We start from the raw sequence: 115,343 nt of genomic DNA on the forward strand, positions 1-115,343 counted from the left end.
TATCATAAGACCTGCCTAAAAATTCCTAATTTCTTGATTTATTGATTTACACATCTTCATACACCTTTAAAAGGGCCATACTATACTTGAACCAGATTCAAATAATAGGAGGGAAAGATCAATGAATAATGAAAGAGCAATGGATGATTTAATTAAGAATTGGAGCGAATTAGGTAAGAATATGGACCGCCGAAACTTTATCCAGGGAGCAAGTAAGCTTGCCGGACTTTCATTAGGTCTTGCCCTTGCCCAATCAATGGGCGGGATTGAAGTGAATGCTGCCCCGAAATTCAGTGATTATCCATTTACTCTCGGTGTAGCTTCAGGTGATCCGCTCTCGGACAGTGTAGTTTTATGGACAAGGTTGGCACCTGATCCGTTGAATGGCGGAGGAATGCCAAAAGAAGCCATTTCGGTTAAATGGGAAGTGGCAAAGGATGAGAATTTCAGAAAGATTGTCCAGCAAGGCAAGGAAATAGCAAGGCCGGAACTTGGCCACTCCGTACATGTGGAAGTAAGCGGATTAAAACCTGATAAAGTCTATTTTTACCGTTTTAAAAGCGGCGGGGAAGTAAGTCAGACAGGGAAAACGAAAACACTTCCGCCAATAGGTTCAAGTGTATCGAGCTTGTCATTCGCGTTTGTTTCATGCCAGCAATTTGAGCATGGTTATTATACGGCTTATAAACATTTGGCAAAGGAAGATCTGGATATTGTCTTCCACCTTGGCGATTATATATATGAATATGGCCCAAATGAATATGTTTCTTCTACAGGTAATGTCCGTGTACATAGTGGACCAGAGATCATTACACTTGAAGATTATCGGAATAGATACGCACAATATCGCTCTGATACCCATTTAAAAGCGGCACATGCAGCTTTCCCATGGGTCGTGACTTGGGATGATCATGAAGTTGAAAACAATTATGCAAATGTCATCCCGGAAAAAGGGCAATCGGTAGAAGCTTTCATCAAGAGAAGGGCCGCCGCTTATCAGGCTTACTATGAGCATATGCCCCTTCGAAAATCATCTTTGCCTAAGGGAGCGGATATGAGGTTATACCGAAATTTCACATATGGCGACCTGGCCTCTTTCTTTGTATTGGATTCACGTCAATACCGGGATGATCAGGCAAACGGTGATGGAAGTTCACCGCAAACGCCTGAGTCACTTGATCCGAAACGGACATTACTAGGTCCAGAGCAGGAACAGTGGCTAACTGACAATTTATCAAAATCAAAAACGAAGTGGAATGTTCTGCCTCAGCAGATTTTCTTTGCACAACGGAATTATGGAACACCAACCGCTCCCAAATTCAGCATGGATTCCTGGGATGGCTACCCGGCTGCACGCGATCGCTTAATTGATGTAATCAAAAGCAACAACCTGGAAAATCTGGTCGTGTTGACCGGTGATGTACATGCAAGCTGGGCCGCCAATTTAAAGGCGGATTTCGATGATCCAAATTCAAGGATTTTCGGTGTGGAGTTTGTCGGCACTTCGATCACATCTGGCGGAAATGGTGCGGATAAGCGTGCGGACACGGATAAAATACTAAGTCAGAATCCGCATATAAAGTTCTTTAATGATTACAGGGGATATGTCCGGTGCAAAGTAACACCAGAACAATGGAAGGCGGATTACCGTGTAGTCCCATTCGTGACAGAACCAGGTGCGGATATATCGACAAGAGCATCCTTTGTTTTTGATAAAGATCAAACAGGGCTGCGAAAGGTTGCATCAGCAGCGGTTATGGAAGGTGCACAAAAAACGAACGAAGTCGAGGAGGATCGGACACGTGCCCATAATCGCGCACATGAAAAACAAAGAATGAAAAGTCAGGGGAAAGTGACTAATTGATAGGGAATCCTTATGATGCTTGACAGGAATGTAGCGAAGAAAAATGAGAAGAACAGAGGAGTGAGTAAGAATGCTTTCAAATATAGGAATACCCGGTTTGGTGATTGTCCTTGTGATTGCACTGATTATTTTTGGACCGTCCAAACTGCCGGAAATAGGCCGTGCATTTGGCCGGACATTATCGGAATTCAAAAGTGCAACCAAAGGATTGGTGAATGATACAGAAAAAGAAGATGAAAATGAGAATAAAGCTGCATTAAGAGCTGTTAAAAAAGAGGGATGAAGTGAATGAGATAGAGCGGGCGGAAAGACTCGCCTGCTTCTTTTCATGAGAAGGGTTAGAGGGGAAGCGCTATTTGCAAAATGGCAAATAATATGTCTAAAAAGGGGGAGTGAAAGTGGAGAGTAAGGATTTACACGTTATTGAGCATATGGAGGAACTCCGAAGCAGAATCATTAAAACACTGATAGGCTTTGTGGCTTTTTTCATAATGAGCTTCATATTCGTACAGGATATTTATAATTTACTTATTAAAGATTTGGAAGGAAAGCTTGCCGTGCTCGGGCCGAGTGAGATCCTGTGGGTATATATGATTATTGCTGGGGTTTGCGCAATAGCTGCAACGATTCCGCTTGCGGCCTATCAGTTATGGCGCTTTGTGGCTCCAGCTTTGAAACCGGAAGAGAGAAGGGTTACATTTCGCTTCATACCCGGACTGTTCATTCTATTCATCACAGGTATCTCATTTGGATATTTTGTGTTGTTTCCAATAGTGCTGGGTTTCCTAACTTCCCTATCGGCCGGGCAGTTCGAGATGATGTTCACTGCGGAAAAGTATTTTCGTTTCATGATTAATTTGATCTTACCTTTCGGGATTTTATTCGAGATGCCGCTTGTGGTCATGTTCCTGACCAGATTAGGCATCATCAATCCAGCAGTGTTAAAAAAGTCTCGCAAGATTTCTTATTTCGTCCTGGTCATCATCTCGATCCTGATTACGCCTCCAGATATAATTTCGGACATTTTGGTTATCGTCCCTTTACTTGTGCTTTATGAAGTGAGTGTACAGCTATCCAATATGGTTTATCGTAAAAGGCTAATGAAGGATGAGTCAGCATTATCCTTGACATGAAATGGATAATCATAACCTTGAAAGTAACATTTCTTGGGAAATAATTAATGGATAATAAAAAGTTGAGGGGGACCCCCTCAGCTTTTTATTGTGGAATAATACTTTTTGGGAATGATTAGCGGGTATGCTTTTGCATTTGCCTTCTGACCAATGTGATTATGTAAGGGGACGAAGTTTTATAAGCCTTCTACTTGTCCAACCCTGTGGAATCCAAATTATTTAAAACAAAGGCATTGGGGCTTCAAGGTAATCACAAGTTACATAAGTTGTATAGAAAATCTGCAATGTCTAAATGATTATGTAGTAGCCATGAACATCTTCAAGTTTTAAGGGGGATATTTTATTTTTTTTATTTAGAAGGAGAGAGGATTCTGGTTAGCGAATAATTGTAATCACTTGAACAGAAAAATGCATTCTTCGAAATATCATTCCAAAATATTGAAAAGTGAAAGGTTCGAATCTTATTAACGTTCAAGTATAAATATATATTTAGAGGGGAGAGAATTATCAAAATATCGAACAGGAAGGTGAGAATTTATGAAGGATTTATTGAAAATTATCGCAGGAAACATCTCCATGACCTTTGCCTATGCTTATTTAATCGTTCCCAATGAAATCATCAATGGCGGGGTAACTAGCTCGGCATTATTATTGAATGCATTATTGGGCTATAACATTGCCATGCTCGCCAATTTGGTTACAGGAATACTGTTAATCATTTGTTTAGTGTTTCTAGGGAAAGAGTACTTTTTTAAGTCGATCGTAAGTTCCCTTAGCTATATGGTTTTTTTTAACTTTTTTTATTCATTGAACATTCAGTTTGATATGAATATCATTTTAGTGATTTTCATTTCGTCGATTTTGATAGCGATAGGATATTATTTATGTATAACAGCAAATGCCTCCACGGTTGGTTTTGACGTTATCGCCTTAATTTTACATCACAAAAATAAAAAAATAGATATTGCTGCGACAATAAGGATTATTAATCTTATCGTACTGATCTTGGGCTTTCTGGTTTATGGTTATGCATCGATTGTTAAGGGAATTGCTTTTACATTGATTTTTTCATATCTATTAAAGAAAATGCTGGATAGGAAGCAGAAGGCAGTAACGTCAGCTACGGAAAGTGTGTTGGATGAAACACCAAAGGTAAATGAAGTAAAATAACTAAAATTGCCGACTTAATGGACATCGTTTTTTATTTGAAAATGATCATTTTGTTATCTAAATATTCTGATTTTTAAATTGACTTTAAAAAAATCAGAGTGTATTATACACATAGAAAGTGGTACTAACATCATGACGTAGTGATGTTAGATTCGCTTCGTTTTTCAAAATAGCCTTAAGGAAGGAGGACTAGTGATATAGAATCTTAAGTTCATAGCGTCATGCCCTGTGTTGTTTTTAAAATGCCATGTTTCCAAGTTCCCACTATCTTTGTGAAAGTGTAAAGGACAGGCTGCTGAAAAGCCTGCTTTACATTCAAGTAGCGATTATCTTAGTTGATTCCCCAAATTATTGAAAGTTGGTGGAGGGTATGAAACATCAACAGGAAGAACTGAAACCAGGTCTGAAACAAAGACATTTAACGATGATATCTTTGAGTGGTGTCATAGGAGCTGGTTTATTCGTAGGAAGCGGTATCATTATTGGTCAAACGGGCCCCGGGGCGATATTATCATATGTTTTGGCAGGCTTGATCGTTGTGTTAGTCATGAGGATGCTTGGGGAAATGGCCACAGTGAATCCCAATACTGGATCTTTTGCGGTTTATGCAAGAGAAGGGATAGGTGAATGGGCCGGTTTTACAACAGGTTGGTTATATTGGTTCTTTTGGGTTATCGTAATTGCTTTGGAAGCAACGGCTGGAGCAGCAATCTTTCACAGCTGGCTTCCTTCCGTTCCCGTCTGGGTCATAAGTCTATCATTGATCATTCTATTGAAAATGACGAATATTTTTTCCGTAAAATCGTTTGGTGAGTTCGAATACTGGTTTTCAATCATTAAAATAATAAGTATCATACTATTCCTGTGCCTGGGGGTGGCCGTGATATTAGGGCTTATCCCAACGATAAAACCACCCGGAGCTTCCAATCTTTTAAACTTTGGCGGGTTTATTCCAAATGGGCTAAGTTCTGTGCTTGTTGGTGTTGCAATCGTTTTTCATGCATTTGTTGGAGTGGAGATTCCAGCGATTGCCGCGGGTGAAACCAGTGATCCGGTTAAATCAGTTAGAAGTGCATTGAATAGTGTGGTTTGGCGAATCCTGATTTTCTATATTGGGTCCATCGCCATTCTAGTGACGCTATTACCATGGAATTCGGCTTCTTTGCTGAAAAGTCCATTTGTTGCCGTACTTGAAATGCTGGGAATCCCTTCTGCTGCCCTGATCATGAATATAGTGATCCTCATTGCATTGCTATCTTGTTTGAATTCGGGATTGTATACGAGTTCGCGCATGTTATTTTCACTTGCACAAAAGGGTGACGCCCCAAAGCTATTTTCTAAAGTGAGCAAGAACGGTGTCCCTATATTTGCTGTAGTCGGCTCTACTATATTCGCCTTTATCAGCACCATTTTCAGTTATGTTTCACCTGATAAAATCTTTTTCTTTTTAGTGAATTCCTCGGGCGGAGTCGGAATTCTTGTTTATCTGGCCATTGCGGTTTCCCATCTCCGATTAAGGAAGAGAATCGAGAAAGAGAATCCTGGAATATTCAAGATTAAGATGTGGTTATTCCCATATTTGACTTATGCAACCATCATTTCCATGATTTCAGTGTTAATATTAATGGCTTTTATCGATTCGCAGCGTCCGCAGTTCATCTTTACCATGCTATTTAGCTTGATCGTTATTTGTTCATTCTTTTTCATTCGGCGAAAAAAAGCGAAGTATTTGGAGAATGAATTTAATATTGCTTCTGGTTCCCCTAATTCTGAAAAGTTATAGCTTTGGCTCCACACCATTGGTTTAATTTAAGATTACTTCTATGGAATTCCTCAGACAAAATTCTTCAATTCACTAATCAGCTAGAATATGATTCCTATAGAAAAAGAGAATTGTGCCAATAAGTGCTTGGTGCCATCTGTCTTTTAAATCATGAAGGAGGGGTTAGGTTGAATGTTTTCCGCGTAATAACCAGTGGAGTTGTCCTTGGAGCCATATTGCTGTCAGGCTGCGGCAATTCAGCTGAACCGGACGAGGCTCAACAAGAAAAAAGTCCAGTCATGAATGAAAATCCGGATTCAAATACGGGTGAAACCCAAAATGTGGAGGTCATTAAAAAAGGTGTCGGTGATGTGATTCAATCCATAAAAGAATTGGAATCTGAAATTAATACGGATGCGGATTCAGAGAGAATTGAAGAAATGGGAAAAGAGATGAGTTCTGTTTGGGATTCGATAGAAAAGCAAGTGGAAGATGAATACCCGGATTGGTATGAAAGGATTGAGAAAAACCTTTACCCATTAATTGGGGAGTCAGGGAATCCAAAAAAGGACCTTGAAAAAATTAAACGACTCTCTAAAGCTACCAAGGACGATTTACAGTTATTTTTGGAAGAAGTTAATTGAATTCTCTTAATACCCTGGTTTAGCAAGTTTGGTGATTTTGGAGGAGGTAAGATGAGGGGGAAGCATAGATTGGAAAGGGCAAAAGAATGCAAAGAGGTTCAAGCAGTGATATTCGATTGGGCAGGAACGACGGTGGATTATGGTTGTTTTGCGCCGGTCCAAGCATTTGTCGAGATATTCAGGATAAGGGGGATAGATATCACCATTAAGGAAGCAAGGGAACCTATGGGATTATTGAAAATGGATCATATAATGGAACTCCTGAAAATGAAACGAATCTCCAATTTATGGATTGCTAAATTCGGGAAAGAACCGGACGAAAGAGATATAAAATCATTATATAAGGACTTTGAGGCTTTGCTTTTTAAGGTTCTCAAGGAGTACGCCAAGCCAATACCAGGCGTAATTGAATTAGTCAGCCGGTTAAGGCAGCAAGGAATAAAAATCGGTTCGACAACAGGATATACTCGTGAAATGATTGATGTTGTTAAAGAAGAGGCGGAAAAATGGGGCTATCAACCAGATTCCATCGTTGCGTCAACCGAAGTGCCTACAGGAAGGCCTGCCCCTTGGATGTGCTTTAAGACGGCGATGAATCTCGAAGTGTATCCACTCAGCAAAATCGTTAAAGTCGGCGATACGATCAGTGACATCAAAGAAGGCATTTCTGCGGGCATGTGGACTGTTGCCGTATTGAAAGGCGGCAGTGAGATCGGCCTATCAGAAGCAGAAATCAACGAAGTGGACCCATATGATCTGCAAAAACGGATGAAACATGCAGAAAATCGTTTTTGGAATGCAGGTGCCGATTTCGTAATTGATGAAATAGGTGATTTATTGGAGATCATCGATAGAATCAACTACAGATTGACTGAAAAAAAGGATATATTTATTGGTTAATAAAAAGTCAAATACATGTGTTAGTGCCTATGACGGACAGAGATTTTAAATTAATTCGAAATATTCGAATTATTCATTGACTATTACGCATAATGGTAGTATTATACATCTTATAACTGGTACGGACGTCGCAACGTCATTATCAGAAATAATATAATTAAGGAGAATGTGCTATGGTCGAAACAAAAATGTTAAGAGGTACAAAAGTTAAAATGACACCAAGTGAAGCAATCGTTGAAACATTAGTGGCCGAAGGAGTAAAACATATCTCGGGAATTTTGGGATCTGCTTTCATGGATATGCTTGATTTATTGCCAACTGCAGGAATTCGTTTCATTGGTGTCCGCCATGAACAAAGTGCAGCCCATATGGAAGATGCGTATTGTCGTGTCTCTGGTGTTGCAGGAGTTGTCATCGGTCAAAACGGACCTGGGATGACGAATATGGTCACCTCTGTTGCAGCGGCCAATCAAGCTCATACTCCTATGGTGGTCATTTCACCTTCAGCTGGTACACCAACGGTTGGATGGGATGGTTTCCAGGAATGCGATCAGGTTTCCATCTTCAAGGCAATCACGAAAGAAACGGTTAGAGTGACACACCCAGGCCGGGTCGCTGATTGCCTCAGGACAGCATTTCGAATTGCTTACGCCGAGAGGGGACCGGTTTTATTCGATATTCCCCGTGATTACTTCTATGGTGAAGTGGAAGATCAAATACTTCAACCACATCAATATCGCGTAGATGAAAGGGGCTGCGGTTCTTCTGCTTCCTTGGATAGAGCAGCTGAAATTTTAGCCGAGGCACAGTATCCGGTCATCATTTCCGGTAGGGGGACGGTTGATTCAGATGGCATTGAGGAAATTAAGAATATGGCAGAATATTTAACGGCTCCGGTAGCTGTCTCCTATATGCATAATGATGCTTTTCCTGCCGATCATCCCTTGTCAGTCGGCCCAATCGGTTACATGGGTTCGAAGGCTGCCATGAATACACTTAAGAAAGCGGACGTCATTTTGGCGGTCGGCACAAGATTATCGGTATTTGGAACACTGCCATGCTATGACATTGATTATTTCCCTAAAGATGCGCAAATCATCCAAATTGATATTAACCCAAGGCAAATAGCGAGGACGCACCCTGTGGAAGTGGGGATCATCGGAGATGCCCGCGAAGCGAGTCGTGAAATCTTGAAACGGTTGAAGGCTAATAAACCAAGCCTAAAACAAGAAAAAGAGCGGATAGTAGAAGTTACGAATGAAAAACAAAAATGGGAAGAAGAATTGGTGAACCTTGCTATGATCGATGGAACCCCAATCAATCCGCGTCGAGCCCTATTGGAATTGACAAAAGTGTTGCCTGAAAATGCCATCGTTACTACAGATATCGGTAATGTTTCTTCAACTGCAAACGCTTACTTGAAATTCAATCAGGGACGCAGGCATATCGCTGCGCTTACATTCGGGAATACTGGATTTGCTTACCCATCCGCACTAGGTGCCAAATTAGCTGAGCCGAACACGCCTGTTATAGCCATTGTTGGAGATGGCGCGTGGGGCATGAGCTTACATGAAGTGAGTACGGCCGTTGAAGAAAACATACCGGTCATAGCATGCGTCTTCAATAATAATGCATGGTGCGCAGAGAAAAAGAATCAGGTCGATTTTTATAATAACCGTTTTGTAGGGGCAGATATCCAAAATCCTGATTTTGCAGAAGTTGCCCGATCAATGGGTGCTGTAGGCATTAGGGTGGAAAAAGCAGACGAGTTAGGCTCTGTCATTGAAAAAGCAATAAAATCAAACAAACCGACTGTCATTGATATACAAGTGGATGGAACACAATTGGCTCCGCCATTTAGAAAAGATGCATTAAAAATGCCTACTAGATTATTAGAAAAATATTCTCATTTAGATCATAAAAACTGGGATAAATAAGAGTTTGTGAAAAAAAGGTGATAGGACAGCTGCGATGACTTGTTGAACGATTTGGGTCATCGCACCATCACCAATTCGCTTTAAAAGGTCTGTAACAGCATGGGAACTTAACTTAGTTACATTCAATGAAAAATAAGGGGGTTTCAAAAGTGAAGATGGAAACTGAAACGAAAGACCTTGTTCAAATGGATAAAGACCATTTATGGCATGCGATGCATCGCTATAATGAGAAGGATGCTCCCATGATGGCTACAGAAGGATCCGGCTCATGGTTCACAGATACTAAAGGTGATAAATATTTAGATGGTGTTTCCGGTTTATGGTGCTTGAATCTTGGTCACGGACGAAAAGAGATTGCCCAGGCTGCCTATGAACAAATGATTAATTTATCATACTTCCCTTTAACATTAAGTCATAAGCCGGCAATCGAATTATCTGCAAAAATAAGTGAACATTTAAAGGGCCCTTATACAACTTTTTTTACGAACAGCGGTTCTGAGGCGAATGAGACAGCTTTTAAAATAGCCAGGCAATATCATTCCCAAAATGGAAATCAGGGTAAATACAAATTCATCTCAAGGTATAGAGCTTATCACGGCAATACTTTTGGCGCGCTAAGCGCAACTGCACAGGCTAATCGGAGAGTGAAATATGATCCGGCGGTACCAGGTTTCCTGCATGTTCCACCGCCGTACAGTTATCGAAGCCCGTTTGGGGAAAACGTTGAAAACTCCGATTTGCTTGCAGCTGAATATATCGATCAGGTCATTAACTTTGAAGGAGCTGACACGGTAGCGGGTGTTATCCTTGAACCATTCATATCTGGTGGCGGGGTCCTTATTCCTTCAAAAGAATACTTAACGAGGGTTTCGGAAATCTGTAAGAAGCATGAAGTTCTATTAATTGTGGATGAAGTGGTTTCAGGTTTTGGAAGAACCGGAAAAATGTTTGGGTTCATGCACTCAGATGGGGTTCAACCGGATATTGTTACGATGGCAAAGGGTTTGACCAGCGGTTATCTTCCACTTGGAGCAACGGCCGTGAATTCAAGGATTTATGAGAAGTTCAAAGACAACGGAAATTTAAATCATTTCAGGCATGTGTCAACATATGGAGGCCACCCTGCATCTTGCGCAGTTGCGCTAAAGAACATTGAAATCTTGGAAAATGAAAACATCGTTCAACGAGTATCTGAACTTAGTGAAACGACACTTCGCGCGCTCTTTGAATTGACAGCCCTGGATAAAGTAGGGGAAGTTCGGGGAGTCGGGTTTTTATATGGCATTGAATTAGTGGAAGATAAAAAGGCAAAAACGCCTGTTTCCGAAGAGTTCATGGGTAAAATAATCGGGGCTTGCAAGGCAAAGGGACTTATCATCGGACGTAATGGTGATACGGTTCCTGGATATGGAAATGTACTCATCATTGCACCGCCTTTATCTTCGACCGTTGAAGATTTACGCTTTGTCATAGAAACGGTTAAATCCGTTTTATGTGAATTATGCTAACCAAAAAGATGTGGAACTTTAGGGTGCTATCTATATAGAAGAAAAATGAAGATGGGCATGATTGACATCCATGTCCATTTTTTCATATTGAGACTAACTGTATGGAAAAAATTAGAAATGCAAAACGGGAGGAAACATGCAATCACAACAAAGGTTATTGGTGGTTCTCGCACATCCCGATGATGAGTCATTCCTGTGTGGGGGAACCATTGCTAAAATGTCTGAGCGGGGTGTTCAGATAACTTTACTATGTGCGACAAAAGGCGAAATGGGCAGACGAATGGGAAATCCCATTGTAACAACAAGGGAGGCATTGCCAGAACTAAGGGTGGAGGAGTTAAAAAGAGCTTGTGAAGAATTGGGGATCAGTGACCTGCGATTTTTAAACGTAAGGGATAAAACGATTGAATTTGAAAGATTCGATTTATTGACGGAGAGAATCGTAAAGGTGATACGTGAAGTTCAACCGGATGCACTAATTACATTCCATGAGAAATACGGTGGGCATCCAGACCATTGTGCGATTGGCCGTGCTGCCGCATTTGCTTTCTTAAACTCCGGTGATTCCGATTTTTATCCAGATCCAGTATTTCCAGCTTTTAAGGTTCATTGTCTGTACTTTGTCCTTTGGCATGCTTTTTATGATGAATGGTTAAAGGAAAACGGGCTGGGAAGTATCAGAGAAGTGAATATAGCAGGGACTTTAAAGAAAAAGATCCATGCCTTAAGGTCACATCGTTCCCAGACTTTAGCGGTTCCTGAATTGTGGGGGAAACAAATTCCAAGCTTGCCTTTTTTAAAGGAATCCGAGTATTTTATCAAAGGGAATTCGCTTCCTAATATAGATGAAACCGATTTTTTTCAAACGATTGAAAGGATGGGATGATATTTAGTTTATCTGGAAAGGGGGAAGGATTGTATGGAATTAGAAAAATATGAGCCATTGGAAGAAACACCTCAGGTGCAGCAGAACCCACTTCAAAATAAGGTGCTTTTGTGGCTGAGCGGTATCGCTTTCACCTTTTTCATTGCCCTCTTAGGCTTGGGGCTGTCGAAGATTTCAGGATTCGATCGAATCGGTCCACTTGCATGCTCGATCATCATTGCCGTGATTTATCGTCAAATTGCGGGATATCCAGAAAAGTTCCGGACTGGAATCGAATTTTCCGCAAAAAAACTTTTGCGTTTTGCCATTATTTTATACGGGTTGAAATTAAATATCGATGTGATTTTCAATCAGGGACTGCCATTATTGGTACGTGACATAGGGACAGTAACATTCGCCATAGTCGTGATGGTCCTGATTGCAAAGTGGATTAAGGCGGATGCTTCCATTTCCCTTCTTCTTGCTGTAGGAACCGGGATATGCGGTGCAGCAGCCATCGCGGCAATATCTCCAATCGTGAAAGCGAAGGAAGAGGATACAGCCATAGGCGTCGGGATAATCGCTTTAATGGGAACACTTTTCTCCATTGTTTATACACTTTTACGTCCGCTCCTTCCGCTATCTGCTTTGGATTATGGAATCTGGTCTGGGATCAGTCTTCATGAAATCGCCCATGTTGCTTTGGCAGGAGCACCGGCTGGTGAAGATGCGCTAGCGATTGCACTCCTCGCCAAATTGGGACGTGTCTTTTTACTCATTCCTTTATGTTTCATTTTTATGTATTGGATGAAAAAGCGAACATCCGGGAAAATGGGCCATGATGCCAAAATTGATTTTCCGTGGTTCCTCGTTGGTTTTATAATCATGAGCCTAATAGGAAGTTATGTGTTTGGAAGTTATATTACGGTTTCACCTCTCGTAATGGATGGCATTTCCAAAGCGACTACATTTATATTGACTATGGCCATGATCGGTCTTGGACTGAATGTTAGCCTGCAGGCACTGCGAACAAAAGCCATGCGTCCTCTTTTAGCCATGACCATTACCTCTTTGCTGCTTTCCATTATTTCGTACTTTATCATTTAATATATAAGCTTTCGTATATGCATGAAATGTGATGAAGGTTGCATATAGGATAAGCCCTGAATACATAGAGCTATTCAGGTTTTTTTTATTTACTCGAAGAAAAACGGTATATGAACGCTGGAAACTCAACAAAACCTAATTTAAGGGAAAAATTGAACGGTGGCATGTTTGAATATTATAACTATTTGGTTTACAATATAAGAACTGATACGAACATTACGATGTCTTTTTCTGTTTGGAGGAAATTTTATGGAGCTAGACTTTAAAAATCCAATCCCTTTACATGCTCAATTGAAAACCATATTGGAAAATCAGATTTTGGAAGGTTATTATAAAGACAAAATCCCGAGTGAAAGGGAACTGATGGATATGTATTCTGTCAGCAGGAGCACTGTACGGGAAGCAGTTTCCATCCTGGTTCGTGAGGGAATATTGGAAAAGAGGCATGGGAAGGGAACGTTCGTCTCCCTTAAACCTGTGCAAGAATGGCTTAAGATGATAAGTTTTACGGAGACCGCTAAAAGCATGGGGATTAAACTGCTAGATCATGGCCGTGTAATGACACCTGAAAATATAGCTGATGCAAATGGGTTTGAGGATGAATCTTACCATATTAAAAGGCTGCGGTTACAGGGGGATGTCCCAATTGCCATTGAATTGCATTATTATTCTTTGGACCTAGGAAAAAAATTGACGAAATTCGATTTAAGTACAACCGTATTGTACGATGCACTCGAAGGTGAATTAAACATTGACTTTTGTGAAGCGGAACAAATCATAACCTGCGGCTTTCCAACAAAAGAAGATGCAAAGCATTTGGGTATAGCCGAAACGATGTGCTTACTGATTACAGAACGAATGATTTTTGATTCTGATGGTAACTTAGTAGAATATTATAAAGGGTTATTCCGATCGGATATGTATTCATTCGCAATGAAAATGTCCCGGAAGAATTGAATTCTACATAAAATGACCTAGGCCTATCTAAGAGAGTTGAGAGGCCTAGGTCATTTTCAAATCTACCGGGATATCCAATGATACGATTTTTGGTGGAGAGTATGCCGATGTTAATAACATAGGCATGTTTTAAAATGACCTATTGTTATATTCAAATTATGTACTTACCTCAAGAGCTAAAAGACCAAGGCTTGCCCACCGTTTTCAGCCGATCGGTTTTGAGGGCTTGCCATCCTCCAATTTAGCCGAAATAAGCCCAAGTGCAACTCCCAGCAATGCACCTGCTCCCACTTCCACAGGCTGATGTCCGAGCAGTTCATTCAGTTCCTTCTCACGCTCAACATACTCAAAGCTCGGAAACTCTCCGGAAAATTTGGCCATATTATCTTCAAGATCATTCACGAGCTTAGCGATTTCCCCTGTATGGCGGCGAATCCCCTGGGCATCATACATCACAATCACGCCAAACACTGTCGCAAGCGATGTTTCCGTATGCAGCCATCCTTTATTCGCTGCCACATACGATGCCAGGGCGGCCACTCCCGCAGAATGCGAACTAGGCATGCCACCAGTTGTGAAAGCCTGCTTCAAGTCCCACTTTCCCGTCAGCTTATAATGCGTTAAAATTTTCAGCCCTTGTGCAAGGCCAATCGCCGACAGCGCCGTTAAAATTCCCCGATTCATCTTTTCCATGAGCAACTCCTCCACTCCACTCCAGACCAGTCCAACCCAATCCGGGAAATTATCTTCCCTATTTTGATACCCCAAAAATATTTTTTATATGCAGCAGTTCCATGATTATCGGCATTTAATAAGAGTCTCTGAATGAATCATGATATCACTTTTTGCCGCGTCCGAGTTCAGCTGAATCATCGATCCGAGGTGGAGTCAGGCTTGTTTTTTTACGGAAAAGGTCACTATTTCATAATAATATTTATAGGATGGGAACCTTAAGGAAAATATATAACGGAACACATAATTAACATGGTGTTAAGGTGGCAAAGGAATGAACAAGATCAAGGATATGAATCCGGAAGAGTTAAAAAAGATCATGATGGTAACCGATAGAATGTCTTTCACAAAAAACTTCAGGTCTGCTACTGCTGAAGAATGGTTCGTTTTCATTCCTGGCTTCAATGACCCAGGTACAGGTGGAGCTGCTGGAAAGGCTATAGTTCACTACAACCTATATGGAAACAAAGATATGTTCATTAACACCACGGTCATACTGGATGACCCTGTTCTATTTGAGGAAGAAAATTTTCAGCTGGTTTACTCTATTTGTGATGAACTTATTAATCGTCTAGTGGGATACGCTGATACTTTACTGTCCGTACACGCAGGTTCCAATTCTTATAATGCCGAGTACAAACGATAATGTTCGTAAGATATCAAGGGGGAAAAACGGTGAAACATAATCTTGTTCAGTCAATAGTCGAACAATCAGTCATGCTTACTAATGAAGAAGATTGGGATAAGCTCATTCAACAAGTTAATAATGCAAAATTTGTTTTGCTTGGTGAGGCATCACATGGGACATCCGAGTTTTACACGGCTCGAGTTGAAATAACAAAAAAGCTGATTCAAGAAAAAAGGTTCACCTTTGTAGCTGTTGAAGGCGATTGGCCCGCTTGCCAGGCAATAAATAGGTATGTTAAAGGCTATGACTTAGTGACTAAATCCGCAAAAGATGTGCTAAAAAGTTTTGACCGCTGGCCGACCTGGATGTGGGCAAACGAGGAAATGATTGACCTGATTGAATGGATGAAAGAATACAATGAGTCTGGACAAAATCAAACGAAAGTTGGATTTTATGGGATAGATATCTACAGTCTTTGGGAATCCATGGATGAAGTTATCCGTTACTTAAAACAAATTGATTCAACTGACCTCGAAGCTGCCAGACAGGCGTTCACTTGTTTTGAGCCATTCAATCGGAATAACGAGGAGTACGCAGTTTCTGCAGGCATTTTTTCGGAAGACTGTATAGACGAAGTAGCCAAATTACTGACGACTATTCAACGAAAAAAAGAAAAATACCCTCATCACGAAGAATTGAATTTGAATCTTCAAGTGAATGCGTTGGTAACATACAATGCCGAAAATTATTACAGGACCATGGTCGTCCATGATGATAGATCATGGAATATTCGAGATATGCATATGGTTGATGCACTTAATGAAATTATGGATTTTTACGGCTCTGAAGGCAAGGCGATTGTATGGGAACATAATACCCATGTTGGTGACGCCAGCGCTACTGATATGAAAGATTCAGGGATGATTAATGTCGGCCAGGTCATTCGAGAGCAAAACCCGACTGAAGATGTATTTATCACAGGTTTCGGAACCTACAGAGGAACTGTCATAGCAGCAGAGGAGTGGGGCATGGATTTTGAAATAAAAACAGTACCCCCGGCTATGAATGGAAGTTGGGAGGAGGCGATGCACCTTTCGGGGGCTTATGATAAGTTGCTCATTTTCACCGATGAAAATCGTCAGCTATTCCAAGGCAGGATTGGTCACCGGGCGATTGGGGTTGTATACAGACCGGAATATGAACAATATGGTAACTATGTACCTTCTGTAATGTCAGATAGATACGATGCTTTTATTTATATTGATGAAACCCAGGCCCTTCACCCGCTCGTTCAAGAAAAAGCACCCGTTCTGTAATAAAAAGACGAAGCCGTTTATGTTATAAACAGCTTCGTCTTTTTGTTCGCGTATATCTCTCATAAAATGCAAAATATGGTCGCGTGGATTTTGGGGTTAAATATAAATCTGAAACTTGTAAACCAAACTTTCCTTTTATTTAGAAGGGTCGGAAAGTGTGGGATGAGGGTCACTTTTTATGTGTTTCCCTTATCCGAAGTATAATTCACAATACAAAGTTAATAGATTAATCATTCTGTTCTTTGACCTTTTAAATCAAAGGTTATTTTTTGTTTTACTCACATTTAACACTTATTCCTTAACCAATTCCTTTATCATTAATAGATGTGGACCCCCATCTTCCATAAAGACATCGGATGAAGTCCGATAGCCAAGTTTTTTATAAAAGCCCTCTGCCTGTGTTTGCCCATGTAATTTAACCTGAGTAACACCTTGTTCCTTTGCAATTTCTTCCAACGTTTTAAGTATTATTTTCCCGAGACCAAATTTACGGTAAGGCTCCAAGATGCAAATTCTCTCCAATTTACCTAACCCATCAACAACTCTCAATCTTCCAGTTCCGACTGGCTTTTCATTATAATAGACTAATATGTGTTCAGATAAAGCATTAAGTGTATCAAATTCATCAAATTCAAATTCTAATGGGAAACCTTGTTCCTCGACAAATACTTCTTTTCTGATATGAAAGGCTATTTTTAAATCATTTTCAGTAGTTATTCTTTTTGAATCCAATGTTCTTCATCCCTTTTCTAGATTTATATAAAAAGACAAGCCATAATAAATGTATATCCTATTTTAGTATAAATGAAATTATTTTTGTTGTAAATACAACAAAAAAAGCCAAGGTCTTTTTGAATGAAGGAAATACTCCGTAAAATTGGAATGATAGCAAGGGCATTGGACTTTATAAGTAATATCGAATTTAAAGAATTTGACCTTACAAAAGGGCAGTATTTGGAATATGTGAAAACCCAGGTATCATTCAGGAAAAGTTAGCAGAAATGATAAAGGTTGACCGAACGACAGCAGCTCGTGCCATTAAAAAACTTGAAATACAAGGGTTAATCGAGAAGAAAAGTGATGAGGAAAACAAAAAAATAAAAAGCTATATGCAAACGATATAGGTGAAAAGGTCTATCCTCTTTGAAAAAAGAAGGGGAGTATACTGACAAGGTTGCGTTATCTGGATTTTCTCTGGACGAAGCGGAAACGATTCTTCATCTTCTTCAAAGAGTCAGAAAAAATATTGAGGTAGATTGGGAATTTGTGAAAAAGGGAAATAAAAGGGGGGAGTGATACATTATAAGAAAGAGGCTCGATTTCGTTTCAGAATCGAGCCTCTTTCTAATTATCCAGCCACATTTTCAGTGAACTGACTATTGTATAGCTCTGCGTAGAAACCATTCTCCCTTAAAAGGTCTGAATGCGTTCCTTTCTCTTTCACTTTTCCTTGTTCCATAACAAGAATCAAATCTGCATCCTTAATCGTTGAGAGACGATGGGCAATGACAAAGCTGGTTCGTCCTTCCATCAGTCGGTTCATGGCCTTTTGGATAAAGACTTCTGTCCGAGTGTCCACACTAGACGTCGCTTCATCCAAAATCATGATTGGCGGATCTGCTAGAACAGCCCGGGCGATTGTCAAAAGCTGCTTTTGGCCTTGTGAGATGTTCGAAGCTTCTTCGTTTAAGATTGTCTCATAACCATCTGGCAGTGTCCGAATGAAATGGTCGGCATGTGCCGTCCGAGCAGCTGCAAAAATTTCTTCATCAGTTGCTCCATTTTTGCCATAAGCGATATTTTCTTTAATCGTACCATTAAAGAGCCAGGTATCTTGAAGTACCATACCAAAATTCTTTCGAAGATCATTACGTGACATATTCCGTGTATCAAGACCATCAATCGTAATCTTTCCGCCATTGAGTTCATAAAATCTCATCAAGAGATTTATCATGGTCGTTTTTCCAGCACCAGTCGGTCCAACAATTGCGACCGTCTGTCCAGGCAAGACATCGATGTTCATATCTTCAATTAACATTTCTTCCCCATATCCAAAGTCCACATGTTCAAAAGAGACAGCACCATTTGCCCTTTTTATATTAACTGTGGTTTGTTCTTTCATTTCCTCTTCTTCATCAAGTAGTTCAAAAACACGTTCAGCGGCTGCAACCGTCGACTGAATAATGTTAGCGATGTTAGCCGTTTGTGTGATTGGCTGGGTGAACTGCTTCGAATATGTGATGAATGCTTGAATGTCACCAATTGAAATCGAACGTTGCGTCACCAATATTCCGCCGACAACGCTGATGAGGACATAGCTCAAATTTCCGATAAAGAACATTACCGGCATGATGATACCCGATATAAACTGGGCTTTGCTTCCCGCTTTATACAATTCTTCATTAACTTCAGTAAACTGGGCACTCGCCTTTTTTTCATATCCGAATGCTTTAACGACTTGATGGCCGGTATATATTTCTTCAATGTGACCATTTAATTGTCCGAGTTTACGCTGTTGATCGGCAAAATGTTTTTGGGATCTTTTTAAAATGGGCCGGATTGCAAATATTGACAAAGGTAAGCTGATTATCGAGATTAATGTCAATAATGGGCTTATCGAAAGCATCATGATGATAATCCCCACAATCGTTACGATTGATGTGATGAATTGCGTTAAGCTTTGCTGAAGGGTGCTCCCGATTGTATCAATATCATTTGTCATTCGGCTAAGTGTTTCACCGTTTGGACGTCCTTCAAAATATTTGAGTGGAAGTTTCTCGAGCTTTTTGTTCACATCTTCTCGAAGATCATATACCGTGTCTTGTGCAACACTTGACATAATGTATTGTTGTACATAGCTGAAAAGGCTGCTTAAAGCATAAAGTCCGGCAAGGAGTAGAAGAATCTGGCCAATTTTATCAAAGTTAATAGCTGCTCCTGGTATTCCCTGGAATTTTCCGTAAGCTCCTTCGAATAATTCTGTAATTGCATTTCCCATGATCTTCGGTCCTACAATCATAAAAATCGTACTCATGATTGCAGCTAAGAACACGGAAATCAATCTGTTGCGCCTCGGTTTTAAATAGGTCAATAGACGTTTTAGTGTTCCTTTAAAATCTTTAGCTTTTTGCCCCATCAGCATCATGTTACCGCCACCAGGGCCATGCCCGACCTGACCGCCGCCTTGAGGTTTCTTTTGATTACTCATGCAATTTCCTCCTCTGTGAGCTGTGATAAGGCAATTTCACGGTAAATGTCGTTTGTGCTAAGCAACTCATGGTGTGTTCCAATGCCTACAATGTGGCCTTCGTCTAACACAATGATTCGGTCAGCGTCAACGACGGTACTGACACGCTGTGCAACTAGTAGTACCGTCGAATTTTTCGTTTCATTTTTTAGGGCTGCGCGAAGGTTGGCATCCGTCTTGTAGTCCAGTGCCGAAAAACTATCATCGAATATATAAATATCCGGTTTTCGAATGAGTGCCCTTGCAATCGAAAGCCGTTGTTTTTGCCCTCCTGATAGGTTTGAACCGCCTTGATCGACTTCTGCCTCATAGCCGCCTTTCATATTGCTGATAAAATCCTCCGCTTGTGCGATCCGAGCCGCATGCTCAACTTCATCTTGTGTAGCTGTTTGTTTTCCAAAGCGAATGTTTTCAGAGATAGTACCTGTAAAGAGGGAGGCCTTTTGTGGTACAAAGCCAATTTTTGAACGGACTTCATCTTGAGATGACTTACGAATATCAACACCATTGACGCGAATCGTTCCGCTTGAAATATCATAGAAGCGAGGGATCAAATTGACAAGAGTCGTTTTCCCGGAACCTGTTCCACCGATTATTGCTGTGATTTCACCAGGATTTGCTGAAAAACTAATATCCGATAATGCAGGTTCTTCTGCTCCTGGGTAACTGAACGTAACATGTTCAAATTCAAGGGTACCATGTACACGATCTGCCTTTTCTGTCCCCTCATCCAGGAATGAAGGTTTCATGTCAAGGACTTCGTTTATCCTTGTTGCCGACACGGCAGCTCGTGGAACCATAACGAACATCATGGAAGCCATAACGAGAGCGAACATAATTTGCATAACATATTGGATAAATGCCATTAAGTCCCCGATCTGCATACCGCCGTTATCAATACGGACTCCACCAAACCAAATGATACCAACAACCGTCAAGTTCATGACAAGCATCATTACAGGCATCATGAAGGCCATGATTTTATTGACTTTGATTGAGACATCCGTTAATTCTTTATTCGCATTCTTTAGACGTTCTTTCTCTTGTGTTTCACGATTGAAGGCACGAATGACGCGAATGCCAGTTAAATTTTCTCGTAATACAAGGTTCAACCGGTCTAATCGTTTTTGCACCGTTTGAAAGAGCGGCACACCTTTATATAGAATAAGCAAGATTGACCCAATCAAAAAAGGCATTGTGACAACAATGACAAGTGATAATTTTGCATCCATGGATACAGCCATGATTACTCCGCCGATTAACATGATAGGTGCACTGATAACCATACGAAGCATCATGATAACCACTTGCTGGACTTGTGTTATATCATTGGTCGTACGTGTAATCAATGACGCCGTACCGACTTCGTCAAATTCTTGTAACGAAAATTTTTCAACGTGATTAAAGACCTTCAGGCGGAGATCGCGTCCCATTCCCATTGCCGCTTTGGACGAATAGTAACTTGCGATTATGGATGCACAAGCGCCAAGTGCGGAAACCAAAAGCATAAAACCGCCGATTTTCCAAATATAAGAAGTGTCTCCTTTAACAACGCCTTTGTCAATAATATCAGCCATTAGTGTAGGCAAAAAGAGGTCTGACATGGACTGAATAAACACCAGACCGATAACTGCTAAAATAATCCACTTATAAACGGATAAATTTTTCAGTATTTTTATCATTTTGTACACGCTCCCTGTTCGGTTGCTTGTGCTTCTAAAAAGTTTGTAATTTGAAGATGTGTTTTTAGCAACTCTTCAAACTGTTCTTCGGAAAGCATTTCAATGGCCGTTTGAAAGACTTGGTGAATGCTTCCTTCGTGAAAATGAATCGATTTTAATAAATTTTCGCCCTTATCGGTGATTGACAATTGAATCTCACGCCGGTTGCCCTCCATATGCTCACGATGGAGCAAACCTCCGCGAACCAGACCATCGATAGCTTGGCTCAAGGTGCTTTTTGGAAGAAATGTTTTCTCCCCGACATTTTTTTGGGAGGTCTCTTTGTAAAGGGTAATGGTCATCAAAATGGAATATTGAGGAACTGTTAATCCATTTTCTGCGGCTGTCTTTTGAACGAACCGCATGATATTTTTCTGTACGTTCCAAAATGAACGCAATAGTTGTACGGAACGCATTAATTGTTTTTCATTCTCCACTCAACATCACCATTCTTTCTGTATTGAACTGTTCCATTTCGAACATTTAATTTTATGAACCATTTTAATTTACAGCTATTCTTCCGCTTAGTCAACAAATAAATAACTTCAGCACCCCGGCTTTTATCTAGTCTTGGATGCGTATATGGAAATGAGTTAAAGTCAGGTCAGGCTAAAACTGATAAACCCATTGTGTTTTTGTTATAGAAAGGTTTTCTCGTGAAAATAACGATACAAAGTGAAATTAACTTGAAAATGTGAGATGAAAAGTGGTAGGATAATATTGCATTGAGTTAGTACCAGGTAATAATAGTAGATGATAACGCATTTGAGGGTGTTAAATGGCAAGCATGCATACATATAAGAGCTTTCCCTTCCTTAGATACATAACAGGAAATAAGTTTGCGAGACAAACAAACAGCTAAAAGAAAGGTTAGTAATTTGTGATATAAAGACCCATATTTATAATGGGTGACAGCGTGAGGAGAACATTCTGGTTTTAACAGAAAACCGTTTTAATTATTAGGAGGGATGATGACATATGGTTGAAAACCGCCATCTACAGGCAGGTCTGAGTGATGAGCAGGTGCTAGAGATGTATAGAATTATGTTGTTGGCAAGAAGAGTGGATGAACGGATGTGGCTGTTGAACAGATCTGGGAAAATTCCATTTGTCGTTTCTTGTCAAGGGCAAGAAGCAGCTCAAGTGGGTGCAGCATTTGCGTTGAATCGTGAAAATGATTATGTCCTTCCTTATTATAGGGATCTAGGAGTGGTGCTCGCGTTTGGGATGACCGCCAGGGATTTAATGTTATCCAGTTTTGCCAAGGCAGAAGATCCAAATTCAGGCGGACGTCAAATGCCTGGGCATTTTGGGCAAAAAAAGAATCGAATCGTGACGGGATCTTCGCCAGTTACGACTCAAGTGCCACATGCAGTGGGGATTGCTCTCGCTGCAAAAATGGAAGGAAAAGATATTGTTTCATTCGTTACATTCGGTGAGGGTTCATCAAATCAAGGAGATTTTCATGAAGGAGCGAATTTCGCAGGTGTACATAAACTTCCGGTCATCTTGATGTGCGAAAATAATCAGTATGCCATTTCCGTCCCTATTGAAAAGCAATTGGCTTGCGGGAAAGTGTCCGACCGGGCCATTGGTTACGGCATGCCAGGGGTGACGGTTGATGGGAATGATCCGATCGAAGTATACCGGGTGGTGAAAGAAGCTGCTGAGAGAGGAAGGCGCGGTGAGGGTCCAAGCTTAATCGAAACGGTTTCATACAGGCTTACACCACATTCAAGCGATGATGATGATAGTCAATACAGGTCGCCTGATGAAGTATCGGAGGCAAAAAAAATAGATTCAATCATTACTTTTGGTGCCTATTTAAAAGCAGTGGGAATCATGGATGATCAAATGGAGAAACAATTGAACGAGGAAATAATGGAAGTTGTGAACGAAGCGACGGATTATGCGGAGAATGCTCCATTTGCACATGAAGACACGCTCTCAAAATACGTTTACGCAGAAAGGTAAGGAGGAAAGAAGATGGCAGTGATATCTTATATAGATGCCGTGATAATGGCGATGCGGGAAGAAATGGAACGTGATTCCCGTGTATTTGTATTAGGTGAAGACGTAGGGGTAAAGGGCGGCGTGTTTAAAGCGACCTCAGGGTTATACGAGCAATTCGGTGAACAGCGTGTCATTGATACACCGCTTGCTGAATCCGCAATCGCAGGAGTCGGCATCGGCGCGGCCATGTATGGAATGAGGCCGATTGCGGAAATGCAATTCGCTGATTTCATCATGCCAGCCATCAACCAAATCATTTCGGAAGCTGCAAAAATCCGTTATCGCTCCAATAATGACTGGCATTGTCCTATTGTCATCAGAGCTCCATACGGCGGAGGTGTACATGGGGCGTTATACCATTCACAATCCGTTGAAGCCATTTTTGCGAATCAACCGGGACTTAAAATTGTCATGCCCTCTACACCCTATGACGTGAAAGGATTATTGAAAGCTGCCATTCGCGATGATGACCCGGTCCTTTTCTTTGAACATAAAAGAGCCTATCGCCTAATTAAAGAAGAAGTGCCGGATGATGATTATGTTTTACCGATTGGTAAAGCGGATGTAAAACGTGAAGGCGAGGACGTTACAGTGATCACTTATGGCCTTTGTGTTCATTTTGCGCTTCAGGCAGCTGAAAGGCTGGCCAGTGATGGCATATCCGTTCATATACTTGATTTACGTACCGTTTATCCATTAGATCAAGAAGCCATAATGGAAGCTGCATCTAAAACAGGAAAAGTCCTATTGATTACTGAAGATAATAAGGAAGGAAGCATCATTAGTGAAGTATCGGCGATCATTGCAGAAAACTGCCTCTTCGATCTTGATGCCCCAATCATGAGACTCGCTGGCCCGGATGTTCCTGCAATGCCATATTCACCATCATTAGAGAAATCATTCATGGTGAATCCTGAAAAAGTGGAAAAGGCGCTGCGGGACCTGGTTGCCTATTAAATGGTCTGCATGGAGGAACGAACTCTTCTTATCCGTATAAATTGTTGTTTATATTTGGATTGATCTTAAAAATGAACTTAAGTCTAGCAACTATAAAATAGGTTGCCAGACTTTTTTTTTGCGCTGAATAAATCATCTATAGTTAAAATATAATCCGTTTGATTACGCTAGAGGGAGCATATAAAACCAGAGATTTTTTTTTTGGATTTTCACTACATGAATATATACTATTGAAAAGAATTCTTGATAAAGAAGAACGAATGATAAATACTGGACAATTATCAAATAATAAACTATTGGTATGGTGTTTGAAAGTACATATTATGGAATTGTAATTGTTAATAGTCACGCAAAATTCAATATATATTAGCGATAAATATTGGGTATTTTTAAATGTTGAAAGCAGTACAGTGAGTGGTGAACATTGAAACTAGCAAGGGACTATTATCTTTTAGAAATCTACGGGCGCAGGCAATTTCGTATAAAAAATTCATCATGAAGTATTATATGAAGATAATATCTATTTTGAAGGAGGAGAAAATTGAGCGATCATATTAAAAGCGAATTATCATTATTCACGGAGTACCTTGTATCATTATTATTCACAGCTTGCCTTGCGGTTTTTCTCACAAAGTTCACTGATTCATTTCCATGGCTTTCCTTTATTGGTGTTTCAATTGGTCTTGCCCTCATGATTTCCTGTTGGGAACAAAAGAAAAACCAATGGTCTCTTTTTATTACAGGCTTATTATTAAACACAGCTGTTTGGTCAATTGTTTTGAATTGGTCCTCATTTTTTTAAATATATTTATTCCTGAAAATTACAAAACAGCCTGATCCATATTATTGGATTTGGCTGTTTTATTTTACGTTTAAATAAGGGCATTGGTATAGTTGAAAAATTGCCTCTTCACTTTTTCTGTGATAACCACTCTGCCACGATTGCAGCTTCTTCATTTGAAATAACGCCTGCTGGCATTCCATTTTTACCATTATTAATAATATTCTCTATATCATTTTGTGTATATTTTGCACCAATTTTATTTAAAGCTGGACCAGCTCCTCCTTGTAAATTTTCCCCATGACAAGATATACAACTATTACTTACAATTTCTTCAGGATTACCAGCTGAAGTATCCTGTGTTCCCCCATTTGAATTAGGGGAGGGTGAGGGTTGATGGCCTCTGTAAAAAAACAGTAAAAATATTAAACAACCAGCAAGAACGATACTTGCTCCAGAAGTAAACCAAATTTTTTTCATAAATACCTCCGTATTTAATGTAGCGTGGAGTGAAAATCTTTTTGATAAAAGAACAAAGAACGTTTCTAATATATCTTCTGCTTAATAATAGAATCCGTGGAAAATACATAAACCGCTAAGGTCTTATTTTACTCATCCAAAGTATTTAAGCATTATTATTAATTTATATCTTTCCCCAAAGTTTATTTTTGCATGAATACATTTTTAATAAAAGGTAAGATTCTTTTACTCTAATCTCGGGTACCAAAAATTCCTTAATAACATTTCCAACTTTCTGCATGGTTATTTAATAAAAGTTATACATATAGTCGAATTACTGAAAAACTAATATGAACTATTTAGAAGATGAGGAATTTGAACATTGGACTGTAATCAAAACAGGCATGTCTAAATATAAGCTAGGTATAAAATTGAACATTTTTGTGAATATATGTAAAAGGAATAAAAAAGGCACTTAAACATCCTTTAGTGTGTGAATAATAACGTTTACTGTAAGGTTACAAACGGTTTTTAGTAAATGTAACTGTTGTTTTTTATGGAGGATTGACGTGATGTTTCAGAATATTGGGATTCCAGGCTTGGTCGTAATTCTTATCATTGCGCTTGTAATTTTCGGTCCGAAAAAACTACCTGAAATTGGTCGAGCATTTGGACGGACATTAACGGAATTCAAGGGTGCAACAAATGGATTAATTTCTGATGAAGATAAACAGGAAGAGAAAAAACATGAGTTATCGACTGCTGAAAAGAAGATGCTGGATAAACAGTAGAGTCCATAGTGGTATGCAGGTGGGCATTTTTCATATAACTGGAGGTGGCCACCTTGCAAAACAAAGATTCACATCTCATTGAACATCTTGATGAACTTCGGCAACGAATGATTTCGTTGGTGCGTTAGTTTTTGTTGAAGACATATATAGTCGGATGTTTTTTGCCATTGCGGCTACGATTCCTGCAGTTGCCTATCAGACTTGGGAATTTATAGCACCTGCCCTTTCAAAAGAAGAACGCAAAGTGACTCAAACGTTTATCCCAGGTTTATTCATTTTGTTTATTGTCGGAATCTCTTTTGGATACTTTCTGTTATTTTCCATAGTGCTGGAATTTTTAACAAATATATCAGCAGTGATTAGGAGTTCTCAATCCAGTAAGGTTGGCAAAAGCGTGGAGAGTATCCTATTTCTTTCTGGTAATCGTATCAATTATGATTACTCCTCCGGATTTCATATCGGATATACCCGTCATTATTTCTGGTTCTTTACGAATTAAGTGTCACCATAATTGCTTATAAGAAAAAGGTGTAAGCGATGCATCAATGTGATAAGAAAATTCACACCTTGATTATGAAATAGGAGGTTTTTTTTTTGTCGGACAAAGAGAAAAGTCAAATGGAAAAACAAGGTAGTACGAGACGTACCTTTTTAAAGAATTCCGGTTTAGCTGTTGGAGGGCTTATTTTAGGTGGAGCAGTTGGAAGCATGTTTGATAGAAATTCGGAAAGTGGTGTGAAAACAGAACAGAAGAGTCAAACTCAAGCTAATAATCCGAATGAAGCCCTAATGTTTTTTTATCCAGAAGAATATCAGACGACAGCGGCAGCTGCAGAACGTATTTTCCCAAAGGACGATCTTGGGCCAGGTGCTATGGAATTAAATGCAGCGATATATATTGACCATCAACTCAACAGTGGGTGGGGCGTAAATGAAAAGGATTATAAACTTGGACCCTATTATAAGCCAGAGCCAACACAAGGTGAACAGAATAAACTTTACCGAAAAGATTTGTTCCGGCTAGGCTTAAAAGAATTGAATACATATAGCAACAAAAACTATAAAAAGAAATTTACAGAATTAGAGGCTAATGAACAGGATGAAGTGTTAGCTGCGTTCGAGAAAGGTAAAGCAAGTTCGCTTTCTGGTGCATCTTCATCGGCATTTTTCCAATTGTTAAGAACTTTGACCATTGAAGGTGTTTATGCAGATCCATTGTACGGAGGAAATAAGGAAATGCTAGGCTGGCAGATGCGAAAGTATCCTGGTTCTCGAATGAGTTATACAAAAGAAATCCAAAGTAAAGAATTTTTAAAGTTAGATCCAAATAGCCTTCAAAGTCATATGAAACATTCATGATAGAAAGGGATGAAAAACATGGCAAAAAAACTACCTAAGGTACCCGTCGTTGTAGTCGGGATGGGCTGGGCTGGAGGTATTATTGCCTCGGAATTAACAAAAGCAGGAATCAAAGTCGTTGGACTAGAGCGCGGGAAAGAACGGGATATGAGTGATTATTTAATGGTGCATGACGAACTGCGTTTCCAACATCGTGAAGAGTTAATGCAAGATTTATCAAAAGAAACTATTACTCATCGTAATAACCAAAAAATGAGAGCACTGCCTATGCGTAATTATGGTACTTTTATCGTAGGTGAAGGTCTTGGAGGGGCTGGTAGTCACTGGAATGGACAGACCTACCGTTTTCTTCCTTATGATTTTGAAATTAAATCACTAACTGAAAAAAGGTATGGTAAAAATAAAATTAAATCAGACTATCCGATTCAAGACTGGGGCATTACATATGACCAAATCGAACCATATTATGATACTTTTGAAAAAATGGCAGGAATATCTGGTGAAACTGTTAAGTTATATGGAAAACGCTCCAATCCTTATCCAACAGGACCGATGATAAAAACACCTGTATTAGCGGAATTCGAACAAGTGGCCAAGAAGCTTGGCTACAAACCATATATGATCCCATCTGCAAATCTATCAGAGAATTACGAAAACCCTGATGGCATTTCACGTTCAGCCTGTCAATATTGTGCATTTTGTGAAAACTTCGGTTGTGAGTATGGAGCAAAAGCAGATCCAGTTGTTACGGTCATTCCTGTTGCAAAAAAAACTGGTAACCTTGACCTGCGGACATACTCAAACGTCACCCGTATTTTAAATGATGGTACGAAAGCGACAGGTGTTATTTATGTAGACACCTTCACGGGTGAAGAATTCGAACAACCGGCAGAAGTAGTGGTCTTAGCGAGTTATGTATTTAATAATGTTAGACTTTTACTTAATTCAAATCTTGGAATACCCTATGATCCAAAAACCAGAAATGGTGTAATTGGTAAAAACTATTGTTACCAAGTGAGTTCAGGATATTCAAGCCTTTATTATAATGACCGTGAGTTCAATATTTATGGAGGTGCAGGTGCATTAGGCATTGAGATTGCAGAATTTACAGGTGATAATTTCGACCATTCGGATGTAAACTTCCTTCACGGAGCAGGAATTCGTACAACCCAGTATGGGAATAGACCTATAGCAAATAATAATTCACCAATCGGAACACCTTCATGGGGTGCGGAATTTAAAAAGCAATCAATTAAATATGCCAATAGCATCCTGCAAGTCAAATCGCAGGGTGCAAGTATGCCACACATACAAAACTACCTTGATCTGGACCCTACTTATAAAGATGTATACGGTATGCCTTTATTACGGATGACATATGATTATACTGCCCAAGACCGTGAGTTAGTAAAATACATGGCGAAAGTAACAAGATCGATTGCTAAAAAAATGGGTCCTGACCATATTGATACGGTCGCTGAACAAGCAAATTTTAACGTAAACACAGATACGAATACGCATAACACAGGCGGCGTCATCATGGGGGCTGATCCAAAAAATTCAGCGGTTAACACTTACCTGCAAATGTGGGACGCTGAAAATGTATTTGTTGCGGGTTCATCAGCATTTCCTCATAACAGTTCGTTTAACCCAACTGGTACTTTAGGTGCCTTTTCATATAGAGCAGCAGAAGGGATTGTAAAGTACCTTAAAAAAGGTGGTTCCCTCGTATAAGACAGCTATTCCTTTGACCTAAAAAATAACATGACCTGTTCCCACAATAATTGGGGGCAGTTTTTTTATTTTAGGATACTAAAAAAACAAACATGGATGGGCTCCATTTAAGACTAAGGGTATCGTTTAAGGTACATATTAAAATTAATACCAAAAACTTAAGATAAGGGGGGTTATAAAATGAAAGGCAAATGGAAAATCACTATTTTATCCGCATTACTTTCGGTAAGTTTTCTGTCAGCATGTAACGCTGGTAATAACGATTTTAATGATCAAGAGGAAGTAGATTATCGTCCTGTTCGAAATGACACGGACACGAATCCAAATAATAATGATGATGATAATCGATCATTCAAGCACGATGAAAACCCTGATCAAACGGATAAACAAATGGAAAAAGGCAATAACCTTGAATTTAATAAATCGAGAGGCGATTTATAGAACCTCTAATAAGAAGACAATATTATATTTGGGATACCATTGGAAAAACGCCCAAAATCCGATTTTCCTCCCGTTTGACTTTACTTCTTATTCTTGCATAAATGTATTCCATGGAGTTGACATGATAAAATGAAATTTAACAAGAAAAAAATCAACGTTGTAGATATTCAAAAAGCGAAGAAAAGCGTGTTTGCTACAGGGGTAGGAAATGCTATGGAGTGGTTTGATTTTGGCTTATATTCCTATTTGGCTGTTATCATTAGTCAAAATTTTTTTAGTGCTGTTGAGAATGATGAACTAAAATTAGTGTTCACCTTTGCAACGTTTGCGATTGCCTTTTTAATGCGCCCAGTAGGGGGTATCATATTTGGTAAAATCGGTGATAAATTAGGAAGAAAAGTCGTTTTGACAACAACGATTATTTTGATGGCTTTTTCAACATTACTAATCGGTTTATTACCTACATATGATCAAATCGGTATATGGGCACCTATACTCTTATTAATAGCTAGAATTATTCAGGGTTTTTCAACAGGTGGCGAATACGCTGGTGCAATGGTCTATATTGCAGAATCTTCTCCAGACAATAAACGCAATATGCTTGGAAGTGGATTAGAAATTGGTACGCTAATTGGTTATATATTAGCTTCATTACTTGCCAGTACACTCTTTATTACTCTTTCCGATCAACAGATGGCCTCATGGGGTTGGAGAATACCGTTTTTACTCGGCTTACCTTTAGGGCTTATTGGATTGTACTTAAGAAAAAGTTTAGAAGAATCACCGATTTTTGAAAATGAACTTTCTGATGATGAAGCCCCAAATGAAAGCTTTCTATCTATTTTCAAAAATCACAAAAAGGATATTCTTGTATGTTTTGTAGCTGTTGCATTCTTTAATATTACAAGCTATATGCTATTATCATACATGCCTTCTTATTTAGATGAGATTATTGGATTATCCAGTACAGTAGGAACCCTATTAATTACGATTCTAATGATTATTATGGTGCCTCTTACTTTAATATTTGGAAAGCTCAGTGATAAAATTGGAAATAAGACTGTTTTCTTAATCGGTTTAGGCGGTTTAAGCCTATTATCTGCCCTTGCTTTTTATTTAATAAACCTGAATGCTTTAGTATTTATTTCGTTAGGTGTTCTAATTCTAGGTGTTCTGCTTTCAATTTATGAAGGCACAATGCCTGGATCGTTACCAGCCATGTTCTATACTGATATTCGATATCGAACATTATCAGTGACCTTTAATGTCTCAGTTTCAATATTTGGTGGAACTACCCCTTTAGTTTCCACATGGTTAGTTCACCAAACGGGGAATAACTTAGCACCTGGTTTCTATTTAACAGCCGTGAATATTATCGGGTTTTTAGTGATATTATTCTTGTTCAATAGTACTTCAGGAAAATCGCTAAAAGGATCTTACCCAACAGTTGCTTCAAAATCTGAATTTCAAGAAGCTGTTGAAAATCCAAAAGATTCCCTATGGTGGAAAACGGAACAAAGAGAAAAATAAAAAAACACAATGGGAGGACTACTCGAAATACTGTCACTCAATCTTGAGCGTCTGTATTTCGGGTTTTGTGGTATTCACGAATAATAAAGTTGTTTAAAAGTAGAAAGAGTAATTTAACGAAAGCGATAGAGTTATTTAAAGAAATGGGTAACGAATAAGTTCTCTTTTCTCCTAGGGAACTGCTGGACAATTTACCCACTTATCCACCTGGGGCACATTGATGCAAATAAGGTAGAAGAGGTATCGGGATTTTAACAGCTCCTATTATGCTTTTGATGATGGATCAAAAGGAATATTTACGAGATGTTCGGTTTGTTCGCTTTGATTTAAAGGAAGAACAGATTTACGAGATGTATACTCGATAAACCCATAATTTATGAAAAGAGGTGAATTCAAATGGATATTATGAAAATTAGGGAATGATTAATAGTGACAGCCTTAAAACAACGGTTGCTATATCTTAAGCTTATTGGTACGGAACTAAAAATAATAGATATACAAAATACTGTCTTTGTCGCTATTTATAGCTATAGACAGTAACCCATATACAGAATGGTCTTTATTTTAAGTGAAATTGACTGTGTGTTTTTTTTTTTGCCCTGTAATTATTTCGATACTGAGATATATTGATTTGAGGTAATGTTGTTGACAGTGGATGGTATTCATGATAAATTATCTTTAAGTAAAGATATATTAATTCAAGATAATAAGAAACACTTTATCAAACCCCTTTAATGAATAGCCACTCTTTTTTGAAGGAAAAATATAGGGGATTAAGGAAAACGCTGAATATCCAAAAATTGAATCGTTTTAATGGGAGGAATAATGTATGAATGGATTAAAAGGTATACACCACGTAACGGCCATAACGAGTAGTGCTGAAAAAAACTATGAATTTTTCACAAATATATTGGGCATGCGTTTAGTCAAGAAAACTGTTAACCAAGATGATATCCAAACCTATCACCTGTTTTTTGCCGACGATGTTGGCGGTGCGGGTACTGACATGACATTCTTCGATTTTCCTGGAATTCCTAAAGGAGAGCATGGGACTAATGAGATTTCCAAAACATCCTTCCGTGTACCGACTGATGCGGCATTGGAGTATTGGGTTAAACGCTTTGACCGTTTAGAGGTAAAGAATACAGGAATCCAAGAACAGTTTGGCAAAAAGAACATTTCATTTGTGGATTTTGATGATCAGCAATATCAATTGATCTCAGATGAAAATAGCGAAGGGGTTGCATCCGGGATTCCTTGGCAAAAAGGACCGATTCCTCTGGAATACGCTATTACGGGATTAGGTCCAATTTTCATTCGTATCGCCAACTTTGATTACTTTAAAGAAATGATGGAAAAAGTCCTATTATTCAAAGAAATAGCCAACGAAGGGTCATTTCACCTATTTGAAGTAGGGGAAGGCGGGAATGGTGCACAAGTGATCGTCGAGCATAATTCGATCCTTCCTCAGGCTCGGCAGGGATTTGGGACTGTTCACCATACAGCCTTCCGTGTTGAAGACCGTTCCGTTCTGGAAGAATGGATCAAACGAATGGAAAGCTTCCAATTTCATACGTCCGGTTATGTCGATCGTCACTTTTTTGAGTCGCTTTACGTACGGGTGGCACCGCAAATTTTATTCGAGTTTGCCACGGATGGTCCTGGATTCATGGGGGATGAGCCGTATGAAACGCTTGGGGAAAAGTTATCTTTACCACCGTTCTTGGAACCGAAACGGGATCAAATCGAAAAGTTGGTCCGTCCAATTGATACAGTAAGAAGCACCAAGGAATTCATTAAAGAATAATTGCGAATGATATATTGGTTTATGCCCATACTAAAATAGGTAGAAATAAAAAATGGAATAATCATTTGAAATAGAAAAAATGCTCTGGAGGAATGACTTATGACAAAAGATTTTTACACGGCCATTAAAGAAAGACGTTCATATTATGGAATCAATAAAGAGGTCGGAGTATCCGATGAGAAAATTAAAGAAATAGTAGAATTTGCGGTAAAACATACGCCATCGGCTTTTAATTCCCAATCCTCACGCCTTGTTGTTTTGACAGGATCGGCACATGATAAATTATGGGATATTACGACGCAGGCATTAAAGAAAGCTGTTGGAGAGGGAGATTTCTCTGGCACTCAACAAAAAATGGATTCATTTAAAGCGGGATATGGTTCAATATTATTCTTTGAAGATGAATCTGTTGTAAAATCACTTCAAGAACAATTTGCAACGTATGCCGATAACTTCCCAATCTGGTCACAACAAACATCAGGCATGCATCAATTAGTTGTTTGGACGGCACTTGAAGCAGAAGGATTGGGAGCAACTTTACAGCATTATAATCCTCTAATTGATGATGAAGTGAAAAAAGAATGGAATGTTCCAAGCAATTGGAAATTGATTGCGCAAATGCCATTTGGAAATCCAACAGCTCAACCGGGTGATAAAGAATTCAAACCACTTGAGGATCGTATCAAATTTTATAAATAAAGTGTAAACTTTTTTAGTGCAAATCCTATAATTGCTTAAGACTGTAGGCAAAAGGAGTTGTATCCAAATTATTAAGCATAGTTGATTGGAGCGGGTGTGTGAGACTCCTGCGAGAGTAGCGAGTCCAAGAGACCCTCAGGCGCAAGCACGCCGACGGCGGACCGCCCGCGGAAAGCGAATGCCCTACGTTCCAATCAACTTGTACAAGTAAAAAAAATGTAGACAAACTCGAAGGAAAGCGAGTTTGTCTACAGTCTGAGAGCTAATTCTATTTAGCTCTTTTTTGGCTGAGCTCATTTACATAGGCTATTTCAGAATGACAAATGTTAATGTCTGTAACTAATGTTTTCCGATGTATCAGAAAAAATATTTTACTGCTTTTCTTGTTTAATAACCTCATGTAAAAGCTTTATACGTAATAGTTTTGCTTGTTATTCAATTCTTTAAAAATGAGAGCTATTCCGTGGTCAAGTTTTTGTATATTTGTATTGGACACGTTTAATTTTAATATTTTTTCCTGGGGAAAGCCATCTAAAAAATTTTGACCCATCGTCTCTACCAGTACTTGTTGATTCTGTAAGTTATTGATGAGGTAAGTACTATTTATACGATGAGGCAGTATGATATGAGCGTTCATGCATATGGATGCTGGGCGATAAAAACCTGAAGCAGAGTGCTTTTCTAGAGCATCATAAAGCAAGTTTGCACGCAATGAATAGGAAAGGCGCACTTTGTTTCTATGGTGTTTAAACATACCGCTTTTTATGTAGATTTCCAATGCTGCTTGTGAAATCATGGAACTATCAATATCAGCCGTTCTCTTATATAGTTGGAAGCTGTCCGTTAATGGTTTAGGCAAGACGGCAACACCTATGCGTAATCCTGGAAACATTATTTTTGAGAAGCTTTTTAAATAAATGACCATGTTATGGGTATCCTTGGAAAAAATAGGGTCTACCTTCATATTTTCTTCGAAATCTGCTAAATAATCATCTTCTACAATATAGACACCATACTTTACAGCAAGTTTTAGTATCTCCTCTTTTTCCATTTTAGAATAAGAAGTCCCTAACGGATTATGAAAACGAGGCATCGTATAAAAGAATTTAATTTCCTGATCACTAAAGATCCGTTCTAACTCCCCTAAATCAATACCTTCTGCTGTTCGTTCGATTCCTAGCACGGAAATCTTGTACGCTTTCAATTGCTCCACAAATAGATGATAACTAGGCTGCTCAACAAGTATATGGGTACGTTCATTTGGAAAGGGGATTAACGTTAATAAGGAAAGTGCTTGCTGCACGCCAGAAGTAATGAAAATCTGTTCTTCTTTTGCGAAAACCTGATACTGCTCTAATTGTTTTTGTATCACTTTAATTAAAGAGGGCAGTCCTTTTGGAGTGCCATAGATAAACAAATCTTGCTGATAGGTATCGATGGCTTTATTAATGCAATGTTGAAAGTCATGATACGGAAATTGATGCCAAGCGGGAGCAGAGGTAACAAAGTCGATGTCCGTTGTAGGTTCGCTTTTATCATGAAACTCTTTTTGAACGACATAATATCCACTTTTAGGAACCGCAAAGATTAAATGCCTCTTTTCCAATTCTTGCAGGGCTTTCAAGACTGTACTTTTACTATATTGATGTTGATCGCTTAATTGACGGATAGACGGGAGTTTAGAGCCCGCTTTGAGCCGTCCATTCTGGATGAGAGATGCAAATTCATTAAACAAAGCTACGTATTTTAGCATGAATACCTCCTAAAACTGTACCGTTACAGATGCTTCATATTTGTATTGTATCGTAGTGGAACTTTTAATACGATACTAACAACCGGCCGGGTGTTGAAAAGGAGGATTACTCAATATGCCAGAAAATAAAAAAGCCTATCTTGCGGCGATACTTTATGCCATTATTATTGGATTTTCATTTTTCTTTACAAAAATATCATTAATGGAAGCTAGTCCGCTAGATACATTGGCACATCGATTTACGATGGCTTTCTTGATCGCCATAATTATTAAGCTATTAAGGGGGACATCAGTGAAAATGAGTGCGAAGGATTCTGTGAAAATTCTTCCGCTGGTGTTCCTTTATCCAATTTTATTCTTTATTTTTCAAGTGTTTGGTCTCATTTATACCTCATCTTCAGAAGCGGGTATTATCCAAGCGACCATACCAATTTTCACGTTATTATCAGCTTCATTATTTTTGAAAGAATACGCAGGTAGAGCTCAGAAATTTTTTCTGTGTTTATCTGTTATGGGGGTTGTCTTTATCTTTGTCATGAATGACTTGCAACATGCGGCTTACAGTTTGAAAGGAACGATCCTGATCTTATTATCTTCGATTGCTTCCGCTCTCTATAATGTGGTAGCGAGGAAGGTAACAAAGCAATATTCACTATTTACGTTAACGTATGTGATGACATTCTTTGGTTTTGTGACTTTTAATAGTATGGCCGTCATTAACCATATAATTAACCAATCTATCAGCAGCTTTTTATTACCCTTCACAAGTAGTGCATTCCTCATTTCAATCGTATATCTTGGGGTATTATCGTCACTGCTTACTGCTTTTTTATCAAACTATTCATTATCTATATTACCAGCATCTAAAATGAGCGTTTTTAGTAATTTAGCGACATTGATTACGATAATGGCAGGGGTGATTTTCTTACATGAATCGATTCATTATTATCATGTAATAGGTGCAATGATCATTCTTGCTGGGGTAATCGGCACGAATTATTTTGGTCGAAATCATTCCAAGCATAATAGTAAGACTTTTGCCGACCCATTGCTGAAAAGGGAGGTAAAGGAATGAATAAATATGTATTGTTACTCTTGATTAGTGGTATATGGGGATCTCAATTCTTCTTTATTGCATTAGTCATAGAAAATGTTGGGGTCATTACATTGTCAGCCATTAAAGCATTCATCGGCGGTATCTGTTTACTCTTTTTGGGATTGTTTTTATCAAAAGAAGAGCGAAAAGTACCCAGGAGTTATTATAAATGGTATATTATCATTGCTTTTTTCGAGGTTGTACTACCATTCGTTTTTATTGCACAAGGCCAGAAATCTGTGCCTAGCAGTATCGCAGCGGTGCTGATTGGTATGGTCCCCATCTTTACCATCCTTTTTTTACCAGTATTTTTCAAGATAAAAAGCACAAGGCTGCAGATTACAAGTATCCTATTCGGATTTGCAGGTATTGTCTTCCTTTCCTGGCCGACACAGGGAATCCAAGAGCTTTCTAACAGTATTCAGGGGAACATCCTCATGATATTGGCTGCTATGAGTTTTGGATTATCATTGATTTTCATGGAGAAATTGAACGAGGGATCTTCCGTCATTCATATGAGAAATGTATTACTGATTGCCAGTGCATTGCTCATCCCCATGTCCCTTTTGTTTGAGCAATCTTTCAAATTGGATATAGCACAATCTCAATCCATCTACTTAGCGATTTTAGGCATTTTCCATGCAGGTGTTGTTTATGCATTATTTAACAGTCTGATTCGGCAAGAAGGCGCATTATTTACTTCATATAGTAATTATATAGTACCTGTCATCGGAATGATTTTAGGCTATTTCTTTTTACAAGAAGAGTTGTCTATTCATCAATTGATTGGAATGGGTATAATAATGATGTCATTAGTTTTTTTAGACAAAAAAATAATTATCAAATTGAAAAGAATGTAGTATTTTATTATATGGCTAATGTCCGTTATCTTTAATTGTACTAATATAATCGTATATATAACGAAACCATATTGAAAAATGGGCAGAAGGATTAAAACTTTTTTGTAAGATCATTTTTAGTTTTTTGATCAACAAATGATTATATAGTAAAAGAAGCATCTGCTGAGGTTAGCAGATGCTTCTTTTAAAAGGGGTAACTGATTTATTGGCTCTTACCATAATAAATGCTTATATTTTTAGTTTTTGTGTATGAGATTGTGATGTATTTTTCTCCATCTTCTTTATAATAAACCCACTCCATGCAAACATAAGGGAGGCTATGTAAAAGATGCTGCCGATCGTTAAAAAGTCGACTAAATATCCGGTTGCAATCACCGCAGCTGCAGCACCGACGGATGTCCAAACATGGTAGTTCCCGATTTCCGCACCCGCGGTTTTCTTCGTTACATATCTTGCCAGTACCGTTTTTTCAGTGTTTCTTTGTACTGCCCCAAGTACTCCCATAATGATTTGCAGGAGATAGACATGCCAAATTTCATATGCGAGAGGAAAGGCAAGCAGGATAAGTGCCATCCCCCATGAATAGATAAGGAGAAATGCTTTGTCACCTGTTTTGTCAGTGAATTTTCCGATTAAAGGATAGCTGAGCGCTGCAGTCAAGGAGAATATTCCATATGCCCACCCGAATTGCGAATAACTGGTGCCCACATTTTTGATTAGCAAAATATAAAAGGGGAAAATCATGCTGGCAGCCATTCCAACAGTGCCTTGGTAAAAAACAAAACGTTTATAATTCATGGATGATACCCCTCATAGAAAAGATTCATGAAGCGATTATCAGGATCATATTTCATCTTTAATCGAAAGAATTCCTCAGTATGCGGATACGCTTCAAATAATTGTGTCTTGGTTGGATACCCATAATAGGGCAGATAGTAGCTGCCGTTATGGTCAAGCGTCACATCGATCATGTTACGGATGACCCTCCCTGTATTATCCTTGCTTTCGTCATCTTTCCCTTGATTGATGAGCATCACTAAAGCGAACATATCATCCTTGGCATAGGACATGAGTGATTCATCATTATGTTCCACATAACGAATTGTGATATTTAATAAATTAAAATCTTTCTCAATAGATAAGGTTCTTCTTAAGTCATCGATATAATCAGCAAATTGATCAATCGGAACGAAGTATTCTTGCAGCACTTCAGTTTTTTTGGGATTGCTGTAATCCATGAATGCTGAATCCGACCGCATCACATTATTCCTCGAAACCAAGTTGCCATCAATATTGGCCGTGTAGGCTTTTTGAGTTTCCCAAAACCTTTTTTTACCCCAGTCATTATAACGTGAGAGGCCAAGAAAGAATTTAGGCACGGCAATGATCGTTTCCCGTTTGAGAGTATCGTAGTCAGATAGCCTTGTTTGGTCATTTGCCCTATAATAATCCGTTACATACATTTCATCCAAATAGGAGTCTGGAGCAACAGATATTCTTGCAAGATGCATTTTAACATCAGCGTTTTTAAGAACTTCTTTTTTAAAGTACGACGTATATTGATCATAATGAAGTGATTTAGTTTTAATGTTATAAAGTTCGTCATCAGTAAGGTGGAGTGTTACATCGAGTATGACTCCAAACAATCCGTACCCGCCAATAACCGTATGGAAGAGCTCCGAATTTTCTTCGCGGCTCACTGTTAGGGTTTGTCCTTTTGCGTCAAGCAATCTAAATGATTCCACGGTTTCTATCAAGGCATGATGACGGATATCCCGGCCATGGACATTAACGCTCAAAGACCCGCCAATGGTAAAAATGTTTTGAGATTGACTGACCTTCAGTGCAAGTCCATATGGGTTGATGTATTCCTGAAGAGCAGCCCAGGTTGCTCCGCTTTGGACCGTGATGCGTTTTTCTTTTACATCCAAATCAAGTATTTTATCATATTTCTTCATATCGAGGAGGATCCCGTTTGGATATAATGTCTGCCCTCCTTGGCTATGCTGCATTCCGGCAATGGAAATGGGATCATCGTTTTTTTCGGCATCCAAAACGACCTTTTTGATTTCTTCTTCACTATCTTCTGCCTTTATCACTTTCATTTTAACTGGCATCAGACGGCTTATATCTTTGGCAATAGGATGGTCAAGCTTGAAATTAAAAGCCTGCAGCGATAATCCAAATAATAGTGCATATAGGGTGATAAATAAAAATCGTTTCATGATCTGGCATTCTACTCCTCGTTTACTTTGGTTGACACTTAATTGAAATAAAGAAAATGTATGAACCTGATATATTAATGGAGTTTCCCTGACCAAGCAATGAGAATGGGGTTAATATTGAATTAAATGTCAGAAATTTAGAAATGAATCTTTTGATTTATGTATTAGTTCTTAGTTTTCAGCCCATTAATGATTGTTTTGGTTAGCGGTATGGATAGTGATTCCAAGCTTTGTTCTGAGTTGTTTAATCCCCAATGATAGATGATTCCCATCAGGCTTTGGAAGATAAGTTGTGAAATTTCGTTAACTGATTGGTCAGTGCCAATGTCGTTTTGTTCTTTCGCCTCTTCAATTAATGAACGAATGATTTTGAAGAGTGAGCGGTTTGAATTTAAAAAGTAAGTATGTTCCTTCGAATCTAAAGCGGAACTGTAAATCACTTTCATTAAATCTTTGCCCATTTCTACTTCCAGAAAACGCATCAATTTGCGAATGAAAATAAACAATTTCTCGGTAGCGTCCATATCGACTGGGAACGAACGGAAGACTTCGCGATAGTAATCATCGACTTCTATGAATCTCACTAAAAAAATGTCCGATTTCGCTGAAAAGTGTTGGTAAAATGACCCTTTTGATGTGCCGCTTTTTTTCACGATTTCGTCAACGGTAACTTTATCGTAACCTTTTTCGCTAAATAACTTTAGAGATATTTGTAAAATTTTTTCACGAGTCTTTTCTCCCCTAAGTTGTTTCTTTCTGGGTTCAATCATAAAAAAACCTCCAAATGAAAATTGACAGAATATTCCTATATAGTTTAATATCAGACTACAGTCTAGTTAAATGATTGCTGGTCTATTTAATCTAACGTAGATCATGAATAATCACAACGCTATTTTAAATGGTTTTCGCACATTAAGTAAGCGTTTACGAGGCTTTGGGATCAAGTATGGGGAAGGTTAATTCAGTTTAAATGGGAGGTTTTTCAAGGATTCCTATACAATCGGTTACTGTCTTGAAGAAAAGGCTTATTCCTCTTTAGCCCTGAGTATATGGATTGTATTTATAATATTGTTGGATTCAGTAAATGTAAAATGGAGGGTGGTGGTTTTCAGGATAAATTTAGAGCTAGGAATTAACCAGAATGTCGGGAAGCTGGAGAATAGTTGTACGGTTTTGGAAATAGTAGCATGAAAAGGGAGGAAATAATCTTGAATCATTCCAGTGGTGAAATAGAGAAACGAACGATCAGTAAGACGATGAAACGCATTCTTCCATTTATCTTGCTCCTTTATATCATTGCATACTTGGACCGGGTTAATTTAGGCTATGCTGCTTTACAAATGAATGCGGAATTAGCCTTATCCGCTGAAGTTTTTGGATTGCTTTCCGGTATTTTCTTCATCGGCTATTTCTTTTTTGAAGTCCCAAGCAATATGATCATGCATAAAGTGGGAGCTCGAATATGGATTGCCCGAATTATGATTTCGTGGGGACTTGTGGTAATATTAACTGGTTTTGCCCAAACAACGATGCATTTATATATTCTCCGTTTTTTATTAGGTGTTGCCGAAGCTGGTTTTTTTCCTGGTATAATTTTGTATTTAACTTATTGGTTCAGGGCTCGCGAAAGAGGAAGGGCAACAGCGGTTTTGCTTTTGGCCCTACCGATTGGCGGATTGATCGGTGCGCCTGTGTCGACATGGATTCTTGACAATATCTCCTGGTTTGGTATGGCAGGGTGGAGATGGATGTTCATTCTTGAAGGCATTCCGGCCATTATTATAGGAATTGTTGTTGTTTTCTATTTAACTAATAGACCGTCTAACGCTAAATGGTTATCAAAGGAAGAAAGTGATTGGTTAGAAGGCGAATTGAGTGCGGAAAGAAAAGTTAGCTCGAAAATAAATAAAGTCACGAAGATTGATATGCTGAAAGATTCGAAAATCTGGAAGTTGGCCCTTTTTTATTTTGCAGGATACACATCCATCTATGGATTGTCATTCTGGATGCCAACCATCATAAAATCTTTATCGGAAAACGCAACGACCAATCTAGAAATAGGCTGGTTAGCGATGATTCCATCGTTAGTCGGTATACCTGCCGTCATGTTTGTAGGCTGGAATTCAGATCGGACCAATGAACATAAAACACATTTGCTCGTTTGCCTCATGATAGCGGTTGTCGGATTTATCGGGTGCGGCTTTTCAAATAGTGTTTTTATGATGGTGCTTATGTTAACGATTACATCTTTCGGGTTATACGGGTTCAGTGGATGTTTCTTTGCCTATATGACATTTTTCTTCACTGAGTCCACTGCCCCAGTCGGAATAGCCATAGTCAATTCATTTGCGGCTTTAGGCGGTTTTGTAGGACCGATGATTCTCGGAACTGTTGCCTTTACTCAAGGGATGTTTATTTTATCTGGATTACTTATAATAGGTGTCATCACCTTATTATCATTAAAATTGACGGAAGCTTCAGATGAAAACATAGGTAAAGAAGTTGATGTCAATATTAATCGTTTATAAAGGTTCTAAATTATTGAAGATTAAAATGATAAAAAAAGAAACATCATTGGAAATCACAGTGTTTCCACGATGTTTCTTTTTTTATTTAAGCATATTTCTATGGTGTGAAAATACCAATTGAGCATGTAAAAATTTAATCTAAAATCGTAGGTTCTGCCTAATAAGACTTGTTTGTAGTTTTCAGCGGGATTAGAATGGAGATGAGATGAAAGGGCTTTCGAAAAGATCAGGGATCCCTTTTCTATTCATATTTATTCATTAGGTGAATAACAGCAGAAATGAGGTGATGATGTGGAAATTCACTTGGTGGCAAAAGATGAGATTGAGGCTCAAGGAATTCGTTGGATAGTAGAGTCCCACCTAACGGGAGTTAGACTGATCTTATGGAGAACGATTGAAGAATTCGAAAAGGGCATACGCAATCAGCAACCTGAATTCGTTATTTTGGATATGGATATTTGGACGGATGAAAGTGAGGCGATGGGTGTTTCGTTAAAGCGGAGGGGAATTCGATGGTTAGGGATTTCATCTGAGCGAATCTTTCAAACGGCTTATCGAGCCTTACGTTTTCGTGCTGAAGATGTTTTATTCCGTCCTTTTTCTTCGGCGGATTTGGTAAAACATATCCAACAATTACGTTTTCAATTAAGAAATGGTCCAGGTGTTATCTCGTCAAACACCATGGATGATGAGAATGCTCTGGATATTGGGTATCCAGATTTCTTCTTGACAGACCGGAAGCATGAAAGTCGAATAACCATGGTCGCTTTTTTGACACCTGATAACAAGACCCTTCCATTGGTTTATGATGAACTGCAACGATATTCTTTTACTGGGAAGAATCAAATCTTCGCTTTATCGGATTTTATTTTATGTGTCCAGGAAACGAAGGAAATGGAGATATATAAGGAAGAGTATCAGGCTTTCCTTGCCCATTGGAAAGAAAGAATGGATGAGCCCCTTGCCATTATAATAAAGGCGGCAACTTCAGATGAGTCTTTAAAAAGGATGTATCAGCAAACTCGTGAATTTACGAGACAAATCTTTTTTGATGGATATGATATCATCTTAGCCGAAAGTCAACAGACTTCGCCTCAAGAGATGGATCCCTTCCTCACTCCTCTTGAACAAAGACTATGGATAGAAATGTTAGAACGACGGGATGCGAAGGCCATCAGGAACTGGATTGAACGTGAATTCCTTACCTTCGAACGACCATACCCCGACCCGGAAATCGTTCGTATCCGCCTTACAAGCGTACTCGCACAGATTCGCAGGCATATGAAATCATACAACTTGCAAAATGCTTCCCTGGAAGCCATATACTATGATGTATTTCAGCAAATTGTACATAAACCTGTCATTCATCAAATAGTGAAAGAGCTGCATGCGTTCACCACCCATATGCTTATGCAGGATCATGGACAATTACAAGAAGGGGCACGCACAATCAGCGAAAAGGCAAGGGAGCTGATCGAGTCCAACTATTGGGACGCCCAGTGGAATCTAGCGAGTTGTGCCGATACTCTGCGGATCAATAAAAGCACACTCAGCCGTCGTTTTGCCGCTGAATCCGGCGAGTCTTTTCGAAATACGCTCCATCAAGTTCGAATTAGGGAAGCTAAACGTTTATTAAAGGAAACGGATTTATCATTAGAGGAAATCTCACAATTGGCCGGCTATTCACATCAAACCTATTTCAATGCAAAATTCAAATTGCTTGAAGATTGTACACCATCAGCATATAGGTCTGGCTTATAAAAAGGACGATTCAATAAATGAATCGTCCTTTTTTATTTATTTCATAACAATGTAATTAATGAGATTATTCATAAAATAATAAAGTTAACTACAAAATGTTGAAATAAATTATAAAATAATCATTAAAATATAATTAATTATTCTGAATTTTTCTTATAGAATGAATATATAACAAAAACAAGGGGGAAATGAAAATGAACACGATTACAAATAAGGTTATCCGTTATACTGGAACAGAATTGCATACTAAAGGATGGCAACAAGAAGCAGTGCTTAGAATGCTTATGAATAATTTGGATCCTGAAGTTGCTGAACGTCCAGAAGATTTGGTGGTATACGGAGGGATAGGGAAAGCAGCTCGTAACTGGGAATGCTTTGATGCAATCGTCAAATCACTAAAAGAGCTAGAAGAAGATGAAACTTTACTTGTCCAATCAGGGAAACCGGTGGCCATTTTTAAAACGCATTCGGATGCACCACGTGTCCTGCTTGCCAATTCAAATATCGTCCCTGCATACGCGAACTGGGAAACATTCCATGAACTTGATAAAAAGGGATTGATGATGTATGGGCAGATGACAGCAGGCAGCTGGATATATATCGGATCTCAAGGGATCGTTCAAGGTACATACGAGACCTTTGCCGAGCTTGCAAAACAACATTTCAATAACTCGTTAAAAGGCACCATCACTCTTACGGCAGGTTTAGGCGGAATGGGAGGGGCACAGCCGCTGGCAGTTACGATGAACGGTGGGGTCTGTATCGGGATCGATGTAGATGAGACAAGAATTGACAGGAGGATCGAGACTCGTTATACCGATGTGAAAACGGATTCATTGGATGAAGCCATTCGTTTAGCGAATGAAGCTAAACTTGCAGGGAAAGCATTATCGATTGGTTTGATTGGGAATGCTTCAGATATTCTTCCGGAAATGATCGCAAGGAACTTCATTCCTGATGTCTTGACGGATCAAACTTCGGCCCATGATCCGCTAAATGGATATACTCCTTCAGGCCTGTCAATGGTGGAGGCTGCAGAATTACGGAATGCAAATCCAGAAGAGTATATTAAACTCTCTAAAGCTTCAATGGCCAAACATGTAAGGGCGATGCTTGAAATGATGGAAAAAGGAGCTGTGACGTTTGATTATGGCAACAATATCCGTCAAGTTGCGAAAGATGAAGGGGTAGAGAATGCTTTTGACTTCCCGGGCTTCGTTCCAGCTTATATCCGTCCACAATTCTGTGAAGGGAAAGGTCCATTCCGTTGGGTCGCTTTATCTGGGGATCCAGAAGATATTTATAAAACAGACCAAGCCATTTTACGTGAATTCGCTGATAATGAACATCTATGTAACTGGATTAGAATGGCTCAAGACAAAATCCAGTTCCAAGGTCTTCCTTCCCGTATTTGCTGGCTTGGTTATGGGGAGCGCGCCCGTTTTGGTAAAATCCTCAATGATATGGTTGCAAGCGGTGAATTGAAGGCACCGATCGTAATTGGGCGTGACCATTTGGATTCAGGCTCTGTCGCTTCGCCGAATCGTGAAACGGAAGCCATGAAGGATGGTTCCGATGTAGTGGCTGACTGGCCGATCTTAAATGCAATGGTGAATGCTGTGGGCGGTGCAACCTGGGTTTCCGTACATCATGGTGGCGGCGTAGGAATGGGTTACTCCATGCATGCAGGCGTTGTAATTGTGGCAGATGGCACAAAAGAAGCAGCAGCCAGGATTGAGCGAGTGCTGACAACGGACCCTGGGATGGGTGTAGTGCGCCATGTTGACGCAGGATATGAACTTGCAGAGGAAACAGCACGTGAAAGAGGTATTAATATCCCGATGCTTGGTAAAGGAATTGATAAAAAATGACAAAGCCAATTTGGATAAAACATGCCACTCAACTTGCCACCCTTACCTCTGAAAGGAAAGGTCCGCGTTCCAAAGAGGCAATGTCGGAGCTTGGTTTGATAGAGGATGGAAGTATATGGATGGAGTCAGGGGTGATCCAAGCTGTCGGGACAACCAAGGAATTGGAAAAACTCTATGCTGATAGAATGCATGAAGCTGAAATCTTTGATGCAACTGGCCATTTGGTGACACCTGGGTTAGTTGATCCACATACGCATGTTGTGTATGGCGGGAGCCGTGAGCGTGAATTTGAAATGCGACTTGAAGGCGCAACATATATGGACATCATGAACGCAGGTGGGGGCATTCATGCTACCACCCGCATGACAAGGGAAGCAAGTGAAGAAGAATTGATGGAGCAAACCACGCGACGACTTGATTCGTTTCTCGCTCATGGAGTGACTACAGTAGAAGGTAAAAGCGGCTATGGAATGAATTTGGAAACCGAATTAAAGCAATTGCGGGTGATGAAGAAGCTACAGGAAGAGCATCCGATTGATCTGGTTCCTACTTTTATGGGAGCCCATGCGGTTCCAAAGGATTATAAAGGCCGCGAGGATGAATTTGTCGATCATCTGATTAATGATATGCTTCCAATCGTCTCTGAAGAAAAGCTTGCAGAATTCAATGATGTCTTTTGTGAAAAGGGGGTTTTTACCCCTGAACAATCAGAGCGGATCTTAAAGGCCGGGAAAAAGTACGGCTTGATCCCTAAAATTCATGCTGATGAAATTGAGCCATACGGTGGAGCTGAATTAGCTGCCAAGATAGGAGCCATTTCGGCTGAGCATTTGTTAAAAGCTTCCGATGAGGGGATTACTGCTATGGCGAAGTCAGGTACGATTGCTTGCTTGCTTCCAGCCACCGCCTTGTATTTACGGGAAGAAGCGGCCCCTGGACGACGAATGGTTGATGAAGGTGTGGCTGTTGCCATTTCGACTGATTGCAATCCCGGATCTTCACCGACGACATCCATGCCGCTTGTCATGAATCTGGCATGCATTTCGATGAGGCTTACCCCTGCAGAAGCTCTTACGGCAGCGACATACAATGCTGCTTGTGCAATCAACAGGCAAGAAAGGGTCGGTTCCCTTGAAGTCGGTAAACAAGCGGATGTCGTATTATGGAATGTTGAAAACTATCAGGAGTTGCAATATTTATTTGGGGTCAATCACGTTAAGTCTGTATGGAAAAATGGTGTGCAAGTAGTGAATGATAAAGTGAAGACGGATACAAAAAGCCTGACTGGTCTATAAAATTCACTAATAGAAGAGAGTCTGTACCCATCGAACCATAATTAGGTTGACCGGATCTCTCATGAAACGCCCATTTAATGAACTTTAATCTATGTATCAGGAGCCTCTTTATATCCGTTGGAATTTTGGCGGATGTAAAAAGGCTTTGATACGTACAACATGATCTAACAGTATTACGATTGTCAAAGCAAGAGATGGATCTGGTATTTCAGCTGCACTGGTATACATGCTTCTACCCATGGTGGAATACCTGCTATAAGGGTTTTTTTAATATTTTACTAGAATTTGGCCAGTATCCGATTGTCATGCAAATTGATTTTTTCTGTCTTGATTCGAGCTTCTCTATGGGGGGGCGAAACAGTCAAGACCAGGGCATTCATGGCTGCAATTTATTACAGGCTGCATAATGCAGACTAAATTCAGGGTTTTAAGATTACTGTTTTTTTATGTTTAAAATCAGTCAGTATTGCTGCTCTCTAACAAACATCAAGGAGTGATTACATGTTGAGAAATAACTATCGTTATTTTATCATTTTTATGATTATTGTTATTACAATCATAAATTATATTGATAGAGGTGCACTTTCATATGCCCAAGCTGAAATAATCAAGGAGTTCAATTTAGATCCAGTAAGTTGGGGAGCGATCCTGGGGTATTTTGGATATGGTTATATATTCGGTGCACTATTTGGTGGTGCTTTAGCAGATAAGAAAGGTCCCAAATTCATGTGGATCATTGCCGGAACTACATGGTCTTTTTTTGAAATTGGGACAATCTTCGCAGGTCACATAGGTGCAGCATTATTTGGAGGCTCTGCCTTGGCAGGATTTGCGGTGTTTCGTGTTTTATTTGGTTTAGCTGAAGGACCTACCTTATCAACGATGAACCGAACGATGGCAAACTGGGTATCTCCTAAAGAAAAAGGGTTTGCTGTAGCACTTGGATTAGTTGGAACGCCAATTGGAGCATTAATTACTGCACCCATCGTAGTAGGCCTTCTAACATTCACTAACTGGAAAGTAACATTTGTTATTCTCGGAATATTAGGCTTTATTTGGGTAGCAATCTGGAACAAAGTATTTACAAACTTACCTGAAGATCATCCAAGAGTCTCGAAAACCGAACTTGAAGAAATTCGAAGAGCAGATATTTTAATAAAAGGTGAGACGAAATTAGACGAACAAATAAATGTACCATGGTACCATTTCTTTAAAAACCCTACGTTAGTATTTAATGCAATTGGATACTTTGCCTTTTTATATGTAAATATTTTATTACTTACATGGACCCCAAAATATCTGCAAGATGAATTTAATTATTCACTTTCTTCACTTTCATATATTGGTATGATTCCCTGGGTAGGAGCTATTATCACTGGATTATTAGGTGGTAAAATCTCGGATATATTACGCAGGAAAACAGGGAATTTACGTATTGCCAGATCTTGGTTCACAGTAGTCTCCTTATTTTGTACTGCTGTATGTTTTATGTTGATTCCGACTGTCGAGAGTGCGGCGGCCGTACTTGCTTTAATGTGTATAGGAAATGCCTTTAATTATTTACCTAACTCCATTTATTGGATAGTGGTTCTGGATACAGAACCGAATAAAGCTGGAACATTTGGCGGGGTAACTCATTTCATTGCCAATCTGGCTACCATTATTGCCCCTACCTTAACTGGAAGTCTTGTCGCCATATATGGATATAATGCCATGTTTATTGCAGCATCAATAGCCGTCACGATTGGCATGATAGCCATGGTTTTCGTGAAGCCTGGCAAACAAGGTAACTCATCGGAAACCACCAATAATATGGTTAGCTAAGATAAGGCATAAATGGATGTATATTGATTACGGATTATGTATTTCACTTTCAGAAGAAGTTTACAAGAGGAGCATCCGATTGATCTAGTTCCTACTTTTATGAGAGCCCATGCGGTTCCAAAGGATAATAATGGGCGTGAGCAAGAATTTGTCGAGTAAAAACCCTCTTTAACGCCATTTTTGAAGAGTGATTCTAAAAACTGGCCTTTAAGAATCACTAAAAAAGATCAGGCCTTGACCTTCAGTCAATATCTACCCATTTCAGCAGATGAATTGGGCTTTTACAAGTATTTATCCATATGTAATGGTGTTGAATAGTAGGATGGTGGTTTATCATCCTACCCATTGGCAGCCTTAAAAACTTTACTGCTTTACAGTGAAATTAGATGAAAGTGTATTAAGGGAAATGTGGAAATGAATCTCCATATGGAGGGAATTTTATGTGGGTAATCACTATCCATTCGAAAAATGGCATAAAAATGTTTGAGTTTAGCAAGAAAAGGAAGCAAGGGATAAATTTGAGGTAATGGAAGGCTGTAAAATCCTTAGTCAAGTCATTTATTTCAATGATAAACAATTGATTGAATCTTAAACTATATTTTCATATATTAGATAGAAATTGAAAGGCAGAATGATTTGATATAGTTTATAAAAAGAGTATATTTCATAATATTCTTTGCTCAATTTTTTTATAGTATTAAGCTTAATCGTTCCAGTCAATTTCTTCGCCACTCACGGCGTGTTACAGTTCTAGTGTTTTTTTGAATCAATATATCTGATAAATCAAAAAATGGAGGAGATTCTTTGAACGAACAAAAATTCACGATTGACGATGCCCCATTTAATAGGTTTCATTTTCGAATTGCAGGACTCACATTCGGTTCCAGCTTTTGTGATGGCTATTCTCTAGGGATCATTGCGATGGCCCTGACAGTATTCGGGCCTCAGATGAATATGAATTCATTGTGGACAGGGCTGATCGGCAGCTCTGCTTTAATCGGCCTGTTTGCGGGATCTTTAATACTTGGAAGACTTTCTGACCGTGTAGGCAGACAGAAAATCTTTCTCGTAAACTTTTTACTCATCACGGTTGCTACCATTTTACAATTTTTTGTTAGCAGCCCGGAAGAGCTTTTTATTTTACGGTTGCTGATTGGTTTTGGACTTGGAGGGGATTACGCTGTAGGTACGACTTTGCTTGCCGAGTTTTCTCCCAAAAAGTATCGCTCCTCGCTCCTCGCGTCTATAAACGTGGTGTGGACGCTTGGATATGTTGCATCCAACTTTGTTGGTCATTACTTGGGCCAAGTTGGTTCAGACTCATGGCGTTGGATGCTTGTCAGCGCAGCCATTCCGGCAATTGTGGTTTTAATCTTAAGAATAGGGACGCCTGAATCACCAAGGTGGCTTGTCAGCATGGGGCGTGTCGAAGAAGCTCGCCAGATCGTAAAAAAACACCTTGGATCGAACGTTGAAATGGGAGAAACGACGACTGGCACGGAAAATCAAAAGACACTGGGATTTCGTGGGCTTTTCAGTAAAAGGCTCCGTAAGCGTTTGGCTTTTGGGGGAATATTCAAATTGACTCTTGTTATTCCATACTTTGCCATTTACACTTTCCTTCCTTCCATACTTGGTACAATGGGTTTTGAACAGAACTTTTTTGCCGATACCATGTTAAATCTATTCTTGCTTGTTGGGGCAATTGCGGGCCTATGGCTGCTTGCAAAATTTTCTCGTAGAGGATTTACCATCGGGGCTTTCACGATCCTTACCGTTTCATTGTTTTCACTCAGCTTCTTGCACAATGGTTCTCAATTCTTAATGTTGTTAGCCTTCTTGATCTTTACTTTTTTCATGTCAGCAGCATCGAACCTTACACTAGTATACCCAGCAGAGCTTTTTCCAACTGAAATCCGCGGCTCGGGAATAGGGATGGTTACGGCAATTAGTCGGATTGGTTCTGCGATTGGAACATTTCTGCTGCCTGTATCTTTAAGTTCATTCGGATTAAGTGCCTCAATGGCAGGAATGGCAGCCATTCTGCTGGTGGGCCTGATCGTATCGATCGCCTGGGCTCCTGAAACGAAGAATCTTTCATTACATGAAGCAAGTGACCCATTGTTAGAAACGGAGAATTCTCCGAAGGTAACCGAAATTCCCTTTACAGAAAATGAAAAAATAACATAAGATTAACTTCCAGCAATTAAATGAGAAGGACCAAAACTTTTTTCTCCTTCTAGATAATTCATAGGAGAGGAGCTGTATAAGGATGACAACTGCCGATTGTTTACAACCGAAGGATATCAAAGAGGTTGTACTAGGTGATGGTGAAATCTCAATCGAAGAGGTAATTGCGGTTGCAAGATATGGGGCGATGGTTTCCTTTACACAAACATATTGTGATAGGGTGAATAAATCACGTAGCTTAATAGACAAGTTTTTAGATGAAAATCGATTGATTTATGGTGTAACTACGGGTTTTGGCAGTAATATGACCGAGGTGATTTCTCCAAAGGACGCCGAAACCCTTCAACGGAATATTGTTCGTTCACATGCCGTTTCTGTTGGGGAAACTCTTGAAAAAGAAGTCGTAAGGGCCATTCAATTGATGATACTAGTGAATTTAGGCCAAGGGTATTCAGGAGTTCGTTTACAGGTATTAAATCTAATTGCTTCACTATTAAATCACGATATCATTCCGTTTGTTCCAGGTGATGGGTCAGTGGGTTATCTTTCTCCTGAAGCCCACATGGCCTTAGTGGTGATGGGTGAGGGGAAGGCATGGTATGAAGATGAGCTCATGCCTGGCATGGAAGCTTTGGGGAAAGCGGGATTAGCACCTGTTACGTTGGGTGCTAAAGAAGGTTTGGCACTTACAAGCGGGACTACTTCCGTCACCGCCATGGCTGTCCTTGCTTTATACAATAGCATGCAGGCGGCGAAAACCGCTGACATTACGGGAGCTATGTCCTTAGAAGTGCTGAAAGGTACTATAAAAGCATTTGATCCCCGTCCCCACTCATTGAAAAAACATGAGGAACAGGCCAAGACAGCCAGAAATGTATCAAGGGTTCTTGAAGGCAGCCAAATCATTGATACATACAAGGAACACAGATTACAAGATGCACTTAGCTTACGATGCATTCCACAAGTCCATGGAGCCATAAAAAAAGTATTGAAAGACGCTGCTGTATCAATCGAGAATGAAATGAACTCCGTAAGTGACAATCCTCTGATTTTTCCGGAAGAGGAAGATGGAATTGGCATGATGGCTGGGAATTTTGATGGTTCATTTGTTGGGATTTATGCGGATGCGATATCCATAGCGTTAGCAAACTTAGCAAAAATAACAGAACGCAGAATAGATCGCCTTGTAAACCATCACCTTAGTGAATTACCTAATTTCTTAGTGGTCAATCCAGGTTTGAATAGTGGCTACATGATTCCGCAATATACAGCTGCCGGGCTATTGAATGAAATCAGGGTGCTCTCGCATCCAGCCACTATAGATAATATCCCAACATGTGCAAATCAAGAAGACGTAATAAGTTTTGCCTATTTTGCTTCGAGGAAAGCCTATCGGATTTCGAAGAAACTTGAATATATATTAGCCATTGAACTGATGACGGCAACGCAAGCAATGGATTTTCATCTGCCTTTGAAACCGTCACCGGTTACGGAGGGGGTATATCATTTAGTTCGGAGCGAAGTCCCTATGGTAGAAGAAGACCGCTTTTTCCATCCTGACATTGAGGCGATATATAGGCAAATTCATGAAGGGGAAATAGTGAAGTTCGTTGAAACGGCGATCGGGGAAATAGAGTTCTAAAACCATGTGGAAGCTGTTTTACTTTATTTTATAAGTAAAATGGCTTCCTTTTTTTAAAATGAAGGACCATATTTAAAGGAGGAGGGATGAAACATGCATTATGATGTAATTGTAATTGGAGCTGGATCCATGGGAATGTCTTCAGGTTATTATCTATCAAAAAATGGACAAAAAGTATTATTATTGGATTCCTTTGCCCCTCCTCATAATAAGGGCAGCCATCATGGGGAAACAAGAATTATTAGGCATGCTTATGGTGAAGGCAGGGAGTATGTTTCTTTGGCACTTAAATCACAAAAGCTTTGGGGTGAATTGGAAAGAATTTCGGGTCAACAAGTATTTCTTCCAACGGGTGTCCTGAATGCTGGAAGCCAAAATTCCAATTTCATTAAGCAAGTGATAGCGGGTTCAAACGAATATGGGTTACCTATGGAAATCTTGGATTACCATGAAATTCATGATAGATGGCCTGGAATAACACTGCCGGAAGACTACATTGGATGCTATGAATCGACTTCGGGCGTGTTGAAAAGTGAAGAGTGCTTAAGGGCGTATCAACAACTTGCGAAATCCCATGGTGCGGACTTCATTGTAAACAGTGAAGTAAGGAAGATAGTTGCTCATAGTAACGGGGTCACGGTTATAACGGATGAACAGACATTCCACTCGGAATCTTTAGTGGTTGCAGTTGGGGCGTGGGCACCGAAAATATTGGCGATGTTGGATTTGAATCTCCCGCTGGAACCCATCAGAAAAACATTTGCTTGGTTTCATGCAAATGAAAAATTATATAATCATAATGATTTTCCGGCTTTCACTTTTGATACTTCAGTTGGTACATACTATGGCTTTCCTAGTATAAATGGTTCTGGACTGAAAATAGGGAGACATGATGGAGGAAAGAGGATCAATCCTGATGGCTGTATCAAAGGTTTTGGTGAAATGGATGAGGATGAGGGTGATTTGATGAGGTTTTTAGGGCAATATATGCCTGCTGATCAAAAAATGAAATATGGGAAAACTTGCATCTACACCATGACCCCTGATGAGCATTTTATAGTGGATAAACATCCTTATTATCCACATATTGCTATAGCGGCAGGTTTCTCTGGACACGGTTTTAAATTCAGCAGTGTCATGGGAGAAATTTTGAGTGACTGATTATCTCCGGTACGACCAAGGAAGATATTTCATTGTTTTCGATTAACCGGTTTTGAATTAATACTCTAAACTTAAAAGCTGTAATCATGGCCGTTGCTCCCTTTCATAGGAAACAACGGCTTTTTTTAACAAACTGCAATGTTAGGTTTTCTAACAAAATATTGTCGAAATAATTAAAATATGCTAGAATTAGAATATTCCGAAATATGAAACCGAGGTTCCGAATTTCGGAATTATGCATTTGGATGATTGAAAGAGTACTTACATATTTTTATAGGTTTACTAAAATTTCCGTAATTTAAGGAGAGGGTAGTATGAACACGGTTGATTTGAATTGTGATTTAGGAGAAAGTTTTGGCGCTTACCGGATGGGTAATGATCAAGAAATTTTAGATTATGTAACATCTGTCAATGTAGCATGTGGATTCCACGCTGGTGATCCGACAGTCATGAGAAAAACGGTTCAGCTTGCTTTAGGGAAAAATATCAAAATCGGAGCCCACCCAGGTTTACAGGATTTAATAGGATTTGGCAGACGCAATATGAATATTTCACCACAGGAAGCTTATGATATTGTCGTCTATCAAATTGGAGCATTAAATGGCTTCCTGCAATCCGAAGGCGGAAGTATGCAGCATGTGAAACCACATGGGGCATTGTACAATATGGCCGCAAAGAACAAGGAGTTATCCATGGCCATTGCCGAAGCGGTGTATAAAGTGAATCCCGAGCTTATCTTATTTGGTTTGTCGGGCAGTGAATTAATACGCGCCGGACAGGCTATCGGATTGCAAACAGGGAGTGAAGTATTTGCCGATCGTACCTACCAACATGATGGTTCTTTGACTTCCCGATTGAAAAAGGACGCACTGATTGAAAACGATGATGTTGCCGTTGCCCAAGTCATTCGCATGGTGAAGGAAGGGAAGGTACTGTCCCAGCAAGGCACAGATGTGGCATTAAAAGCAGATACCATTTGTATTCACGGGGACGGGGCACATGCTTTATCCTTTGCACGGCATGTTAGGGAATCTTTGCAATTATCTGAAATAACAGTCAAGTCCTTTTCTTGAAAAAAACTAAACAATCAGGAGGAAGATTCCATTGAAGCCAATCAAAAATACAACAGCACAGAAACAGAATTTGACTAAGCCAAAAACGAACCGCACTTTATTGTTAGGTGCAGCATTCCTAATGGCAACATCGGCAATAGGACCAGGTTTTTTAATGCAAACGACCGTTTATACCCAAAGCCTTGCAGCAAGTTTCGGTTTTGTTATCCTTATTTCGGTCATTCTTGATATATTTGCCCAAACAAATGTATGGCGGATTATTGCTGTATCCGAAAAGCGGGGTCAAGAGATTGCAAACATGGTCCTTCCTGGACTGGGTTATGTACTGGCAGCATTGATCGTCATGGGCGGGCTGGCATTTAATATTGGAAATATCGCAGGAGCCGGTTTAGGTCTAAATGCGATGACGGGAATATCACCAACTACGGGGGCGGCAATAAGCGCAGTCATCGCCGTATTGATTTTTGTAGTGAAAGAAGCAGGAAAAGCGATGGACCGCTTTACGCAAATCGCCGGATTTTTTATGATTTGTTTGATGATTTACGTTGCTTGGACAACCTCTCCTCCTGTAGGGGAAGCGGTAGTGAAGACCTTTGCCCCTGATAAAATCGATATCATCGCGATCGTTACATTAGTGGGCGGATCTGTTGGCGGCTATATTACTTTTGCAGGAGGCCATCGTCTATTGGATGCAGGCGTGAAAGGCGTAGACTCATTGCCACAGGTCACGAAGAGTTCGGTAATGGGGATCCTGATAACGACGGTCATGCGCGTTGCCTTATTTCTGGCGGTACTTGGTGTTGTATCGAAAGGTTTACAAATTAATCCGGATAACCCTGCAGCATCCGTTTTTCAACTCGCTGCAGGTGATATAGGATATAAAATCTTCGGTGTCGTCATGTGGGCTGCCGCGATCACGTCTGTTGTTGGTGCGGCATATACTTCGGTTTCATTTATCAGAACTTTCAGCGAAAAGATAAATAATAAGGCAAACTGGATAATCATTGGCTTTATAGCCTTATCAACCATTTGCTTTCTATTGATTGGTCAACCGGTTAAAGTACTGCTTGTAGTTGGGGCCATTAACGGACTGATTTTACCGATTGCTCTTGGTACATTGCTAATTGCCGCATATAGGAAAAACATCGTGGGTGAATATAAGCATCCGTTATGGTTAACGATTTCCGGTGTATTCGTGGTAGTCATCATGGCGTTAATGGGTGTATATACATTAATGAAACAACTGCCCGCACTTTTTTAATGATTAATGAAAATCCAATAAATAAAGGTGGAAGTGGCGTGCCAGTTTATCAATGGCTGCCAGTTTGCAATAGGAGATGAATACGAATGATCGACCTTTCTCAAGCTACCCCGGCTGAGTTGCGTTCAATGATCCGAAACAACGAATTGATAAAGCCGACAGCCGGCATGGCTAACGGTTATGCACAAGCGAACTTAGCCATCTTAAAAAAAGAGCATGCTTTTGATTTCTTATTATTCTGTCAGCGTAACCCTAAATCCTGTCCATTGCTGGACGTTACGGAAATTGGTTCACCCATTCCCGTGTTTGCGGCAAAGTCTGGGGATATTCGCACTGATATTCCTAAATATAGGGTCTATAAATATGGAGAATTAATGGAAGAAGTAACGGATATCTCAAACTACTGGGAAGATGATATGGTTGGATTTCTAATCGGGTGCAGCTTTACATTCGAACACGCCCTTTTAAATAATGATATATCGATTCGTCATATTGAAGAGGGATCCAATGTACCAATGTATAAAACCAATATCCCTTGTATTGAAGCAGGGATTTTTCATGGGAAAATGGTGGCTAGCATGAGGCCGATTCCACAAAAGGATGTGGTGAGGGCAGCTCAAGTGACATCGCGGTTTCCGGCCGTTCATGGCGCTCCAATCCATATTGGCGACCCTGAAGCGATCGGTGTTTACAGCATTCAGCATCCGGATTTTGGTGATCCAGTAACGATTCGTGAAGGGGAAGTCCCAGTATTTTGGGCATGTGGTGTAACACCTCAATCCATTGCTATGGAAACTAAACCGGAGATCATGATCACGCATGCACCTGGACATATGTTCATAACGGACATTCGTGATGAAAAATTAGGAGTTTTATAACTGACAGAAAGAGATGATTCCTATGCCGGAAAAGCTTTTGAAAAAAACTGCATGTACACTTTCTCCATTAGGCGATTCCGCAATCGTGATAACATTCGGGAATGGAATGGAATACAGCGTTCACAAAAAAATAAAATTGTTAAAGGATTTGCTGGAAGATGAACCTTTTGCAGGGTTTATAGAATGTGTACCGGCTTATACCAATTTGACGGTTTTTTATGATCCACTCGTTATTTATAAGGAACAAAATAAAAGTAATGGTAATGAAACCATATCTCCCTTTGAAGTGGTCCGTTCCATCTTGGAAATGAAATTACAGGATTTAAAAGAAGATAAAAATCTGGTACATCGAACGGTTACCATTCCCGTGTGCTATGGGAATGGATATGGACCCGATTTGGAATATGTTGCACGCTATAATGATTTGACTACTGATGAAGTCATTCATATTCATTCAACCGGTGAATATTTAGCTTATATGATTGGGTTCGCACCGGGTTTCCCGTTTCTTGGCGGACTTTCAGAGAACATCGCGACACCTAGGCGTTCCTCTCCCCGAATGACCATTCCGGCAGGGGCAGTAGGGATTGCGGGTATGCAAACGGGAGTATATCCCATATCAACGCCTGGTGGATGGCAATTGATCGGACAAACGCCAACCAAACTATTTTTACCAAATGTAAATCCTCCAAGTCTATTACAAGCAGGGGACATTGTGAAGTTCCATCCGATTACGGATCAAGAATATAAAGAAATGATTCTTAAGGAGGGGGTACAGTGAGCCTGCGCGTAATCAAACCGGGATTATTGACCAGTATACAGGATCTTGGAAGAAAAGGATTCAAGCAACATGGGGTGATTGTAAGCGGGGCGATGGATGCACATTCTTTACGAATTGCCAATATGTTGGTTGGCAATGAAGAAGGAGAAGCGGCCTTGGAAATTACATTAATGGGCCCGACCATTAAAGTAGAGAAAAATTGCCTGATTTCGATAACAGGTGGGAATTTATCACCTACACTTGATAATAAGGTGGTACCGATGTGGAAGCCGATTCTTGTGAAAAATGGATCGATTCTTCGGTTTGAAGGGTGTAAATCAGGTTGCAGGGCGTACTTAACTGTAGCGGGAGGCTTTGCTATTCCTGAAATTATGGAGAGTAAAAGCACATATCTAAGGGCTGGGATCGGCGGCTATATGGGGAGGGCATTAAAGGCTGACGATGTCTTGGAGTTTAATGAACCTTCGAAGAATCTTGATGATCGAACGTTCAAAGGTTCATTTTCCTTCCCAAAGTGGTTTGTCAATGAGAAGGAGTTCATGCCAGGAGGAAAACCTCTCATCCGTTTCATCGATGGAAGCCAATATGAATATTTCACAGATTCAAGTAAAGATAGTTTTGTAGAGGGAGTATTTAAAGTATCCAATCAATCCGACCGCATGGGATATAGAATATCGGGCCCTTCACTGAAATTAAAGGAAAATGGGGAGTTATTATCCGAAGCGGTCACAAATGGGTCCGTTCAGGTTCCGCCAGATGGAAATCCGATCATCCTCCTTTCAGATAGCCAAACAACGGGCGGATATCCTAAGATAGCTCAGGTGATTACGGCGGATTTACCAATTATCGCTCAGGTTAAACCAGGGGAATCGATTCAGTTCTCACGAGTGAACTTAAATGAGGCTGAACAGCTGTTCCTTCAAAAAGAACGGCAATTGAGGGAATTGAAAGTTTCGATTTCATTGGCCCTGAACAAATGGCTGGATATATAATCGCTTATTAAAAGAACGCAAACGATGAGAAAGTACTCTTAAAGAGTGCTTTCTTTTTTTTTTCGCGCTAAAATATATATTTTATTGAAGGCATTATATCCTTTCATCCATATTTTATAATAGAATGATAGTTAAGGAAAACATGTATCATGAAAGGAGACATAGTATGCAGGCACATAACAAAACGGTCGTGAAATCCATGCAAATCCTAACCCTTTTCATAAATCATCCAAAACTGACCTTTAATGAAATGATGGAACTTTCCAATTTGCCGAAAACGTCGTTACACCGTATGGTGGGATCTTTGGAGGAAATGGGGTTTCTAACAAAGGACAATGATGGGCACTATTCACTTGGATTGATATTCCTGCAGTTTGGTCAACTGGTAGGGGAGCGTTTGGATATCAGGTCAATCTCCTATCCGATCATGAAAGACCTACGGGATGATGTTGAAGAAGCAGTGAATTTAATTGTGAGGGATAAGGATGAAGCGATGTATATTGAAAAGGTGGACACCCTGCAACCTGTTCGACTTTATACATCCATTGGAAGGCGTTCGCCATTGTACGCTGGCGATTCTCGAATCATCCTAGCATTTTTGCCTCAAGAAGAGCGTGAAAATTATTTGGAAAACATCCAATTAAAACCAATCGCCATGGGAACGATTACGGATAAAACTATACTCCGTCATGCAATGGATGAAGCGAGATCGAATGGTTACACGATAACTTCATCAGAACTTGAGGATTATACAAAAGCGGTGAGTGCACCGATACTCAATGGTAAAGGTGAAATAGTGGCTGGTATTAGTGTCGCTGGGATTGAAGCAAGATTTCAGGATGATCGCTTGCCTGTATTGATTGACAAAGTAACGAAAGCTGCAAAAGCCATTTCCGTGAAACTTGGTCCTTAAACATATTAATGAAAATAGAAAAATCATTTCATTTTCGGAATATATTTTTCTGAAATAAGATAACTTACATAAGATAGTGGATTCCTGCATACTACAAATAGGAAGTAAAGCCACCTCTTATGGTGGTTTTTTTGTCATGTTGGCATGCCCAGCTGAACCAAAACGAAAGGGTGAACCATTAGGGGTTCACCTTTTCCTATATCGTAATACTTTATCGCAAGTTTGTTAGTCAGCCATTAAATACGCACATAGTGTGATTGATTTATATTTCTAGGCACCCCAATATCAGCCATTGTAAGTAAACCTGGTTTACGGAGTGCATCAATTTGCTTAGCGGTATTGATGATCATTGCTGCGGTTGCAGTATCTCCAAAAATGCCGTTTGGAACAATCAGCCTTTGAGTTTCGTTCCCCTCAATAACGATTTCATCTTCCTGTTTAATATCTGCAGACATCGTTAAATCCAAGGAAATTTCCTTTCCAGCCACAGTCTTGCCTGTGGAAATTTGATGAAGCCCCATAACATCCCCTCGTTTTAAGGTAGTTAGCGGAACGGTCATATTTTCGCTTGCAATCGTTGGTTCAATGGTATTGACAACACTTGAAAGTTTCCAATTCAGCCCATAAGCGATTAACCTTACAGACTCCTCAAGACCTACATGCCCAATTTCATTCCGTTGGGCTAAAAATTCAAACTCTTCTCTGGTCATCCCTATTCCGACCTTTTTTTGTAAAGGGAGGCGCCTTTTCGAAACATCAACTTTACGAATGACCTTAATTTGGTTAACTGTGGTCAATACTGTTGTAAAAGAAATGGCCATAGTATCCATGATGTACCCTGGATTGATTCCGGTCCCGATGACACTAAGTCCTTTTGCTTTAGCATAATCATCTATTTCCTTTGAAAGTAAAGGGTAGCGATGCCAAGGGAAGGAAAGCTGTTCACAGGTGGAAACCACTGAAAAACCGTGATCTATCAGCTCTTTGATTTGGGGCCATACTTGTTGTGCATTGGAACCGGTTGCATGTAGGGCGATAGGGTGGTCAGCTTCAGTATTTACTTCCTGGATATGAGGAACTACACACTTGTTCGTTTCCTTTTCATTGATGAGGAAGCCAATATCCATCCCTACCTTTTCGGGATCAATATCGACAACACCGATAATCGATTGAGGATTCGTTTGATAAGCACTGCGAAGAATTTCAATTCCGATGGGACCGAGCCCGAATACTGCGAATTCAGAGTATTGGATAGTCATTCATCTCTCATCCTTTCAAATAACGTATAACAAAATGCTAACATTGAGTGAAAAATAATAAAAATAGTTAATTTTTATATATTTATAAAGAATCGTTATAAAAGGGACGACGGCAACCGAATGATCATTCTTCAATGTTGAGTTTACCTGTCTAAGGAATAGTTGGTTGGCGGTTCATGAATTGTATGCCTCATTCACCTCAAGCGGCAGCATAAGTTGGGGTGATGGACAGAAAACCCCATACTATTCCAGGTTAAAACTCTTTACTTGAACGGAAATAGACTTAGTAGCGCTTCAGTCCCATGATGGACATTTTATTGTTGCAGATAATGAAGTTTCAAATAATTATGGAGTTGCATTACCTTAGGTACTAGGATTTGCAGAAACGTTATTTGGTTTTAGGTGATCGATGGGTAAGGTATTGTTTCAGGTTGTTTTCATCGAAACAATCCCTTATTTAGTTTTGTATATAAAACTAGTTTTTCTGTGGAAAATATTATTCTGAATATTATTGACTATTAAGAAAATTCAATATAACATTAAATATCGGTAACAATGTTTTTTATACGAAACGATAGTTACTGCTATCTTTTGAAAGAGGGAGTTGGTGAAGTTTGATAGCATGATAGCCATTTTGTATCGAAAATCATGAAAGCGCATTCAAATGAGCCTGTTATAAGGGGGAAATAACATGTTACAAGGTCAAAAAAGATGGTTGTACATTGCGATTCCTATTTTTTTCTTCTGGTTTTTCGGTCAGATTGATAAAGTAGGTATCTCTGTTATCCAAACCGATCCGGGATTTTTAAGTGATCTTGGTCTGACTGGCCCCGATAAAAATGCGAAAATTGGCTTGATCTCCTTTATATTCATGATTTCATACTCCTGTTCCAACATTTTTTGGGGTGTTATTATCGACAAGTTAGGGGCGCGGAAAACAGCGGTTTTAGGTTTACTGGTATGGACTGCGACAATGGTCATGGGAGGGCTGTCCACTTCATACGAAATGTTTTTAATTAGTAGGGTCATCCTCGGAATCGGGGAAGGCATGATGATCCCGATATCGGGTAAATTCATATCGAATTGGTTTAATAAACTAGAGCTTGGCAGGGCACAGTCATTTTGGATTACTGGAAACTACCTTGGCCCGGCAGTAGGTACCGTTATGCTCATCCTCATTATTTCAACATTTCATTGGCAGGCCGCGTTCTTTGCTCTCGCTGCCTTTAACTTGTTTATAAATATTCCAATGTTCCTGTATTTGGCTCGTAATACGCCAGAAGAACATCCACGCATGAGTAAAGAGGAAGTCTCTTATATTCGCCAAAAGGACGAAGCGCATGATGTGCAGTTGAAGCAATTCTTCGCAAAGGATTATCGTTATTGGATTGTCTGGTTTGGCAATTTGATGTCGTCCTTTCTTTTCTTTGGAATCAGTATTTGGCTTCCTACCTATCTCGTGGAGGCCAAAGGCTTTGAAAGAGATGCAATGACTGGGATTACCTCATTATCATGGCTATTCGCGCTTGGATTTGTCCTGGCTGGCGGATTTCTGGCGGACAAAACGAAACGCCCGAGTTTGCTTGCGACGATTCTTTTCATACTAACAGCTGTATTTTTGACAATCGCCGTTCTTGCACCTAGTCCTATTATGGCCGGGGTTTCAATGGGGCTCGCCATGGGAACTCAGGGTGGAATGTTTCATCTAACCAATTTCTTCATCATCAAATTTTCAACACCTGAAACAGCGGGACGTGCGGCCGGTTTAATGGGATTCACGAATATTATGGGTGGATTTTCAAGTTATATCATGGGGTGGAGCCGCGATATGTCGGGCGGTGATTTTGGTCCCTCCATTGCGATGCTTATTGTAGCAGCCACTCTGGGGTTTGTCGCGTACTTGTTTATGATTAAACAAGAAGTTGCCGAATATCACCTAAGTAATACGACAGGAAACAAAGTAACTTTATAGAGAGCGAAAAAAAGTAATATCATACGTTTTTTAAAAGGGTATCTCAGTAAGAAGGGACGCTAGATTCTTACTGAGAACCACAATAAATCTTGAATACTCAGTGACGTGTACACAGGAATAAGGATGACCATAGCTTGATATAGACAAGGCACGTATTCCCGAACGATGGTTTCAGTTTTTACAGCTTACATTGACAATGAAGCGATTACATTTTAGAATTGTTTATAAAGAGAAACATTGTTTTATATATGAAACGTTTATGAGGATTATGTGCTCGCTACAAGAAAGTAAACTTGAATGGAACCGATCTTTGGATAACCGTTCATCACGTTTAAAAGATATCAGAAGGGGTGGAGACAATGGGCATGGCTTTAAAAGATAAAGTCGTTTTGATTACAGGGGGCGCTTCTGGAATAGGTGAAGCGGTCACACGCCGTTTTATACAAGAAGGAGCAAAAGTGAGCATTATCGGCCGCTCTAAAGACACATTAGCGAAAATGAAAGGAGAATTTGGTGAAAATATCCTGACTTATCAGGGAGATGTAAGCAAATACGAAGACAATGAGCAAGCGGTCCAAGCTACTGTTGAGCAATTCGGAAAGTTAGATGTCTTCGTTGCGAATGCAGGCGTGTTCGATGGATTTGCCAAATTTGCCGATGTGACTCCCGAGGCGCTTTCCGAAGCGTATGATTTCCTATTCAATATTAACGTAAAGGGCTCGTTTTTCGGAGCTAAAGCTGCTCTTGAAGAACTGAAAAAAACAAACGGCAATATTATTTTTACCGTGTCCGGTGCAAGTTTTTACCCAGATGGCGGCGGTGTTTGGTACACAGCGAGCAAACACGCCCAAATTGGATTGATGCGCCAGCTTGCATTCGAACTATCTCCTTCCATCCGGGTAAATGCGGTAGCTCCAGGGGGGACATTGACAGCACTCACGGTGATTCCGCCGCTGCGTCCATTTGTGAAAGTCGTCGATAATGATACGAAAGCAAGCAACATTAAAAAACGGAATATTCTTCAACTTGCCCAGATGCCGGAAGATCACGTTGCGGCGTATGTACTGTTAGCTTCTGACGAATCACGCGCAATCACCGGTGAAGTCATTTCCAGCGACGGCGGATTGTCCGTGCGGGGCCTTGGCTAAGCTAGAGAGGTATTTGAATATGTTAGCTGGTAAGACGGGAAGGTAAGGCAATTTTTCCTGCCTGTCTTCAAGAAAGGAAGCACTTTCTTTATAGGGGTCTCAAGCATAAAAAATAGTAAATCATTCTCTAATTTAAGAAAGTTATTTCAAGTTTGGGTGCTTTAAGAGTTAGAGACTTACCTTTAGAAGGGGACTGATCGTATGCCATTCGTAAAAGTAGAAGATTTAAGTATTCATTATGAAATAGAAGGTAATGGAGAACCTTTAGTATTATTGCATGGTATGAGCAATAATTCACAGTCATGGAAGGAACAAATCCAGGAATTAAAGGAGCATTATACAGTAATCGCATGGGATGCGCCGGGTTATGGGAAAAGTTCAGATCCAGCAGAAGAATATAGAAATTTTAAAGAGTTCGCACGTATTCTGAACGGCATGCTAGATCAGCTAAAGCTGGAAAAAATCCATCTGCTCGGCCATTCAATGGGAGCTGCAATTGCGATAGAGTTCTGTAGCCTGTACCCTAATAAGGTTAATAAACTTATATTAGCAGATTCGACGAGGGGGGCTGCTGCTCTATCCCCAGAAGAGAACGAGACGAAATTGAAAAATCGATTATTTTCAATTGAAAACCTTTCTACTGAGGAGATAGCGGAAAAGAGAATACAAGCACTGCTATCCCCCCATGCTTCAGAAAATGTCCATACACGAGTCAAAGAGATTATGACACAGATAAGACCGGCAGGATACCGTTCGGTAGCATATTCACTTTATCATCTAAATCAAATGAGTATGTTATCTCATATAGTTGTTCCTGTTCTTGTGGTTTGTGGTGAGTTGGATACTGTAACTCCTATTAAGGAATCAGAAGCCATTCATGAAAAGCTAATAAACTCCCGGCTAGTGATTATTCCAGATGGCGGACATTTGTGTTACCAGGAAAATCCAAGGAAGTTTAATTCGAGCATTTTGGAATTTTTGAACGGTAATGAGTAAGGAAAAGACAGGCTGAGATTTAAGAGGGGAAGGAACAGGAAAAATGGCTAATTATACAATCGTGGATAAAGAAACGTGTATTGCTTGCGGAGCTTGTGGTGCTTCTGCTCCGGATATTTATGATTATGATGAAGAAGGGATTGCGTTCGTTTTATTGGATAATAATGTTGGGGCAGCGATTATACCTGAAGAACTTGAGGAAGATATGATAGATGCTTCAGAAGGATGTCCAACCGATTCTATAAAAGTGGCTCAAGCAGCATTTGATGGTAACCCTAATAAATTTGAATAAGATTTATAGATTCTATGGGGGTATTTGTAACTGATTTATGGATTTTAAAACTAAGGAAACTGACGTCACTAGTTAGTTTTTTTGAAAGGATGGATATTCACAGATCTTATCATTTTTAGAACCGGAAAAATTGGAATGACGAGTGGAAACATTATAAGTTTATCCCTTACAGCCAGTAATTCACGTTAAGTATGAACAACCAACCTAGAAGAACAAGGAGTGATTGCATTGACAGAAGAAAAGAAGGTCTATGACATAACCATTATTGGTGGCGGCCCAGTTGGCTTGTTTACTGCGTTCTATGGCGGAATGAGGCAAGCGAAGGTGAAAATCCTTGAAAGTCTTCCTCAATTGGGTGGACAGCTTTCGGCTCTTTACCCCGAAAAATTCATTTATGATATAGCTGGTTTTCCAAAAGTAAGGGCGCAGGAATTGATAGAGAATTTAAAAGAACAAATGAAAGTATTCGAACCAACCATTTGTCTTGAAGAAGCAGTTGAACAAATGGAAAAGCAAGCAGACGGAACATTTAAGATCACCACAAACCTCGATACTCATTTCTCTAAATCAGTGATCATTACTGCTGGAAATGGAGCCTTTCAGCCTCGTAAACTAGAATTGGAAGATTCAACACAGTTCGAAAATAAGAATTTGCATTATTTCGTGAATGATATGAACCGATTTAAAGGAAGAAAAGTGGTGATTCTAGGCGGTGGGGATTCTGCTGTTGATTGGGCCCTTATGTTAGAGCCGATTGCCGAAAAGGTAACATTGATACACAGAAGAGATAAATTCCGTGCCCATGAGCATAGTGTAGAAAAATTAGTGAATTCCGCTGTTGAGGTCAAAACACCTTATATACCCTCCGAATTGGTAGGAACAGATCACATTACTCAAATAGTTTTAGAACACGCAAAGACTCAACAAAAAGAAGTGGTTGACGTAGATGATTTAATTATAAATTACGGCTTTGTCTCTTCTCTTGGAGCGATTAAAGAATGGGGTCTAAACATCAATAAAAATGCAATTATCGTTAATTCCAAACAAGAAACAAATATTTCAGGCATATACGCAGCTGGGGATATTTGTACGTATGATGGAAAGGTTAAATTAATTGCTTCCGGATTTGGTGAAGGTCCTACGGCAGTTAACAATGCCAAAGCCTATATTGATCCTTTGGCGAAAGTTCAGCCGCTTCATAGTACTTCATTATTTGGATGACCTCTTTCTAACAACAAGACTTTTCTTAAGAAAAAGAATCTTAAATACATAGGCTGGGTCCCTTATGTAAAAAGTGATGGATAGGGGGTCTCGATTGTCCGGTTTAAATCGAAAAAAAGGAAAGTTGATATATTTTGAAGCTATACATGTTTTGATGCTTAACAAGGGAACAGGTTAATATGACTTTTTAGATTGGTTTAAGTAACGCCCCTATAGAGATTTTACATAATATTAATCTTTATAAAAGTTACAGGTAATACGGATCAAAAATAAGCACACGGTTTCTTATAAGGTTTTCATAAGTTATATAAGGGGGAACACCCCGTCGCCAATAAGTAGTTTAAAAGGTGAAATTATCCAATATTAACAGCCCCGTTTCTCAGTGTCATAAAAAGAGAAATGGGGCTTTTTAACTCCGATAAGTATCATTCATTTTACTATAATTACCTCGCTTCGCAGCAATTACCCAACCAAGAATCTTATATTTTGCTAAAATCATCATCATTCTCTAACGTTTTCAAAATATGCTTAGCCAGAATTGAGGCATCCGTGTTTTTCCAAACTGCCGATATCGAACTGGTTAATTCCAAGTTTTCGATGTTCAAGGCTTTGATTTGGCTTATTCCCAACAAACTCACCATATCTTTCGGCATGAGGGCTACGCCTAAGTTATTTGATATTAGATTGGCAATCGTCAGTAATTCAGAGCCTTTGCATAATTCTTTAGGTGAAAATCCAGCCGTCAGACAAGCCTTTTCCAAAAGGAATTGAAGGGAGTGTGCTTGAACGGCATCATAATGGATAAAAGGTTCGTCTTTTGCTTCGTATAAATTTATGGCCTCTTTTTGGGCCAGTGGATGATCAATGGAGACGACTAATTGTAAAGGGAACCTCATGAATTCAATCATGCTTAATCCTTCATTGGCGATGATGTCACCGTGAATGGGCGTTCGGATGAAACCGATGTGATAATTTTGTTGGTTTACGAGTTTTACTGCTCTTGAAGATGTTGTTTCATGCACGTAAAACTCTGTTTCCGGGTATTGCTCCACGATCTTTTTCAATAACTTTGGGATATATATACTAGCTGCGGAGGGTACGGTAGCAATCTTAAGTTTAGGCTTGGGGATGGTTTTGTTTTCAACTATGTAATTCACTGTTTTCTCGATATCTTCAAAGGAAGGCGCAAGCTTTTTATAGATGTATTCTCCTTCTTCCGTTAATGTAATTTTTCTTGTCGTTCGATTCAATAGTTTAAAGCCTAATTGTTTTTCGAGGGATGAAATCTGTTGGCTAAGTCCGGGCTGGGATATATGCAGGGTTTTGGAAGCCTCACTGAAACTAAGATGGTTGGAAACCTCTATGAAATAGCGGAGGGATAGGTAATTCAAACAATCACCCACTTCAGTCGGATTTGAAAATACAAGGTTAAGAAAGGGGAGACTTTTAATTTCCTCCCAAACAAAATCTGTAATTTTATAACATCTACTTATAAGTTTATAACAATAATATATTTCTAAAATGGAAGAGTCAATATTATCCTTAAAGAAAGGAATAATAAGTAATAAACGGTAAAATATTACTATTGGATAGCGGATTTCCCTTGTTTTTAATAGGTTTTTGTACACATTTAAGCTTGGTGTTTTAATTTCTATAAAACTTATTAAAGTATTACTAGTTCTTATGGATGATGTGTCTAATTTTGTAAAAAAAGGGAAAGTGAGTCGGTCGGTAGAATAATAACATTATCATCTTTTGCAGATGATGAATATACATGAGGGGGGATTTTTATGAAAACATTTCATAAGTGCTTTTTATTGGTCATGATTTTGACGGTCACCGGTATTATCACGGCTTGTAAAGACAGTAATGAAGGTGCCTCAGGAAGCGGTAACAAAAACTTGAGCCTGTTGACTGGTGGAACGGGAGGTACATACTATCCTCTTGGAGGACAAATTGGAAAAATCATTTCCGATAAAACAAAAGCGAATATAACACCTCAGACATCTGGCGCCTCAGCCGAAAACATGGAAACATTAAGGGTTGGAGAGGCTGAAATCGCCTTTTCGCAAACGGATATCGCGGCATATGCAATTGAAGGAACAGAAATGTTCGATGGGAAACCCATTGACAATATAATGGCGATCAGCTCCTTATATCCTGAAACTGTTCAAATTGTAACGACTGCGAAAAGCGGAATTAAATCAATCGAGGATTTAAAGGGTAAAAAGGTATCGGTAGGTGCTCCGGGTTCTGGTGCATACATTAATGCCATGCAAATCCTGGAGATTCATGGTTTGTCTGAAAAAGATATTAAAGGTCAAAATCTATCTTTTGATGAGTCGACTGAAGGAATCCAAGCAGGCAATATTGACGCAGCTTTCATCACGGCAGGCACGCCTACTGGTGCAGTCGAGGCGCTGTCCGTCCAGAATGATATCATGGTCCTGCCTATTGCAGAGGACAAAATTCAAGCATTGGTTAAAAAGTATCCATACTATGCTGAAGATACCATTCCAAGTGGAACGTACAAAATCAATTCCGAGGTTAAAACAGTTGCAGTTAAAGCGATGTTAGTGGTTACAAAGGATCTTGATAAAGATTTAGTTTATGAAATGACTAAAGCTATATATGAAAACACAGATCAAATCACACATGCAAAAGGCAAGTTCCTTACAGCAGAAACTGCACTTGAAGGATTAGGGGATATGGAAGTGCATCCTGGGGCAGCAAAATACTTTAAAGAAAAAGGTGTTTCCAAGTAATGCAATTGGGTCGGTAGCTCGCTTTATGTGGCCTATCGGCTTCATTTTTTTCTAAATGGGACACTTGTTGTGAAAGGGGTGCCTATGATATTCAAGAAATTCATGGCTTTTCTTATACCTCTGCTCATCGCTTTTTTATTCTTTTTTCCTTATAAGCATGTAATAGCCTTTTCCTTCGAGGACCAAGGGGAATTAGTCGCATACTTTCCTTTGAAAAAAGAAAAAGAATTCAAGATTAAATATACACACTCCATCCACCTCACAGATGTTTTGGAATCATATCGGTTATCGGATAAGCAAATCGAACAAACCGAACTTGCCTATGATGATTTTGCGGTCGGTATGCCTTCCAATGCAGAGGGTGAGGAAGTGTTTGAAGTAAAAGACGGTACCTACTTCATAAAAAATATGCAACGCACTTTCACCTATATAGATTTACGGGTAGGACAAGTTAAAGCCAATCATCGATTAATATATGATGAAAAAACATACACATTGGCAGACTTTATGGAACCAGGGACATGGGTCAGGATTTCATCGGAAAGAATTTCATTGTGGGAACAGTTGAAGGGAGTGAAGATTAGTGGCTGATAATGAAAAAATCAAATATTTAACCGAAGCAGAGCAGCAGGAGTTATTGGAAAAATATGATCCAGAAGCCGGGACAAGGAAATTAACTGGTGTCTTGGGCCACATTGCGTTTTTTGGACTCCTGGCTTTTTCGCTATTCCAATTATATACTGCCATATTTGGCGTTTTTACAGCACAAATCCAACGGACGATACATTTAGGGTTTGCACTCTCCTTGGTATTTTTACTATTTCCCGCAAACCGGAAGAAGCGTGAAAAAGGAAAGTTTCAAATTGCCTGGTACGATATCATTTTAGCGATCCTTAGTATTGGGGTAGGTGCATATTGGCCCTTATTTTTCGAAGATATCGTCATGAATGTAGGGCGTTTGGGCGTATTGGATTTTGCGGTCGGTTTTATGGCCATTCTGCTGGTTTTGGAAGCAACCAGGCGTGCAGTTGGTCTTCCTATCATGGTCATTGCTATATTATTCATTTTCTATGGTATTTTTGGACAGTATATGCCAGGATTCCTTGCTCATCGCGGTTTGACTCTGGAGCGTCTGGTGCAAACGATGTTCTTCTCGACAGAGGGAATTTTGGGTACTCCGTTAGCGGTGTCATCGACATTCATCTTCCTATTTTTACTGTTTGGATCATTTCTGGTCCGAACAGGCGTCGGTCAATACTTTAATGATCTTTCTACAGCCATTGCCGGCAGAAGGATAGGGGGACCTGCAAAGGTTGCGATTTTTTCCAGTGCTCTTCAAGGAACGATTAGCGGGAGCTCAGTGGCTAATGTTGTCACATCAGGAGCATTTACGATACCGATGATGAAAAATCTTGGATATAAGAAGGAATTTGCCGGGGCAGTGGAGGCGGCTGCTTCAACAGGCGGGCAATTGATGCCTCCGGTGATGGGGGCAGCGGCATTCTTGATGGTTGAGTTCATTGGGAATGGAATTACGTATTGGGATATAGCAAAGGCGGCAGCGATTCCAGCTATCCTTTATTTTTCAGGAATTTGGATCATGACCCATTTTGAAGCGAAACGACTTGGGCTGCGAGGGTTAACTCAAGAAGAGATGCCAAGTAAAAAGGAAGTGTTCGGCAAGTTTTATTTACTAATACCGATTCTTGCCATTATCATTTTGCTCATGATGAATATCACGGTAACACATGCAGCACTATATTCCATTGCCATCTCGGTTCTTGTAGGTTTCATTAACAAGGATGTCCGCATGAAATTCATCGATATCATTTATGCATTGGTGGATGGAGCCCGGACAGCACTTGCGGTTGCAGCTGCAACCGCAGCAGCGGGCATCATTGTCGGTATCGTCACGAAAACTGGGCTAGGACTTAAGCTGGCTAATGGGTTGATCGATTTATCTGGTGGATATTTGATTCCAACACTGATGCTCACTATGGTAGCGGCACTTATATTAGGTATGGGTTCACCTACGACTGCCAATTATGTAATCACCTCGACGATTGCAGCGCCTGCGATAATTTTGCTTGGTGTTCCTGATCTATCTGCACATTTATTCGTTTTCTATTTTGGCATTATAGCAGATATAACTCCTCCAGTTGCTTTAGCGGCATTTGCAGCGGCAGGGGTAGCGGGAGGTGAGCCGATAAAAACGGGGATTGAGTCATCGAAACTTGCCATCGCCGCATTCATCATTCCATATATTTTTGTTCTCTCCCCGCAAATGCTAATGATCGATACAACTTGGATGGAGGTTGCGTGGGTCGTTTTTACAGCAATGTCCGGCATGATTGCCATCGGTGCGGGGGTCATAGGTTACTGGATGAGGGGGATGCACTGGGTAGAAAGAGTCCTCGCCATAATCGTAGGTTTACTATTGATCTATCCTGAAACAATATCGGACATCATTGGGATATCCGCTTTTATTGTGTTACTGGCTTTACAATATCTTTGGAAGAGTGACAATCACGATAGCTCCAAAATCTTGGAAAATAACCAAAGCATTGAGAAAAATTGAGCCTCAATCCGGAAGTGAAGGGTACAGCTGTACCATTCAGGGGGTGATTTTTTGAAGTGAAACATCATTGAGAACGCAACGCCAAATGGGAATGTGCAGACTGTTTTTTATCGAGACAACCAGCATATTCCCACTAGAGAATTCTGCTCGTATCCACCAGCCTTATGATTAAACCCTAATTTGTTTTATTTTGAAAGGAGACTAATTCATGAAATTTTTAAAAAGTTTTATTTTAGTTACTTTCAGTTTCTTTTGTATGATCACACCGGCTTTTGCAAGTGTTCCTGGAGTGGATGGGTCAATGGGAAAGGGTTTTACAAATGGAATCGTATCAGTTTCTCATCCGTTAGCGGCTGAAGCGGGTATAGAGATACTAAAACAAGGTGGAAATGCAGTCGACGCAGCAGCTGCCATTCAATTATCATTAAATGTAGTTGAGCCAATGATGTCTGGAATCGGCGGCGGTGGTTTTATCATGATTTATAATAAAAAGGAAAATAAAATAACGATGATCGAAAATCGCGAAATGGCACCTCAAAATGTTACGCCTGAACTTTTTTTAGATGAAAAGGGAAAACCTATTCCTTTTAGTAAGCGGCACACATCAGGAAAAGCGGTTGCAGTTCCTGGGACACTGATGGGGGTGGAGACTTCTCTTGAGAAATATGGAACATTGAAATTATCACAAGTCACTGGCCCGGCCATTAAACAGGCTGAAGAAGGGATAAAAGTCAATTGGGCAACGGCACAATATATCGATGAAAATGTAACAAAGCTTAAAAATAACCAAGCGGCTGCAAAAGTTTTTGTACCAGACGGAAAGCCGTTGGAAGAGGGAGACACCCTCGTTCAGCCAGATCTGGCAAAGACTCTTAAGTTAATAAAAAAACAAGGTTCTGACGTTTTTTATAAAGGTGAAATCGGGGAGGCGCTTACCAAAGAAGTACAAAAGCGTGAAGGAACAATGACAACTGAGGATTTGGAAAACTATGAAGTGAAAGAGAGAGAGCCGATTAAATCGGAATATAGGGGATTTGAAGTGGTAGGGGCAGCTTCACCAAGCTCAGGCAGTTTGACTGTGCTGCAAATCCTGGAGCTTATGGAAGGATACGATGTGGAAAAGATGGGGGCGAACTCACCTGAGTATCTTCATCATCTAACCGAAGCCATGCATCTTGCTTTTGCCGATCGCGCTGCCTATATGGCGGATGAAGATTTTTATGATGTACCAACAGAAGGACTACTAGATGAAGATTATATTAAAGAAAGAAGAAAACTCATCAATCCAAATAGATCAACAGCTGATGTCAAAGCAGGCGATCCATGGAAGTATGAGGGCAAAGAACCCACTGCAATGAAGATGGTAAATGAAGAGAAAACCCCAATCGGACAAACGACTCACTTTTCTGTAATGGATAAGTGGGGAAATATGGTTGCTTATACGACTACAATCGAGCAAGTATTCGGCTCAGGTATCATGGTACCGGATTATGGTTTCATGCTAAATAATGAAATGACGGATTTTGATGCCACACCGGGTGGAGTTAACCAGGTGGAACCAGGAAAAAGACCAAGAAGCAGTATGTCCCCGACTTTCGTTTTAAAAGATGGAAATCCCTTCATGGCCATTGGTTCTCCAGGAGGAGCGACGATAATCGCATCGGTATCAGAAACGATCATGAACGTGCTTGATCATAAAATGCTCATTCAAGATGCCATATATAAGCCACGTATTTATTCAGCTGGTTATCCGACAGTTAGGTGGGAACCGGGAATTGAACAAAATACAAGGCTGGAGTTAATGGCAAAAGGCCATGTTTATGAAGAAAAACCGCAACATATCGGAAATGTGCAAGCTGTTATTTATGATTATGAAAAGGGAAAAATGTATGGAGGAGCCGATAATACGAGAGAAGGAACTGTTCAAGGTGTGTATAATGTTTCCCATAAATCGAAAAAGCCAAAAGAAATAAAAGAAGAAAAAAAGGGACCGTTTACCTTAAAAGTGAATGGAGCCGTTTATCCTTATACAGCTGATCAAATGAAATTGATCGATGAAAAACCCTATATCCAATCAGATAAATTGCTACTAGGTTTGGGTGTAATCCAAACAGGGGATTTAGAATCATTTAAACCAGATAAAAAATCTTATCTACCTGTGTTAAGAGTAGCGAAATCATTAGGGTATAAAACAAAATGGAACGAAAAAGACAAAGAGGCACTATTGGAAAAAGATCAGGCGGATATTGAAGATCCGGACGAAGATGGCAGTGTCACGAATTGATTGTTTTTCTAAGTCTGCTCGGGAACTTGAATACTAAGTGAACCTAAACTTGACAACACCAGAAATCTCTATGTATAGAGAGGTCTGGTGTTGTTTTTTAGTCATATGAAATGGTAGAGAGATAATCAGCCCGTTGAACGAAGGTTCCTGAAAAGCCCTCCTGAACCATTTCCTGCGACTCCTCGTAAGTTTTGATTTTCTCCCGGTTGGGGATACAGGTGCCCTAATCACCGAAGTATTGTTTTACCTCCATGCTCGGTGAATGTAAAAGTATTGAGAGTTTCCAATGGCCAGTTGTCGTTAAAAGGAGCACGTACGATGTTACCCATTTCATCAGAAAAGAAAGAGGTGTAAACGAGTTTATCCGGGGCATTCACTTCATGATAAACAAATTTGACCCACATTACATAAACATCAGGGGATGTCTGGCTGTAATGGAAGACACCTTCCTTTAGAAGCTCAAACTTAGAAATATCAAAAGACTATCCTTTTGGGCCCCACCAGTTCTGCAGATGTTCTGATTCGGTAAAAGCCTTAAATACAAGCTCAGGAGGAGCATTGAAACTGTGGGTGATTTCGGTTTTTGAAATCATTTTATGTCGAGTCTTTCTTACCGTATTTCACAATACTGTTCAAACCAAATGTTTAATGCTAAAGGGCTCTGGACGAAGCTTGTAAATTCGACGAATTGCTTCCGCATAAATTCCACTACTCCCGATTTGTGAAGCCCGCTTATATATTTGGATGCCGATGGGTCCCGAATCTGAAGTCGTTCTGCATATTCTCCCGCGGTGAAAGGGCCGTTTCCATGGAGTTCACCATGCCCACTCGAAGAGTAATTAATAAGGTAGTATTCATCTTTACCCCACGATTTATTAGAATTATAGTCCTTTGGGTGAGATATAAACAAACAGGAATATTCCCGTCAAATAATATAGAAGAAATGTATTGTTGTCCTACATGAGGCGGTACCAAAAATATCCTTCCCCTAAAATGAAAAATGAGCGCTGATCCTTGTTCAGGGATAGTGCCGCATTGTGGATATCATTATAGGTTTTGTTGATGAAATCACGTTCTATATTTGGAAACCGTTTACCATGCTGTACGTCGAGAATATAACAATGCCATTTTTGTGCATAATGATATAGGTTTAAGTTTTATTTTAAAAAAGAACGATCAGAAGTTTTTATTTGGAAACAGAACTAATGTTCGTGTATGCTTGTAACGATGATAATCTTGGTACCGGTTATTATTAAGGAATCCAATCTTGATTCAAAGGAGAATGAAAATGATTAAACCATATTTAATGTTTAACAGAGAATGTGAAGAGGCTTTCAAACTGTATATTGAGGCATTTGGCGGGGAACTTATTGCTATGCAAAAATATAGTGAAATCCCATCAAGCCCAGACTTTCCTGTTGAAGAGAGTGATAAAGACCTTGTTCTTTACTCACAATTAAGGTTAACAGAAGATGGAATTATAATGGGTTCTGATTCAAACCGTAAATTGAATGATAGTGACAAAGTGGTTGTAAGTGTGGAGCTTAACTCGGAGGAACAAGCTAGAAAGGCATGGAACATATTAAAAGAAGAGGGATCCGTACAAATGGATCTTCATGAAACATTCTTTGCGAAACTTCACGGTTCGTTGAAGGATAAATTTGATGTTTCATGGATGTTTACTGTCAATTAAAACTATTCTTGAATCTAAACCAGAAGACATCCTTCTTTGTAAAGTCTTTACTATTATTTGGGAAGGTGTAAATTTCAATAATCTCCATTACTGCTCGGACGCTTTAATGGAGTATCTAAAAAAGCCCGATTTCTTAATGCTAAGAAACCGGACTTTTTACTATTGGAGTTTATTAAGGTTGTACATCCGTATTTCCCCTTACGCAGCAATAAATGATTGGATATTTGGAAATCATTTTTGTGAGTTGTTTTGTAAACAGGGGTTTTCTGACTTTGCATTTACTACAATTGTGGTCATGGAAATACATTGAAAAATATGAGAAACTGTGATAGATTAATATAGATACGCTGATTTTATATTTTGTATAAATTATACCCTATTATAATTATACAGCATAAAATCCTTTTCTGTCAATCCCTTTTTAAAGGAGTGTTTGATATGAACATGGAACTTCGCTAGGACCAAGATCGATTGGACAGCGTGATTGCTTGATAACATGAATGATTTTTGTCATATGATTCAATGGGAGGGAAATAAATGAAACCATATGTACTGGATTTTCGGGAGATCGATAAAACGAAACAAATGGTGGTCGGTGGCAAAGGGATGAATTTGGGCGAATGCTCGAGGATTGATGGAATTCTTGTACCAGAAGGATTTTGTGTTACTACTGAGGCATTTAAAAGAGTCATTGGGGAAAATGATGAGCTTCATCAATTACTCGATCAGCTTGCAGTACAAAAAGTGGACGAACGAAAAAGAATAAGTGAAATTAGCAGGAAGATTCGTGATCTGATTGAGGGAATCGAGATCGACAAGGAGATCGAAGAAGATATCGACCGATGTCTCTTAACTTTTGGCTTCGAGCATGCATATGCTGTTCGTTCTAGCGCTACAGCCGAAGATCTTCCATTTGCCTCCTTTGCAGGTCAACAGGATACCTATCTAAACATCAAAGGAAAAGATGCAATTTTACAATATATTAGTAAGTGCTGGGCTTCACTATTTACTGATCGTGCTGTGATTTACCGAATGCAAAACGGATTTGACCATCGCAAGGTTTATCTGTCTGTTGTTATACAAAGGATGGTTTTTCCGCAAGCTTCCGGAATACTATTTACAGCTGATCCAGTTTCCTCAAACCGCAAGGTGCTTTCGATCGATGCTAGCTTTGGGCTGGGTGAGGCACTTGTCTCTGGCTTAGTGTCTGCGGACAATTATAAAGTGCAAGAAGGTAGGATTGTGGAGAAGAACATTTCTGCCAAAAAGTTGGCTATATATGCACGAAAAGAAGGCGGAACGGTGGAAAAGGAAATTGAATCGGGGCAGCAGGTTTTATCGACCCTGTCAGATGAGCAGGTGTTGGGGCTTGAAAGGATCGGCAGAAAGCTTGAAGCGCATTTTGGCTGGCCGCAAGATATCGAATGGTGTTTGGTTGGTGATACATTTTATATTGTCCAGAGCCGTCCAATCACTACTTTATACCCCATCCCTGAAGCGAATGATCAAGAGAATCACGTCTATGTATCTGTCGGTCATCAACAAATGATGACTGACGCCATGAAACCATTGGGATTATCTTTTTGGCTGTTGACGACTCCTGCACCCATGCGCATAGCTGGCGGAAGGTTGTTTGTAGATGTCACACATATGGTGACTTCACCTGACAGCAGAAAAATGTTAGTAGAGGCCATGGGACAACACGATCCGCTCATGAAAGATGCACTCATTAACATAATAGAGCGAGGGGATTTCATAAAATCCGTACCAAATGATAAGCAAGAACAGAATTCCGGTAAAAGCAATAAAAGTGTGCCGTCTGGACATTCTAGTGCACAAATTGAAAACGACCCGACAATCGTTTCTGATTTGATTAACCGTAGTCAAACATCGATAGAAGAATTAAAACAAAACATCCAAACGAAATCAGGATCGGATTTATTTGATTTCATTCTGGAAGATATCCAGATATTAAAGAAGATTTTATTTGACCCACAAAGTTCAGCTGTGTTTATGGCTGCTATAGATGCATCATCATGGATCAATGAAAAAATGAATAAGTGGTTAGGTGAAAAAAACGCAGCCGACACGCTTTCTCAATCTGTACCAAACAATATTACTTCAGAAATGGGTCTGGCGCTAATGGATGTCGCAGATGTGATACGTCCTTATCCAGAAGTAATTGATTATCTACAACAAGTAAAAGATGATAATTTTCTGGATGAACTGGTTAAGTTTGATGGTGGTCAGGAAACCCAGGATGCCATCTATGATTATCTCGGCAAATACGGAATGCGATGTGCTGGAGAAATCGATATTACTAAAATTCGTTGGAGCGAAAAGCCAACTACACTTGTCCCTGTGATACTTAGTAATATGAAAAACTTTGAGCCTAATGCTAGCAATCGAAAATTTGAGCAAGGGCGACAGGAAGCTTTGAAAAAAGAACAAGAGCTATTAGAACGATTGAAAAAATTACCGGATGGTGAACAAAAAGCCAAAGAAACAAAACGAATGATCAGCCTAATCCGAAATTTCATCGGTTATCGGGAATATCCAAAATACGGAATGGTTAACCGCTACTTCGTTTATAAGCAGGCTTTACTGAAGGAAGCCGAACAACTCGTGCAAGCCAACGTTATTCATGAAAAAGAAGATATATATTATCTCACTTTTGAAGAACTTCACGAAGTCGTACGCACAAATAAACTAGATTACCAGATGATCAGCAAACGAAAAGACGAGTACAAATTATATGAAAAACTAACTCCACCACGTGTTATCACGTCTGATGGTGAAATCATTGTAGGGGAATATAAACGAGACAATCTCATGGCCGAAGCTATTGTAGGCCTATCGGTTTCTTCCGGAGTTATAGAGGGCAGAGCACGCGTCATCTTAAACATGGAAGATGCAGATCTAGAAGATGGAGATATACTGGTTACAACCTTCACCGATCCTAGCTGGACACCATTATTTGTATCCATAAAAGGACTCGTCACCGAAGTTGGCGGACTGATGACCCATGGAGCAGTCATCGCACGCGAATATGGCTTACCTGCCGTGGTCGGTGTGGTAAATGCCACCAAGCTGATAAAAGATGGGCAACGTATTCGAGTAAATGGAACAGAAGGTTATATAGAAATACTATAATTCATTATATTTCAATCATAAGGAAGATCATTCGAATTAGGAGAATCATTGAAATAATGATGCTTTGCGGATTTTGGCAAAATCCCCTGTCACTAGGTCATATAAGGGGCCAGTAACTGAAAATTGATATTAAAGTTTAGTAAGGACATTTTGAGATCGAGCCTTCTGTTAAAGGTCGCTTTTATATGATGCCAAAGCCCAATTTCTCGCTTGCAACACGGGGGAATTGGGCTTTTTGTGGATTTTATTTATAGGCAAAATCGATAATTCCTTGCTAAATCTAATGGCTTGAGCAGCAATGTCGGATACGAGGAAGATATTCTCCAACAGATATATCTGTCAATATCATAAATTACGCTGAAAACGGCTATACCTTCTATAAAAATATTAAATTTTTGTATTGGTAATTATACATTATCTCCATTATAATTTTTAAGAAAGATATTTCGGAATTTTTAAAATAAAGGAGAAATTATGTATACTAACCCGACTTCAAAATATTGGAATGGAAGAATTGATTCCCAAACTGACCTCGAAAGCTTTAGATACCACCAAAGAGTGCGCTTGGCACCGATTTCGGAATTAGCCACCTCTTCCAATGCATCACGAACTTTTGGACTGATTGGCTTTAAATGTGATGAAGGCGTCAAAAGGAATAAAGGCAGGGTTGGTGCTGCCGAGGGTCCTGATCATATTAGGCAGTCGTTGGCAAAATTACCTTGTCATTTACCTTCCCAAACCGAGCTGGTGGATGCTGGCGATGTAATATGTGAAAGTACAGAGATGGAAGCCGCCCAATCTCAACTGGGATCAGCTGTTGCCCGGATTTTGGAGAGTAAAGCGATTCCTATCATACTTGGGGGAGGTCACGAAACCCTGTATGGCCATTATCTTGGGATTAGGAAATCCATTGGACCAAAAGCTAGACTAGGGATTATTAATATTGACGCTCACTTTGATATGAGACCTTATGAAAATGAAACTTCATCTGGCACGATGTTTAAGCAGATTTTGGACGAAGATCAAAGTTGTTGCTATTTATGTGTCGGAATTCAGAAGCAGGGGAATACGAAGGCACTGTTTGAAACTGCCGAGAGGAGTAAGGTTGACTACATATTGGAAGAAGATTTGTCATTATACGAAATGGATGAAACGAAGCGGAGGATAAATGAATTCGCTAAGGAAAATGACTATATCATGCTTACATTATGTACGGATGTTATTGATTCAGCATACGCACCTGGGGTAAGTGCACCATCGCCGTTTGGACTGGATCCGAAATTGGTCCGTGCCATTATTAGGCATATCGTATCGAATGAAAAGATCCTCTCATTTGATATCTCTGAGGTGAACCCTTCATTGGACGAAAATAATAAGACCGTTACATTGGCAGGGCATTTAATAAATGAGGTTTTGCTGCATTTTAAATAATGGACATGGGATAGCGGCAACTCCATTTCGGTCCTTCAAGTCTTTTCGTATTGACTGTTGTGGCTTTCCTCAATGTTATCTTCTGTATTAAAGCGAAAAACCTTTGACAGCACCCAGACTGTCCATGGATCATTCATGGACAGTCTTTTTTGTGCTTCCTTAAAAGGATTCATGGTCCCATGCATTGCTGCGTTCGACCATCTCTTACAAGTATAATGGCATGTACCAATCTAGGTTGAGGAACCATGACTCTGCCAGAGTTCCATACTGATACTTGTGGGCTTTTGGTTTATAATAACAACCATCTAGTGTTTTTGAGGAGGGATTCCATGAATGAATATAAAGTAACGGTAAGGAATGGCAGTACCTTAATTTTGTCGGAAATCATTAAAGCTGAAGATGAAAGGGAAGTCCTTGGCACTCTTTTGATTTCCAGCGAATTATTTAATCAACCATTTACCGATATCAGGATTTTAGAACGCTGATTTGTGCCTGCCCGTTCCATTTGATACACTGTAATAAATCTTAATACGGTAGGCGATATTATGTGTGGACGTTTCACTCTTTTCACTGACATAGAAGAGATAAAAGAACGGTTTGATATTCAGGGATCATTTGATGGGGAATACCAATTCAGCTACAATATTGCTCCCTCCCAATCCGTGCTCTCCGTCATTAATGACGGGGTAAGGAACCGGCTTGGATATCTTCGGTGGGGACTTATTCCTTTCTGGGCAAAAGACGAAAAAGCGGGCTACAAAATGATCAATGCCAGAGCGGAAACCATTGCTGAGAAAGCAAGCTTCAGGAACGCGTATAAGAAGAAGAGGTGCTTGATAATCGCTGACTCTTTTTATGAATGGAAGAAGACACCAGAAAGAAAAATACCGATGCGAATAAAACTGAAGAATCATGCTCCATTTGGAATGGCCGGTCTTTGGGAATCCTGGAAATCTCCTGAAGGTATCGGCATCTATTCGTGCTCCGTTATAACAACTGTGCCTAATGAGCTAATGACCAGCATTCATGACCGCATGCCTGTCATCCTAAAACCAGAAGATGAAAAAGATTGGTTGAATCCTTCCATTAATGATCCTGCATATCTGCAAAAGTATTTAAAGTCATTCGATTCGGAACAAATGGAAGCATTTGAAGTATCGACTGATGTGAACTCGACAAAAAATAATTCACCTAACCTAATCCAACAAATTTGCTGAGAGGTCATTAGACCTTTCAGAATGTAGGCAACTCGAAGTTTGTCTGCATTTTTTTGGGTTTGTACAATATGAACGTTGCCTCCAGGCACTCGCTTTTCCCGCAGGAGTCTTGCACCTGCCGTTCCAATCAACTTAGTTCTCTTTATGAACAGTAGGAGTGCATGTGAAATTCTTTAAAATTAACCCTTGCGAAAATAGAAAAAATGCTGTACTGTTATATTTGCTTTTCAAAACGACTTTCGATGTCACGAACTCAGGCAAGTTTCCAGCGTGGTACTTTTCTGGCAGGCATCGTAATTTTTGATAAATTATATAATGTAATCTTCTTATCAAGAGAGACGGAGGGACTGGCCCGAAGATGTCTCGGCAGCGGACTTAAATGGAGTGCTGTGCCAAATCCAGCAGGCTGATTTTTGCCTGAAAGATAAGGAGGGTGTTTTTTATAAATTAAAAGACCTCTTCTTGTTGTTAAATAGAAGGGGTCTTTTTTATGCCAGTTTTATTTGCTACAGCTCCATGACTGGAAAATCAGGTAGGTTCAAATTGGAGTTATTTGCGAAAACTGTTAATAGAATAAGAGCTGTGACACATGTCGCGGGAAAAATAAAAAGAGGTGTACATCATGAGTGCAAACAATAAAGGGAATCCATGGGCATTGATTCCATTTGTCGTATTTTTAATTTTATTTATTGGGTCTGGAATCATCACTAAAGATTTTTATTCATTTCCGGTGATTGTAGCGATTTCCATTGCATCGGCAGCTGCATTGGCGATGAATAGGAAAGAGACATTCAATGAAAAGGTTGATATCTTCTGTAAAGGTGCCGGGGACGCCAATATCATGTTAATGGTAATCATTTTCCTTTTGGCCGGCGCTTTTGCCGAAGTTGCCAATGGCATGGGGGCGGTTGAATCAACAGTGAATCTTGCCTTAGCTGTTTTCCCCCAAAATCTATTAATGGTAGGGATTTTCATCATCGCTTGTTTTATTTCTCTATCAATGGGGACAAGCATGGGAACGATTGTTGCCCTCGCACCTATCGGGGTAGGGATTAGTGAACAAACTGATATTTCACTTGCCCTTTCAATGGCAGCCGTTATTGGTGGTGCGATGTTTGGGGATAACCTTTCATTCATTTCAGATACGACAATCGCTGCTGTCCGAACTCAGGGAACGAAAATGAAGGATAAGTTTAAAGTGAATTTTTTCATCGTTTTACCTGCAGCCATCATCACATGTGCCATCCTAGGAATTTTAACGATGGGTGAACAGGCTGACATTTCCCAACAGTCTTATGATTGGGTGAAGATTCTTCCGTATCTTTGTGTATTGGTCACTGCATTGGCAGGAGTCAATGTGTTCTTGGTCCTTTCCATCGGAATCGTATTTGCAGGAATCATCGGCTTGGCAGATGGTAGTTATCAACCGTTGGGTGTCATTCAAAAAGTTGGAGAAGGAATGGCGGGAATGTATGAAATCTCCTTCCTTGCCATTTTAATTGCAGGTATGGTAGCTGTAATCAAACATAATGGTGGCATCGATTATCTACTCCACTTAGTGACACGAAATAGCAAATCAAAAAAAGGGGCGGAATTCAGCATTGCGGGGCTTGTTGGTTTAACGAACCTTTCAACGGCAAATAACACGATTTCGATTATCATTGCCGGGCCACTTGCCAAAAATATTTCTGAAAAGTATGGGATTGATCCGCGGAAATCGGCGAGCGTCCTTGACATTTTTGCATGTTGTATCCAAGGGTTGATCCCATATGGAGCACAACTGCTGGTTGCAGCAGGGGTAGCAAAAATTTCTCCGTTAAGCATCTTGCCGTATTCATATTACCCAATCCTGATTGGACTTTGTGGCGTCATTGCCATCCTGATTGGTTTTCCACGGTTGCAGCCGGGAAATGATGAAATGAAGAAACGTACTTCTTGAAAAGAGAATATAATAATATTAAAACACCCTGAATCATTGGATTCTGGGTGTTTTCTGTATGGGTGAAATAATTAAATGTGAATTTTCAATGATGGTTGTGTGTGCGCCACCTGTCATGAATAGAGGACAACACCAACTAAACCGGAAAGGATAATTACATAGGCTGGGTGCCAGCGTAATTTCATTAGGGCAAATAACGATAAACCAAAAACGAGTAATAAGCTTATCGTACGCCATGAAAAGTTCACGGTTATCATATGATTGGAAAGTGCTAAACTGATCGCTGCAAAGATGATCAAACTAGTGACAATCGGTCTTAATCCATAAAACATGGATTGAACAACTGGATAATGATTCAATTTGCTGAAAAATGTGGCTATAACGGTTACGAATATAATAGCAGGAAGCAAGATTCCTAGAGCAGATGATATGGCTCCTGCAAACCCAGCAGTCGAATAGCCAACGAGAATGGCACTATTGGCGGTGACAGGTCCTGGGGACATCCCGGAAATGGCGATTATATCGGTGAATTCCTGCGTTGTCATCCATCCATGCTGTGAGACTTCCGATTCAATTACGGGAATCATGGCGTACCCGCCTCCGAAAGATACAAAGCCGATAATAAAGAAGGTGCTAAACAACTCCCACAATACCATCATTCCATCACATGCTTTCTTGAAAATTAGTTAGACCTTTTTTGATTTACCTATATGCCAGCACCCATGAAAGGTTCGAAATCATTTTCTCCTATTTTCCCCTCTTTTTTGTCCATCTTGACATCGTAACCTAATTTTCTCTTAGTGGAGATGGTCACAATACCCGCTAGAGCTCCTGCTAATATTACCATCACAGGGTGAAGAAAGAAGAGGACGGGAATTCCTGCTATTAAAATACAGAAAGTCGATTTGTCCACAACTGCCGTTTTTCCTATCTTGATAGCCGCATAGGCGATGATGGCTACTATGGAAGCTCTGATCGATATGAATGCAGATTCCACCTTCGGATTATCCTGAATGAAAAAATACACAATGCCCAGGAGCAGAACAATTAAAAAGGTAGGTAATGAAACACCGATCATGGCTGCCATTGCCCCCTTCATTCCGGCAATTCGATGGCCGATAAAGGTGGCGGAGTTAATGGCGACAGCTCCTGGTACGGACTGAGATAAAGCAAAAACATCCGTAACTTCTTTGCTTTTCATCCATTTTCTCTTTTCGACCACTTCATTTTCGATTAAAGGAATCATCGCAAACCCGCCTCCGAATGTGACAGGTGCTATTTTAAAAAAGGTCCAAAATAATTGGAATAGAGTTTTCCATTGTCCTTTCATTGACATCAGTCACTTCCTTTGCATGCTTTGTTTAATTCTTACCATTAACATAACAAAGAAAAAGGGCTGGGTAAATTGCAACAAAATCATCGGGTATAACAAAAAGTTATACCCAGAAGATTCATCCGTTTTATAAAGAATGCCGCCAATAATTGAATAGCCTTAGAATGCATCTCACTATTTTCATTTCACCATTTACCTAATGATGCTATCATTTTAATAACAATCTAAAAACATGGAGGTCGTTTTCTTGAAATTGGAAAATCTGAAAATGTTTTGTTTAGTGGTGGATGAAGGAAGTATAAGCCAGGCAGCGAGGTTAAGTTTCCTATCTCAGCCCGCTGTAACACGGCAGATCCATCAACTGGAAAATTATTATAACACTTTGTTATTCGACCGTGAGGAAGGAAGGCTGCGGGTTACAGAAGCAGGAAAGCTGTTATACCCTTTTGCTAAAGCCATAGTAAATGACTTCAACCATTCAAAAGAAGTGATTCAGCAATCGACGGGGAAGTACAATGCAAATCTCATAGTAGGGGCTTCCTTGACTATCGGCGAGTATTTATTGCCTAGCTTGCTTGGGAGATTCAAAAAACAACAGCCAGAAATAAAAGTGACATTGACGATAAAAAATACGCCCCGGGTTTTGGAGGATCTTTCAAACGATGTCATTGATTTGGCCTTGGTGGAAGGACTTGTGGAAAACACCGATTTTATTGTAGACAAGTTCGCCGAAGACGAATTGATATTGGTATGTCCATCCGACCACCCATGGAAAGACAGAAAAGAAATTCAGCTAGAGGAATTGGGAAATGAAAGGATGATTTGGCGTGAATCCATTTCCGGAACACGGCTTATCGTAGAAAATATGCTAAGGGAGCATGGGGTTTTAGATAAAATTGAAAGCTATATGGAGATTGGCAGTACACAAGCGATAAAAAGTGCGGTTGAAGCTGGACTTGGAATCAGCATTTTGCCAAGGTTGACAGTGGCAAGAGAATTGGAGCAAGGCTTTTTGCGGGAAGTGGATATATACAGAATAAATATGGCAAGAAATTTATGGCTAGTCAGGAAAAACAAGCGTTTTAATAAAATAGGGGTGTCTAAATTTGTTGGTTTTCTTCAATAAGGATGGGAGCTGCCTTTGTTCACTCTTAAGATTGGCAACGTTTTCAGTTTCGTGGAGCCCGGCAGCAAGCAAAAGTCATGGTAAATTGAATATACCGCATTGATTATAAAAGCTCTTTCTATCGGTAGGGGCATTTTGTATTTGGTTATTCGCCTTCGGTTAAACAAACAAAGGGATTAATGGGCATAATAAAAAATATAATGATGGTTCGGAGATGATATAGCGTGGAGTTAAAGGAAATAAAGAAGCTCGCCGAAGCATAAATGAAAGTGGTAAACAAACTTGTATAATTCTTGCAGTCTCGAACGAAACCGATGTCGGCTCCTATTCGTGCAAATGATGAAATCCAGGTACAAAAGCATAAAGCTAGTCTTGTCTGCCCACATTGCGACAGCCATTTTGTTGTGCGATTTGGTAAATACGTTATCAAAACAGGAGAGGTGAAACAGCAGCGTTACCCGCTGTAAAGCCTGCCATCAAACCTCAACTACCTCATAAACACGCCTCAACGCACTAGAAGACCACATAAATCTAAACGGGCAGTTTTTGTTGAACAAGTTGTAAATCGAACATTTTAAAGTAAGAGCATTTCTTTGTAATGAGAAGTGCTTTTTATTGTTGTTAAATTTAAAAAGATATTTCAACAACAATAATAATATAAATAAAAACAATATAAATTTACTGTTATACGATAAATAATGTGCTAAAATCAAGTTGTCATTAAATAGGTGAGGTGTTTTAAATGAATGTTAAACAAGGTTCAACCACTTTCTTAAAGGTAATTATTTTTCTGGCTGTAATTGCAGTGCTGGCTTTGTGTATCTGGCTGCCTGAGATAGCCGTTAGAGATGCAAGGGTACATCCAGATACGGCTTACTTCCTAATCCCCTTTTTAGTATGTGCATACGGATTCTGTATTGCGTTTTCTGTTGCGTTGTATCAAGCATATAAACTATTAACCTACATCGAAAAGAACAATGCTTTCTCTGAATTATCCCTTAAATCTTTGAAGATTATAAAGAAATGTGCTTTTACAGTCATTTTCCTCATTTTGTTAGGAATAGTAAGCTTAAGGGTGCTTGCTAAAGTTACAGGTAGTGATGATGCAGCGGGTCCTACATCATTATGTCTAATGGGTATTTTAGCAACAAGTATCATCGCAGCCATTGTGGACGCACTTCAAAAGCCATTAAAAAATGCCCCAGATTTAATGTCAAAAAAATGAATGATTAACGGATATGTAAGACTTTGGATTGTCAGCCAGGTAATTTTTGGAGAACAAAAGCGACGAAGAAAATCAAAAAAACAGACACAACTAATTTATTTAACTACGGGGACTCATAGCTCAATGAACCGCCTTTTCACCAAGGCGGTTTTCTTATGGTCAAATATCAACATTACAATTTAACATAGCCTTTATATAAATGAAATTGAAGTTACCATTAAAAATAGGAAATATACTTAAAGTCAAATTAATTATAAAATAAATTCATATTATTCTAAAAATTTCTAAAAAATGAGAAAGTTTACTGCTGAAAAATTCGGAATAGATACATGATATCTACTTAGAAAGGGGTATGAAATGTCCAAAGTATCTTTTATTAAAGGAATTGTAACCGTTCCAATTGTTTTTGTTTTACTGGCAGGGTCTTCTGTTACAAAGGCTGCGTCAGATGAGCCGATGCCTGCGACAGATGCAACAATTTCAGCTAATAAGGCTGTTTATGAACAGTTGAATTTTACAGACAAGGAAGATTTCAAGAATGCACATAAAGGCTTCATTGCGCCTTTGAATATGAATCCAATTAAGAATTCAAAAGGTAACGTAGTTTGGGATAGTAATCGATATTCATTCATCAAAGAAGATCAGCCGGCAAGTTTTACTGTAAATCCAAGCTTGTGGCGGCAGGCTCAATTACAAAATATAACAGGCTTATTTAAAGTAGTGGATGGCGTTTATCAAGTTCGGGGCCAGGATTTATCAGTGCTTACCATTGTGGAAGGAAAAACAGGATTAATAGTTTTGGATACACTTTCTACAATTGAAACGGCCAAAGCAGCCATGGAGCTTTATTTCGAACATCGGCCCAAAAACCCGGTAAGCGCAATTGTTATTAGTCACAGTCATGCGGATCACTTTGGTGGTATGAAAGGCATTGCTCAATACGCTGAAAATCCAGTTAAGGTGCCGATTATTGTCCCAGCAGGTTTTAACGATGAAGCGCTTAGTGAAAACATTCTTTTAGGCAATATAATGTCTCGCCGTGCAGGTTATATGTTTGGAAATCTCTTACCCGCAAGTGAAAGGGGATTTGTTACTTCTGGTATTGGCCCAGGATTAAGTAACGGAACTTTTAGCTATTTACCGCCAACAATGGAAGTGAAGGATGATATTCAAACGGTGGAAATAGATGGAATTACATTTAAATTTTTATTGACGCCGGATTCGGAAGCTCCATCTGAAATGCATTATTATATCAATGATTATAAAACTTTAGTGGTAGCCGAAAATACAGGACACACGTTACATAATATTTATACATTGAGGGGAGCTAAAACCAGAGATACCTTAAAATGGGTGAAAGCACTTGATGAAACAGTTGATTTGTTTGGAAACGAAGATATAGATGCAATGGTTACAGCCCACACATGGCCCATATGGGGAAGGGATAATGTTCTGGAGCAGTTGGAAAGCCAGCGTGATTTGTACAAATATATTCATGATCAAACCATACGATTAGCTAATTTAGGTCTTACACCTGATGAAATCGCGGAAGAGTTAAAGCTTCCTGAAAAGTTGGATAAAGTCTGGGCCAATCGGGGGTATTACGGAACATTGAAACACAACGTAAAAGCGGTGTACAACTTTTATTTAGGATATTTCAACGGTAATCCATCCGACTTGGATCCATTACCACAAGAGGAATCGGGCGCTAAATATGTACAGTATATGGGTGGGGAAAAGAAGGTCATTAAACGGGCAAAACTTGATTATAAAAGAGGGGAATACCGCTGGGTGGCTCAAGTCTTAAAGCATGTCGTCATGGCCAACCCGAAAAATACAGAAGCAAAAAATTTATTGGCTAAAGCTTATGAGCAATTAGGATACACAGCTGAATCTTCTGTGTGGCGGAATTTCTATCTTACCGGCGCAGACGAGTTAAGGAATGGTGTGGCAGACTCAAAGGGAAGTGGCGGAATGATGAATCTCGATACGCTGCTCAATATGCCAATGGATGATTTCCTGAAATTCTTGTCCATTAAATTAAACGGAATGAAAGCGGAAAATAAAAATATGACTTTCAATTTGACATTTACAGATTCGAAAACCAATTACACGATATATCTGAATAATTCTGTATTGAACTTCAAAAAAGGGAAAATGGCGTCTAACCCTGATGCAACATTAACATTAGATAAAATGACCTTCTATCAGATTGCTCTGGGACGTGAAGATTTATCCAAAATGGAAGCTTCCGGTAAAGTTGCCATTTCCGGTGATGAAGATCAGTTTGAAGATTTCCTGACTTTGCTGGATCAATTCCAAACAAAGGTTAATATCGTAACTCCGTGATCATCAACCACTATATTCTATAAACCAGGATGGATCGGTTACCCACGAGTCTACTTAGTAGTCTCGTGGGTTTGAATGTATTGATTAATCCTGTTAGACATCCTGTATCGTTTTTAATTTTTTATAAAACGCTCCTAATAGTTACAGAACAAAAGTCAAAAATCGTAAAAAGAAAATTTCAAGTGTTGTAATTCGAAAGGAATTGTAAGCGCTTCCTCCGCGGCTGAGTTTTTGTGAAAATATAAAAAAATGGAGTGATGGGAATGCAGTTATATGCAAGTAAGAAAGGAAAAATAATGATTAGCGGTCTTTTATTCGTTGGAATGATTTTAAGTTTTTTTGATCGCGTTGCCATAAATGTCGGGATTATCCCTATTGCAGATGAGTTTAATCTCAATACGTCCCAGACAGGTATTTTAATCAGTATATTTTTTGTTAGCTACTCACTTATGCAACCGCTTGGTGGATGGATGACCGATAAGTATGGCGCCAGGGTCATGGTTACTGTTTCTTTGTTTAGTTGGTCCTTGTTCACTGTAATGACTGGGTTTGCTTGGTCATTCATGTCTTTATTATTCATCCGTTTCCTGTTCGGTTTAGGTGAAGGGCCTTTCTATCCTGCCAGTATGTCCACTATTAGAGATAACTTTCCGGAAGAAGAACGGGGCCGGGCAAATTCGTTTTTCCTGTCTGCCCAAAATATTGGCGGGATATTAGGTACTGCACTTGCAGCTTCCATGGTGGTGGCATTCGGTTGGCGGGGCATGTTTACCATTTCCGGAATTCTAGGGATATTGGCTTCTTTCGGAATTTGGTTCATTCTAAAGCCTCAAGGAAATCAAGAGGTTAAAAAAGACAAACCGAAACAAAAAAAGGTTGCTCTGAAACTGTTATTTAAAATCGAAAATATTTGGAAACTCATAATATTCAAGTTTATATCAAATATTATCAACTATGGTCTGATCACTTGGATGCCCATATATTTGGTTAAAGAAAAAGGGGTGGATTTAATAGCCGCAGGAGGTTTATTGGCAATCCCTTATATTTTTGGTTTCTTGATGTTTAATGTAAGCGGGTGGCTTCTGGATAAGCATATGGCTAACCGGGAGAAGTATCTTGCCGCTGCAGGCGCTTTATTATCGGCTATTTTTCTGTTTCTAATGTCTAACGCCACGTCTATAGCACTTATCATCACTTATCTCACTCTCAACTCCGTAGCACTGTCTTTCTTTGGAACCGTTCTATATACGATCATCATAAAATACTCACCAAAGGAACTAACGGGCTCTGCCTCCGGACTCGTAACTTTCGCCGGTCAAATTGCAGGTGCGGTTTCTCCTTTAGCCCTCGGTTTGATTATCAGTTTGTTTAATGACTCCTATAATGCCGCTTTCCTGTTTTTAGTGATATTAGCGTTATTGGGAACGATTGTTGCCGTATCTATTAAAAATAATCAGGCACAACCCGCTAAAGAATATGAAAAAACAACTACCATTGTATAAAACTGGATTCTTCTTTTGAGGATACAGCTTGAAGTGTTCTGATTCCACTTCTCTAAAATTGAAAGGGCTTTCTGTTCGAGGTATGATATTAGTAATAGGCTAGAAGGAGAATGAACCATGAATATTGAACAATTGGAATATATCATTAAGGTAGCCGAGGTTAACTCGATTTCCACGGCATCAGAAAGCCTCCATATCTCTCAATCTGGGATCAGTATGGCCATTACGAGTTTGGAGAAGGAATTAGGTATAAAAATCTTCAAGAGGTCAAGATTAGGAACCATACCTACAGAAGACGGAAAGGAAATCATCCAGAAAGCTCTTGAAGTATTAAGCAAATTGGAAGAAATAAGAGACAGTGCCCAAATACATTCAGATACGATGGAGAAAGAGTTGCGCCTATCATCAACACAAGGTTTATTTCTAACGGTTTTGCCTAAATCCTTGGCCTTATTTAAGAAGAAGTATCCCGAGGTGAAAATTGTCATTGAAGAAAAAGGGGGACAAGAGATAACCGAAGAAGTACGGAATGGTAAGATAGACATCGGACTATTGAATATCCCAAAGGTTAAACCAAAAGAAATTGAGTTGGAATTCCAACCTTTGATGGAAGCTAAAGTGATTGTGATGGTCAGTAAGAACTCCCCTTTAGTGAACCGTAAAAGCATAACCCCAAAAGAGCTGATGGACCAAAATTTGGTCATTTACAATGGACCAAGAATGAAGTCGTTCATTAAAGGTTTTTTTGATCATTACGGTGAGATGAATATATTGTTTTTCACAAATAATACAGAGATCATCAAAAAAACCGTCGCTGAAGGATTAGCGATCGCCTTTTCCTATGATATTGGAGTGAACAGCGACCCCTATTTCCTAAGCGGGGAACTTGTGGCCATTCCTTTAGTGGAGCTGGAAAATAATACAATGGAATTCGGTTACGTTCGCTCTAAGAAGCAGTACTTTTCAAAAGCTGCCAGGGAGTTTATTAAATGTCTCGAATTCTACACCACTCTTAAATATTAGTTTCCTATGATGATAGGGAACTAATATTTTTTTATTTGCATCAATATTTTTTATATTTATATCATATATCCTTATTTTACTTAAATATTTTTTACATTTAAAATTAGATTTATAACATTTTAACTATTTAGAAAGTTTAACGAAAATAAAAAGCGAAAGGGGAAACTTATGGTTACGACCCAGGAAGAGAAATTAGAGGTACTTCAAACAAAGTTGCAGGATTTCATCCAAAATGAACTGCTTCCATATGAACAGGAGCATGGCTTGAACGCTGAAGAGGATATTCCGATGGAAGCCATAAAGTGGGCAAGGAAAAGATCCAGGGAATTGGGCTTTTACGGAATTAACCTCCCTGAAAAATATGGTGGACAAGATGTAAGCTTAAAAGGATTGTGCATGTTCAAGGAAGAATTGGCACGTTCCGGTGCGGTTCTATGGGGGCAGGTTATAGGGGAGATTGGCGGGCCGCTAAGAATTGGTCAGATGTTGGAAAGTTTTACACCTGAGCAAATAGAAAAATATGTGCTGCCCGTTGTGACGGGAGATGTGAGTTGCTGCTTTGCCCTTACAGAACCGAATGCCGGTTCGGATGCCTTTGCTATCGAAACAACAGCCGTTAAAGACGGCAAAGATTATATATTAAACGGAAAAAAACACTTTATCAGTGCTGCACCCTATGCTGATTTCGCCATCGTCATAGCGAAAGAAATCCGGAAAGGAGAAAAAGAAAGGATCACTGCTTTCCTAGTTGATAAAAAAACACCCCAACAGCCGGGGTTCGAACTAGGAGACATTCAAGTTCCCCTATCAGGAGAACGCATACATGCTGAATTGAATTTCAATCAATGTCGTGTGCCTGCCGCCAATATAATCGGTGAACCAGGAAAAGGGTTGCTGCTCGGATTAAAAAGAATAAACACAAATCGCGCATCCCATGCCGCCGGCTTCATCGGAATGGCTCAACACCTACTCGATTTATCTATTGAACATGCTAAAACGAGAGTCCAGCATGGCCGGCCCATCGGTGACTTCCAGGCAATTCAGCATATGCTCGCAGAAATGGCGACGGAAATCTATGCAGCAAAGTGCATGGTCTATGATGTGGTTGATAAAATTGATCAAGGTAAAGAGGATCGGGCCGGTACGTCCATGGCCAAGCTGTTTGCTTCAGAGGTAAATAGCCGTGTGGCTGACAAGGCCATTCAGATCTTTGGCTCCAAAGGCTTGGCAAAAGGGCATCCAGTAGAAAAAATGTACAGGAGTGCACGGATGTATCGGATTCTGAGCGGTACCTCAGAGATTCAAAAAAATACAATTGCCAAAGCACTATTAAAAGGGTGAAAACTTTTTTTGGGGAGGAAAAAATACATGCTGAATAAGTTGACATTTCAGTCACTGATGAATAAAGGTATGAAACGATTCGGCGACCTGCCAGCTATTACCTTGTTGCCAAACGGAGAAACGATAACCTACGACGAGTTATGGAGGAAAACGGAACTTATCACTTCTTATCTACTGCGTTTAGGTGCAGGAAGGGGCGTCCGCATAGCGACCATCATTCCAAATAGTTTGGAAAGTGTGATGTTTGGTTTGGCCGTCCAGCAATGCGGGGCTACCTTGGTGCCATTAAGTGAAAAACTCGGAAAACGAGAAATACAATTCATTTTAAAGGAAGCAAAACCAGAAGTGGTCATAATTGCTACACAGACACACTTTGACAGCTTCATTGAGTATTTAGAAGAAATGAGGAATGAAGATGTCCATGTCATTGGGCTCCCAGGCTTTAATAGTGTTTATCCGGAGGAGTTTGAGCGGTTTAAATGGCCTGGTGAAATAAATAATTTAGACTTGCCAATAGCTGAAGAAGATGACATTGCCCTTCTGTCCTATACAGGCGGGACGACGGGTACACCCAAAGGTGTCATGCATTCCCAGAAGGGACTCGGCGCCGCGATACTTTCTGCAGCTATCGAAGACCCGCTGGACGACCGTGATCGGGTATTGCTAAGTACGCCCATTGTGCATTCAGCTGGTTCATTACTTTGGAGATCCCTTGTTTCGGGCGTCCGTATCTATGTAATGGGCTCATTCGACGCTGCAGCATTCATACAGGCGATAAAGGAACACGAAATTACGACGACATTCATGGTACCGACCATGTTATACAGGCTTCTTGATCAGACCAAGAAGATGGAATATGATATGGGCTCCATGCGCAATATCTTCTACGGTGCGTCACCGATTTCACAGAAGCGCCTTAAAGAAGCTTTTGAAGTATTCGGGCCTATCTTGCGCCAGCAATACGGCATGACAGAATGTAATATTGTCATTTCAAGACTATCGAAGAGCGCTCATGTATGGGCTTATCATAATAATCCGGAAGTTTTGAAAAGCTGTGGAAAACCGTGCATTCTTACCGAAGTTCGACTGATTGATGAGAATGGAAATGATGTAAAACCAACCGAGCTTGGAGAAATCATCGTAAAGTCACCAGCCATGATGGTTGGCTATTATCAAAGACCGGATCTTACCCGTGAATACATCCGTGATGGCTGGTTCTACACTGGGGATATTGGTAAATGGGATGAAAGCGGTTACTTATATATTGTAGATAGGAAGAAAGATATGATCATTTCAGGCGGAATGAACGTATATTCATCAGAAGTGGAGCGGGTGGTCAACCAGCACCCTTCTGTTGCATTAAGTGCTTGCATAGGCGTTCCCCATCCGGATTGGGGAGAAGTAGTGTGTGTCGTGGTATCACTGCGAGAAGGATCGAACTGTACTAGTGAGGAATTAATTGATTTCTGCAAACAAAGGACCTCTAAGTATATGGTACCTAAAGTAGCCTATTTTCTTGATAAGTTCCCATTAACGCCGATTGGAAAAATAGATAAGAAAGAATTAAGAAAGCTGTTTGCACAAGGTATTCTAACCATGTAGGAGAGGCAGAACAAGTGTATCATCAAAGATCTGATTTCAAAATTATATCTACAGCAAACCAGAATATAAGATAGAGCAGATGAATGCAAGATAAATAAGCCTCGCACGTTACCTGGAATCAGGACGTGCGAGGCTTTTTTCATATGAGTGTAATTAACGTTGAAGTGAATGTTAAATGAAGGGAGGAGAAAGATAATTACCTAAAGTAAATGATACTGAAATATTATATTTTTCTATTGATTCCACCAATTCGTGAATGAAAAAAATTGTGTGTTAGGATATAATATATTATTGTATTGGAGATTCATTGTGAAATTTCCTTTTTTTTACAATCTTCTTTTGTTTATTTTCTCGATACACGGGGAAATAAATTATAGTTGTATATGTTTTTATAATAATAATTAGAGTGAAGTAGAGGGGTTTGGTTTAATGGAGATGTTAGAAAAGTTTATTAGTGGGACTAATGATGTGTTATGGTCTTCCATATTGATCATCCTGTTGGTTGGATTGGGTCTTTATTTTACAATCCGCACGAAGTTTGTCCAATTCAGAATGGTAGGGGAAATGTTCAGGCTGTTGGGAGAAGGGGCTGCTGCGGATAAAAAAGGTGTAACATCCTTTCAGGCATTTTGCATTAGTACGGCATCGCGGGTAGGAACGGGTAACCTTGCGGGTGTTGCCATCGCAATCACGACGGGCGGACCTGGAGCCGTTTTCTGGATGTGGTTAATAGCCCTGATCGGGTCTGCTTCCGCATTCATTGAAAGTACACTTGCTCAAATCTATAAAGTTAAGGATGGGGATGCATTCCGCGGCGGTCCAGCATATTATATGGAAAAGGCATTGAATGCCCGTTGGATGGGCATCACTTTCGCTGTGTTGATTTCGCTTACATTTGGACTGGCCTTCAATTCGGTACAAGCAAATACGATTACGAGCGCATTCAACGAATCGTTTGGGATTGAAAAGTGGGTTACGGCAATCATCTTGGCAATGGTCACGGCTGTCATCATTTTTGGCGGAATCAAAATGGTTGCAAAGGTATCTGAAGTCATCGTTCCGATCATGGCAGGAGCCTATGTGATAGTGGCGTTGATTATCATCATCATGAACATTACCGAGTTACCTGGTGTTTTTGCTATGATCTTTGAAAGTGCATTCGATGGAATAAAAGAAGTGGCTGGGGGAGTACTTGGAGCAGCCATGATGCAGGGAATCAAACGCGGCCTATTTTCAAATGAAGCCGGGATGGGTAGTGCACCAAATGCCGGTGCGACGGCTGATGTCAGTCATCCCGTCAAGCAAGGTCTCATTCAGTCTCTAGGGGTTTTTGTCGATACTCTCATCATTTGCAGCTCGACAGCCTTCATCATTTTGTTTTCCGGTCTTTATACATCGAAGGAAACGGATGGAATCGTCCTTACCCAAAATGCCCTCGGAACGGCATTGGGATCTTGGGCAGGTATTTTCCTTGCCATTATCGTCCTGTTATTCGCCTTTAGCTCAATTGTGGGCAACTATTATTATGGAGAGTCGAACATCGGCTTCATCAATGAAAATAAGGTTTGGCTGAATGTCTATCGCGTCGCAGTCGTAGGAATGGTGATATTCGGTTCGCTTGCCTCACTGGACTTTGTTTGGGGACTGGCTGATATGCTTATGGCCCTTATGGCCATTATCAACCTGATCGCGATAGCATTACTAGGGAAAATTGCTTTTGCTGCACTGGCGGATTATCAAAAGCAAAAGAAAAGTGGGAAAAATCCAGTTTTCCATGTGAACAATATTAAAGGTTTGAAGAATGTGGAATGTTGGGGTGACCCATCCGATAATGTGGATGTGAAGAAGGAAGCCTAAGTTCTAAATTAAGCTTACAAGTAAGTCCTTGAAAGGGGTTTTTACTTGTAAGCTTTTTTGTCTTTTCCCTCCTTTTTTCATCATTATTGAATATTGCTTCGTTTTTTACACAAAATACCTTTGTCTTTAATACTGTAATGATATTTTAAAAACTGGGAGTGATAAAAATGGATAGGAAGCAATCAAAAAATGAATCTTCAGAAGTTGCCGGGAAAATATATGATGTCAGCGATTATAAGCGGGAAGATCCTTTATCTTCTGGACTGGCTACAACCCACGAACAAGTCTCGGATACTTATGCGGAAGGCGAGATAAAGGCAGTCATTGATGATGTAAACGGAAGAGATATTGAGATTGCAAAAGAAAGGTCTGAGGAAGAAAAGTAATACTGAGGTTTTTAAGTTTTTTAGGAATAAGGATTATCGCCTGTTATTTTAAAGATATACGGTTAGATCCCCTAGCTTCTCGAAAGGTGAAACAGAAGCTAGGGGATACTTAATTAATAAATCCTTTCTGTCTCCAACTTTTGAAGCAATTCTTCCTTCGTTCTTGGGAAAAGGTCACTTTCTGCAAGATTCCTTGATTGAAGAAGGGCTTGAAACATTTCAAAAACCCACGGTTTCTCCAGATGTGCCTGCAGCAAAACGTCTTCATCATGGAAAACGGAAACAGGGTCCCCTTGGTATATGACCTTACCATCGTTCATGACCACGATTTCATCAGCCCATTGGTAAGCAAAATTAACATCATGAGTTGAGAGGATTATCGTTTTGTCAGGGTGGTGGATGCTGTCCAGCAGATTCATGATCTGTCTTGAGAAATAAGGATCCAATCCAGCGGTAGGCTCGTCCAGGAGCCAGACATCGGGCTCCATGGCAAGTACCCCTGCGATAGCGACCCTTTTTTTTTGCCCAAGGCTCAAAAAATGGGTAGGTCTATCTTTTAGTTCGGTTACTTCCGTTTCAGCCATTGCCCAATTTACTTTCTCCTTGACTGCATTTCTATCCCATCCTAAATTCATTGGTCCAAAAGATATATCCTGTTGTACATTAGCGGAAAAGAGCTGAGAGTCGGGATCTTGAAAAACGATGCCGACTTGCTTTCGTAATGATAATAATGCTTTCCGGTCATATTTCATTCTCTTGCCCTTGAATCTGATCTTTCCTGCAGTAGGTTGTAATAGACCATTTAAATGGAGGAATAAAGTTGATTTGCCAGCACCATTATTGCCTAATAATGCAATTTTTTTACCTTGTTGGATCGTTAGCGAAAGTCCTTTTAAAGCGAAGGTTCCATCCGCGAATTGATGGGTGAGTCCTTCTATATGAAAAATATGCTCGTCCATTGTTGGGTTGCCTCCAATTTACAAATATCCATTAATAAGGATTAAGCTTCCTAGAATTACAATCGCGATCAGCCAATTGCGTGAGGAATAGGTGTAAGTATCCTCGATATAGGAAAGGTTCTCCTGATAGCCTCTTGCGTTCATGGCCATCGTCAACTGTCCAGAGCGTTGCAATACTCCTAAAAATAATGATGAAATTAGTAATCCGAGAGATCGAATGCCTTTCCTTAATGAACCATACCCCATCCGTGAAGCTTGTGATTGGTGAATGGCCAAAGCCGTATCTAAAAAAATAAAGATGAAGCGATAGGTCAATTCTATTAAATCGACCAATAAGGAAGGTACTTTAAGTTTTCGCAGTACGGATAGGATGACGGTAATGGGTGTAGTTAAGGTAAGGAAATATAAACAGCTGATGCTGCCTAGTACGACAGTGATCAAATTGGCCACCGTACCAAAGCTGTCATCACTGATGAATATTTGCCAATTCCCGATCTTCCAGGACCACCATATATTTGAAATCGAAGTAATTTTACTTGAGAAAGAAAAAAGGATGGTAATGGTTCCTGATAGTATAAAAAATCCTGGTAATAGAAGTAATTTAAGATAATAAGAAAGCGGAATTTTTGCCGCAAAAATGATTAAAGCGCTCATCACCGTAAAAGTGATGAGCGAAACGGCCATATCCCTTACCGTTAACGAAAACAGCAAAAGGGAAAGTGCAAAAACCATCTTTTCCAACGGATGTACATCCTTTAGCCCATTGAAATAGGCATATTTATCAATGAGTAACATGCTTTGATTTTTCGGCCAATTCTTGTTTGGTTTGCCTATTCCTTTGTCTCATTACGCCAATGAAGTATCCAATGAAACCGGCTCCGATTGCAGCTTGCAGCGCAAATAATAAGCTTTCGGTTTCTGCACCTGGCGGCTCCAAAATACTGTTGAACCATGGCTTGTATTCCGGCTGGATTTTAGTGATGGCTTCTTCAGCTTCACCATCGGCACCGCCAAATTCCGTTCCTTGTTGGGTGATCAATGGTATGGTTGCAAGAATGACGACCAGGAAAAGCAGCAGTAAACTTTTTTTCATATTAACGGGCCTCCTTAGATAAAACTCGCAGCAATTTCAATTCGCCTAGATTGTATTTTTTCAAGAAATTCATCACGACGACTGTCAATAATCCTTCACTGATTGCCAAGGGAATTTGGGTCAGGGCAAAAATCCCTGCAAATTTACCGAAAGAGGCCATGAATCCTCCTACCTCGGAAGGGAAAGCAAGAGCAAGTTGAACGGAAGTTACCACATAGGTTCCTAAATCTCCAAAAGCAGCTGCCAAGAATACGGCAAGTGAAAAAGACCACCCCAATTTAGTTGCTCCCTTGAAGACAAAGTAAGCAATGAACGGTCCGCAAACGGCCATGGAAAATGCATTGGCCCCTAATGTCGTCAATCCTCCATGTGCCAGTAAAACCGCTTGAAATAACAAAACGATGGAGCCAACGACACTCATGGCCAAAGGTCCGAATAGTATAGAACCTAAACCAACTCCGGTAGGGTGCGAAGAACTTCCCGTAACGGAAGGAATCTTTAGGGCCGATAATATAAATACAAATGCGCCAGATAGGCCAAGTATCATTTTTGTTTCTGGGTTTTCCCTTACTTTGGACCTAATGGACCGGTAACCCAAGATTAAAAATGGTAGCGTCAAGGCCCACCAGAATATAGCCCATTCTATGGGTAAAAAGCCCTCCATGATATGCATGGCCAAAGCCCGTTTTGGAACAAAAAGCAGTAAAATGACAAAATAAATAATTTTCCAATTGGTTCTTTTCATTCTTTCCCCTTTCAACACTTTTAATTTTTTCTGATCAATCTTGAGAAGAAAAGCGGCGCCCAAACTAAAAAGCACTTCTCTCAAAGGAAAGAAGTGCGTAATGAACAGGAATTTTGCAGCATGAACCAACATGGGCCATTTTGCCTGATCCGCACGCCCATCCTCGTAGGCTGAAACAGTTTCACGCTTCATGGCAGGTCTCCTGGCTTTGGTTCATCATCCCATTACATCCTTCCCATCTCATTTGACAGTGGATCAAAGTTAAAGTAATGGAACTTCCCTTTACAGTGGCGGGACCGCTCCGGATTTTCACCGGCTTCCCTTTTAAGCTGAATTCCGAGAAATTCAACACCATGAAACTTATGTAATTATTTTGAAAATTCTCGTATAGTGTACCATAAAGAAATAATTCCAGCTACACTATTTTTTTTTCGTACCGAAGTTTGTTGCGTGGGAAGGATTTTAACTGGTTTTACACTATTAAACTTTTCTAAACAGTCGGAATAAACTATTGAATTTTGACAAAGTTGTTATATGATAGATTAAGTTAGTTGAAATGTATAATAAAATCAAATATTTCATTTTTAAAAGTGCCCTTGTGTGAATGAGCAAGGGATAATAGGGAAATCGGTGAAAATCCGATGCAGCCCCCGCTACTGTAAACGCTGATGAAATTGTCGATAGCCACTGGCATGATGCCGGGAAGGGACAAAGTAAAATGAAGCGTAAGCCAGGAAACCTGCTTTTGAAATTGCATGATACTTTTCGGAGGGAAAGGTAGAAGGACTATGACGATTTTGGGAGGATTTGGCATGCTTGCCTTTGGCTCCTCATTCATATAGTTTTTTTAAACCTTGACTCTTATGTTAAGGTTTTTTATTTTGCCTTTTCCCTGAATTCAGGAGGAAGAAAATGACTACTTGGAACTTGACGGGTACAAATACGCATCTGTTGATTTGTAATGGGAGCAGCTGCATGAAAAAGGGCGGGGAAGAAGTAACCCAAGCGATTCGCGATGAAATTGCTTCAAAAGGACTGGATCTGAAAATCCATACAACGAGGACACGCTGTAACGGGAGATGTAAGGATGCCTGCGTAGTGATCGCCTACCCCCAAGGAAACTGGTATCGAGTGGAAACGCCTGATTTCGGTCGGCAGATCGTCAATAATATCGATGATGGTGAGTTTGTTCCTCAGATGATCTATCAATACAATGACGGGGAAATGACCCCTAATCCAGATTTCCCTGCTCATACGGGTATTTCAAAGAACAAAGCGTAAAAGGAGATGTCTTAAATGAGTACAAACGGTAAATTATTCGTCGTGGGCTTTGGGCCCGGGAATTTTGAACACATTACCAAACGTGCCGTCGAAGCCCTTCAAGAAAGTGACTACATCATTGGTTATAAAACTTATGTTGAACTCATTCAGGGACTGCTAACAGATCAAACGATCATTAGTACGGGGATGACCGAAGAGGTATCACGTGCACAGGAGGCAGTGAAACAAGCGGAGCTGGGAAAGAAAGTGGCGGTGATTTCCAGTGGGGATGCCGGAGTTTACGGGATGGCAGGGTTGGTTTATGAAGTATTGATTGAAAAAGGCTGGAAAGAAGAAACTGGAGTGGGCATTGAAGTCATTCCTGGCATCTCAGCAATCAACTCATGTGCGTCTTTACTTGGGGCGCCCGTCATGCACGATTCGTGTACGATCAGCCTCAGTGATCATTTAACTCCTTGGGAACTGATCGCTAAAAGGGTTGAAGCAGCTGCAATGGCAGACTTTGTCATAGCACTGTATAATCCGCGCAGCGGCAGGCGGACCCGGCAAATAGTTGAAACACAGAAAATTCTCCTTCGCTACCGCTCGCCGGATACACCTGTCGGGTTGGTGAAAAGTGCTTATCGCGATAGGCAGGATATTGTCATTACCAATTTGAAGGATATGTTGAATCACGATATTGGAATGTTGACCACCGTCATTATCGGTAATTCATCCACCTTTTTATATGACGACAAAATCATCACACCGAGAGGCTATCAAAGAAAATATACGTTGAATTCGGAAAAGCAAACTTTGAAGCCCCATCAGCGACTGCAAAAAGAAGCGGAACCGTGGGCATTAGATCAAGAAGCCTTACCCGAGTCCGCTGGAGGAGTTGGCTTACTTACAAAAGCACCTGAAAAGAAGCAAGCTTCTTTTGAAATGGCAATGGAAGCTCTGTCCAGAGTCAAGGGTCAAGCCGTTCAGCAATCCATTAAGCCGGTTGTTCAGCAAAAAATGGAGTCGGTGTTCGAACTTGCCGTTAGTCCAGGTGTGGCTAATAAACAATTCACTCCCAAACAAATGATGACACTAGCAGAAGTCGTCGGGGAAAAGGGAACGATGGAATACACGCCGAATCATAAAATCGTCTTAAAGATCCCGACAACGGATCCGGAGGTCATTACAGGGAAATTGCAATCAGCAAACTTTTTATTATCGCCGATTGGAGATGTACTGACATTAAAGGCCTGTGATTTCTGTGATGGTGAAAAAGCGGAATCCATTCCTTATGCGGATGAAATACACCGTGTGCTTGTCGGAATGAAAATGCCCAAGGAACTGAACATCGGTTTTAATGGGTGTGGGATGGCTTGTTATAGTGCGGTGATGGATGATATCGGGATTGTCTTCCGAAAAGGGAAGTTCGACTTATTTCTTGGGGCTAAACCGGTTGGAAGAACAGCCCATCCAGGTCAGCCGGTTGCGGAAGGCATTGAACCGGAACAGCTTGTTGAACTGATCACGGACATTGTCGGGGAGTATAAGCAAAATGCCCATCCCAATGAACGGCTTTTTAAATACTTCAAACGTTCGAAAAAAATACAGAATTATTCTTATCAGGACATCGCTCCCAAAATAAACATAGAGCCTGCGCCTTGTGAAGACTAATCAAGAGGGGGAAAGTAAATGAAAGCAGTTTTGTTCGTAGGACACGGAAGCCGCTTGGCTTCGGGAAATGAAGAAGTCCGTCATTTTATTGAAAATATGGTACCTGCATTGGATGAGAGTTTTCTAGTGGAAACGTGCTTCTTGGAATTTGCGGCACCGAATATATCCAAAGGCATTGATAATTGTGTAAAACGAGGGGCTACTGAAGTCATCGTCATACCGATCATTTTGTTGCATGCAGGACATTCGAAATTACATATCCCAGCTGAAATAGAGGATGGGAAAACCAAGTATCCAGAAGTGAAATTCACATATGGCCAAACGATCGGGGTCCACCATGATGTATTGACGATCCTGACAGACCGTCTTGAGGAAGCGGGGTTCGATACGGACTCTGAACATGCTGAGACAGCGATTTTGCTAATTGGCCGAGGCGGCAGTGATGCTGATGCAAATAGTGATATATATAAAATTTCAAGATTATTATGGGAAAAATTAAACGTTAAATGGGTCGAAACGGCTTTCATGGGTGTAACGGACCCGCACGTTGATGAAGGTATTGAACGCTGCATCCGCTTAGGGGCGAAAAAAGTGGTGATGCTGCCATATTTCCTCTTCACAGGGGTGTTGATGGAAAGAATGGAGGATATGCTGAAAAGTTATCAAGAGCAATATCATGATCGAGATTTCATTTTGGCAAAGTATTTTGGATATCATCCAACCTTACAGAACATTCTGCAAGAACGAGTAATTGAAGCCAGTGAAGGCAGGTCAAGCGGGGCGCGTGATTTGGAAAACTATCGTAAACATGTCGAGGAACATGGCCATGCTCACCATCACCATCATCACGACCACGATCACGACCACGACCACGATCACGACCACGACCATGACCATGACCATGATCATCACCACGATCATGATGGGAAAGCGGTGGGGACATCAAAATGATTCTGTTCTTGGCGGGTACAAGTGATGCAAGGGAATTAGCGATTGAGATGCAGCAGGTTGGGTTCAAGGTTTTGGCAACTGTTGTAACCGAATCGGCGGCCAAGAGTTTGCAGGATGCAGGGATATCCACCCGGATTGGCCGATTATCTGCAGAGGATATGACATCTTTAATCTCTGCAAAAGGTTTTCAGGCTGTAGTGGATGCAAGTCACCCATTTGCCGAAGAAGCATCCAAAAACGCCCTTATCGGAGCAAAGGCAGCAAATGTCCCTTATATTCGTTATGAGCGTGAAAGTCAATGGTTTCAGAATGATAAATTAATAGTTGTCCGTGATTATGAGGAAGCTGCCAAGCTTGCCGCTGCAAAACGGGGAGTCATCATGCTCACGACCGGGAGTAAAACCCTGGCCGTGTTCGCAAAAGAATTGGTGGGGCTCGAGAATACCAGAGTCATAGCGAGAATGCTGCCACGCATGGACAATATGGAAAAATGTGCGCAGTTGGGCATTGAACAAAAAAATATCGTTGCGATTCAAGGGCCATTTTCCAAAGAATTAAATAAAGCACTATATGAACAGTATGGTGTCACATTGATGATAACGAAAGAAAGTGGCAAGGTCGGTGCGGTTGATGAGAAATTGGAAGCCGCGTTGGAATGTGGAATAGAGACGATCATGATATCACGACCGAATGTTGACTATCAGAATGTTCATTCCAGTTTCGATCATGTCATTGCCGAGTTGAATAAACAGCTAATTGAAAAATAGGAGGAATGCAAGATGGATTTTAAAACGGATTTTAAACCACTCACGGTAGACCCTGACAAAATATATGATTATAGCTTTTCAATCATTGCTGAAGAAATGGGCAATCATGATTTTTCAGAAGATGAATGGAAGATCGTCCGCAGGGTCATTCATGCTTCAGCGGATTTTGAATTGGGAAGAAGTGTCATCATCCACCCAAATGCCATTCAAGCTGGTGTGGAAGCCATTCGCAAAGGAAGGCATGTCATTGCTGATGTGCAAATGATCGAGAGCGGTACAGGCAAAAAAAGATTTCAAAAACACGGCGGGGACGTTCATTGCTATATTTCAGATCCGGATGTGATGGTCGAAGCAAAACGTTTGAATACGACAAGGGCAATCATTTCGATGCAAAAAGCTGTAAAGGAAAATGAAGGGGGCATTTATGCCATTGGCAATGCACCTACCGCTTTACTCGAGCTCATTCGCCTTATTAAAGAAGGGATTGCAAAACCGGACTTAATCATTGGAATGCCTGTTGGGTTTGTTTCTGCAGCAGAATCGAAAGAGGAACTCGCTAAGATCACAGAAGTTCCATTCATTACGAATATTGGCCGAAAAGGTGGAAGTACTGTCACTGTTGCCGCATTGAACGCGATTTCCCTTTTAGCTGATAGTTAAAAAACATGGAAAAGAAAGTGAAAAAAGACCCCTCACAAATGCGTCATGGATATACGACGGGAGCATGTTCGACAGCCGTGACCAAAGCGGCATTGACTGCATTGATCACGGGGGATGCACTAGAGGAGGCAACGATTTCCTTGCCAATTGGCCGAGATGCCACTTTCACTATTGAGAAATATGAAATATCCGAAAATGCGGTTAGTGCAGAAACGGTTAAAGATGCCGGAGATGACCCCGATGCCACCCATCTGGCCCATATTATCTCTACTGTCAGCTGGTCCGATGCACCTGGGATTATCTTGGATGGAGGGACCGGAGTTGGTCGTGTGACCAAACCCGGGCTTCCCGTTCCTGTAGGGGAAGCGGCTATTAATCCTGTACCGCGCAAAATGATTTTAACCACTGTGCAGCAAACATTGGAAGAATTTAAGATCAATAGAGGAGTGAAAGTCGTCATCTCCGTACCCGCAGGTGAAGAAATAGCGAAAAAGACATTAAATGGCCGCTTGGGGATTGTAGGAGGCATTTCCATTTTGGGAACAAGGGGCACTGTCGTCCCTTTTTCCAGTTCCGCATATATGGCAAGTATCGTCCAGGCTATCAGTGTCGCCAAAGCGAGCGGGTGTGAGCATCTAGTCTTAACGACTGGCGGGCGCAGTGAAAAGTATGCAATGGGCCTTCTTCCAGACTTACCTGAGGAAGCCTTTATTGAAATGGGTGATTTTGTGGGCTTCTCACTTAAGCAATGTAAGAGGCAGGGAATTAAAAAGGTCTCACTGGTCGGCATGATGGGTAAATTCTCCAAAGTGGCCCAAGGTGTGATGATGGTGCATTCAAAAAGTGCCCCGGTCGACTTTGGTTTTCTATCGGAAATAGCCCAAAGCGTCGGAGCCGAAGATGATCTTGTTCTTGAAATAAAGAATGCAAACACAGCGTCACAAGTCGGGGATATGATGTCAGCCATTAATAACTTTGACTTTTTTAATAAACTATGTGAATCCTGCTGTCACTCTGCCATTAACCAGGTGAAGGGCGGCATTGAAATGGAAACGGCGATTTATTCGTTGAAAGGACAATTACTGGGAAGGGCTGTTGGAATTGAGTCAATCGATTAAATTAATTGGGATAGGGGATAACGGTCAGGAAAGCTTACTGCCTCAATATGCCCAATGGATAGAAGAAAGTGAAGTGCTGGTCGGAGGTGAACGGATCTTATCCTTCTTTCCGAACTATTCTGGCAAGAAGATTGCCATAAAGGGCGGCTTGAAAAAGGTCGTGGAGCAACTGCAGGATGAAACTCGTCCAACGGTTGTCTTAGCTTCCGGTGACCCACTGTTTTATGGAATGGGAGGCTATCTTTCCAGCAAAATCAACATGGAGGTTTACCCATATTTCAGTTCGATTCAGCTTGCTTTCGCAAAAATGGGGGAAAGCTGGCAAGATGCCTTTCTCGTCAGCATTCATGGCCGCAGTATGAAAGGGCTGGCCCAAAGAATTGATGGGAAAGCGAAAGTGGCCTTACTTACAGACAGTGAAAATAGTCCTAATCAACTGGCTAAATATCTCCTTTCATTCGGAATGACTGAATACCGGGCATTTGTGGCTGAAAACCTTCAAGGAGAAGCCGAAGAATCTGGCTGGTATGAACTAGGTGAAATGATGGAACGTGAATTTTCCCCGTTGAATGTCGTCATTTTGAAAAGAAAATCAGAAGGTCCAAGCTGGTCCTTGGGGATAGAAGATGAAGAATTTTCGCAGCGTAAGCCGGACAAAGGCCTCATAACCAAAAAGGAAATTCGAGTATTGAGTCTGCATGCGTTGAAGCTAAGGAAAAACAGCATAGTTTGGGATGTTGGGACGTGTACGGGCTCAATGGCAATTGAAGCGGCCAAACTTGCACCCGAAGGCCAAATCTTCGCAATTGAAAAAAATGAGCCTGATTTAGAAAACTGTTATCAAAACCAACGTAAATTCCGTACCGATATAACCTCTATTCATGGAAAAGCCCCGCAGGGATTGGAAACTTTTCCGGATCCTGATGCAATCTTCATTGGCGGGACCGGCGGCGAAATGGCAGAGCTGATCAATACTTGCTGCAACCGTCTTAAAGAAGGCGGCAGGATCGTTCTGAATGCTGCGACGATCGAGAATCTTTACCGGGCTAATGAGGCATTTGCTGAAGCTGGTTTTCACACTTCCATCATGCATGCGCAAATCTCCAGAAGTAAGCCAATATTGGGAATGAACAGATTTGTACCTCTTAATCCGGTTTATATCATTACTGCACAACGAAAGGAAGACATGAATGAGTAATCTTGGTACATTATATGGCCTAGGCGTGGGCCCGGGCGATCCAGAGCTAATTACAGTAAAGGCATTTCGCGTGATTCAGGAATCTCCGGTCATTGCGTATCCAAAAAAAAGAAAAGGGAGTAAAAGCTACGCCCATCGCATTGTTGAAGTTTACATTCGTCCTGAAGAGAAGGAGATGCTGGGCCTTGTTTTTCCGATGACGAAAGATCAAGCCATCTTGGATCGGGAATGGAATGGAACGGTTGAAAAGGTTTGGCAAAAATTAAATGAAGGAAAAGATGTAGCTTTCGTTACGGAAGGCGATCCGCTTTTATATAGTACGTTCATACATATGATGAAATTGATGCAGGAGTTGCATCCTGAGGTCGAAATCAAGACGGTCCCGGGCATTTCTTCCTTTAATGGATCAGCGTCAAGGCTGGGCATCGCTTTGGCTGATGGTGATGATCATGTTGCGATAGTTCCTGCAAGGGATGATTATGAAGCGATGAAGAAGGCGATCGAAGATCATGATGCCGTGGTGTTCATCAAAGTGGCAAAGGTCATCGATTTAATGATTTCCGTTTTAAAAGATTTGGACTTACTTGAAAAGGCCTCGGTCGTAACCAAAGTGACTTCCGATGAAGAAGTGATTTGGAAAGTGAGTGAATTGGAAGGACTTGAACTAGAATACTTAACATTGATGGTGGTGAGAAAATGAAGATATATATTGTAGGGGCCGGACCGGGTGACCCGGATTTGATTACTGTAAAAGGATTGAACATTCTCCAAACGGCCGATGTGATTTTATATACGGATTCATTAGTGAATGAAGAATTGATTGCTAAGGCAAAACCCGATGCTGAGGTGCTAAAAACGGCTGGAATGCATTTGGAAGAAATTGTTGGCATCATGGTCGATCGTGTTAAAGAAGGAAAGATGGTTGCCAGAATCCATACAGGGGATCCTGCCATGTACGGTGCAATCATGGAACAAATTGTCCTATTGAAGAAAGAGGGTATTGGTTATGAGGTGATCCCTGGAGTGAGTTCGGTATTCGCCTCAGCAGCAGCAATAGGAGCAGAGCTGACTATCCCTGATTTAACCCAGACACTCATATTAACGAGGGCTGAAGGACGTACGCCTGTTCCAGAATTTGAAAAATTACGTGATTTGGCTAGTCATCATTGTACGATTGCCCTTTTCTTGAGTGCGACCTTGACAAAAAAAATCGTTAAAGAACTTCAGGAAGCAGGTTGGAAGGATGAAACACCGGTCGCAGTCATTCAACGGGCAACATGGCCGGATCAAAAAATTGTCCGTACCACATTAGTGAACTTAGATGATGCCATGCGTCAAAACGGTATCCGCAAGCACGCGATGATTTTGGCTGGATGGGCTTTGGACCCTGACATCCATGATAAAGATGAATACCGTTCCAAACTATATGATGCGAGCTTTACCCACGGTTTCAGAAAAGGTGTTAAACCATGATCATTGAATTGAAAGAAGCGGAACTTGCTCCCATTAAACGGTCCCATACTTATGCGATCGTAGCGATTACAAAGCATGGCGTCGAGCTGGCACGAAAATTACATACCGTTTTTTCGAATTCCGATCTATATTACATGAGCAAGTTTGAAAAAGGGGACGAAGAGCATAAACAGATCCAGCTTTTTTCGGGCAGTGTCCGTATGCTATTGCCAGCTTTGTTCAAGGAATATAAAGGAATCATACTAATTATTTCTCTCGGGGCAGTAGTCAGGATGATTGCACCAATTTTGAAGGATAAGAAAACGGATCCAGGTGTCGTAGTCATTGATGATAAAGGGGAAAATGTTATCAGTGTACTTTCAGGGCATCTGGGAGGGGCAAATGAACTGACAAAGGAAGTGGCTGCAGCGCTTGACGCAAGAGCCATCATCACGACGGCTTCGGATGTACAAAAAACGATTCCTGTCGACTTATTCGGCCAGCGCTTCGGCTGGATTTGGGATTCAGCAGAAAAATTGACGCCAGTAAGTGCTTCAGTAGTAAATGAAGAGCATGTTGCCGTTGTACAGGAGTCAGGGGAACGGAACTGGTGGCCTTATGAAACGGCATTACCTGAACGAATTATCGTATACCCATCCATTGAAGAAGCGCTTAAAGCAGAGCCGCAAGCAGCTCTGGTCGTGACTCACCGCATGCTTAGCCAGTCGGAAATGAGGATCCTTGAAAATGGGATCGTATATCGTCCAAAGGTCATTGCCCTAGGTATCGGATGCAATAGGGGAACGGCGGCGGCTGAAATCGAGCAGGTGATTGCAGAAACACTAGCCGAATTATCATTTTCAATAAAAAGCGTTAAAGCGATTTGTACAATTTCTTTAAAGAAAGACGAAATCGGCTTGATTGAAGTAGTTGAAAAATACGGCTGGGAATTCGTGCATTATGAACCCGAAGAGCTTAATCAAGCCAAAATCGAAGCGCCATCGGATACCGTATTTAAATACACGGGTGCATATGGTGTGAGTGAACCGGCTGTGAGGATTTATACTAAAGCTGAACAATTGGAGCTTGTAAAGAAAAAATCGGGGAACGTAACCATTTCAGTTGGGGTCATTCCTTTTTAAGGAGGGAGAAGAATTATGAATGATAGAAGATTGGTAATAGCGGGTACCGGAAGCGGGGTCGGTAAAACGACATTGACCATCGGAATCATGGCAGCCCTCCAGAAGAAAGGCTATACGGTTCAAGGGTTCAAATGTGGTCCTGACTATATTGATCCTACTTATCATACCGCAGTTACAGGACGGATTTCACGCAATCTTGACAGTTGGATGTTCGAACATGACACTGTCCGGGAAATTCTTAACACAGCAGGTACCGGAGCTGATATATCGATCATCGAAGGAGTCATGGGCTTCTTCGATGGCAAAAATCCGTTATCCAATACAGGGTCGACGGCTGAAATCAGCATCATCACGCAAAGCCCTGTCCTGTTGGTAGTCAATTGTGCCAGCATGGCTCGGAGTGCAGCTGCCATTGTAAAAGGATTTCAGGACTTTTCGACCGGTCCGAACATCATTGGGGTCATTGCCAATCAAGTGGGAAGTGCAGGGCATTATAAAATTGTCAAATCAGCCATTGAGCAAGAATGCAATGTACCGGTGCTCGGTTATATGAAGCGGGAAATGGATATTGATATTCCAAGCCGTCATTTGGGTTTAATCCCTGCTATTGAACGCGGTGAACTAAATCCGTTTTTCGATAAGCTTGCACAATTAGTCATGGAAACGATCGATATCGATCAGTTATACCGATTGTCAAAGACAAATCCCGTTTCCAGTGGGAACTCAAATATATTTCAACACCAAAATGAAAGTGACGTGTGCATTGCCGTCGCAAAAGATGCAGCCTTCAATTTTTATTATCAGGAAAACCTTGAATTACTTGAAGCATATGGGGCGAACATCAAGTATTTTTCTCCTTTAAAAGGGGAAGAAGTTCCATTGGATGCCGATGGTTTATACCTTGGTGGCGGTTTTCCTGAGGAATTTGCAGCTGAACTTTCCGGTAACATGGGTGCCATAAAATCCATCAGAAACTTCATTGTAAAGGGGATGCCGACTCTAGCGGAATGTGGCGGTTTCATGTTTTTGAGCAAATCGATTGAAACGACTTCCGGAGAAACGCATCAGATGGCAGGAATCATACCGGGCAGGATTAAAATGCAGAAAAAACTGGCAGCACTAGGATATCGTGAAATAACAGGAACTCCAGGCAATTTTTTGATCAACGAAATGGAGCAGGCAAAAGGTCATGAATTCCACTACTCGACATTTGAAGCGGATGCTGATCTTACACATGCTTATGAAGCCAAAGGCAGATTCGGTTCGAAACAAGAGGGGTGTGTATTGGACAACCTTGTTGCTGGGTATACCCACTTTCATTTTGCTTCCAATCCAACACTTGCAAAGAACTGGATCGATGCTTGCTTAAAACAAAAAAACAGATCTGCCCATGAAACTATCAACTAGTAAAAGGTATTTTTTGAAGCTTAAGAGGAGGCGCGAGCATGAAACCGGGAAAAGTTCATCTGGTCGGTGCGGGTCCCGGAGATCCGAAATTGATTACGGTATATGGACTGGAATGTATCCAAAAGGCGGATGTCATTGCATATGACAGGCTTGTCAATCCAGAACTATTAAACTATGCAAAAGAAGATGCAGAACTGGTGTATTGCGGGAAATCACCAGGGAAACATCATCTCATTCAAAATGAAATACATGAACTTTTAGTGGAAAAAGCCTTACAGGGGAAAAACGTCACCCGTCTGAAGGGTGGAGATCCATTTGTCTTCGGGCGTGGCGGTGAGGAAGCGGAGATACTGGCTGCTAACGGGATTGAATATGATATCGTCCCAGGAATCACAGCAGGAATCGCAGCACCGGCTTATGCGGGCATCCCGGTAACCCACCGTGAACATGCCTCAAGTTATGCCATTGTGACAGGCCATGGCCGTGATTACAAGGGGCAGGATAACCTGAATTGGCAGGCGTTGGCTCAAGGCATCGATACCATTGCCTTTTATATGGGAATTGGTAATATGCCGTTCATCTGTGAAAAATTGATGGAGCATGGCAGGGACGGTAAAACACCAGTGGCCGTCATTGAATGGGGCACGACAGATAAACAAAGGACGATCACCGGTACTTTGAGTTCGATTTCTTCGAAGGCTGTAAAAGAAGAAATTCAAAATCCGTCAATCTTTCTAGTAGGGGATGTCGTCCAATTAAGAGAAAAAATCCAATGGTTTGAAAGAGTGATTGAATCAGAGTCCATTAAGGAAAGGAATGAGTTGGAATGTCCATCATTCAAGAATTGAAGGAACGCCGGGCAATAAGGAATTACGAAGGAAAAGAAGTGGAAGACGAAAAAATCAGACAGTTATTGGAAGCGGCTACCTATGCCCCCAACGACCGATTGCGTGAACCTTGGAGTTTTTATGTTATCAAGGGGGAAGCGAAGCACCGTTATGAAAGATTGGCAGAAAGGTATTTACATGAACGCTTTCCTACCAAACCAAAATTGATTGACAGTTCACTGGAAGTTGTAAAGACGACACCGCTTATCATAGTCGTGACTTCTGATATTTTACCTGACGATCCAGATTCATCCGAAGACAATGTATTTGCTTCTTGTTGTGCCGTCCATTCGATGTGGCTTGCCGCGAAAGAACTTGGTCTTGGATTCGTTTGGCGCACTAGAGGAGTGGGTCTTGTCAGGGATGAACGCCTGCACGAATTTATCGGTTCACCGGATAACAAAAAAGTGATCGGCACCATTTTTGTCGGATACCCTAAAGGCGATCAACCGGTTCCTGCTACTAAAAGGACTTCATACATAGAAAAAACAGTTTGGCTATGAGGGTAGGTGAGTGAGTGGCACGCAGAGGATTAATGCTTATTTATACCGGAAACGGGAAGGGCAAGACGACTGCCTCATTAGGGGTGACTTTAAGGGCGATCGGCAGAGGAATGAATGTCAAATACCTTCAGTTCATTAAATCTCCAGAGCGTACATATGGGGAAGCATTGGCATTGGGAAAATTAGGAGTTAAAATGGAACAGCTAGGTATTGGTTTCACCTGGACCAAAACCCCGGAAGAGCATCGCAATGCATTGGCGTTAGCTTGGGAAAAGGCGAAACTGGCCCTTGCTGATCCGGAAATTGATTTACTTGTTTTGGATGAGCTGAACAATGCTTTAGCCATTTCCAAATTCCCGATTGATGATGTCTTGCCATTGGCTGAAGTCATCGATGCAATACGAAATCGTCCCGCTCATATGCATATAGTCATTACCGGTAGGGACGCCAAGCCAGAGCTTATGGAAATGGCGGATTTGGTTTCATCGATCGAGGCGGCCAAGCATTATTATGACGAGGGTATCGGTGCAGTCAAAGGATTAGAGTTTTAGGGGGTGAGCGTAATGAAGGCACGATCCATCATGATACAAGGGACTTCATCCGATGTAGGGAAAAGTTTGATTTGTACGGCGTTTTGCCGGGTGTTTTCCAATAAAGGATTACATGTCGTCCCTTTCAAATCACAAAACATGGCTTTGAATTCTTATGTAACCTTGGATGGCGGTGAAATCGGACGGGCTCAGGGGGTACAGGCGGAAGCAGCAAGGATAACGGCAACGACCGATATGAATCCGATATTACTGAAACCGAAGCAGGATATGGTTTCGGAAGTGATCGTTCACGGAAAGCATTTTCTTGATATGAATGCAAAAAGCTATCGGTCCCAATTTGTCCAGCAAGCCATGCCCATCATCCGTAAATCGGTGGAAAAACTACAAGATGAATATGACATCATCGTACTCGAGGGGGCAGGAAGTCCTGCTGAAATTAACCTTAAGGACCGGGATATTGCAAATATGCGAATGGCTAAACTCACGGATGCGGCTGTCATTTTAGTGGCCGATATTGATCGTGGTGGAGTATTTGCGTCCATTATCGGGACACTTGCCTTATTGGATCAAGAAGAACGAGATAGTGTAAAGGGAATCATCATCAATAAATTTCGTGGCATGCGTGAATTGTTGGACGATGGCATTGAATGGGTGGAAAAGGAAACCGGGATTCCGGTTCTCGGGGTGCTGCCCTATCTAGACGTGAATATTGAAGCGGAAGATTCACTTGCCCTCTCTTCCTTACGTTTTAAAAAACCTAAAAAGGCTGAGTTTCCGATCGATGTAGCCGTCCTGAGATTTCCGCGGATCTCCAATTTTACAGATGTGGATCCTTTTTTCGATGAACCCGGAGTAGGTGTCCGACTTGTTAGCAGTGTCCATGAGTTAGGTAATCCCGATCTGCTAATTTTGCCGGGTACAAAAAACACGATGGAAGATTTAGAGTGGTTGAAACGTATGGGATTGGATGGGGCCATCGATGAACGGCGGAAACAAGGAACGATGATCTTTGGCATATGCGGCGGTTTTCAAATGCTAGGGACTAAACTTTTCGATCCTGATGCTGTCGAGGGTGACGGTGAGAACGCAGAAGGACTTTCGCTTCTTCCGGTGGAAAC

The 115,343-nt window shown here is 40.4% G+C and carries 98 protein-coding genes, 4 pseudogenes and 3 riboswitches (1 of these 105 only partly in view); of the genes and pseudogenes, 82 read left to right on the plus strand and 20 right to left on the minus strand.

The window, feature by feature from the left end; genetic code table 11:
* Positions 1 to 121 precede the first annotated feature (121 nt).
* The 12 genes from J7I90_RS00520 to J7I90_RS00575 all read left to right on the plus strand — a co-directional run bounded on the left by J7I90_RS00520 (position 122) and on the right by J7I90_RS00575 (position 13,847).
* Positions 122 to 1,864, plus strand: a complete 1,743-nt coding sequence (locus J7I90_RS00520; protein WP_096338676.1) for an alkaline phosphatase D family protein — start codon at positions 122 to 124, stop codon at positions 1,862 to 1,864.
* 70 nt (positions 1,865 to 1,934) lie between these two features.
* A complete protein-coding gene (locus J7I90_RS00525; RefSeq protein ID WP_096338675.1) occupies positions 1,935 to 2,147 on the plus strand; it encodes a twin-arginine translocase TatA/TatE family subunit in 213 nt (70 codons plus the stop codon).
* A gap of 148 nt (positions 2,148 to 2,295) precedes the next feature.
* Positions 2,296 to 2,997, plus strand: coding sequence for a twin-arginine translocase subunit TatC (gene tatC, locus J7I90_RS00530; protein ID WP_251025064.1), 702 nt, complete (start codon positions 2,296 to 2,298; stop codon positions 2,995 to 2,997).
* A 537-nt stretch (positions 2,998 to 3,534) separates the two neighbouring features.
* Positions 3,535 to 4,167 carry a YitT family protein gene (locus J7I90_RS00535; protein ID WP_214767663.1) on the plus strand — a complete coding sequence of 211 codons (633 nt, stop codon included), beginning with the start codon at positions 3,535 to 3,537 and terminating at the stop codon, positions 4,165 to 4,167.
* A 370-nt stretch (positions 4,168 to 4,537) separates the two neighbouring features.
* Positions 4,538 to 5,950, plus strand: a complete 1,413-nt coding sequence (locus J7I90_RS00540; protein WP_214767681.1) for an amino acid permease — start codon at positions 4,538 to 4,540, stop codon at positions 5,948 to 5,950.
* Positions 5,951 to 6,117: 167 nt separating this feature from the next.
* Complete coding sequence (locus J7I90_RS00545; protein WP_214767684.1) at positions 6,118 to 6,573, plus strand: hypothetical protein; 456 nt, start codon at positions 6,118 to 6,120, stop codon at positions 6,571 to 6,573.
* Between the two features lie 69 nt (positions 6,574 to 6,642).
* The gene (gene phnX, locus J7I90_RS00550; RefSeq protein WP_251025028.1) at positions 6,643 to 7,473 is read left to right on the plus strand and encodes a phosphonoacetaldehyde hydrolase; all 831 of its coding nucleotides are present in this window, start codon (positions 6,643 to 6,645) and stop codon (positions 7,471 to 7,473) included.
* 173 nt (positions 7,474 to 7,646) lie between these two features.
* Complete coding sequence (xsc, locus tag J7I90_RS00555; RefSeq protein WP_214767712.1) at positions 7,647 to 9,410, plus strand: sulfoacetaldehyde acetyltransferase; 1,764 nt, start codon at positions 7,647 to 7,649, stop codon at positions 9,408 to 9,410.
* Positions 9,411 to 9,565: 155 nt separating this feature from the next.
* A complete protein-coding gene (locus J7I90_RS00560) occupies positions 9,566 to 10,918 on the plus strand; it encodes an aminotransferase (protein WP_251025065.1) in 1,353 nt (450 codons plus the stop codon).
* Between the two features lie 136 nt (positions 10,919 to 11,054).
* Positions 11,055 to 11,804 carry a PIG-L family deacetylase gene (locus J7I90_RS00565; RefSeq protein WP_214767739.1) on the plus strand — a complete coding sequence of 250 codons (750 nt, stop codon included), beginning with the start codon at positions 11,055 to 11,057 and terminating at the stop codon, positions 11,802 to 11,804.
* Positions 11,805 to 11,837: 33 nt separating this feature from the next.
* Positions 11,838 to 12,890: a YeiH family protein gene (locus J7I90_RS00570; protein ID WP_214767742.1), complete on the plus strand. Its 1,053-nt coding sequence runs from the start codon at positions 11,838 to 11,840 to the stop codon at positions 12,888 to 12,890.
* A gap of 249 nt (positions 12,891 to 13,139) precedes the next feature.
* Positions 13,140 to 13,847, plus strand: coding sequence for a GntR family transcriptional regulator (locus tag J7I90_RS00575; RefSeq protein ID WP_214767745.1), 708 nt, complete (start codon positions 13,140 to 13,142; stop codon positions 13,845 to 13,847).
* A gap of 204 nt (positions 13,848 to 14,051) precedes the next feature.
* Here J7I90_RS00575 and J7I90_RS00580 read toward each other — a convergent pair whose 3' ends face one another.
* Positions 14,052 to 14,540 carry a divergent PAP2 family protein gene (locus tag J7I90_RS00580; RefSeq protein ID WP_214767748.1) on the minus strand — a complete coding sequence of 163 codons (489 nt, stop codon included), beginning with the start codon at positions 14,538 to 14,540 and terminating at the stop codon, positions 14,052 to 14,054.
* A 313-nt stretch (positions 14,541 to 14,853) separates the two neighbouring features.
* On the opposite strand from J7I90_RS00580, the gene J7I90_RS00585 reads away from it, so the two are divergent.
* Positions 14,854 to 15,225: a hypothetical protein gene (locus J7I90_RS00585; protein WP_214767764.1), complete on the plus strand. Its 372-nt coding sequence runs from the start codon at positions 14,854 to 14,856 to the stop codon at positions 15,223 to 15,225.
* Complete coding sequence (locus tag J7I90_RS00590; RefSeq protein WP_214767767.1) at positions 15,225 to 16,523, plus strand: erythromycin esterase family protein; 1,299 nt, start codon at positions 15,225 to 15,227, stop codon at positions 16,521 to 16,523. Before J7I90_RS00585 ends, J7I90_RS00590 begins: the two co-directional genes overlap by 1 nt.
* A 291-nt stretch (positions 16,524 to 16,814) precedes the next feature.
* Here the strand turns inward: J7I90_RS00590 and J7I90_RS00595 are convergent, their stop codons facing one another.
* Positions 16,815 to 17,255, minus strand: coding sequence for a GNAT family N-acetyltransferase (locus J7I90_RS00595; RefSeq protein WP_214767770.1), 441 nt, complete (start codon positions 17,253 to 17,255; stop codon positions 16,815 to 16,817).
* A gap of 123 nt (positions 17,256 to 17,378) precedes the next feature.
* Here J7I90_RS00595 and J7I90_RS00600 point away from each other — a divergent pair.
* Positions 17,379 to 17,819, plus strand: a pseudogene (locus J7I90_RS00600) (MarR family winged helix-turn-helix transcriptional regulator).
* 52 nt (positions 17,820 to 17,871) lie between these two features.
* Here J7I90_RS00600 and J7I90_RS00605 read toward each other — a convergent pair.
* The 3 genes from J7I90_RS00605 to J7I90_RS00615 are packed head-to-tail and all read right to left on the minus strand — an operon-like array spanning position 17,872 to position 21,928.
* Complete coding sequence (locus J7I90_RS00605; RefSeq protein ID WP_214767773.1) at positions 17,872 to 19,731, minus strand: ABC transporter ATP-binding protein; 1,860 nt, start codon at positions 19,729 to 19,731, stop codon at positions 17,872 to 17,874.
* Entirely contained in the window at positions 19,728 to 21,452 is a 1,725-nt protein-coding gene (locus J7I90_RS00610) for an ABC transporter ATP-binding protein (RefSeq protein ID WP_214767776.1), read from the minus strand. Before J7I90_RS00610 ends, J7I90_RS00605 begins: the two co-directional genes overlap by 4 nt.
* Complete coding sequence (locus J7I90_RS00615) at positions 21,449 to 21,928, minus strand: MarR family winged helix-turn-helix transcriptional regulator (protein ID WP_214767779.1); 480 nt, start codon at positions 21,926 to 21,928, stop codon at positions 21,449 to 21,451. Before J7I90_RS00615 ends, J7I90_RS00610 begins: the two co-directional genes overlap by 4 nt.
* 541 nt (positions 21,929 to 22,469) lie before the next feature.
* On the opposite strand from J7I90_RS00615, the gene J7I90_RS00620 reads away from it, so the two are divergent.
* The 3 genes from J7I90_RS00620 (at position 22,470) to J7I90_RS00630 (ending at position 25,263) form a co-directional block, all read left to right on the plus strand.
* The gene (locus tag J7I90_RS00620) at positions 22,470 to 23,465 is read left to right on the plus strand and encodes a thiamine pyrophosphate-dependent dehydrogenase E1 component subunit alpha (protein WP_214767781.1); all 996 of its coding nucleotides are present in this window, start codon (positions 22,470 to 22,472) and stop codon (positions 23,463 to 23,465) included.
* Between the two features lie 12 nt (positions 23,466 to 23,477).
* Positions 23,478 to 24,461, plus strand: a complete 984-nt coding sequence (locus tag J7I90_RS00625; protein ID WP_095679607.1) for an alpha-ketoacid dehydrogenase subunit beta — start codon at positions 23,478 to 23,480, stop codon at positions 24,459 to 24,461.
* A 541-nt stretch (positions 24,462 to 25,002) separates the two neighbouring features.
* On the plus strand, positions 25,003 to 25,263 hold the full coding sequence (locus J7I90_RS00630) for a hypothetical protein (protein WP_054396339.1): 261 nt from the start codon (positions 25,003 to 25,005) through the stop codon (positions 25,261 to 25,263).
* A 108-nt stretch (positions 25,264 to 25,371) separates the two neighbouring features.
* Here J7I90_RS00630 and J7I90_RS00635 read toward each other — a convergent pair whose 3' ends face one another.
* Positions 25,372 to 25,722, minus strand: coding sequence for a c-type cytochrome (locus J7I90_RS00635; RefSeq protein ID WP_214767783.1), 351 nt, complete (start codon positions 25,720 to 25,722; stop codon positions 25,372 to 25,374).
* 551 nt (positions 25,723 to 26,273) lie between these two features.
* Between J7I90_RS00635 and J7I90_RS00640 the strand changes: the two genes are divergently transcribed.
* The 8 genes and pseudogenes from J7I90_RS00640 to J7I90_RS00675 all read left to right on the plus strand — a co-directional run bounded on the left by J7I90_RS00640 (position 26,274) and on the right by J7I90_RS00675 (position 34,062).
* Positions 26,274 to 26,492 carry a twin-arginine translocase TatA/TatE family subunit gene (locus J7I90_RS00640; RefSeq protein WP_034312681.1) on the plus strand — a complete coding sequence of 73 codons (219 nt, stop codon included), beginning with the start codon at positions 26,274 to 26,276 and terminating at the stop codon, positions 26,490 to 26,492.
* 53 nt (positions 26,493 to 26,545) lie between these two features.
* Positions 26,546 to 27,026, plus strand: a pseudogene (locus J7I90_RS00645) (twin-arginine translocase subunit TatC).
* 60 nt (positions 27,027 to 27,086) lie between these two features.
* Positions 27,087 to 27,851 (plus strand): gluconate 2-dehydrogenase subunit 3 family protein, encoded by a 765-nt coding sequence (locus J7I90_RS00650; protein ID WP_251025029.1) that lies wholly within the window; start codon positions 27,087 to 27,089, stop codon positions 27,849 to 27,851.
* Positions 27,852 to 27,869: 18 nt separating this feature from the next.
* Entirely contained in the window at positions 27,870 to 29,585 is a 1,716-nt protein-coding gene (locus J7I90_RS00655; RefSeq protein WP_214767786.1) for a GMC family oxidoreductase, read from the plus strand.
* A 180-nt stretch (positions 29,586 to 29,765) separates the two neighbouring features.
* Complete coding sequence (locus J7I90_RS00660) at positions 29,766 to 30,026, plus strand: hypothetical protein (RefSeq protein ID WP_054396325.1); 261 nt, start codon at positions 29,766 to 29,768, stop codon at positions 30,024 to 30,026.
* Between the two features lie 129 nt (positions 30,027 to 30,155).
* Positions 30,156 to 31,556: an MFS transporter gene (locus tag J7I90_RS00665; protein ID WP_214767789.1), complete on the plus strand. Its 1,401-nt coding sequence runs from the start codon at positions 30,156 to 30,158 to the stop codon at positions 31,554 to 31,556.
* A gap of 829 nt (positions 31,557 to 32,385) precedes the next feature.
* Positions 32,386 to 33,363 (plus strand): ring-cleaving dioxygenase, encoded by a 978-nt coding sequence (locus J7I90_RS00670; RefSeq protein WP_214767792.1) that lies wholly within the window; start codon positions 32,386 to 32,388, stop codon positions 33,361 to 33,363.
* A 99-nt stretch (positions 33,364 to 33,462) separates the two neighbouring features.
* Positions 33,463 to 34,062: a nitroreductase family protein gene (locus tag J7I90_RS00675; RefSeq protein ID WP_054396318.1), complete on the plus strand. Its 600-nt coding sequence runs from the start codon at positions 33,463 to 33,465 to the stop codon at positions 34,060 to 34,062.
* Positions 34,063 to 34,471: 409 nt separating this feature from the next.
* Here J7I90_RS00675 and J7I90_RS00680 read toward each other — a convergent pair whose 3' ends face one another.
* The gene (locus J7I90_RS00680) at positions 34,472 to 35,815 is read right to left on the minus strand and encodes an aminotransferase-like domain-containing protein (RefSeq protein ID WP_214767795.1); all 1,344 of its coding nucleotides are present in this window, start codon (positions 35,813 to 35,815) and stop codon (positions 34,472 to 34,474) included.
* Between the two features lie 115 nt (positions 35,816 to 35,930).
* On the opposite strand from J7I90_RS00680, the gene J7I90_RS00685 reads away from it, so the two are divergent.
* Positions 35,931 to 36,890, plus strand: coding sequence for a DMT family transporter (locus J7I90_RS00685; RefSeq protein ID WP_214767798.1), 960 nt, complete (start codon positions 35,931 to 35,933; stop codon positions 36,888 to 36,890).
* Complete coding sequence (locus tag J7I90_RS00690) at positions 36,887 to 37,771, plus strand: DMT family transporter (RefSeq protein ID WP_214767801.1); 885 nt, start codon at positions 36,887 to 36,889, stop codon at positions 37,769 to 37,771. Before J7I90_RS00685 ends, J7I90_RS00690 begins: the two co-directional genes overlap by 4 nt.
* A 228-nt stretch (positions 37,772 to 37,999) precedes the next feature.
* On the opposite strand, the gene J7I90_RS00695 is transcribed toward J7I90_RS00690, so the two are convergent.
* The 3 genes from J7I90_RS00695 to J7I90_RS00705 form a co-directional block, all read right to left on the minus strand.
* Positions 38,000 to 38,569 (minus strand): MFS transporter, encoded by a 570-nt coding sequence (locus tag J7I90_RS00695; RefSeq protein WP_214767804.1) that lies wholly within the window; start codon positions 38,567 to 38,569, stop codon positions 38,000 to 38,002.
* Positions 38,566 to 39,996, minus strand: a complete 1,431-nt coding sequence (locus tag J7I90_RS00700; protein WP_214767807.1) for an FAD-binding oxidoreductase — start codon at positions 39,994 to 39,996, stop codon at positions 38,566 to 38,568. The genes J7I90_RS00695 and J7I90_RS00700 overlap by 4 nt, the downstream gene beginning before the upstream one ends.
* 164 nt (positions 39,997 to 40,160) lie before the next feature.
* Positions 40,161 to 40,766, minus strand: a complete 606-nt coding sequence (locus J7I90_RS00705; RefSeq protein WP_214767810.1) for a TetR/AcrR family transcriptional regulator — start codon at positions 40,764 to 40,766, stop codon at positions 40,161 to 40,163.
* 438 nt (positions 40,767 to 41,204) lie between these two features.
* Between J7I90_RS00705 and J7I90_RS00710 the strand changes: the two genes are divergently transcribed.
* From J7I90_RS00710 to hutI, 4 genes are all read left to right on the plus strand, one after another.
* Positions 41,205 to 42,524 (plus strand): MFS transporter, encoded by a 1,320-nt coding sequence (locus J7I90_RS00710; protein ID WP_214767813.1) that lies wholly within the window; start codon positions 41,205 to 41,207, stop codon positions 42,522 to 42,524.
* Positions 42,525 to 42,815: 291 nt separating this feature from the next.
* On the plus strand, positions 42,816 to 44,285 hold the full coding sequence (locus J7I90_RS00715) for a helix-turn-helix transcriptional regulator (RefSeq protein WP_214767816.1): 1,470 nt from the start codon (positions 42,816 to 42,818) through the stop codon (positions 44,283 to 44,285).
* A 194-nt stretch (positions 44,286 to 44,479) separates the two neighbouring features.
* Positions 44,480 to 46,156 (plus strand): urocanate hydratase, encoded by a 1,677-nt coding sequence (hutU, locus tag J7I90_RS00720; protein WP_053534747.1) that lies wholly within the window; start codon positions 44,480 to 44,482, stop codon positions 46,154 to 46,156.
* Entirely contained in the window at positions 46,153 to 47,451 is a 1,299-nt protein-coding gene (gene hutI / locus J7I90_RS00725; protein WP_214767819.1) for an imidazolonepropionase, read from the plus strand. Before hutU ends, hutI begins: the two co-directional genes overlap by 4 nt.
* A 108-nt stretch (positions 47,452 to 47,559) precedes the next feature.
* Here hutI and J7I90_RS27635 read toward each other — a convergent pair whose 3' ends face one another.
* Complete coding sequence (locus J7I90_RS27635; RefSeq protein ID WP_285289394.1) at positions 47,560 to 47,691, minus strand: hypothetical protein; 132 nt, start codon at positions 47,689 to 47,691, stop codon at positions 47,560 to 47,562.
* A 261-nt stretch (positions 47,692 to 47,952) separates the two neighbouring features.
* Here J7I90_RS27635 and J7I90_RS00730 point away from each other — a divergent pair, with 261 nt between their 5' ends.
* From J7I90_RS00730 to J7I90_RS00775, 10 genes are all read left to right on the plus strand, one after another.
* Positions 47,953 to 49,275, plus strand: coding sequence for an MFS transporter (locus J7I90_RS00730; protein WP_057275972.1), 1,323 nt, complete (start codon positions 47,953 to 47,955; stop codon positions 49,273 to 49,275).
* Positions 49,276 to 50,079: 804 nt separating this feature from the next.
* Positions 50,080 to 51,465: an MFS transporter gene (locus tag J7I90_RS00735; protein ID WP_214767822.1), complete on the plus strand. Its 1,386-nt coding sequence runs from the start codon at positions 50,080 to 50,082 to the stop codon at positions 51,463 to 51,465.
* An 82-nt stretch (positions 51,466 to 51,547) separates the two neighbouring features.
* On the plus strand, positions 51,548 to 53,107 hold the full coding sequence (gene hutH, locus J7I90_RS00740; RefSeq protein ID WP_214767825.1) for a histidine ammonia-lyase: 1,560 nt from the start codon (positions 51,548 to 51,550) through the stop codon (positions 53,105 to 53,107).
* A 93-nt stretch (positions 53,108 to 53,200) separates the two neighbouring features.
* The gene (gene solA, locus J7I90_RS00745) at positions 53,201 to 54,268 is read left to right on the plus strand and encodes an N-methyl-L-tryptophan oxidase (RefSeq protein ID WP_214767828.1); all 1,068 of its coding nucleotides are present in this window, start codon (positions 53,201 to 53,203) and stop codon (positions 54,266 to 54,268) included.
* A 314-nt stretch (positions 54,269 to 54,582) separates the two neighbouring features.
* Complete coding sequence (pxpA, locus tag J7I90_RS00750; protein ID WP_214767845.1) at positions 54,583 to 55,341, plus strand: 5-oxoprolinase subunit PxpA; 759 nt, start codon at positions 54,583 to 54,585, stop codon at positions 55,339 to 55,341.
* A 121-nt stretch (positions 55,342 to 55,462) separates the two neighbouring features.
* Positions 55,463 to 56,602: an NRAMP family divalent metal transporter gene (locus tag J7I90_RS00755; RefSeq protein ID WP_214768380.1), complete on the plus strand. Its 1,140-nt coding sequence runs from the start codon at positions 55,463 to 55,465 to the stop codon at positions 56,600 to 56,602.
* A gap of 86 nt (positions 56,603 to 56,688) precedes the next feature.
* Complete coding sequence (locus tag J7I90_RS00760; protein ID WP_214767848.1) at positions 56,689 to 57,480, plus strand: putative hydro-lyase; 792 nt, start codon at positions 56,689 to 56,691, stop codon at positions 57,478 to 57,480.
* A 22-nt stretch (positions 57,481 to 57,502) separates the two neighbouring features.
* Complete coding sequence (gene pxpB / locus J7I90_RS00765) at positions 57,503 to 58,261, plus strand: 5-oxoprolinase subunit PxpB (RefSeq protein ID WP_214767863.1); 759 nt, start codon at positions 57,503 to 57,505, stop codon at positions 58,259 to 58,261.
* Positions 58,258 to 59,253, plus strand: coding sequence for a 5-oxoprolinase subunit C family protein (locus tag J7I90_RS00770; RefSeq protein WP_311315211.1), 996 nt, complete (start codon positions 58,258 to 58,260; stop codon positions 59,251 to 59,253). Before pxpB ends, J7I90_RS00770 begins: the two co-directional genes overlap by 4 nt.
* A 166-nt stretch (positions 59,254 to 59,419) precedes the next feature.
* Positions 59,420 to 60,166, plus strand: coding sequence for an IclR family transcriptional regulator (locus tag J7I90_RS00775; protein WP_214767866.1), 747 nt, complete (start codon positions 59,420 to 59,422; stop codon positions 60,164 to 60,166).
* Positions 60,167 to 60,402: 236 nt separating this feature from the next.
* Here the strand turns inward: J7I90_RS00775 and J7I90_RS00780 are convergent, their stop codons facing one another.
* A complete protein-coding gene (locus J7I90_RS00780; RefSeq protein ID WP_214767869.1) occupies positions 60,403 to 61,425 on the minus strand; it encodes a hypothetical protein in 1,023 nt (340 codons plus the stop codon).
* A 691-nt stretch (positions 61,426 to 62,116) separates the two neighbouring features.
* Between J7I90_RS00780 and J7I90_RS00785 the strand changes: the two genes are divergently transcribed.
* The 5 genes from J7I90_RS00785 (at position 62,117) to J7I90_RS00805 (ending at position 67,054) form a co-directional block, all read left to right on the plus strand.
* Entirely contained in the window at positions 62,117 to 63,397 is a 1,281-nt protein-coding gene (locus J7I90_RS00785) for an MFS transporter (RefSeq protein WP_214767872.1), read from the plus strand.
* Positions 63,398 to 63,756: 359 nt separating this feature from the next.
* The gene (locus tag J7I90_RS00790; protein ID WP_251025030.1) at positions 63,757 to 64,545 is read left to right on the plus strand and encodes an SDR family NAD(P)-dependent oxidoreductase; all 789 of its coding nucleotides are present in this window, start codon (positions 63,757 to 63,759) and stop codon (positions 64,543 to 64,545) included.
* 201 nt (positions 64,546 to 64,746) lie between these two features.
* Positions 64,747 to 65,541, plus strand: a complete 795-nt coding sequence (locus J7I90_RS00795) for an alpha/beta fold hydrolase (RefSeq protein WP_214767875.1) — start codon at positions 64,747 to 64,749, stop codon at positions 65,539 to 65,541.
* A gap of 43 nt (positions 65,542 to 65,584) precedes the next feature.
* Positions 65,585 to 65,833, plus strand: coding sequence for a ferredoxin (locus tag J7I90_RS00800; RefSeq protein WP_214767877.1), 249 nt, complete (start codon positions 65,585 to 65,587; stop codon positions 65,831 to 65,833).
* 228 nt (positions 65,834 to 66,061) lie between these two features.
* Complete coding sequence (locus tag J7I90_RS00805; RefSeq protein WP_214767880.1) at positions 66,062 to 67,054, plus strand: NAD(P)/FAD-dependent oxidoreductase; 993 nt, start codon at positions 66,062 to 66,064, stop codon at positions 67,052 to 67,054.
* Positions 67,055 to 67,533: 479 nt separating this feature from the next.
* Here the strand turns inward: J7I90_RS00805 and J7I90_RS00810 are convergent, their stop codons facing one another.
* Complete coding sequence (locus J7I90_RS00810; protein ID WP_214767883.1) at positions 67,534 to 68,457, minus strand: LysR family transcriptional regulator; 924 nt, start codon at positions 68,455 to 68,457, stop codon at positions 67,534 to 67,536.
* Between the two features lie 387 nt (positions 68,458 to 68,844).
* On the opposite strand from J7I90_RS00810, the gene J7I90_RS00815 reads away from it, so the two are divergent.
* The 4 genes from J7I90_RS00815 to ggt all read left to right on the plus strand — a co-directional run bounded on the left by J7I90_RS00815 (position 68,845) and on the right by ggt (position 74,681).
* Positions 68,845 to 69,819 carry a TAXI family TRAP transporter solute-binding subunit gene (locus J7I90_RS00815; RefSeq protein WP_214767886.1) on the plus strand — a complete coding sequence of 325 codons (975 nt, stop codon included), beginning with the start codon at positions 68,845 to 68,847 and terminating at the stop codon, positions 69,817 to 69,819.
* 102 nt (positions 69,820 to 69,921) lie between these two features.
* Complete coding sequence (locus tag J7I90_RS00820) at positions 69,922 to 70,410, plus strand: DUF1850 domain-containing protein (RefSeq protein WP_251025031.1); 489 nt, start codon at positions 69,922 to 69,924, stop codon at positions 70,408 to 70,410.
* Positions 70,403 to 72,397, plus strand: a complete 1,995-nt coding sequence (locus J7I90_RS00825; protein WP_214767892.1) for a TRAP transporter permease — start codon at positions 70,403 to 70,405, stop codon at positions 72,395 to 72,397. Before J7I90_RS00820 ends, J7I90_RS00825 begins: the two co-directional genes overlap by 8 nt.
* 208 nt (positions 72,398 to 72,605) lie before the next feature.
* A complete protein-coding gene (gene ggt, locus J7I90_RS00830) occupies positions 72,606 to 74,681 on the plus strand; it encodes a gamma-glutamyltransferase (RefSeq protein ID WP_214767895.1) in 2,076 nt (691 codons plus the stop codon).
* A gap of 227 nt (positions 74,682 to 74,908) precedes the next feature.
* On the opposite strand, the pseudogene J7I90_RS00835 reads toward ggt, so the two are convergent.
* Positions 74,909 to 75,274: pseudogene (locus J7I90_RS00835) on the minus strand (SRPBCC domain-containing protein).
* A 695-nt stretch (positions 75,275 to 75,969) separates the two neighbouring features.
* Here J7I90_RS00835 and J7I90_RS00845 point away from each other — a divergent pair.
* From J7I90_RS00845 to J7I90_RS00870, 6 genes are all read left to right on the plus strand, one after another.
* A complete protein-coding gene (locus J7I90_RS00845; protein WP_214767911.1) occupies positions 75,970 to 76,374 on the plus strand; it encodes a VOC family protein in 405 nt (134 codons plus the stop codon).
* A gap of 537 nt (positions 76,375 to 76,911) precedes the next feature.
* Positions 76,912 to 79,527 carry a phosphoenolpyruvate synthase gene (ppsA, locus tag J7I90_RS00850; RefSeq protein ID WP_214767914.1) on the plus strand — a complete coding sequence of 872 codons (2,616 nt, stop codon included), beginning with the start codon at positions 76,912 to 76,914 and terminating at the stop codon, positions 79,525 to 79,527.
* A gap of 474 nt (positions 79,528 to 80,001) precedes the next feature.
* Positions 80,002 to 80,958 (plus strand): formimidoylglutamase, encoded by a 957-nt coding sequence (gene hutG / locus J7I90_RS00855; protein ID WP_214767917.1) that lies wholly within the window; start codon positions 80,002 to 80,004, stop codon positions 80,956 to 80,958.
* Positions 80,959 to 81,287: 329 nt separating this feature from the next.
* Positions 81,288 to 81,443: a hypothetical protein gene (locus tag J7I90_RS00860; RefSeq protein ID WP_153246094.1), complete on the plus strand. Its 156-nt coding sequence runs from the start codon at positions 81,288 to 81,290 to the stop codon at positions 81,441 to 81,443.
* A 60-nt stretch (positions 81,444 to 81,503) separates the two neighbouring features.
* Complete coding sequence (locus J7I90_RS00865; protein WP_214767920.1) at positions 81,504 to 82,175, plus strand: SOS response-associated peptidase; 672 nt, start codon at positions 81,504 to 81,506, stop codon at positions 82,173 to 82,175.
* A 323-nt stretch (positions 82,176 to 82,498) separates the two neighbouring features.
* Positions 82,499 to 82,606, plus strand: a riboswitch (SAM riboswitch).
* Between the two features lie 191 nt (positions 82,607 to 82,797).
* On the plus strand, positions 82,798 to 84,114 hold the full coding sequence (locus J7I90_RS00870) for a Na+/H+ antiporter NhaC family protein (RefSeq protein WP_214767923.1): 1,317 nt from the start codon (positions 82,798 to 82,800) through the stop codon (positions 84,112 to 84,114).
* Positions 84,115 to 84,227: 113 nt separating this feature from the next.
* Here the strand turns inward: J7I90_RS00870 and J7I90_RS00875 are convergent, their stop codons facing one another.
* Positions 84,228 to 84,773 (minus strand): chromate transporter, encoded by a 546-nt coding sequence (locus J7I90_RS00875; protein ID WP_251025032.1) that lies wholly within the window; start codon positions 84,771 to 84,773, stop codon positions 84,228 to 84,230.
* Positions 84,774 to 84,820: 47 nt separating this feature from the next.
* Positions 84,821 to 85,450, minus strand: coding sequence for a chromate transporter (locus J7I90_RS00880; RefSeq protein ID WP_251025033.1), 630 nt, complete (start codon positions 85,448 to 85,450; stop codon positions 84,821 to 84,823).
* A 244-nt stretch (positions 85,451 to 85,694) separates the two neighbouring features.
* On the opposite strand from J7I90_RS00880, the gene J7I90_RS00885 reads away from it, so the two are divergent.
* The 10 genes and pseudogenes from J7I90_RS00885 to J7I90_RS00925 all read left to right on the plus strand — a co-directional run bounded on the left by J7I90_RS00885 (position 85,695) and on the right by J7I90_RS00925 (position 97,858).
* Positions 85,695 to 86,573, plus strand: coding sequence for a LysR family transcriptional regulator (locus J7I90_RS00885; protein WP_214767926.1), 879 nt, complete (start codon positions 85,695 to 85,697; stop codon positions 86,571 to 86,573).
* A gap of 224 nt (positions 86,574 to 86,797) precedes the next feature.
* Positions 86,798 to 87,100 (plus strand): annotated as a pseudogene (locus J7I90_RS27130) (IS1595 family transposase); the annotation flags it as partial.
* A gap of 215 nt (positions 87,101 to 87,315) precedes the next feature.
* On the plus strand, positions 87,316 to 87,798 hold the full coding sequence (locus J7I90_RS00890; RefSeq protein ID WP_214767929.1) for a DUF2975 domain-containing protein: 483 nt from the start codon (positions 87,316 to 87,318) through the stop codon (positions 87,796 to 87,798).
* Between the two features lie 357 nt (positions 87,799 to 88,155).
* Positions 88,156 to 90,147 (plus strand): alkyl/aryl-sulfatase, encoded by a 1,992-nt coding sequence (locus tag J7I90_RS00895; protein ID WP_214767942.1) that lies wholly within the window; start codon positions 88,156 to 88,158, stop codon positions 90,145 to 90,147.
* 263 nt (positions 90,148 to 90,410) lie between these two features.
* A complete protein-coding gene (locus J7I90_RS00900; protein ID WP_214767945.1) occupies positions 90,411 to 91,649 on the plus strand; it encodes an MFS transporter in 1,239 nt (412 codons plus the stop codon).
* A gap of 117 nt (positions 91,650 to 91,766) precedes the next feature.
* Entirely contained in the window at positions 91,767 to 92,672 is a 906-nt protein-coding gene (locus J7I90_RS00905; protein ID WP_214767948.1) for a LysR family transcriptional regulator, read from the plus strand.
* Positions 92,673 to 92,840: 168 nt separating this feature from the next.
* The gene (locus J7I90_RS00910; protein ID WP_214767951.1) at positions 92,841 to 94,013 is read left to right on the plus strand and encodes an acyl-CoA dehydrogenase family protein; all 1,173 of its coding nucleotides are present in this window, start codon (positions 92,841 to 92,843) and stop codon (positions 94,011 to 94,013) included.
* A 27-nt stretch (positions 94,014 to 94,040) separates the two neighbouring features.
* Positions 94,041 to 95,615: a class I adenylate-forming enzyme family protein gene (locus tag J7I90_RS00915; protein ID WP_214767964.1), complete on the plus strand. Its 1,575-nt coding sequence runs from the start codon at positions 94,041 to 94,043 to the stop codon at positions 95,613 to 95,615.
* A 429-nt stretch (positions 95,616 to 96,044) separates the two neighbouring features.
* The gene (locus tag J7I90_RS00920) at positions 96,045 to 97,472 is read left to right on the plus strand and encodes an alanine/glycine:cation symporter family protein (RefSeq protein WP_214767967.1); all 1,428 of its coding nucleotides are present in this window, start codon (positions 96,045 to 96,047) and stop codon (positions 97,470 to 97,472) included.
* A gap of 167 nt (positions 97,473 to 97,639) precedes the next feature.
* Positions 97,640 to 97,858, plus strand: a complete 219-nt coding sequence (locus tag J7I90_RS00925; RefSeq protein WP_214767970.1) for a YozQ family protein — start codon at positions 97,640 to 97,642, stop codon at positions 97,856 to 97,858.
* A 113-nt stretch (positions 97,859 to 97,971) separates the two neighbouring features.
* Here J7I90_RS00925 and J7I90_RS00930 read toward each other — a convergent pair whose 3' ends face one another.
* From J7I90_RS00930 to J7I90_RS00945, 4 genes are read right to left on the minus strand one after another with little or no spacing between them, the layout of a single operon-like run.
* Positions 97,972 to 98,817: an energy-coupling factor ABC transporter ATP-binding protein gene (locus J7I90_RS00930; protein WP_214767984.1), complete on the minus strand. Its 846-nt coding sequence runs from the start codon at positions 98,815 to 98,817 to the stop codon at positions 97,972 to 97,974.
* Between the two features lie 18 nt (positions 98,818 to 98,835).
* Positions 98,836 to 99,612 carry a cobalt ECF transporter T component CbiQ gene (gene cbiQ / locus J7I90_RS00935; RefSeq protein WP_214767991.1) on the minus strand — a complete coding sequence of 259 codons (777 nt, stop codon included), beginning with the start codon at positions 99,610 to 99,612 and terminating at the stop codon, positions 98,836 to 98,838.
* Complete coding sequence (locus J7I90_RS00940; protein ID WP_214767993.1) at positions 99,599 to 99,910, minus strand: energy-coupling factor ABC transporter substrate-binding protein; 312 nt, start codon at positions 99,908 to 99,910, stop codon at positions 99,599 to 99,601. Before J7I90_RS00940 ends, cbiQ begins: the two co-directional genes overlap by 14 nt.
* Position 99,911: 1 nt before the next feature.
* Complete coding sequence (locus J7I90_RS00945) at positions 99,912 to 100,655, minus strand: energy-coupling factor ABC transporter permease (RefSeq protein ID WP_214768386.1); 744 nt, start codon at positions 100,653 to 100,655, stop codon at positions 99,912 to 99,914.
* A 175-nt stretch (positions 100,656 to 100,830) separates the two neighbouring features.
* Positions 100,831 to 101,026, minus strand: a riboswitch (cobalamin riboswitch).
* Positions 101,027 to 101,226: 200 nt separating this feature from the next.
* Positions 101,227 to 101,416: riboswitch (cobalamin riboswitch) on the plus strand.
* 151 nt (positions 101,417 to 101,567) lie between these two features.
* Here J7I90_RS00945 and J7I90_RS00950 point away from each other — a divergent pair.
* The 15 genes in view from J7I90_RS00950 to J7I90_RS01020 are tightly spaced (at most 38 nt apart) and all read left to right on the plus strand, a layout consistent with a single transcriptional unit that may run on beyond the window.
* Entirely contained in the window at positions 101,568 to 101,936 is a 369-nt protein-coding gene (locus tag J7I90_RS00950; protein WP_214767995.1) for a (2Fe-2S) ferredoxin domain-containing protein, read from the plus strand.
* 15 nt (positions 101,937 to 101,951) lie between these two features.
* Complete coding sequence (gene cobJ, locus J7I90_RS00955; protein WP_214767997.1) at positions 101,952 to 103,589, plus strand: precorrin-3B C(17)-methyltransferase; 1,638 nt, start codon at positions 101,952 to 101,954, stop codon at positions 103,587 to 103,589.
* Positions 103,590 to 103,607: 18 nt separating this feature from the next.
* Positions 103,608 to 104,540: a sirohydrochlorin chelatase gene (locus tag J7I90_RS00960; protein WP_214767999.1), complete on the plus strand. Its 933-nt coding sequence runs from the start codon at positions 103,608 to 103,610 to the stop codon at positions 104,538 to 104,540.
* Positions 104,537 to 105,307, plus strand: coding sequence for a precorrin-6A reductase (gene cobK, locus J7I90_RS00965; protein WP_214768008.1), 771 nt, complete (start codon positions 104,537 to 104,539; stop codon positions 105,305 to 105,307). The genes J7I90_RS00960 and cobK overlap by 4 nt, the downstream gene beginning before the upstream one ends.
* 12 nt (positions 105,308 to 105,319) lie before the next feature.
* The gene (locus tag J7I90_RS00970) at positions 105,320 to 105,967 is read left to right on the plus strand and encodes a precorrin-8X methylmutase (RefSeq protein WP_034312499.1); all 648 of its coding nucleotides are present in this window, start codon (positions 105,320 to 105,322) and stop codon (positions 105,965 to 105,967) included.
* Between the two features lie 5 nt (positions 105,968 to 105,972).
* A complete protein-coding gene (locus J7I90_RS00975) occupies positions 105,973 to 107,085 on the plus strand; it encodes a cobalt-precorrin-5B (C(1))-methyltransferase (protein WP_054396212.1) in 1,113 nt (370 codons plus the stop codon).
* A complete protein-coding gene (gene cbiE, locus J7I90_RS00980; RefSeq protein WP_214768010.1) occupies positions 107,069 to 108,283 on the plus strand; it encodes a precorrin-6y C5,15-methyltransferase (decarboxylating) subunit CbiE in 1,215 nt (404 codons plus the stop codon). Before J7I90_RS00975 ends, cbiE begins: the two co-directional genes overlap by 17 nt.
* Positions 108,276 to 108,983, plus strand: coding sequence for a precorrin-2 C(20)-methyltransferase (gene cobI, locus J7I90_RS00985; RefSeq protein WP_057275921.1), 708 nt, complete (start codon positions 108,276 to 108,278; stop codon positions 108,981 to 108,983). Before cbiE ends, cobI begins: the two co-directional genes overlap by 8 nt.
* Positions 108,980 to 109,756, plus strand: coding sequence for a precorrin-4 C(11)-methyltransferase (cobM, locus tag J7I90_RS00990; protein ID WP_048678465.1), 777 nt, complete (start codon positions 108,980 to 108,982; stop codon positions 109,754 to 109,756). The genes cobI and cobM overlap by 4 nt, the downstream gene beginning before the upstream one ends.
* A complete protein-coding gene (locus J7I90_RS00995) occupies positions 109,753 to 110,877 on the plus strand; it encodes a cobalt-precorrin 5A hydrolase (protein ID WP_214768013.1) in 1,125 nt (374 codons plus the stop codon). Before cobM ends, J7I90_RS00995 begins: the two co-directional genes overlap by 4 nt.
* A 15-nt stretch (positions 110,878 to 110,892) precedes the next feature.
* A complete protein-coding gene (locus J7I90_RS01000) occupies positions 110,893 to 112,284 on the plus strand; it encodes a cobyrinic acid a,c-diamide synthase CobB (protein WP_214768014.1) in 1,392 nt (463 codons plus the stop codon).
* A gap of 38 nt (positions 112,285 to 112,322) precedes the next feature.
* On the plus strand, positions 112,323 to 113,132 hold the full coding sequence (gene cobA / locus J7I90_RS01005; protein ID WP_063576400.1) for a uroporphyrinogen-III C-methyltransferase: 810 nt from the start codon (positions 112,323 to 112,325) through the stop codon (positions 113,130 to 113,132).
* A complete protein-coding gene (locus J7I90_RS01010) occupies positions 113,111 to 113,674 on the plus strand; it encodes a nitroreductase family protein (protein ID WP_214768015.1) in 564 nt (187 codons plus the stop codon). Before cobA ends, J7I90_RS01010 begins: the two co-directional genes overlap by 22 nt.
* A 14-nt stretch (positions 113,675 to 113,688) precedes the next feature.
* Entirely contained in the window at positions 113,689 to 114,225 is a 537-nt protein-coding gene (locus J7I90_RS01015; RefSeq protein WP_214768016.1) for a cob(I)yrinic acid a,c-diamide adenosyltransferase, read from the plus strand.
* A 12-nt stretch (positions 114,226 to 114,237) separates the two neighbouring features.
* Positions 114,238 to 115,343: the 5' portion of a cobyric acid synthase gene (locus J7I90_RS01020; RefSeq protein WP_214768017.1), read on the plus strand. 412 nt of this gene lie beyond the right edge of the window; only the first 1,106 of its 1,518 coding nucleotides appear in the window; its start codon is at positions 114,238 to 114,240; its stop codon lies off the right edge, out of view.

The organism is Bacillus sp. ISL-57, assembly GCF_018613135.1.
In the GTDB taxonomy this organism is placed as follows: Bacteria; Bacillota; Bacilli; order Bacillales; family DSM-1321; genus Peribacillus; species Peribacillus frigoritolerans.

Coding starts and splice junctions, on each gene's coding strand:
- J7I90_RS00535 (WP_214767663.1), top strand. CDS start 3,535: ATGAAGGATTTATTGAAAATTATCGCAGGAAACATCTCCATGACCTTT.
- J7I90_RS00900 (WP_214767945.1), top strand. CDS start 90,411: ATGCAGTTATATGCAAGTAAGAAAGGAAAAATAATGATTAGCGGTCTT.
- hutU (WP_053534747.1), top strand. CDS start 44,480: ATGAACACGATTACAAATAAGGTTATCCGTTATACTGGAACAGAATTG.
- J7I90_RS00635 (WP_214767783.1), bottom strand. CDS start 25,722: ATGAAAAAAATTTGGTTTACTTCTGGAGCAAGTATCGTTCTTGCTGGT.
- J7I90_RS01000 (WP_214768014.1), top strand. CDS start 110,893: ATGAATGATAGAAGATTGGTAATAGCGGGTACCGGAAGCGGGGTCGGT.
- J7I90_RS00995 (WP_214768013.1), top strand. CDS start 109,753: ATGATCATTGAATTGAAAGAAGCGGAACTTGCTCCCATTAAACGGTCC.
- hutH (WP_214767825.1), top strand. CDS start 51,548: ATGACAACTGCCGATTGTTTACAACCGAAGGATATCAAAGAGGTTGTA.
- J7I90_RS00695 (WP_214767804.1), bottom strand. CDS start 38,569: ATGAATTATAAACGTTTTGTTTTTTACCAAGGCACTGTTGGAATGGCT.
- pxpA (WP_214767845.1), top strand. CDS start 54,583: ATGAACACGGTTGATTTGAATTGTGATTTAGGAGAAAGTTTTGGCGCT.
- J7I90_RS00970 (WP_034312499.1), top strand. CDS start 105,320: ATGGATTTTAAAACGGATTTTAAACCACTCACGGTAGACCCTGACAAA.
- J7I90_RS00675 (WP_054396318.1), top strand. CDS start 33,463: ATGACAAAAGATTTTTACACGGCCATTAAAGAAAGACGTTCATATTAT.
- J7I90_RS00540 (WP_214767681.1), top strand. CDS start 4,538: ATGAAACATCAACAGGAAGAACTGAAACCAGGTCTGAAACAAAGACAT.
- J7I90_RS00880 (WP_251025033.1), bottom strand. CDS start 85,450: ATGTCAATGAAAGGACAATGGAAAACTCTATTCCAATTATTTTGGACC.
- J7I90_RS00520 (WP_096338676.1), top strand. CDS start 122: ATGAATAATGAAAGAGCAATGGATGATTTAATTAAGAATTGGAGCGAA.
- J7I90_RS00895 (WP_214767942.1), top strand. CDS start 88,156: ATGTCCAAAGTATCTTTTATTAAAGGAATTGTAACCGTTCCAATTGTT.
- J7I90_RS00665 (WP_214767789.1), top strand. CDS start 30,156: ATGAAATTTAACAAGAAAAAAATCAACGTTGTAGATATTCAAAAAGCG.
- J7I90_RS00575 (WP_214767745.1), top strand. CDS start 13,140: ATGGAGCTAGACTTTAAAAATCCAATCCCTTTACATGCTCAATTGAAA.
- J7I90_RS00700 (WP_214767807.1), bottom strand. CDS start 39,996: ATGAAACGATTTTTATTTATCACCCTATATGCACTATTATTTGGATTA.
- J7I90_RS00815 (WP_214767886.1), top strand. CDS start 68,845: ATGAAAACATTTCATAAGTGCTTTTTATTGGTCATGATTTTGACGGTC.
- J7I90_RS00580 (WP_214767748.1), bottom strand. CDS start 14,540: ATGGAAAAGATGAATCGGGGAATTTTAACGGCGCTGTCGGCGATTGGC.
- J7I90_RS00865 (WP_214767920.1), top strand. CDS start 81,504: ATGTGTGGACGTTTCACTCTTTTCACTGACATAGAAGAGATAAAAGAA.
- J7I90_RS00585 (WP_214767764.1), top strand. CDS start 14,854: ATGAACAAGATCAAGGATATGAATCCGGAAGAGTTAAAAAAGATCATG.
- J7I90_RS00755 (WP_214768380.1), top strand. CDS start 55,463: ATGGCAACATCGGCAATAGGACCAGGTTTTTTAATGCAAACGACCGTT.
- J7I90_RS00785 (WP_214767872.1), top strand. CDS start 62,117: ATGTTACAAGGTCAAAAAAGATGGTTGTACATTGCGATTCCTATTTTT.
- J7I90_RS00775 (WP_214767866.1), top strand. CDS start 59,420: ATGCAGGCACATAACAAAACGGTCGTGAAATCCATGCAAATCCTAACC.
- xsc (WP_214767712.1), top strand. CDS start 7,647: ATGGTCGAAACAAAAATGTTAAGAGGTACAAAAGTTAAAATGACACCA.
- pxpB (WP_214767863.1), top strand. CDS start 57,503: ATGCCGGAAAAGCTTTTGAAAAAAACTGCATGTACACTTTCTCCATTA.
- cbiQ (WP_214767991.1), bottom strand. CDS start 99,612: ATGTTACTCATTGATAAATATGCCTATTTCAATGGGCTAAAGGATGTA.
- J7I90_RS00860 (WP_153246094.1), top strand. CDS start 81,288: ATGAATGAATATAAAGTAACGGTAAGGAATGGCAGTACCTTAATTTTG.
- J7I90_RS00680 (WP_214767795.1), bottom strand. CDS start 35,815: ATGCTAAAATACGTAGCTTTGTTTAATGAATTTGCATCTCTCATCCAG.
- J7I90_RS00870 (WP_214767923.1), top strand. CDS start 82,798: ATGAGTGCAAACAATAAAGGGAATCCATGGGCATTGATTCCATTTGTC.
- J7I90_RS01010 (WP_214768015.1), top strand. CDS start 113,111: ATGTCCATCATTCAAGAATTGAAGGAACGCCGGGCAATAAGGAATTAC.
- ppsA (WP_214767914.1), top strand. CDS start 76,912: ATGAAACCATATGTACTGGATTTTCGGGAGATCGATAAAACGAAACAA.
- J7I90_RS00570 (WP_214767742.1), top strand. CDS start 11,838: ATGGAATTAGAAAAATATGAGCCATTGGAAGAAACACCTCAGGTGCAG.
- cobA (WP_063576400.1), top strand. CDS start 112,323: ATGAAACCGGGAAAAGTTCATCTGGTCGGTGCGGGTCCCGGAGATCCG.
- solA (WP_214767828.1), top strand. CDS start 53,201: ATGCATTATGATGTAATTGTAATTGGAGCTGGATCCATGGGAATGTCT.
- cobK (WP_214768008.1), top strand. CDS start 104,537: ATGATTCTGTTCTTGGCGGGTACAAGTGATGCAAGGGAATTAGCGATT.
- hutI (WP_214767819.1), top strand. CDS start 46,153: ATGACAAAGCCAATTTGGATAAAACATGCCACTCAACTTGCCACCCTT.
- J7I90_RS00605 (WP_214767773.1), bottom strand. CDS start 19,731: ATGAGTAATCAAAAGAAACCTCAAGGCGGCGGTCAGGTCGGGCATGGC.
- J7I90_RS00915 (WP_214767964.1), top strand. CDS start 94,041: ATGCTGAATAAGTTGACATTTCAGTCACTGATGAATAAAGGTATGAAA.
- J7I90_RS27635 (WP_285289394.1), bottom strand. CDS start 47,691: ATGGGTAGAAGCATGTATACCAGTGCAGCTGAAATACCAGATCCATCT.
- J7I90_RS00950 (WP_214767995.1), top strand. CDS start 101,568: ATGACTACTTGGAACTTGACGGGTACAAATACGCATCTGTTGATTTGT.
- J7I90_RS00760 (WP_214767848.1), top strand. CDS start 56,689: ATGATCGACCTTTCTCAAGCTACCCCGGCTGAGTTGCGTTCAATGATC.
- J7I90_RS00975 (WP_054396212.1), top strand. CDS start 105,973: ATGGAAAAGAAAGTGAAAAAAGACCCCTCACAAATGCGTCATGGATAT.
- J7I90_RS00525 (WP_096338675.1), top strand. CDS start 1,935: ATGCTTTCAAATATAGGAATACCCGGTTTGGTGATTGTCCTTGTGATT.
- J7I90_RS00800 (WP_214767877.1), top strand. CDS start 65,585: ATGGCTAATTATACAATCGTGGATAAAGAAACGTGTATTGCTTGCGGA.
- J7I90_RS00620 (WP_214767781.1), top strand. CDS start 22,470: ATGGTTGAAAACCGCCATCTACAGGCAGGTCTGAGTGATGAGCAGGTG.
- J7I90_RS00610 (WP_214767776.1), bottom strand. CDS start 21,452: ATGATAAAAATACTGAAAAATTTATCCGTTTATAAGTGGATTATTTTA.
- J7I90_RS00890 (WP_214767929.1), top strand. CDS start 87,316: ATGAATGTTAAACAAGGTTCAACCACTTTCTTAAAGGTAATTATTTTT.
- J7I90_RS00690 (WP_214767801.1), top strand. CDS start 36,887: ATGAATAAATATGTATTGTTACTCTTGATTAGTGGTATATGGGGATCT.
- tatC (WP_251025064.1), top strand. CDS start 2,296: ATGGAGGAACTCCGAAGCAGAATCATTAAAACACTGATAGGCTTTGTG.
- cobM (WP_048678465.1), top strand. CDS start 108,980: ATGAAGATATATATTGTAGGGGCCGGACCGGGTGACCCGGATTTGATT.
- J7I90_RS00790 (WP_251025030.1), top strand. CDS start 63,757: ATGGGCATGGCTTTAAAAGATAAAGTCGTTTTGATTACAGGGGGCGCT.
- J7I90_RS00660 (WP_054396325.1), top strand. CDS start 29,766: ATGAAAGGCAAATGGAAAATCACTATTTTATCCGCATTACTTTCGGTA.
- J7I90_RS00945 (WP_214768386.1), bottom strand. CDS start 100,655: ATGAAAAGAACCAATTGGAAAATTATTTATTTTGTCATTTTACTGCTT.
- J7I90_RS00930 (WP_214767984.1), bottom strand. CDS start 98,817: ATGGACGAGCATATTTTTCATATAGAAGGACTCACCCATCAATTCGCG.
- ggt (WP_214767895.1), top strand. CDS start 72,606: ATGAAATTTTTAAAAAGTTTTATTTTAGTTACTTTCAGTTTCTTTTGT.
- J7I90_RS00910 (WP_214767951.1), top strand. CDS start 92,841: ATGGTTACGACCCAGGAAGAGAAATTAGAGGTACTTCAAACAAAGTTG.
- J7I90_RS00560 (WP_251025065.1), top strand. CDS start 9,566: ATGGAAACTGAAACGAAAGACCTTGTTCAAATGGATAAAGACCATTTA.
- J7I90_RS00640 (WP_034312681.1), top strand. CDS start 26,274: ATGTTTCAGAATATTGGGATTCCAGGCTTGGTCGTAATTCTTATCATT.
- J7I90_RS00705 (WP_214767810.1), bottom strand. CDS start 40,766: ATGATTGAACCCAGAAAGAAACAACTTAGGGGAGAAAAGACTCGTGAA.
- J7I90_RS00655 (WP_214767786.1), top strand. CDS start 27,870: ATGGCAAAAAAACTACCTAAGGTACCCGTCGTTGTAGTCGGGATGGGC.
- J7I90_RS00905 (WP_214767948.1), top strand. CDS start 91,767: ATGAATATTGAACAATTGGAATATATCATTAAGGTAGCCGAGGTTAAC.
- J7I90_RS00670 (WP_214767792.1), top strand. CDS start 32,386: ATGAATGGATTAAAAGGTATACACCACGTAACGGCCATAACGAGTAGT.
- J7I90_RS00920 (WP_214767967.1), top strand. CDS start 96,045: ATGGAGATGTTAGAAAAGTTTATTAGTGGGACTAATGATGTGTTATGG.
- J7I90_RS00940 (WP_214767993.1), bottom strand. CDS start 99,910: ATGAAAAAAAGTTTACTGCTGCTTTTCCTGGTCGTCATTCTTGCAACC.
- hutG (WP_214767917.1), top strand. CDS start 80,002: ATGTATACTAACCCGACTTCAAAATATTGGAATGGAAGAATTGATTCC.
- J7I90_RS00730 (WP_057275972.1), top strand. CDS start 47,953: ATGTTGAGAAATAACTATCGTTATTTTATCATTTTTATGATTATTGTT.
- cobI (WP_057275921.1), top strand. CDS start 108,276: ATGAGTAATCTTGGTACATTATATGGCCTAGGCGTGGGCCCGGGCGAT.
- J7I90_RS00795 (WP_214767875.1), top strand. CDS start 64,747: ATGCCATTCGTAAAAGTAGAAGATTTAAGTATTCATTATGAAATAGAA.
- J7I90_RS00590 (WP_214767767.1), top strand. CDS start 15,225: ATGTTCGTAAGATATCAAGGGGGAAAAACGGTGAAACATAATCTTGTT.
- J7I90_RS00845 (WP_214767911.1), top strand. CDS start 75,970: ATGATTAAACCATATTTAATGTTTAACAGAGAATGTGAAGAGGCTTTC.
- J7I90_RS00625 (WP_095679607.1), top strand. CDS start 23,478: ATGGCAGTGATATCTTATATAGATGCCGTGATAATGGCGATGCGGGAA.
- J7I90_RS00685 (WP_214767798.1), top strand. CDS start 35,931: ATGCCAGAAAATAAAAAAGCCTATCTTGCGGCGATACTTTATGCCATT.
- J7I90_RS00820 (WP_251025031.1), top strand. CDS start 69,922: ATGGCTTTTCTTATACCTCTGCTCATCGCTTTTTTATTCTTTTTTCCT.
- J7I90_RS00565 (WP_214767739.1), top strand. CDS start 11,055: ATGCAATCACAACAAAGGTTATTGGTGGTTCTCGCACATCCCGATGAT.
- J7I90_RS00925 (WP_214767970.1), top strand. CDS start 97,640: ATGGATAGGAAGCAATCAAAAAATGAATCTTCAGAAGTTGCCGGGAAA.
- cobJ (WP_214767997.1), top strand. CDS start 101,952: ATGAGTACAAACGGTAAATTATTCGTCGTGGGCTTTGGGCCCGGGAAT.
- J7I90_RS00960 (WP_214767999.1), top strand. CDS start 103,608: ATGAAAGCAGTTTTGTTCGTAGGACACGGAAGCCGCTTGGCTTCGGGA.
- J7I90_RS00780 (WP_214767869.1), bottom strand. CDS start 61,425: ATGACTATCCAATACTCTGAATTCGCAGTATTCGGGCTCGGTCCCATC.
- J7I90_RS00875 (WP_251025032.1), bottom strand. CDS start 84,773: ATGATGGTATTGTGGGAGTTGTTTAGCACCTTCTTTATTATCGGCTTT.